This is a genomic window from Bacillus infantis, from assembly GCF_050107595.1.
In the GTDB taxonomy this organism is placed as follows: Bacteria; Bacillota; Bacilli; order Bacillales; family Cytobacillaceae; genus Bacillus_AB; species Bacillus_AB infantis_C.
Genome location: NZ_JBNILH010000008.1, coordinates 57672 through 173014 on the forward strand (window position 1 = coordinate 57672; position 115343 = coordinate 173014).

Genomic DNA, 115343 nt, shown 5'->3' on the forward strand with positions numbered 1-115343 from the left:
TGGCTGCCAAGCATTCCATCGGCTATCCTTTACATACGCCAAGCCCCTCGGCTGCAGAGCAGGATCCGGATATCATCCTGGCAGCTGTGGCCGGCACCCTCAAAGCCTGCATGGAAGAAGGGGGCATCAGTTCAGCCGACCTGCTGTGCGTTAGCTTCAGTTCTGCCATGCACAGCGTCATTGCTGTCGACAGGGAAGGTATACCTCTGACCAAAAGCATTACATGGGCGGATAACAGGAGCGCCAAATGGGCTGATCAAATCAAGCGCGAGCTGAACGGGCATGAGATCTATTTAAGGACAGGAACACCGATTCATCCTATGTCACCATTGTCCAAGCTGCTTTGGATGAAAAATGAGCAGGAAGATATCTTTAATCAGGCGGCAAAATTCATCTCTATAAAGGAATACGTATTCTTCAAGTTCTTTGGCGAGTATGTTGTCGATTACTCCATTGCCTCTGCAACAGGCATGTTCAATCTGAAAGATCTGTCCTGGGATACTGAAGCGCTGGGGGTAGCCGGAATTCAGAGGGACAGGCTTTCGGAGCCGGTTCCGACAACCTATACTCTGAAAGGCCTGAAAGAGGAATATCAGAAGCTGACAGGACTAGATGCCTCGGTGCCTTTTGTAGTGGGAGCGAGCGACGGAGTGCTCTCAAATCTCGGTGTCAACGCGATCGATCCGGGCGTCGTTGCAGTGACAATCGGAACAAGCGGGGCCATCCGGGCTGTGACTGATAAGCCTGTAACAGATCCGAAGGGAAGGATTTTCTGTTATGCGCTCACTGAGAAGCATTGGGTGATAGGAGGTCCGGTCAATAATGGCGGCATGATTTTCCGCTGGGTCCGGGACGAACTTGCTGCCTCCGAGGTGGAGACTGCCAAGAGGCTGGGGATTGATGCCTATGATGTGCTGACAAAGATTGCGGCTGCCGTCCGCCCTGGAGCAGATGGGCTTATCTTCCACCCATATATGACAGGCGAAAGGGCCCCATTATGGAACAGCAATGCAAGAGGTTCATTCTTCGGGCTCAGTCTTCACCATAAAAAAGAGCATATGATCCGCTCTGTCCTTGAGGGTGTCATTTATAATCTGTTTACCGTCCTGCTTGCCCTGGAGGAACTGATCGGGGAGCCGAAGAAAATCCAGGCGACCGGCGGATTTGCAAGATCTGAGCTATGGAGGCAGATGATGGCTGATATTTTCAATCAGGAGGTCGTTGTGCCTGAGAGCTATGAAAGCTCCTGTCTGGGCGCTGCCATCCTGGGCTTGTATGCCGTCGGTGAAATTGAGGATCTGAGCATTGTGTCAGGCATGGTGGGGGATACCTTCAGCCATAAGCCGAATCCTGAGAATGCAGCTGTTTACCAGGAGCTGCTGCCGGTCTTCATCCGCCTATCCAGAGCACTTGAAGGCGAATATGAGAACATAGCCCGCTTCCAGAAGAAGCATCTGGGCTGAAAAAAAGCTATTGGAGATTGGCTCCAATAGCTTTTTTGTTGTTTAAAAAATAGCATTCAGCAATAAGTACACAAGACCTGCAATCGTAGCGGAAATCGGCAGGGTGATCACCCAAGTGATCAGCATCCGCTGTGCCGTGCCCCATTTAACGCCTTTTAGACGGTGGGCTGATCCAACTCCGAGAATCGAAGAAGAAATGACATGGGTTGTACTGACCGGCAGGTGTATTGCCGTTGCGCCGAATATGATGGCTGCGCCGGTCAAATCAGCTGCAACACCGTTGATAGGGCGGATTTTCATGATTTTGCCGCCGACAGTCTTGATGATTTTCCAGCCGCCGACAGATGTACCAAGACCCATTGCCAGGGCACAGGAGAACTGGACCCAGAACGGGATATCATCAGTTGTGACATAGTTATTGGCAATGAGCGCCATTGTAATGATCCCCATTGCTTTCTGGGCATCGTTCGTACCATGTGTGTATGACTGCAGGGCAGCCGTGAAAATCTGGAACAGGCGGAAATTCCTGTTTGTTTTTGTCAGGTTATTGTTTTTAAAAACAACCTTGAAAATGCTGTATACAATGAATCCGACAACAAATGCGATGAGCGGAGAGAAAATCAGCGCCTGAATGATTTTCATGAAGCCTCCGTAATTAAGGGCCTGGAATCCTGCCGCTGCTATTGCTGCTCCTGCAATGGAGCCGATAATCGCATGGGATGAACTGCTCGGAATCCCGTAATACCATGTGAGCAGGTTCCAAAAAATCGCAGCAATCAATGCTGCCAGGATGACGATTGATCCGTTCTGCAAAGTGAAGGGATCAACGATATCCTTTGTAATGGTTTTGGCTACTCCTGTAAAGGTCATAGCCCCGACAAAGTTCATCGTGGCGGCAAGAATAATGGCATGCCTTGGCTTCAGTGCTTTCGTTGATACGGCTGTGGCAATGGCATTGGCTGTATCATGGAAGCCGTTGATAAAGTCGAAGGCCAATGCCCCTATGACGATCAGTATAGTTATGATGAAAATGGAATCCATTTATGAAAGCTCCTTACGCATTCTTCATGATGATGGTTTCTAGGGTATTGGCGACATTCTGACAGCTGTCAGCGATATCTTCCAGGTTTTCATAAATTTCTTTATATTGAATGATGCGGATCGGATCTTTTTCAACTGAAAATAAGTGCTTGATGGACTGGCGGAGAATCCCATCGCATTTTGATTCGTAGTCTTTGATTTTGATGGCATGCTCCCTGATATCAAGAAGTTTTTTGGTTGAGAGCAGCTCTACAGCCTTTTCGATTTCCAATGAACAGCTGCGGATAGCATCAACAAATTTAAGCATATAATCGTCTGCCTGTGTAATCGAGTACATCTCAAACAAGGCAGCACAATGTTCAATCCCATCAAGGACATCATCCATGCTCATCGCAAGGTGGAGGATATCTTCACGCTCAATCGGAGTGATAAAAGCATTATTAAGTTCTTTGATGACTTCGTGGACAAATGTGTCGCCTTTTGTTTCATACTCTTTCATTGTTTCAGAAAAAATCTTCAGATCACTGACATTTTTCAATTTGTAATCGGCAAAATAGTGAGCTCCCTCTTTTACGTTGGAAGAGATGCTGCTCAGCAGAATTGCAAACTTGTCCTTCTTCTTGAAAACCATATTTAAACCCCCATTTGTTAAATGCCTAGAACCAAAAGCCCCTTCAGCGGATGGCAAAGTGCAGTTTCGGTTAGTTACATAGTATACCCGCTATCCAGCTAAAGAAGCTCTATCATCCAAAATTTGTGAAGATTCCATGCTGCTGCTCCAGCAAAAAAATCCCCCAAACGAAAACATTTTATATGAAATTTGTCGAATAAGGTAGCATTTCGCTCAAAATTTACAAAAACTTAATATAAAAACTATACGTACTTAGAATTAGCATGGTCTTATCCTCAAAAATTAACATTTTTACCAGTCAAAGCAGAAAGGTGTTGTAAGCGGTTGATTTTTCTGATAATATAACTTTCTGCTCCTCACAAGCCCATATGAACTTCTTTCTCAAGCGGCTGAAATGGAATGAAAGGAGAAACATATGACACCAGATCAGCACCCCGATTATCAGAAGGAAAGTGAACGGCTCGACTTTACCAGAAAATATATGGAGGCTGTCATTAAAACAGCCGAATCCAGCAAAGACCAGTTCAAGGAAAACATGAAAGAAGCCTTTCAGGACACTGACTGGCTTGAATCGAGCTTAAGCTATTCCTCCATTTTGACGAACGCCCGTTTTTTTGAAATGTCCAAGGATGAACTGTCAAGCCTGCGGAATGCCCTTCCAAAGCCTTATTTTGCCCGGCTTGATTACCAGCATAAAGGCCAGGAAGAGAAGGAGAGCCTGTATATTGGAAAAACCTCGCTCTATTCCAGGGAGAACCAGGAACAGATTATTGTGGACTGGAGGTCCCCGATTGCCAATCTCTATTATGAAGGCAGGCTTGGAAGGGTCGAATATGAGGCCTACGGAGAAAATTATGACGGCCAGCTGACCTTAAAAAGACAGCTTATGATTGAGGACGGCATTCTGGAGGAAATCCGGGATATCGATCTTACCACTACCGACGAACTGCTTCAGGATTCCCTCGCCAAAAGCTCCAGCAGCCGGCTGACCGAGATTATTTCAACGATCCAGGAAGAGCAAAACCGCATCATCAGGGCGGATCTGAACAAGCCCATCATCGTCCAGGGAGCGGCGGGAAGCGGAAAGACGACTATCGCCCTCCACCGGATCAGTTATTTCATCTATCAGTATAAAGAGAATTTTCTGCCGGAGCAGCTGATGATCCTGGCTCCGAGCCAGCTGTTCATAGACTACATATCAGAAGCATTGCCGGAGCTTGGTGTGGAAAGAGTCAGACAGACGACTTTCCCCGAGTATGTCCTGCAGTGCCTTTCCGGGAATTTCTCCATCGCAGAGGACAGGAAGCTCATCCAGCTTCTTGAAGAAAAAGGAGAAGGGCTCGGCCTCAGAGTTTCAGAAATTAAAGGATCCCGTCTGTTTAAGAACATACTGGATCAATATTTAAAAAGCATTTCCTTTACCTTTTATCCTTCCGAAGATTTTATGGCAGATAAGTTCCGCCTGTTCAGCAGAAAAAAATTTATCAGGCTTTTCCATGAAGATTATCATTACCTTCCCTATTTCCGGAGGCTTGAGAAGCTTAAAAGCATCCTTCAAGGCGATCTGAAGAGGAAGAAAAAGAATATCCTGGCCAAAATTGAAGCCTACTATGATGACAGGATTGACAGGGCCATATACCGCGGCAAGGATGCAGACAAAAGAAGGGAATATGTCTCACATGCTCTTGATCAAAAAGCAGAGCGTCTGGAGGAGGTCCAAAAGAGCATCAGAAGGGCTGTGCCCGACTATATGAAGCAGTTTCCGAAAAAGAAGGCACTGGATTACTACCGTGAGCTTTTCGAGGATCCGGCAAGGATCGTCCGTTTTTCCGGGAATGAATTGACGAAAGGCGAAGCAGAAGAATTATGCAGCTATTCGCTTTCTCTCCTTGCCAAGAAGAGGGTTGAACGTGAAGATCTGGCTGCTCTCCTGTATTTGCAGACAGAGCTGTATGGGGTTGATAAAGACCTTAAGGCAAAGAATATCGTCATTGATGAAGCCCAGGATTACAGCTATATGGAGATATATGCTTTGAAAAAGGCCTGTGATACAGATATGTTTACGCTGGTGGGAGATCTCGCCCAGGGAATCCACTCTTATCGGGGGCTAAAGGCGTGGGAACCGGTCGTCAGCGGGATATTCCCGCGCGCTACCTATACAGAGCTGCAGAAAAGCTATCGGACAACAATAGAAATCATGGAAAAGGCAAACCGTCTGCTGAAGCTCCTGCCCTATTCCTTTCCGCAGGTGGAACCTGTTGTGAGGCATGGTGAGAGCCCGGCTTTTATAAAAAGAGAAGAAGGAGCCGGACTCGCGCGGCAGATTGCAGAAAAGGTGAAGGAGCTGCGGAAAGAGCACTTAAAGAACTTTGCTGTTATCGGCAAGACAATGAAGGACTGCCAAACTTTATATGATTATTTCAAGGAAGAGACCAATGAAAAAGTCCGTCTGCTTGCAGAACAGGAGAGCATTCCAAAGGATGAAATTGTGATTGTCCCTTCCTACTTATCCAAGGGACTGGAATTTGATGCAGTATTCATCGTTTCAATACTTGAAAAATATGATGCTTCTTCAGAAATAGATATAAAGCTTCTATATGTGGGGATGACCAGACCGCTCCACCGGCTGTACTTTTACGGCGGGGAGAAGGCAGATTTCCTGCTTGAATAATAAAGCGTGCAGAAGAATCCTGTTGAACAGGATTCTTTTTTGTTAGGCACAAATTCTGCTGATGGAAAATTGGGCTCGTTTTAGAAAAAATCTTTGCAGAAAATCAGTTTTGGACAAGTTTTCCAGGGGAAGAAGATAATTACAATATCGGCGGAAGCCGTTTATATAAAATGGGCGGCTGCAGCGGGAGCAGCCGCTTTCGGTTTTTCTAGAACATTTTGGCGCAGGGACAAGACCAACTATCTTGTTTTCCCGCTGTGTAAAAATTCACCCTAGCAAATAAAGGAAAGAAGACGCATGTTTTAGATTTTGAAGCTGGGGTAATTTATTTGTACAAGCAGCAAACAACAAACCGAAAAGGAGGGTGATGATTGAAAAAACTCTATTCGGTACCGATGATTGCCATCTTAATATTTCTTATAGGCTGCAGCAACGGGCAGGAAGCTGAGCAGGAACTGAATCAGTCGGCTGATGAAATTGAGCAGTCAGCTGAGGAAGCAGCTCAATCTGCCAAGGAAAAGACTGAAGAGGCTGCAGTTGATCTTAAAGAAAATGCTCCAGAAGTGATCAGTAAGATCAAAGGGGCATTAGAGGAAGGCAAGGAAACTGTTAAGCAAGAAATGGTCGAAAAAGGGGATACTGTTAAAGCGGAGGAGGATTTTTACCTCGCTGCGACCCCAGAAGCCTATGACAGTCTCTACGATTTCATCCAGATCAATGATTATGATGGAATCAAACAGCTGGAAGAAGAAAAGGATGCGCTGCTTGTAGAAAAAGGAACCGAACTTGAAGTGCTGGACCGTGATCCGGTCCGTGTCAAAGTGGCGGTAAAGGCCGGAGATGAAGAAGGCTTTGCGCCAGTCAATCTGTTAGAGCCAGCTGGAAACAGCTGATGCTTTTATAAACTACATCTTGCAAAAAAAAACTAATTAGGAGTGAGAAATTATGTTAAGTTTTCTTTGGGCATTAATTATTGGTGGAATCATCGGGTGGATTGCCGGCATGATCGTAGGAAGAGACATCCCGGGCGGCGTCATCGGTAATATTATCGCAGGTTTCGTCGGTGCTTGGTTAGGTACACTGATTCTTGGCGACTGGGGTCCTGTTGTAGCTGACTTTGCCATCATCCCTGCTATTATCGGTGCAATCGTTCTAGTATTTGTGCTAAGCCTGATCATGAAAGGCATGCGCAAAGCAGACTAATACAAAAAAGTCCCTTTTTAGGGGCTTTTTTGGTGTTTAATTAACTTTTTTTCACTGCGGAGGGCTGGGACCCTCTGTATGTTTTTTTGTGTCTAGAGGGTGTCAGTCGGCTCGACTGGAACCCTTTATAAGGCTTTTAAGTGTCTAGAGGGTCTTAGTCGGCGACTGGAACTCCTATGGAGCCTCTGTTTGATTTTGTAGTCTGGAGGGTTCCAGTGCACTCTGCTGGAATCCTTCATTTGTTCTGCAGGAAGATTTAAAGCTCCTCCAGCTGAAAGCCTTTGAACATTTCCGGGTTGCCGGTTATTGGTGCGTAACAGACTACCGCTTCCTCTGTAAAGGGATGCGGCACCTCCAGCTTGGCAGCATGAAGGGCCTGGCGAGGATACACCGGGCTGCCGCCATACAATCTGTCCCCGGTCAATGGGTGGCCCATATCACTGAAATGGACTCTGATCTGATGGGTTCTCCCTGTTTCCAGCCGGCAGGACACAAGAGTCTGCTGCTCTCTTGGAAAGACTGCAGCAACCTCATAATGGGTGACAGCATCCTGCCCGCCCGGGGAAACCCGCCTTCTGGTGGGGTGATGCCTGTCCCTTCCAATCGGCTTGCGGATCACCCCTTTTTTTTGTTTAATGATCCCGTCCGCCATGGCAATATAGGTCCGCTTGATTTTTCTTTCCTTAAGAAGCTGATCAAGCATGCCTCCTGCAAGTGCGTGCTTGGCAAATAATACAGCACCGGTTGTATCTTTATCAAGGCGGTGGATGTGCTTGAGGTGGCGATATTCCCCTTTGGCCAGGAGATGATATGCAGCCGCGTTGGCAAGCGTGTCTTCCTGCATCGGCTCATTGGGATGGGTATCCATGCCGGCAGGCTTGTTGAGAATCAGTATATGTTCATCTTCGTAGAGCACGTCAATGTCATGGTATGCAGGCTTAACGCCGAACTCCTCTTCAGCAAAAAGCTTTAACTCAAGCCTGCTGCCTTTGGCAAGCGGTGAGGTCCAGCGGGGTGCCGATCCATCCACTAATATGCTTTTTTCCATCCGCATCAGATGGATTTGCTTTTTTGGGGCCTTCCAGCGGGTGCGGAGAAGCTCCTCAAGCGTCAAACCCTCCCAGTGGCTGGGTATTATTATTTGATACCATTCTCCTTTTTTCTTCGTAATGATACAAAGCCCTCCTTCATCCAGTATTTCCCTATAATAGTCAGCCGTTGATTTACATATAAATCATACATGAAAAAAGTTTTCATGCAATGAATGCCGGCAGCCGATTCATATCTCCCCAGTATGCTCCAATATTGTATAATTGAAAGCGGATAAGCCAAAAGACATATTTTTATGTAAAAAAAAGCGGTTTCTTCATTCGTGATTTCCTAGGTCATGTAAAAAAATACCGACTCTATGGGTATAATTACCACCCTTAGAGTTTCGGCTGATATGTTATTCTAGGAATATATGTTACGAAATGATTACAAGGATTACAAAGGTGGGTTTTCAGTGAAAGTAGTTTTTGCATCGACTCCTAACCAGGAAGAGAGGATCAGGGAACTGGTAGATTATTTTTATACATCTATTTTTCCTGCTTATTTTTCAGATGAGGATATTAAAGAGTTTGAAAAGCTGAAGGTGCTGCATACTTCAACCAGGCATTTTGAATATTTCGGGACTTTAAAAGAAGCATTTCAGGTGATCGCCAGCCTGCAGACGCTGATTTCCATCCTGGAATCTTCTGATCCGGAAAACCGATATGAGGATATTTTCCAGAAGAATGTACATATCCTGAAAGATTTCGGACTTTTCTTTCCTTTCGGCTTCAGCTCTTTTATTGATGCAAAAGAGCTGAAGGGTGATATGTTTAGTGTGTATACGAAAGCGGCGAATGAGCTTTTGGTTTAAAATGAGGTAAAAATATTGAGTTTGAAGAACGGGAAGGGGCGGGGGTGCTTCTTCCCGTTTTTTCATGTTGATTTTATTCCTATTTAGAATCAAAAAAATTATTTTGCGCTTTAACTGAGGCTGTTGATCTGCACTCCAGGCACTTCGCTTTCCGCGGGGCGGCGCTGAGCCTACTCACGCTTGCGCGCTGCGGTCTCAGCTTTGCCGCTATTTCCCGCAGGACTTGAATAGGCACCTTTGAAATTGCCTCGCACGAAGAAAATGCGCATGCATTTTATGAGGAGTCTGCGTGCCCTCCACTCCAACCAACAGGGCTTTTTAAACTTTGGAGCAATTCTGCAAAACCAATAAAGGGGACTTAAAGATCGTTTCAATCACCTTTTCAGGAACACTAGGAAAATAAAGTCCTAAGAGGTATAAACCCGCTAATTATTGGGCATCCTGCATAACAACCAGCTCCTTCCGTAATGTAGCTCTGATTTGGGGATGTTCTGTAACTGCAGAGATTCTTGCCGGATTAACCTACGATGTTACGAGTAGGAGCTTGTTTTTATTCAGGACAGACTTATGATAGAAGCATTAAATCCTATAAAAAAAGAATAGGGACATAAAAGTTTTTAAGGTCTTGGTGATATACAACATAAAAACGGGAAGGATTGCTCCTTCCCGTTTTTTCTTATTTAGAATTCTCGTTAAACCATTCTTCGAATACTTCTTTATCCTGTGACCCTGTGATTCTGTTTGTTTCTTTGCCGTCTTTGTACTGAACGATTGTTGGTGTTTCGTTAATGTTGTAGTTGTCCCAGCCATTTTCGAATTCCCACAGGTTGAATTGGACAAGATCGACTCCCATTTCCTCTGCCAGCGGGGCGACAACAGGGGTGGTCCTTTGGCAATGCGGGCATGTAGGGCTGAAGAAGTAGACGGTTGCATCTTCTCCTGCATCAAGCTTTTTCTCCAGTTCATCAGGGAGAATAATGTTCTGGTAGTTTGGATCATCGAGCTGGTCGATTGTTTCAGACTTCAGGTTCTCCGTTCCGTAAGGGTTGTCCCCTGATACCTTTTCTTTATTCTGCATACTGGTAAGCACGGCCACACCCGCAAATAGTGCTATGATAATAACTAAAAATATGATGACTTTCTTCAAATCACACTGCCTCCCTTTGTTTTTTTCCAGATGATCAGGCTTGTTATAAAAATAATGATAAAAGCAGTAAGCGCAAGCAGGGGAATCGTAATGAATCCCAGCCAGTTGATATATTGCCCAGTGCATGGGACCCTGCCGCAGGAAAGGGCACTTTCTCCAAGGAAAGCGACTTTCTGGATGGAATAATGATAAATCGAAATGCATGCACCGGCAGCGGAGAGGATCATTGTATAAAAACTGATTTTATAATCTTTTTTGATTACAGCGATCCCGAGTATGACGGCGAGCGGGTACATGGCGATACGCTGGTACCAGCAGAGTGCGCAGGGCTCATAATGGCGGACTTCAGAAAAATAGAGGCTTCCGAACATCGCCAGGATGGAAGCAGCCCAGGCAAGGAATAAAAGGTTCTCCCTCGGATCTTGTTTTGGCTTATCCATATGCTTCTCCTTTATTAGTTTATGGTGAAATTATAAAGAGATTCTCCGCGCTTGTAAATTACCTTGAATTAAAGACACCTAATCTTCACATTTTTGCAGTGTTCAGGACAGCATGAGAGCGGGTGTGCAGGCATATGCTGATAGCGGCAGCCGGAGGTTCCTTCTTTCATTCTACCATTGATGCAGGGGCAAGCATCAGTCCTAATATTATCCTATTTGAAAAAGGAGCATTAAGATGAAAAAACATGCGTTAGTCATTGGCGGAACGGGTATGTTAAAAAGAGTGATTGAAACACTCTGCAAAGAAGGGTTCCATGTAAGTGCAATGGGCAGGAGCCATGATCGATTTGCGAAGATGATGGAAGAAATTTCTGTACCTGAAGGAAAGGTTTCTTTTGTACAAACAGACTATTACAGTCAGGTCCAGTTCCAGGAAGGCTTGATCCAAGCTGTTCTGGACCGGGGAGCGTTCGATCTGGCCGTCGCATGGATGAGAAGCGATGCTTCGGAAAGCTTCCAGTGGCTTTTGCAGTACATAGCGCAAGATGACAAGTATACAGAGCTGTATGAGATTAAAGGCAGCCATGCTTCAAGGGAGTCTTTCAATGGCCTGGACTCTGCTTCGTTAAAGTGGATGAGGATCATTCTTGGATTCCGTTTTGAGGGGGATAAGGCAAGATGGCTCACCCACGACGAAATTTCCGAGGGTGTGCTGAAGGCAATCAGCCTGAAAGCCCCCTTATATACAGCGGGAGTGACGGAGCCTTGGGAGAAAAGGCCCTCATAGTATAAATGCCATTAACAGAGCAGCCCGAATAAGAGGAGATGCAGTCAATATGTCAAAATTGGATTTGAGCAAGTTTGAGAAAAAAATGATTATCCGCAATACAAGAGCTGAAGATATTGATAAAATCATAGCTCTTCAGGAGCTTTGCTTTCCAGGAATGGATCCGTGGAAGCGGGAGCATTTGGAGAGCCATCTGGAAATTTTTCCGGAAGGCCAGTTTGTTGCTGAATATGACGGAGATATAATCGGCTCCTGCTCCAGCCTGATCATCAATTTCGATGAATATGATGACAGGCACTCCTGGAGCGATGTGACAGATAATGGCTATATTACGAACCATAATCAGGATGGGTATAATTTATACGGCATTGAAGTAATGGTGCACCCGGATTTTCGGCGCATGAAAATCGGCTACCGCCTGTATGAGGCACGGAAAGAACTGGTGCGGCAGATGAACCTGAAAAGCATCATCATTGGCGGCAGGATCCCGAACTATCATAAATATGCCGGGGAAATGAGCCCGCGCGAGTATGTAAGCGAGGTATCCCGCCATAAAATTTATGATCCGGTCCTCTCATTCCAGCTTCTGAATGAGTTCACTCTCATGCGGATCAATCCTAATTATCTGCCGGATGATGTCCAGTCCAACAAATATGCGACCCTGATGGAATGGAATAATGTCGACTACCTGCCAACAACGAAAAGATTCTATAAAACAAGCTATCCAGTAAGGATCTGTGTGGTTCAGTACATGATGAGGCAAATCAGTTCATTTGATGATTTTGCAAACCAGGTGGAATATTTTACAGACGTCGCCTCAGATGCAGGGGCCGATTTTGCGGTTTTCCCTGAGATATTCACTACGCAGCTGATGTCGTTCCTTGATGAAAAGTCACCCAGCCTTGCAGTGCGGAGGGTTACAGAGTATACAGAAGAATATATCGAGCTGTTTACCGATCTGGCTGTCAGATATAATGTCAATATCATCGGCGGCTCCCATTTCGTCAAAGAGGATGATGATGAAATCTACAATATTGCCTATCTTTTCCGGAGAGATGGCACGATTGAAAAGCAATATAAGCTCCATATCACCCCGAATGAGCGTAAATGGTGGGGGATCAGCCGCGGGGATGAAGTGAAGGTATTCGATACAGACTGCGGAAGGATTGCGATCCAGATCTGCTATGATATTGAATTCCCTGAGCTTGCCAGGATCGCAGCAGATAAAGGCGCAAAGATTATTTTTACCCCGTTTTGTACAGAAGACCGCCAAGGCTATCTGCGTGTCAGGTACTGTGCACAGGCAAGAGCGGTCGAAAACCAGATCTATACAGTCATTTCGGGAACGGTCGGAAATCTGCCGCAAACAGAGAATATGGATATCCAATATGCGCAGTCAGGCATTTTTGCGCCATCGGACTTTGAATTTGCAAGGGACGGCATCGTCGGAGAGACCAATCCTAATATCGAAATGGTGCTGATCGGGGATGTGGACCTGGAAATCCTCAGACGCCAGCGCCAGGACGGAACGGTCCGCCAGCTGAAGGACCGGCGTCATGATATCTATAAGATTCATTACAAAAAATAACATTCACAGCCTGCCTTTCACTGGCAGGCCTTTTTTTATATAATAAAATTGCGGAAAAAATGTCGTGAATGCTCGAAAGGTTTCAGGAGGAGATTCTCGCGCCGCAGCAGAATCTATAGATTAAGCAGCCCTGTGAAGGGGTGAACAAGTACATAACAGACAAAAAAGCAGCATGAGCGCCAGATGCTTTACTGCAATCAGCCTGTTGAAAGGCAGCCGGGAGGTAAAGAGATGGACTGGAAACAAAAAGCGGAAAAATGGCTTGGATATGCAAACATGGACAGCAGCCTGAAAAAGGAGTTGGCAGAGCTTCGCTTGGATGACAGCAAGATGGAGGACGCCTTCTATAAAGATCTTGAGTTCGGCACAGGCGGCATGAGGGGAGAAATCGGCCCCGGCACCAATAGAATGAACATTTATACGGTCAGGAAGGCAGCAGCCGGCCTTGCTGCCTATATTGAAACATACGGGGCAGAAGCTAAGAAAAGAGGCGCGGCAATCGCGTACGATTCGCGCTATATGTCAAAGGAATTTGCAATGGAGACGGCTAGAACGCTGGCAACGCGTGGAATCCGCGCCTATGTATTCAAAGGTTTGAGGCCAACGCCCGAGCTATCCTTTGCGGTCCGCTATCTGCAGGCATTTGCCGGTGTTGTGATCACCGCAAGCCACAACCCGCCTGAGTATAATGGCTATAAGGTGTACGGTGAGGATGGCGCACAGCTGCCTCCTGAAAGCGCAGACATCGTTATTGAAAAAGTAAATGAAATTGAAAATGAATTGCTGATAGAGGCGGCGGAAGAAGAAACGCTGCTGGAGCAGGGGCTTATTACGATGATTGGTGAGGAAGTGGACCAGGCTTATCAGGAAAAGCTCAAAACCATTTCTGAAAATCCGTCCCTTGGCAGTGAAACAGATATAAAAATCGTATTCACCCCGCTGCATGGAACGGCCGGAAAGCCTGTGCAGGATATACTGGCAGCAATGGATTACAGGCATGTTTATACAGTTGAAGAGCAGGCTGTTCCAGACCCGGGCTTCTCAACTGTCAAAAGCCCGAATCCGGAAGAGCATGCCGCATTTGAACTCGCAATCAAGCTTGGCAATGAGGTTGGGGCAGATCTCCTGATCGCAACAGATCCTGACGCTGACAGGCTTGGAATCGCGGTAAAGGATGACAAAGGGGAATACACCGTCCTGACCGGTAACCAGACCGGCGCCATTCTGCTTCACTATATCCTGAGCGAAAAGAAAACAAAGGGAACGCTTCCTTCCAATGGAGCGATGCTGAAAACGATTGTTACATCAGAGCTGGGTGCAAAAATTGCCGAGTCCCATGATGTAGAGGTTATGGATGTGCTTACGGGCTTTAAATTCATTGCTGAGAAAATCAATGCTTTCTATAAAGATAACAGCTACAAATTCCTGTTCGGCTACGAAGAGAGCTATGGCTATCTGATCGGCGATTTTGCCCGTGATAAAGATGCCGTCCAGGCTGCCCTTCTGGCGACAGAAGCATGCGCTTTCTACAAGAAAAAGGGAATGTCGCTGTATGATGCGCTGATGGCTGTCTACAAGGAATACGGCTATTATCTGGAAGGGCTCAGATCTCTTACCCTTAAAGGGAAGCAGGGGGCCGAGCTGATCCAGGAAACGCTGGCTTCCTTCCGCAGAGATCCGATTGAAAGCCTGGGTGAATGGAAGGTACTGAGGATGGAGGATTATCTTACTGGCCTTGCAAAGCCGGCCTCAGGGGAAGAAGAGCCAATCGGCCTGCCAAAGTCAAATGTCATCAAGTATCTTTTTGAGGACGGTTCATGGATCTGCCTGCGCCCTTCCGGAACAGAGCCAAAGATCAAATTCTATTTCGGAGTCAATAGCACCGGGCTGGTAGAGAGCAGGGACAAGCTGGCCAGGCTTGAAAACGAGTTCATGAATCTGATTGATGAAAAAATGAAAAAGCTGGAAGAGGCCAAGAAGGCCTGATTGGAGAAAGGCGGCCGTTCTGCAGAGCAGAATCCGCCTTTTTTGCTGTTAAGGAAATTATAAATTGTAAGTCTTGTGGATCATATCAATTCTTGATCAACGGCCAGCAGCTGCGCTGAGGTCACAAGCCAAACCTCCCAAAAAGGCAAAGAACGCCTTTCCGGGAGGTTCGTCTTGAGTTCCCCAGGAAGCTGGTTATGCAGACGTTGCCACAGGACGTGGCATTCTTAGTCTGCGTTCCTTAAGGGTGATCAAGGCGCTTGCGCTTTTGTTCCTGTGCTTTTTTAAAACGCAGCTGCAACTTTAGCCGCAGGCACTTCTCATCCAAAATGCGAAGGCCGAGCTGTTAAAAAAGCATTATAATAGAGAGAGACCAAACGGGAGGCACGAGCATGACCATGGAAGACCGGCTTTCTGAAGTGAAAATATTAAAAGAAATCGCAGAGCTTCTCAATGAGGGGACGGATATGAAGTCAGTCCTGCCGGAAGTGCTGAAGAAGCTGCTTGAAGTGACAAATCTGGAAACAGGCTGGATCTTTCTCATTGATGGGGAAGGCAAGTATAATCTAGCCGCAAAAGAGCGGCTTCCGCAGGCCTTGTCTTTAAATCATTATGCGCCAATGTGCCAGGGAGGATGCTGGTGTGTTGAAAGATTCAATAGTGGCAAGCTGAATAAGGCAACCAATATTATCGGCTGCAAGCGGATTGAAGACGCGATTGAAGAAGGGCGCGGGGAAACGAATGGGCTGACCCACCATGCCAGTGTTCCTTTAAGGGCAGGGGAAGAGAGGTTTGGCATCCTTAACATCGGCTCCCCTCATAAAACCAGATTCTCTGATGGGGAGCTGGCATTATTGGAATCAGTTGCGTTTCAAATAGGCACGGCCCTTAAACGGATCGCCTTGACCCAGAGGGAGCAGGAATTGGCTCTTACGGCTGAGAGGAATCGGCTTGCAAGAGACTTGCATGACTCTGTCAATCAGCTGTTATTTTCTGTGAACCTAACGGCAAGGGGCGGAATGGAAATGGTCGAAGGAGCCGAAGTGAAGGAAACATTTTCTTACATACAAGATCTTGCCCAGGAGGCGCTCAGCGAGATGAGGGCGCTGATCTGGCAGCTTCGCCCGCGCGGCCTTGAGAACGGGCTTGTAAGCGCACTGAAGAATTATGGCCAGATGCTCGGTCTCCAGGTTGAGGCAGAAGTAAAAGGGATCATCGCCCTTCCGGGAAAGATTGAAGAAGCATTATGGAGAATGGGGCAGGAAGCGTTTGGAAACTGCAAGAAGCACTCAGGCCAAGGTTCAGTGCGGCTTTTTGTGGAGGCAGACAGCAGCAGGATCATAATGATCATAAAGGATGAAGGCTGCGGCTTCTATTACAGCAAGGGAAAGGGACTCCCGAGCATGGGGCTGAACAGCATGAAGGCAAGGGCGGAAATGCTAAAGGGCAGTTTCTCTATCAAAACAGCGCCCGGCCAAGGGACAGAAATACAGATAAGCATACCGATTTAAGGGGGATTATGATGAAAGTGCGCGTGCTGGTGGCTGATGACCACCATGTTGTCAGAAGGGGTCTGATTTTTTTCCTTAAGACCCAGCAGGAGATTGAAATCGCCGGGGAGGCAAAGGATGGGCTGGAGGCTGTCGAGCAGACAGGGAGATTAAAGCCGGATATAGTCCTCATGGACCTGGATATGCCGAATATGAATGGGGTAGAGGCAACAAGGCTGATCAAACAGAAACATCCGGAAACGAAGGTTCTAATGCTGACCAGCTTTTCTGATCAGGACCATGTCATTCCGGCGCTCGAGGCCGGGGCTTCGGGATACCAGCTGAAGGATATAGAACCGGATGAGCTTGTGAAGGCGATCATCCAGGTTATGAAAGGGGAAAATCAGCTCCATCCCAAGGCAACATCCCACCTGCTGTCACATCTGTCCAATAAGGATAAAAAGAAAAGCCCCATAGATGAACTGACAAAACGGGAACTCGACGTATTGAAGGAGATAGCGAAAGGGAAAAGCAACAAAGAGATCGCAGCCTCCCTTTTTATCACAGAGAAAACGGTCAAGACACATGTATCCAATCTGCTGTCAAAGCTCGAGATTTCTGACCGGACGCAGGCAGCGCTGCTGGCCGTGAAGGAAAAGCTTGTTTAAATCGGCTCCATCCAAAGTTGTAGGTGCCTGAATTTTCAGTTAGACTAAATATGTATGTAACATTAAAACAAAGCGACGATTTCCGCGGTGCAGTCTCTCCCTATAATTAAGAACATAGAGAAGCTACAGAAAAGGAGAGAGAACTAGCATGAAAATTGCAGTATTTAGCGGAAGTCCACGAAAAAAGGGCAGGACAGGAATCGCTGCCCGGTATATTGCCAAAAAGTACGGAGCAGACCTGATCGATTTAAGCCTGGGGGAAATCCCCCTCTACAGCGGGGAGCAGCACCAGTTCGAGCTGACGGCTGTAAAGGAGCTGCGCCAGAGGGCTGCAGAGGCAGACGGGATCGTTCTTGCTTCGCCTGAATACCACAGCGCCATGAGCGGCGTGCTGAAAAACGCCCTTGATTTTCTAAGCAGTGATCAGTTCGCCCATAAGCCGGTTGCACTGCTCGCTGTATCCGGCGGAGGAAAAGGGGGCATTAATGCCCTGAATAATATGAGGACTGTTGGAAGAGGGGTCTATGCAAATGTGATCCCAAAACAGCTTGTGCTTGATCCTCACTGCTTTGATTATGATAATGACGGGCTGAACGAGGAGCCGGCAGCTCTCGTCGATCAGCTGATGGATGAACTGAAACTTTATGTAAATGGCTATGTCCAGATGAAGGGCAAGTAAGGAAAAAGCATGAATGGATTGTACCGCGATCGTCGCTTTTGCTTTATTGTTGCTGCCAATATTCTGTCTTCCATCGGGTCGGGGATTACCATGATTGCCATTCCCTGGCTGCTTGCATCTGGTGAAAACGGAGGGAAAGTCTTTGGATATGCGGCCATAGCCATGACCATCATCAATTTTGCAGTTACACCATTTTTTGGCCAGCTGATTGACCGCTTTTCCCGCAAAAGGATTCTGTTGTTCGGGGAAGGAGCAGGCTTTATCACAATAGCTGCTTTTTCAGCAGCAGGCTATTTCGGACTCGATTATGAAACGGTTCATTTAATGATCCTTTACGGGGCTGGAAGCCTTTATTATACATTGTTTTATCCCGCCATCTTTGCATTTAACCAGGAAATTTTCGACCCTTCACACTATAGAAGGCTGAATGGAGCCATGGAGATTCAGGGCCAGCTTTCAAGTGTGGCAGCGGGGGCGCTTGCAGCGGCGATTATATCCACTGTCCCTCTTGAGCGGATACTGCTGATTGATGCTTTGACCTATTTGGGCGCTTTGGGGCTGTTTTGGCTGATTCCTTATACCTCAGGAGAAAAGTCTGTTAAGCAGCAGGGGACTGTGAAGGCTGGAGGCGGTCTTTTGTATCTGAAAGCAAGGCCGGCGCTGTTTGTCTTCCTCTTTGCTTCGATGATGCCTTTTATTGGCGTAATGGTGACCAATTACCTTTTCCCAGTTTATATTGCGGATATTCTGCAGGCTGATGCTTCGGTATATGGAACCCAAAGCATGATCTATGGGATAGGAGCCGCATTTGCCGGACTCGCTGTTCCAGCAATCGCTTCCCGGTGGGGCAATGAAAGGTCGATCATTCTGACGATCGGTGCCTATACAGCAGCCATTTCGGTTATTGTCTTTATAAAAGATGTTCCTGTCTTCTTATCCTTGGCCGTCTTCCTGGCCTTTGGCAATGCGGGAACAAGGGTGGCAAGGAATGCGCTTATGATGGAAATGGTGCCCAATCATCTGATTGGCAGGACAGACAGCCTGTTCCGTTCCATGGGCCTTTTAATCCGGACTCTGCTGCTGGTTGTTTTTACCGGGCTGTCAGGAGCCCCAAGCATAGCATTCAGTTTTTATATTTTATCCCTCCTGCTCATTTTTTCATTCGCAGCGGCTGTTATAGCTGGAAAGCTGCTGTTCCAGGAAGGAAAACCGGAGAAAACTATAGGGGAAGCAAAGGAAAACACGGCCTGAATGACCGTGTTTTTTTGGTGGAATCCTTATATAGACAGAGGCTCCTTGAATAGGCTCTCCTCTGAAATTTCATTTGCATGATCGATATATCTCAGCAAAGAATACAAATGCTTTTCAATCATGGAATAGTCTTTTTCAAAGTTATACGCATGCAGGAAATGCTCGATTTTCTTTGAAAGGAACTGGTCCTGGGTCCGGACCATCAATATCAGGAGATTATCCCATTCCGAACGGTGTGTGTAGTACAGCGCCCGGTCATAATCGACTTTATTCATCTGGCTCACCCTCCTGTGTTGAGGAGATGATATTAGTTTGCGCCCTTCAGTACAGAATTCTCTCAGCAAATGTTGGTCTTCCTGATACAGCGCGTCTTTCATCTTTTACCTGCATATGAACTGTCAGTCCCGGATACTTTTCTTCAGGAAATGACTATGTATAAAGGCTTCTCTTCTGAAGAAAGCTAATGAAAAAGATGGAGGTCCACAGCATGAAAAAACATTTCCTATCTATACTGCTTTTTGGATTCTTACTTTCATCCTTTGCTTCTCCTGCAGCCCTGGCTGTGCAGAAGCCTGATTATGAAAAGTTCGGCCGGATTGCGACAGCCGTCATCAAAGAGGACTATCCCGGGGAAGAAGTCGTTGACTACCAGTTCCAGGGGCGCCAGGCATTGTCAGAGAATACGGCAGCAGACTTATTCGAGTTTCAGGTAAAAGAGGGCCAGAAAACGAAGACAGTCGTCGTAAGGGTGTCGCATGACACTGTCAATGACAAATTGATCAGCTTGTCGGTGGAAGAGAAAAAGTAGCGCACCAAGGGGCTCAGGATCCAGAGTCCCTTTTTATTGATTCATCAATCCCGTCCTTCTCTCATAAATTGAGATAAGAAGATGAAGGAGGAGAGATGATGAGAGACACCGACCGCAGAGGCCTAGAGCATGCCATACAGGAAATTACCGAGATTGCCACGGGTTTCGGCTTGGATTTTTATCCGATGCGGTATGAAATATGCCCTGCCGATATCATTTATACATTTGGCGCCTACGGGATGCCCACACGATTTTCCCACTGGAGCTTTGGCAAGCAGTTCTATAAGATGAAGCTCCATTATGACCTTGGCCTTTCAAAAATATATGAGCTTGTCATCAATTCAGATCCCTGCTACGCCTTTCTGCTTGATTCGAATTCGCTGATCCAGAATAAACTGATTGTTGCCCACGTCCTTGCCCACTGCGACTTTTTTAAAAATAATATCCGTTTTCAGAACACAAAAAGGGATATGGTGGAGAGCATGTCTGCAACAGCAGAAAGGATCCGCCAGTATGAAATCGAGCATGGAAAGCATGAGGTGGAAACCTTCCTGGATGCTGTGCTTGCCATCGAAGAGCATATTGATCCAAGCCTGATGCGTCCGAAGCTTGCCTGGAGCGCGGAGGACCTTGAATATGAGGAAGATGAAGCGCCGGCTGCGACTCCTTACGATGATCTCTGGAATCTGGACAGCAGGAGCAAAAGGAAGCCGGAGAAGAAAAAGAAGCTGAAGAAAATTCCGCCGCAGCCCGAGAAGGACCTTCTGCTGTTTATTGAATCATACAGCCGGGAACTTTCAGACTGGCAGCGTGATATCTTAACGATGATGCGTGAGGAAATGCTGTATTTCTGGCCGCAGCTGGAAACGAAAATCATGAACGAAGGCTGGGCTTCCTACTGGCATCAAAGAATCCTTCGGGAATTGGATCTGACCAGCGATGAATCGATTGAATTTGCAAAGCTGAACGCAGGGGTGGTGCAGCCTTCGCGGACAAATATCAATCCATATTATCTTGGCCTGAAAATTTTTGAGGATATAGAAGACCGCTATGACAATCCTACAGAGGAAATGAAAAAGCGGGGCGTCCAAAGCGGATCAGGCAGGGAAAAGATGTTTGAGGTGCGCGAAGTTGAATCAGATATCTCCTTCCTGCGCAATTACCTGACAAAAGACCTTGTCATGCGGGAGGATATGTATCTGTTCCAAAAGCAGGGCAAGGATTACAAAATCGTCGACAAAGGCTGGGAAGAGGTCAGGGACCAGCTGGTCAGCATGAGGGTCAATGGTGGATTCCCGTACCTAACAGTCGTAGACGGAGATTACCTGAAAAATGGAGAGCTGTACCTAAAGCACGGATTTGAAGGAATTGAACTGGATCTGAAATACCTTGAGAAAGTACTTCCTTACGTTCATCAGCTTTGGGGGCGCAGCGTCAACTTGGAAACAATTGTCGAGGGGAAACAGATGCTGTTTACTTATGATGGGAAGGGGATACACCGAAAATATCTGTAGCTCTAAAAGAAGTAAAAGGGGAAGCCGTTCGGCTTCCTTTTCTGTTGGCAAAGAATCCAGGAGAGGATAAATCGGAAGATCCAGCGAATATGCACTATAAGATTGTATGAAGGAGCACGATCCATGAAGAAAAACTTTTTGATTTTTGGTGCTGCTGTGTTACTGTCGGTTTTATTAATTATGACCAATCCTTCAAAACAGGACTATCTGGAATTCAGTGAAAAGCAGACTGGAGAACCACTTCCAGCAATTGTTAAAGTGGAGAGAGTGAATTTTCTCTTATTTTCGTTTTATACGCCAAATGTCCACCATGAACAAGGTATTACACATTGGGGGATCTTCAGCGGTTTTCATCAGGTATCTGATGGTCAATTTGATGAACCCTGGTGGTTGAAGTTACTTGATTTTTTCAAGTGAATTCAATTTTATATTATTCACTTTTTGGGCCTCCATAAAGATAATGAATACATATTGATGAAAAATTCGAAGAAATGAAAAATGCTTTATATTAGGTCCATTATTTACTCTCATTCATTTTTAGATTTGTTGAAAAATAAGAGAACAAATGGCAGCTAAACACATTAGGACGAATGACTGGCGCTTTTTTTTTTTTTTTTTTTGAATAATACTTGCAAAAATCAACTAAAAGTTATATAAATTAATTAAATAAATCTATTATTAAATTCATATACTCAATTTTGTAAACTAAAGGAGAGGTTACTGTGTTGGATGTCATCATTATTGGCTCTGGGCCTTACGGAATATCACTTGCTGCCCATGCAGTGGGAAATGGTCTTTCTTATCAAATTTTTGGATATCCTATGGATTTTTGGAAAAATCAAATGCCGCAGGATATGTTCATCCGAACCCCGCATGATTTTGTGAGTTTCTCTGATCCAGAAGACAAATGGACGGTCCACCAGTTTGCGGAGGAAACAGGGATACAGCTTGTCACTCCTCTTCCACGCACCACCTTTACACAATATGCCAGCTGGTTTGCGGAAAAAGCAGGAATCATATTTACTCCGCAATTAATCACTCATGTTTCCTTTAAGGAAGGAATCTACGAAGTTGTTTCTGGTTCAGGTGAAAAGCATCTTGCCAAAAACGTAGTTGTTGCAACTGGAGTTGAGCATTATAAATACTTGCCGGAGATGGTTAGAAAGTTTTCGCCAAAGCTGGTTTCCCACACTTCAGGATACACAGACTTCTCAGCCTTTAAGGGAAAGAAGGTTATCGTGCTCGGAAGCGGACAGAGTGCATGGGAAGCAGCCGGCCTTTTGAATCGTGAAGGAGCAGAGGTGGAGCTGGTATACCGAGCCTCCTCACCTAATTATGCCGGAAGCAGAGAAGCTGAAATTGAACTGAGAGATCTGGGTGATGTATTTTTCCATCTCCCTGATGAGGAAAAGAAAGAAGAATGGGGCCAGTCGCCAGGGAGCATTGCTCATTTCTTAAAACCATATGTCGAAGGAATCGTTCCCCAAAGGGCAAATGTACAAATCGAACAGATAAAAGAACAGGACGGTCAATTGCTGTTAAAGTTGACTGATGGAACAGAAAAGCTGGTGGACCACCTCCTGTCAGCCTCAGGGTTTCATATCGATTTAGACAAAGCCTATTTTATCAATGCCGAATTGCGTGAGCAAATTGACAGGGAACAAGGCTTTTCCCAGTTCCCAAGATTGAGTGAGTCATTTGAATCGAATATACCTGGACTGTATTTTGCAGGTCCCCTTTCATCCCATAGTCATGGTCCGACATTCAGATTTATATTAGGCCTTAGAAAAACAGCTTTCTCCATCATTTCCGGCATCACGGAAACGAAGGAAAAAAAGATTGCATGGATATAGGGAGGGACTAGCATGAGAGAATCATTTCAATCCATTACCAGAAGCTTTGGACTGCTGAACAAAGTGTGCTGTTCTGTAGATGGAATAGATGTATCCGCGATTCAAAGCCATATCCTTTATGAAATAAGCGTCAATCATAATCCGTCCATGCAGTATGTCGCCGATCTGCTGGGGGTGGAAATTGCCACATTCTCAAGGCAGATTCAGACATTGAGCAAAATGGGACTGGTTGAAAAACTTCCATCCAAAGAAGATAAAAGGGCGAGCATCCTTTCATTGACAGACACAGGAAAGAAAGTTGCAGGAGGCATTGATGAACAGGTGAATGCCTATCTGGAAGATGTCTTTGCCCGTATGAATGATTTCGAGCGGGAAATTGTCCAGCGCTCGGTCCGCCTTTTGGCGAATGTCATGACAGAATCCCCAATCTGCTGCGGAGACAGGAAAGACAATAAAGGCTGTTAAAAATTTTGCTGAAAATTAGGAGGGCAGGATAATGAAGAGGTTTAATGAGGGGCAATTGCCTGTTGCGATTATCGGAGGAGGTCCGGTCGGTCTTGCAGCAGCCGCCCATTTAGTAAAAAAAGATGAGCCATTTATTTTATTTGAATCCGGCGAGGATGTGGGTTCCAGCATAAAGGAATGGAGTCATGTGAGGATGTTTTCTCCCTGGCAGTACAATGTGGATGCAGCAGCGAAGGAATTGCTGGAGGCATCCGGATGGATAGCTCCGGATGATCAAGAGCTGCCTGCAGGAGGGGAGCTTATCGAACGGTATCTCCTTCCGTTAAGCAGCCTTCCGGCAATAAAGGAAAATATCGTAATGCGTGCTAAAGTTGTCGGTATCGCTAGGAAAGCTCACGATAAACTCAGAACGGGAAAGCGGGACAGTTCTCCATTCCAACTCTATGTGGATGTTGAAGAAGAGACAGAATTGTTCGAAGCGAAAGCTGTAATTGATTGCTCAGGTACATGGACCAATCCCAATCCTATTCTGTCAAATGGGATCTGGACGAAATCAGAAAGAACGCTGGGAGACCGCATTCATTATGGTATTCCTGATATTCAAAAACAGGAAGATAAATATAAAAATAAAACCATAGCGGTGGTTGGAAGCGGCCATTCCGCCATTAACAGCCTACTTGAACTGGCAATGCTAAAAGAAAAATATCCGGAAACAGCCATTCACTGGATACTCCGCAAAAAGCATATAACTGAAGTGTACGGCGGGCAGGAAAATGATGGGCTGCCTGCCCGTGGAGAGCTTGGTATAAGAATTCAGCAGCTTGTGGAGTCCGGGGCTGTGAAGGTTTTAACTCCCTTTCATATCAGCCAGGTCCAATCAGTCAGCGGTAAACTATCCTTAATAGGAGAGCTGAATGGAGAATGGATGTCTATTGGGGATATTGATGAAGTTGTGGCAGGAACGGGGTTCCGGCCGGATACAGCATTCCTGCATGAGGTGAGGCTGCAGCTGGATGCTGCGGTAGAAAGTGCCAGTGAACTTGCACCGCTGATAGATCCGAATATTCATAGCTGCGGGACCGTTCGGCCGCATGGCGAAAAGGAACTGCGCCAGCCTGAGAAGGACTTCTATATTGCCGGCATGAAGAGCTATGGCAGGGCCCCGACTTTCCTGCTTGCGACAGGCTATGAACAGGTCCGTTCCATAGTTGCCTATCTGACCGGCGATAAGAAAGGTGCAGAAGAAGTACAGCTTGAGCTGCCGGAGACAGGGGTATGCAGTACCAATATCCAATCAAGCTGCTGTGTGTCTGACACCATGGCTGCGAGCGCCGGCCAGGAATCTTGCTGCGGACCTGCCGTTGTCGCTTCGCTGGAATTAAAAAATTTATAAGTCAGCACAAAGGACCAGCCAAACCATGACTGGTCCTTTTGAAAGGGGAGGGCAGAATGCAGACTGACAGGCAGACTATAATAGGCATGGCCCTTTTGACCGCAATCAGTATGGCTGGTGATTCTATGCTTTATATTGTTTTGCCGGTCCATTGGAAAGAAGCGGGGCTTTCATCTTTGATCCAGGTCGGCGTATTATTGTCTGTTAACCGCTTTGTGAGACTGCCGCTGAATCCGCTCATTGGCTTTTTCTTTAAAAAGGTCACATTTCGAAATGCGATATACATAGCTGTTATTTTTAGCGGCATCACGACCTTAGGATATGGTGTGGTGAAAGATTTTGAATTATGGATTCTTCTTCGGTCAATCTGGGGGTTCTGCTGGTCCATATTTAAGATTGGAGCTTATTTATTGATATTACAGCTTGCAGCGGACAGCAATCGGGGCCAGCTCATGGGGGTGTATAACGGGCTGTACAGGCTCGGAAGCCTGTTCGGCATGCTTCTAGGGGGGCTGTTTGCTGATTTGTTCGGGATGTCAGCCATCAGTATGATATTAGGGCTTTCTGTTTTCATCATTCTTCCTTTCCTGCATCTATTTCTTCCTGAGACTCTGCATACAAATACGCCAAAACAAACAGGCCCAACCATATATGAAAATGTGAAGCTTCTTAAGAAACCAGAATTAATCAGGATTTTTCTGTCGTCCTTTCTGGTGATAATGCTTCTTGATGGGATGCTGACAGCAAGCTTAAGCCATTTGATTGAGATTCAATACTCAGATCAAGTCAATATTCATGGGCTGGTCATAGGGGCAGCTGCTTTAGCTGGCATCATGCAGGCCATCAGATGGGGAATCGCTCCTTTTGTTATGTCAAAAGTAGGATCTGCATTGGACAGAACAGATAATATGCATAAAATACTGCTGTTATTTTTAGGTGTTGCCGCGCTTCTTCTGGCAGTGATTCCCCTGCATCTGCCGATTTCAATATGGCTGCCTCTTTTACTAATGCATCTGCTGGCCTCTTCCATTCTTATTACCGTGATGGATACACTTATTTCTCAGTATGGCTCTAGGTCTTCAGGCAAAGTTTATTTCATCACAGCTTATACAATCGTCATTGACCTGGGAGCAGCTGTGGGGCCAATTACTGGATATTTGTTAGAAAAGTCGATAGGAATGGCAAATGTTTTTTGGCTGGCTTCCGGCATCATGCTGCTAGTCATCCTAATGTGGAAATCTATAAAGTTCAAAGAATTACCCCAAACAAATTGAGGGAACCTAAAGCAAGGATATGAAAAGAGTCTCTTGCAATTCACATATAAGCATACTATTATATAAGCAATTGGTTATGTAGTGACGGGAGGTGTTCAGTTTGGAGAAAGTCATAGCAGATCTTGATAAAGCAGCAGGCATCCTAAAATTGTTAGGAGATAAAACCCGCCTGACAATGGTAAAGCTGCTCGATACAAATGATTATTGTGTTTGCGATTTTACCGGAATATTCCAGATAAGCCAGCCTGCCATAAGCCAGCATATAAGGAAACTAAAGGACGCCGGCATTGTGAAAGAGGCGAGAAGAGGCCAGTGGATCATCTATTCCCTTTACAAGGAAAGTGAATATTATCCTGTCATTTCAAGCCTTCTTCAGCACCTTCCCAGCCAAGACCATAAATTAAAGGAGCTTGAGGATCAAGGACTCAGGATTTCCTGTGAATAATAAGTTTAAGGGGGGACAGCAGTTTGACATCAGTCATATTAGCAGCAATGATATTTTTATTCACGCTGATTCTGGTCATTTGGCAGCCAAAAGGCCTGTCAATTGGCTGGTCGGCATGCGGCGGGGCGATTCTCGCCTTGATTGCTGGCGTTGTAGACTTCGGAGACGTAAGGGATGTAACATCAATTGTCTGGAATGCGACTCTCGCTTTTATTGCAATCATTATCATCTCACTCATCCTGGATGAGATTGGGTTCTTCGAGTGGTCCGCCCTTCATATGGCAAGGGCCGCGAAGGGCAGCGGTGTCCGCATGTTTATCTATATCAGCATTCTGGGGGCCTTGGTGGCAGCCTTTTTTGCGAACGATGGAGCCGCACTCATCTTGACACCGATTGTCCTGGCAATGGTGCGGAATCTGAACTTGAATGAAAAGATGGTGTTTCCATTCATCATCGCCAGCGGTTTTATAGCGGACACGACTTCCTTGCCTTTAGTTGTAAGCAATTTGGTGAATATCGTTTCAGCCGACTTTTTCGGCATCGGCTTTGCTGAGTTTGCATCAAGGATGATTATTCCGAATTTCTTTTCACTTGGAGCCAGCATCCTGGTCCTATATCTTTTCTTTAGAAAAAGCATTCCGAAACAATATGATCTTTCCCAGTTAAAGGAACCGTCTGAAGCAATCAAAGACCAGAGGATGTTCCGCCTATCATGGATTGTACTGGGCGTTTTACTGGCTGGCTATTTTGCCAGCGAATTTATAGGAGTCCCGGTATCCTTCATTGCAGGCATCATTGCCATCTTCTTTCTGCTTATGGCAAGGCGGAGTCCGGCCGTAAAGACCAAAACGGTCCTTAAGGGGGCTCCCTGGGCCATTGTTTTCTTTTCAATCGGCATGTATGTCGTTGTCTACGGACTGCGGAATGCCGGGCTGACAGATGTACTGGCCGATGTTATTCAATTGGCAGCTGATCAAGGCTTATTCGCAGCAACAATCGGTATGGGCTTTATTGCTGCCATCCTCTCATCAGTAATGAACAACATGCCAACCGTCATGATTGACGCCCTGGCAATTGCAGATACTGATACCAGCGGAACCATCAGGGAAGCACTCATTTATGCGAATGTCATCGGTTCGGATCTTGGACCTAAGATTACACCGATCGGGTCGCTTGCTACGCTTCTTTGGCTTCACGTATTATCCCTGAAAGGAGTCAGGATTTCCTGGGGAACCTATTTCAAGACAGGGATTATCCTGACTATCCCGACCTTGTTTATTACATTGGCCGGCTTATATATCTGGCTGCTCATACTTTAATATTAAACATCAAAGGAGACCTGACACATGTCTAAAAAAACAATTTATTTTCTATGCACCGGAAACTCATGCAGAAGCCAGATGGCTGAAGGGTGGGCCAAAAAATATTTAGGCGAGGATTGGAACGTATATAGTGCGGGTATCGAAGCGCACGGGCTGAATCCAAGTGCAGTAAAAGCTATGAAGGAAGCGGACATTGATATTTCCAGCCAGACATCAGATATCATCGACACGGAAGTCCTGAACAATGCTGATCTCGTGGTTACACTCTGCGGCGATGCAGCAGATAAATGCCCAATGACGCCCCCTCATGTAAAACGCGAGCACTGGGGCTTTGATGACCCTGCCAAAGCAGAAGGAACAGACGAGGAAAAATGGGCATTTTTCCAGCGCGTGCGTGATGAGATAGGAGATCGCATCAAGCGTTTCAGCGAAACTGGCGTTTGAGTCAAGCGCAGGTTTTGGCTTAAGTAAGAAATGTAAAAATGAAGGAAGCTCCTGTTAAAATGCAAAAATAGAAAGCACACATCTGCAGTTTCAGATGTGTGCTTTTCTTTTGCCGCCAAAGTTTTTATACTTCAGGCATTGGGGTAGGAGTCGATTCAATCCCAGTCCCTTTATATTTTTCATCGATCATATTACGGATATCTTTAAGAGATGTCCCTTTATTAAACTCTGATTTAGCCTCACGGGCTATGTCTACACAGACCCCTCAGCCAAAGCCCATTGTATCAAGGGAAACGGTGCTGCCGTTAACGCTGTCAACAAAGCAATTGGTATTGCTTTCGTGGCCATCTTCCTCGTAGCAGCCGCAATAGCATGGCATATAATTAAGTACCTCGGGATGCTCGACTGCAAACTGATAAGCTTCCAGTATTTCAGGGCTGTCCGTATAAGTGGTCACGGCCGCCCAATCATTGCTTCCTAAGGTATAAGTTAATTCTGGGGCACTCTGGTTTTTATGTTCACCTGAATGGCCTGCATATGAAGAGTCTTCCTCTGCAGAAGAACATCCAGCAGCCAGCATGATGGCAGCAAGAACGGGAAAAATAGATTTCTTCATGGAACCTCCCTCTCTCTTAAATCTTCTTTTACTATGCTAGCATACAAAAAAAACTCCCAATGAAACAACCTCTATTGAACTAATGTCAGAAAGGATTTTTGCTATTTCAAAAATTAGACACATAATTCCCGGGGGTTTTTCCAGAACATTCAAGCAAATAATTGACCGTTTGACGAAATTTGCATAAACTAATAATCAAATATATGTTTGAATGTTGAGGTGATGCTATGATGCAGAATGACATCTGTGAAGTAAAATGCGTGGATGAAGTAAAAGTTAAACGTATAAAGAATAGCATTGAAAAAGAAAATACACAGGCAGTTGCGCATTTATTTAAGGCGCTGTCCGATGATACCAGGGTTAAGATTGCTCTTTCCCTTTGCCATGAAGAGGAACTGTGCGTATGTGATGCTGCCAATATTGTCGGAAGTACGACTGCTGCAGCCTCCCACCACTTGCGCCTGCTGCGCAATCTTGGGCTGGCAAAATACCGAAAAGAGGGCAAGCTGGTTTATTATTCACTGGATGACGACCATGTGAAGCAGCTGATACGGATTGCCTTTGAACATCAGAAGGAGGTGGCCGGCCAATGAGTGAGTCTTTGGAAAAATCCATTGATAAAACGGTCTATAGAGTGCAGGGCTTTTCCTGAGCAGGCTGTGCCGCTAAGTTCGAAAAGAACGTAAAACACCTGGATGGTGTTTCTAATGCAAATGTAAACTTTGGCGCTTCAAAACTGACTGTATACGGAGACGCCACGATTATGGAACTGGAAAAGGCCGGTGCCTTTGAAAACCTGCGGATCATTCCTGAGGATCAGCGGTTTGAAGAAAAGAAAGAGCCTTTTTGGCAAAAGCATTCTTATGTTTTTGCATCCTTTCTCCTGTTGATTATAGGGTGGGCAGCTGGACAGGTGAATGGCGAGGGAAGCCTGTCCTCTGTCCTTGCGTACGGTGCATCGATAGCAGTGGGAGGCTGGCGCCTTTTTATAACCGGCTTAAAAAATCTCTTCCGCCTCCAGTTTGATATGAGGACGCTGATGACCATAGCGGTCATTGGGGCAGCTTTTATAGGTGAATGGGGGGAAGGGGCGACTGTTGTCATATTATTTGCCATCAGTGAAGCCCTTGAGACTTATTCCATGGATAAAGCCCGGCAATCGATCCGGACACTGATGGATATTGCCCCTAAGGAAGCGCTGATCCGCAGGGGAAATCAGGAACTGTTGGTTGAAGTGGAAGACATACAGCCGGGAGATATTATGATTATAAAGCCAGGACAGAAAATTGCGATGGATGGAAACGTGGCTAAAGGCTTTTCTTCCGTTAACCAGGCGGCGATCACAGGTGAATCTGTCCCCGTTTCAAAAAGCATTGGGGATGAAGTATTCGCTGGAACGTTGAACGAAGAAGGTGTCCTTGAAGTTCAAGTCACAAAACGGGCAGAAGATACGACAATTGCGAAAATCATTCATCTTGTAGAAGAGGCACAGGCTGAAAGGGCCCCTTCACAGGCATTTGTCGACAGATTTGCAAAGTACTACACACCCATTATTATACTAGTGGCATTTGGTGCGGCAGTTGTACCGCCTCTATTTTTTGGTGCTGACTGGAGCGAATGGATCTACCAGGGACTGGCTGTGCTGGTGGTTGGCTGTCCGTGTGCCCTGGTCATTTCAACTCCGGTTGCCATCGTGACGGCGATTGGGAATGCTGCTAAAAATGGCGTACTGATCAAAGGCGGGATCCACCTGGAAGAGATGGGGGCCATTAAGGCTCTTGCCTTTGATAAAACAGGGACCCTTACAAAAGGAACTCCCGTTGTCACGGATTATATACCCTCTCCCGGGACTGAATCCAAACAGCTGCTTTCTGTTGTAGCTGCCCTGGAGAATGGCTCACAGCATCCATTGGCATCAGCCATCATGAAAAAAGCAGAGCAAGAAGGGCTGGACTACAAAAACATTGAAGTGGAGGACTTTGCCTCCGTCACGGGAAAGGGAATTAAAGGCAGATTATATGGTGAAACCTACTATGTCGGCAGTCCAAATCTTTTTGATGAAGTACTGCTGAATGGAATTCCTGATGAATTAAGAGTGATGATCCTGCGTCTGCAAAATCAAGGCAAGACAGTGATGGCAGCAGGAACACCAGCTGGAATTCTGGGAGTGATTGCTGTAGCGGATGTTCTAAGGGAAAATAGCAGGGATGTCATTCAAAAGCTGCACTCATTAGGAATTGAGAAGACTGTAATGCTGACAGGTGATAATCTTGGAACGGCGAAAGCTATTGGAGACCAAGCGGGAGTAACAGACATCAAAGCCGAACTGCTGCCTGCAGACAAACTCTCCTATATCAAAGAATTGCGGGAGAAATATCACCGTGCCGGCATGGTTGGTGACGGTGTGAATGATGCACCTGCACTGGCTGCTTCAACAGTAGGGATTGCCATGGGAGGCGCTGGTACGGATACAGCTCTTGAAACAGCGGATATTGCATTGATGGCTGATGACCTTGGGAAGCTGCCGTTCACGGTTCTGCTGAGCAGAAAAGCAATGACGATCATTAAGCAGAATATAACATTCTCGGTGGGCATAAAGCTCGTGGCCCTGCTGCTCGTCATTCCCGGCTGGCTTACTTTATGGATCGCCATCTTTGCTGATATGGGCGCAACATTGATCGTTACGCTGAATGGGCTGCGGCTTTTAAGGATAAAGGACAAATAGAACTGCAGGAAGCTTCCCAAGTCATGAGGGAAGCTTCCTTTTTTTGCAGAAATAGTTGCACCTGGCCAGTTGGAGGATTCTGTTATAAAAAAGGCTTAAAAGGGTACGAATGAAATAGAAACTGTTATTGGAGGTTGATCATATGGAAAAGGTAGTAATTTTGGGAACCGGACCGGCCGGCCTGACTGCAGCGATCTATTTGGCCCGTGCCAATATGAGTCCGGTAATCATTGAGGGCGATCAGCCTGGAGGACAGCTGACACTGACGACAGAGGTTGAGAACTTCCCGGGTTTCACTGATGGAATCATGGGTCCTGAGCTGATGGAAAATATGAGAAAGCAGGCTGAACGCTTTGGCGCTGTCTTTAAGAGAGGATGGGTGACAGAAGCTGATTTCTCAAAAAAGCCGTTCCGGATGAAGGCTGACGGGATTGGAGAAATAGAAGCAGAATCAGTCATTCTTTCAACGGGCGCCTCTGCAAAGCTTATGAACATCCCGGGCGAGAAAGATAATATCGGCAAGGGAGTCAGCACCTGTGCCACTTGTGACGGGTTCTTTTTCCGCGGAAAAAAAGTCCTGATCATCGGCGGCGGGGATTCTGCGATGGAAGAAGCCAACTTCCTCACTAAATTTGCTGATAATGTGACCGTTGTCCACCGCAGGGATGAGCTTCGGGCTTCAAAGATTATGCAGAACAGGGCAAGAGAAAATCAGAAAATCAGCTGGAAGCTGAACAGGACTCCTGTGGAGATCCTTTCAGAATCTGATAAGGTAACCGGCCTTAAAGTGCTGAATAATGAAACGGGCGAAGAAGAAATCCTTGAAACGGATGGCATCTTTGTTGCGATTGGCCACAGGCCCAATACAGGATTCCTCGGCAGCCAGATCGACCTGGATGAGTCTGGCTATATCACTGTGAAGCCGGGCACGACAGAGACCAATATCAAAGGAGTGTTTGCCTGCGGAGATGTCCAGGATAAAAGGTACCGTCAGGCAATCACGGCGGCAGGAACCGGCTGCATGGCAGCCCTTGACGCCGAAAGATATCTGGAAGGTGACGCCATCCTTGATTGGAGCGAAACCCTCAATCAGGGCCAGTAGAAGATTTTGCCTTTAAAAATGCTGGGAAATCATCTATAAATCAACAGGGAAAAGGCAGGATAAAAGATGGATGCATTATTTTAAGAACCTGCTATAATGAGTGAAAAAATCATTGTTAGGGTGGTTTTGCATGGTGAATACACGCTGCAGATACGTCATTAACGCTTCAGGAAAACGCGGTGAAATGTATCATACAACATGCGAAAATAAAGTGGAAGTCAAAAAGTGGATTGAAGAAAACCAGGAAAAGATCCTGGCAGACAAAATAAAAGTGACGGACAAGAAAAAACGTCCTTTTTCCGGGCTTCTGTTTTTCATAAAATAATCATCCAGGGGGTGCCGCGTTTGCCGCGGCATTCTTCTTATAGTTAAGGAATTTTAAATTGAAAGACTTTTGGATAATTCTCAATTCTTGATCCACGTCCAGCAGATGCGCCGAGGTCATAAGCCAAACCTCCCAAAAAGGCAAAGAACGCCTTTCCTGAAGGTTTGGCTTGAGGCCCCCAGGAAGCTGGTCATGCAGGCGTTGCCATAGGACGTGGCGGTCTTAGTCTGCGTTCCTTAAGGGTGATTAAGGCGCTTGCGCTTTTGTTCGTATAAAGTTTTTTAAATTGGAAAATATAATAGCATGGTGCCTGTAGCTCAATGCAAAGAGCAGCCGGTTTTTTCCAGTGAAAAAAACTGTGCATTTTGCGGGTTGAAATCCCGTCAGGTCCATTGAAAGCCGCATCCTTTTAGGGGTGCGGCTTTTCTGTTTTGATGGAAGCTATTCAAGGGAAATCTAAAAAATGTTAATTACTCGATTGACATTGAGAATCAATATCAATTATAATGAACTCAATGATATTGATAATCAATATCACTTAAAGCGGGGCTGACTTGCCAAAACCCCTCTGCAGTCCCGCTTTAGTACATAATTTTAAAATCATTGATAGGAGGGACTGGTATTGAATCATCAGTTTGCGGTATTGGAAGCTTTCAGGCATGAATATCCTGTCTGCAGGGCGTGCTGCGCGGCTAATGCCTCCGGCCCGCTCGATCTGAAAAAGGGCGATGTCTTGGCCATCACGTGTGAGAGAAAGTATGTTGACCTTCTGGGATGGTTCTTTTTAATAGATATTAATGGAGAGCGGCAGGTATATATGTCTATTTCCGACTTGGAAGATTATTATCTGACCGGAAAGATGTGCTCCTTCTTTGACCTGGCATTAAAGATCAACCATTTGAGCTACAAAGTCAATCAGTCGCTGGACTGCAGGAATAAAAAAGAGTTTGGAATGTATTCTGAACAGCTGAGGCAATGGAAGGAATTCCAGGAGTCCGTTTACGAGAAGGATAAAGAAAAAGTATAAAGGCAGGGAGATGCGTCATTGATGCATTTTCCTGCCTTTTTTTGTATTAAGCCTGTTCGGTGTCTGTGAGGTATATCTGGCAATGCTCTTACACAGCCCTCCCTGCCTGATCCGAACCATCACAATTTTATATGAAAATGCTCTGCAATCACAGAAATATAGGAAGTAAATTCTTGGATTCCTTTGAAGTTGGACAGCATGCCCTGGATGACCGGGACCCTAGGGCTGCTGCTCATAATTTCCGCTTCCAGCACTTCCATGGACACTGCCAGATCTTCTTTATGCCTTCCTGACAACGCTTCCTTTTTCATGCTTTTCACAGCCGAATTTAAATTACCCCTGTGCCCGGCAAGCATTTCTTTTGCTGCTTCCAGCAGAGCCGCATTTTTTTCCTCAGAGATGATCGGCTCTTCCTCGAGGATGCCGCCGACAATGCTGTCCATCCTTCGCATGATATACTCAGCAACCCCATCTGCTTTAAAGTTTTCAGGATCATGCATGAGAATCTTAAAGAATGGATGGAACATGCCTTCAATCATCATGGAGAGATCCCATAGATATGGAGTGATTTTCTCACCATAGATGGAAGACAGGCCATTTCTGTAAAATTGATGCACCTCTATGATCCGTGCGAATATAAGTTCCTTTAGTGCTTCATCCCTTGGCAGCGCCTGCTCACGGGTAAGCATGATCATAAAGTCTTTATGCGTGGCAAATGTATTGAAAAGAGAACTCAGCTGGCTGATGAATTTCTCGCGGGGCTCCAGGTCCCTGTTTTCAAACACAAAAATTTCTGCATGCAATTCATCGAAGCTATTGTTGAAAATAGCATGGAGGAGTTCTTCCTTTGACTTGAAATAAAGATAGAAGGCTCCCTTTGATATACCTGTATCATGGACGATTTCCTGGATGGAGGTTGAGCTGAAGCCCTTTTTGGCAAATAGTTTTTTAGCGGAATCAAGTATCAGTTTTTCTTTTTCCTTCAATGATAGCAACCTCCCTGTCTGGGTTTCTTTAAGCCGTTTATAAAAACTGCAGCGTCCTGCTGCTAGTCACAATATCGCCACATTTTTAACCTATGGTAAAACTTGACGTATGACCGGTCAGTCAGTTATGCTAGGCACTGGAGTGACCAGTCAGTCACATCATAATACAAAAAGTTATTTAAATCAATTATAGCAAGGAGAGGACGTATGAAAAGCATTATCCAGTTTTCCCTGAAAAACAAATTTGCTGTCTGGCTTCTGACGATTATTATTACGGCAGCAGGCTTGTATTCCGGGCTGAACATGAAAATGGAAACCATCCCGAGCATTTCGACACCGCTTGTTTCGGTGATGACGGTTTATCCGGGTGCCACTCCGGAACAAGTAGCAGATGAAATTTCAGAACCGATTGAAAAGAGGGTCCAAAATCTTGAAGGAGTGTCAGTCGTAAGCTCTTCTTCATTCCAGAATGCTTCATCGGTTCAGATTCAATACAATTTTGACAAAGATATGGATAAAGCACAGGAAGAAGTGAAGGAAGCGCTGGACAGCATTGAATTTCCAGACGGTGTCCAGGAGCCGGGTGTTTCCCGCCTCAGCCTGGATGCCTTCCCAATCATGTCCCTGAGCATCTCTGATGAGAAAAAATCTTTGCCTGAGCTGACAAAAATGGCCGAGGAGCAGATTGTGCCTGAGCTCGAAGGGTTAGATGGAGTTTCCTCTGTCCAGATATCAGGTCAGCAGCTTCAGGAAGCCCAGCTCACGTTTGACCAGGAAAAGATGGCAGAGTATGGACTGGATGAAGAAACAGTCAAGAACATCATCAAAGGTTCTGATGTTTCTTTCCCGCTGGGATTGTATACATTTGAAAACACTGAAAAGTCGGTTGTTATTGATGGAAATATCTCTACAATAGATGACTTAAAACAGCTGAAGATTCCGGCTGTTCCGCAGGGAGCCGGCCAGCAGGCCCAAGGTGCTCCGGCTGAAAGCGGCCAGCAGGCTGCAGGACAGCAGCAGGGTGCTGCACCGGGTGCAGGTGCACAGCAGGGCGCAGGCCAGGCACAGGCTGGTGCAGCAGCGGGAATTCCGACTGTGGAGCTTCAGGATATCGCCACTATTGAAGTGGTCGGCAAAGCCGAATCGATTTCAAGGACAAATGGCGAAACATCAATCGGCGTACAGATTGTTAAAGCGGCCGATGCCAATACGGTTGAAGTTGTCAATGATGTAAAGGCCCAGCTTTCAGAGCTTGAAAAAGACATTGATGGCTTGAAGGTAACGCCGATCTTTGACCAGGGAGAGCCGATCGAAGAATCTGTTGAGACGATGCTGAGCAAAGCCGTATTTGGGGCAATTTTTGCAATGATCATCATTCTTCTGTTCCTGCGCAATTTCAGGACGACGATCATATCGGTCATTTCAATTCCATTGTCGCTGCTTATTGCGATACTTCTGCTGAAACAGATGGATATCACGCTGAACATTATGACTTTGGGTGCAATGACTGTGGCCATCGGCCGTGTAATCGATGATTCAATCGTCGTCATTGAAAATATTTTCCGCCGGATGAGCCTTAAAGGTGAAGAGCTGTCAGGACGGGAATTGATTGTTTCGGCAACGAAGGAAATGTTTATGCCGATCCTGTCTTCAACCATTGTAACCATTGCGGTATTCCTCCCGCTTGGATTGGTTAAAGGTACGGTTGGGGAGTTGTTCCTTCCGTTCGCCCTTACCGTTGTATTTGCCTTGCTTGCATCGCTTCTTGTAGCGATTACGATTGTGCCGATGATGGCCCACACGTTCTTTAAGAACGGATTGCCGGCCAAGCATCAGCATCTGGATGAAGAAAAGCCCGGCAAGCTTGCTTCAGGCTACCGGAAGGTCCTTAACTGGGCATTGAACCACAAAATCATTACCTCGGGAATTGCCATACTGATGCTGGTCGGAAGCCTATTCCTTGTACCCGTAATCGGTGTCTCTTTCCTGCCTGCCGATGAGCAGAAAATGGTGATTGCAACATATAAACCGGAGCCGGGCCAGACACTTGAAGAGGTAGAGGAAATTGCCGGCCGGGCAGAAGAAATGCTTCTCGACAGGGACGGAGTGAAAAATCTGCAGTTCTCTGTGGGCGGAGAAAATCCGATGAACCCCGGCCAGTCCAATTCCGCTATGTTCTTTGTAGAATATGAAGATAGCAAAGAGAATTTTGATAAAGAAAAAGAGGATGTAATTGAAGAGCTGAAAGGTACGGCTGATAAAGGAGAATGGGCAAGCCAGGATTTCTCCGGTATGGGCGCAAGCAGCGCGCTTTCCATGCAGGTATACGGAGACAGCATGGATGATATTGAGCCGGTCATCTCCGAACTTGAAGGCATCTTTAAAGATAATGATTCTTTGACAAATGTTAAAACAAGCATCTCAGATACGTATGACGAGTACACACTTGTGGCTGACCAGGAGAAATTGAGCAGCCTGGGACTGTCTGCAGCACAGATCGGCATGGGCCTTTCCAACACAGGCCAGCGCCAGGTGCTGACGACGATCGATTATGATAACGAAGAAGTCAACGTATATGTTGAAATGGAAGCAGAATCCTACCAGAATATCGATGATCTTACAGACCAAACGATTCAGTCTCCACTGGGAATTGAGGTGCCGATCAAAGATGTGGTCGAAATTCAGGAAGGAACGACTTCCGATACGATTACAAGACAGGACGGCCGGATTTACGCTGATGTCAGCGGAGAGATTACAGCGAAGGATGTTGCAAAAGTTTCTGCGGATGTGAATGCGGAAGCTGATAAGCTTGATTTGCCTTCTAATGTTGAGATTTCAATGGGCGGTGTAACGGAGGATATCAATGAATCCTTTACACAGCTTGGGCTTGCGATGCTTGCTGCCATTGCGATCGTATATCTCGTTCTGGTCATCACTTTTGGCGGCGGGCTTGCGCCATTTGCCATTCTGTTCTCATTGCCGTTCACGATCATCGGAGCTCTTGTCGGACTATTGATTGCCGGTGAGACCTTGAGCGTATCTGCAATGATCGGGGCATTGATGCTGATCGGAATTGTTGTGACCAATGCAATCGTTCTGATTGACCGGGTCATCCATAAAGAACAGGAAGGCCTGTCAACACGGGAAGCGCTTCTGGAAGCAGCCGGTACAAGGCTTCGTCCAATCCTGATGACAGCCATCGCAACGATCGGGGCTTTGGCTCCGCTGGCAGTCGGTCTTGAAGGAAGCGGCCTGATTTCCAAAGGACTCGGTGTGACCGTAATAGGCGGACTCACTAGCTCCACGCTTCTTACATTGCTGATTGTGCCGATTGTGTACGAAAGCTTAATGAAGCTGAAGAGAAGAGGAAAAAAGTAAACAGCAGGTGCTGAATAAGCAGATTGAAGAGGCAGCGGGAATCCACCGCTGCCTCTTTTTCTATTCAACTGAAGAATTGGACCTAGAGAAGCCCTAATAAAGCACCGCCGCCTGCCCCGGTTAGTACGACAATCCATGGAGGCAGCTTCCAGTAGGCAAGCATGGCAAAAAGGATGCTTGCAAATGCAAAGTCTGCCGGCTCCAGGATGGAGCTCGTCCAGATTGGGTTATAGAAGGCAGCGATCAGGATGCCTACCACTGCCGCATTGACCCCCATCAATACACTGGCAGCCTTTGGGTTGCTGCGCAGCCTGGCCCAGAATGGCAGTGCGCCGGCAATCAATAAAAAGGCGGGGAGGAAAATAGCTGCAGTAGCCAGGAGACCGCCCTGCCAGCCGCTGATTACGGCCCCGATATAAGAAGCAAAGGTGAAGAGCGGGCCAGGCACCGCCTGAGCAGCACCATAGCCGGCAAGAAAGGCTTCTTCTGTCAGCCAGCCGCCCGGCACAAACTCCCGCTCAAGGAGGGGAAGGACAACATGACCGCCGCCAAATACGAGTGAGCCGGATCGGTAAAAGCTGTCAAACATAGCAATCCAGTTTAAAGAAGTGGCTTCCCGCAGAATCGGAAGTATAATGAGGAGGCCGAAAAATAATGCCAGTGCCGCTGCGCCTGTCTTTTTTGAAATCGGAAATGGCATTGGTGCTTTTTCTTCCTGCGAGTGGTTTCTATAAAGGACAAAACCGGCAATCCCCGCAGCTAAGATAATCGAAATCTGGGAAATGGCAGTTTGCCACAATAAGGCTGCTGTCAGGGCAAGAAGGACAATGGCCTTCCTCTTCAGATCAGGTGCAAGCTTTGACGCCATGCCCATGATGGCATGCGCCACCACAGCAGTGGCTACAATTTTCAAACCATGGATCCACCCGGAATCAGCTGCGTCCAGGCCATCCATGATGAGTGCAAAGAAAATGAGTGCTATAACGGAAGGAAGGGTAAAGCCTAAGAAGGCAAGAAAACCGCCGATCAGGCCTCCTCTGGCAAAGCCGATCCCCATGCCTACCTGGCTGCTTGCAGGGCCAGGTAGGAACTGGCAAAGAGCTACAAGATCAGCATAGCTTTGCTCATCCATCCACTTCCGCCTTCTGACATACTCTTCATGAAAATAGCCCAAGTGGGCAATGGGCCCGCCAAAAGATGTCAGGCCAAGCTTGGCCGAAACAAGCAGAATTTCAATAAAAGTATGAATGGTATATTTTCTTTCTGTATTCATCTTTTCGTCTCTCCTTTCGTTAATTTAATCCTTGATTTCTTTAAAAAGCTCATAAGCCTTTTTCCGGGCCTCTTCCAAAACAGTCTGCCCTTTTGGGGTAGCCGCATAGTACTTTCGGATTTTGCCATCGACGTTCCGGTTTTCCTTCATTAGCAGGCCATCTGATTCCATCCCGTGAAGGATGGGATACAATGTGCCGGAGCTTATCGAGTAGCCATGCTCTTTCAGCTCTTCCGGCATCCATGCCCCATAAATCGGTTCTTCCAGGGCGTGGTGGAGGATATGGATCTGGATAAAGCCCAAGAATAATTTGCGCAGAATTTTTTCTTCCACTTTCCCAGCTCCTATCATAATATCGAAATACAATATCGGGTTCCGATATTGAAAATATAACAATATCTGAATGGAATTTAAGTACCTTTACATAAGCTTTACAAAAAGATAAGAGGATTGAAAGATTTACTCTAATTTTTTCCATTCATGGATTTGTTTATTAGAGGTAAAAATATATCCAAACATAAAAAGGAGTGAAGATCATGTTGAAAAAGCTTAGCATCGTGCTTCTATGCGTACTTTTTCTTGGGCAGGCTGCTGGAATGGTACAGGCAGAAGGTACGGACAGCGAACAGCGGAAGCAGCTGACTGAGGCGCAGGTGAAGGAAATAGAAGCGCTCCAGGCGGATGTCCTGGAGGCAAGGAAAAAAGTAATCATGAAGTATGCGGAGTTTGGTGCCATCACTGCTGAACAGGCACAGGAAATGGTGAAGCATCTGGAAAAAAGGCACGAAAAAATGAAAGAAGAAGGCTTCATGCCTCACTGGCTGAACCGTAAGCACTGCCCGCATTGCCATTAATAGATGGGATGTGGAGGCTGTTTGACTTAAACAGCCTTCTTTTGTAAAATAAGTCTATATAATTGATTTCCTTTTTTTAAAGGGGAGTAGCAGATAAGCATGGCCGTCAATACGGGCAGGTTGCCCCGGCTATGCTGGCAATCATGGATTGTTTGCGAGACCTTTACCACGTTTGTTTGGTGTGGGTCTCTTTTATTTATAGAGGCATTATGACCCTGCAGACGGTCATGATGCCTTTTTTTGTCGTTGGAATGCGATGTCTAGCATCAGCAAGACTATTGAGAGAGGTTCGGGAATACATCTTTACTAGGAGGGGCAGTCTCTGCCATTTGCAGAGACTGTAAAACAGGAGGAGGAACTTCTATGCCTCAGAAAAAGTATGAAAGGCTCGCTGAAAGCGTCCTTATCGCCGAAAATCCAATCAGATATATAGAAAAAGATAAAGCCCTCCTTCATGCAGGAACGGGCAGGAGTGCAGCCGTTTTCAGGATTGCCGGAACAGAAATGGCATTGAAGGTATTTGCCCCGGCTTTCAGCCATATTGCCCTGGAGGAGGCTGAGATTTACGGGCAGCTCGAGGGGAGCGTGTTTTATCCGCGTTTGCATGAAAGAGGGGATAACTATATTGTCATTGACTATATTGAAGGGCAAACTTTTTTTGAATGCCTTACAAACGGAACCAAAATCACTCCGGACGATATTGCAAGAGTGGATGCGGCGCTTGAGCTTGCCCGTGCTAAAGGGCTGAATCCTTCTGACATCCATCTCAGAAATCTGTTTATTACGGCAGCTGGGGAAATCATGCTGATCGATGTAGCAAGATTCAGGCAGGCCAGCATTTGCAGACAATGGGGAGACCTTAAATATTTTTTCTGCAAGTTCTATTTCAAGCCTTTGTTTCCAAAAAGGTTCCCTGAACCTGTATTAAATGGGGCAGCTTTTCTGTATAAAAGGTTATTGAAACGGCGCAGCTGCTGACAGGAATGGGCATACTCTGGTTTAGCCATGGCTTTCTGTGTGGTAAAGGCATAAAAAAAGCCAGGAGTTGAGATGATGGAAGAGAAGAAAGATTATTATATTGATATCGAGAATGGCCAAATCCATCCGGGAAAAGCAGAAGGAGAGGACTGGCAATTCAGGGTCTTTGCAGATGACGAGGAAATTCACCAGCTGGCAAAATATTTGAATATCAACTATAATGCGGATTTAAAAACATTCGTACGCTCGCATATTCCTTTCCTTGAATATCATAAAGATCCTCAGAATGATGAATATGATGCCACGATTGAACAGGCATATGCACTGATCTACCAGCTTGGAGATGAAGAAGCTAGGGCGCATGTAAAGAGCATGGGCATCTTATCCGAGGAAGAACTGAACAGACGGTGATGAGTTCCAGGCAGCCAATAATGGCTGCCTGTTTGTTTTATTTCTATTTTTAGTGGTAACAGTTCAGTAGAAAAAAGAAAATGGAGGGATTCAATTGGCAAACTCAGTTTATGAAGAATGTATACAGGCCTGTCTTGAATGTATGGATGCGTGCAATATGTGCTTTGACGCCTGTCTGAAGGAAGAGGATGTTAAGATGATGGCCCGCTGCATCAGGCTTGACCGCGAGTGTGCAGATTTTTGTGCATTTGCGGCGAAGGCAATGCAATCAGACAGCCCCTTTGTGAAACAGATCTGCGCTGTCTGTGCCGATATTTGCGAGGCATGCGGAGAAGAGTGCAAAAAGCACGAACACGAGCATTGCCAGCGATGTGCGGATGCCTGCTTAAAATGTGCTGAAATCTGCCGCAGCATGGCAGCGTAAAAGGAAAGTAAAAAACTGTTTTCTGGGCTAGGGTAAATGAACGATATTTGAAGGGTGAAAACAGATTTTATGATCATCTGAAAAAGCCGGGCTGAACCGGCTTTTTTCATGAAGAAAAAAGTACAGGCAACCGCAGACATTTGAGTTGATTTTATACCTGAAGGCGTATATGATCGAAGTGCCGATATACCAATAGAATGTGAAATTCCGGAAAATATTACTAACTTCAATGAGGTACAAAAAAGATGATATATATGCTGATCATTTTTCTGTTTTTGGCAGCGATTCCTTTTTACAATCGTTATGTTCCAGTCTATAAGGTGCCTTGCCGCAGGGTGGATGAAATTCCCGGGGAGCATGTAATCCTTGATATCAGGGATTATAATGAGGGCTATGAAGAACGTATCCCCGGTGCTGTGAATCTTCCTGTCCCTTATATTGCCCGAAACCTCGGCGACATTCCTGCAAGAAAGATTCACCTTATCTGCGCTTCCCCGCTTGAGCGGAATATGGGAATTCGTCTGCTTCAAAAAAATGGCTTTCAAGTGGATGGATTCACATTGTCCAATAAAAAATGTGCCGGGAAGGCGCTGGCCTGCTGCCATAAATAATCAAGAAAAACCCCCATTGTGATAATGGGGGTTTTCTTGCGGGCTAGGAAATATGCGGAATCTTTATTTTAACTTCAAAAGAATGCCCTTTATGGGTATAGTCCAGGAAGCCATTATAAGAAAGAACAATATCTTTGATGATCTTCGTGCCAAGCCCTTCATGGTCTCCCTCTTTATTAGACATCCCGAATCTTTCAAACAAGGAGTCTATGATAGACTGTGGGACAGGCAGTGTGCTATTGGAGCAGGTCAAAATCATAAGACCGCTTTTTTTGTAAAACTGGAGCCTTGCATATGCTTCTTCAAAGCCGGAAGCTTTATAGGCAGCTGCCGCCTCAACGCTGTTTGACAGAATATTGCCGGCCAATGCTGCGATATCCTCATCTTTCATGGGGAGAGAAGAAAGGGGAAGCTCCAAATCGTAGTGGATGCTTATACCTTCTGCAGCAGCCTTCTTTTGCATATGGTGGAGCACACCGGCAACAGGGCCGCTTTCCCCTTTGATGGCCAGATTCACTTGTTCGTATCCGGAAAGGAGCCCTCCGAAATATACTTTTGCTTCGCTGAATTGCTCTTTGTCCAGCATATACTGGACAGCTGAGACATGCTTCAGGAAATCATGCCGCTGCTTGCGGACAGCGAGGAAGGTATCATTTAGCTGCTGTACCTCCATCTCCTTTTCCGCAAGGCGTCCAACCGAGGAATCAATGATCTTCCCGCTGTACCATCTGGCTGTTTCTGCCAGCACTGCTGCTCCTGCTGCAGCTGCAAAAGAAGCCTTTGAGCCGGACAGGGCTGCAGCCAGAAATATAAGCATCTGAACAATCAAAAAGAAGGCTCCCAGGCCTGAATGGAGGCTGGAGGAGTTCAGTTTTGCCGATAGGAAAAGAGCGGCCGAAAAAACCAGGAATGCCAAGGCGCCTGTCATCACCGGCTTCCACTGCGGTGCCAGGAGTATAAAGTAGCCTCCCCCGGCAGCGGATAAAAGCACCGAATAAAGGACGGCAGGCGCTGAGCTGTTTATCTGTGAGCGCAAAATCCATCTTCCCCTTTTTAACTAAAATAAAGGCATAGGCCTGTTAAAAATAGTGGTCCTGCAAATAATCTATCTTCTCTTTTGTAATCATTGCCTTCTCTGACGTTCCATCAAAAAAAACAACATAGGAGTTTTTCGCATACAAAGAAAAGTTCTTTACATAATGGATATTAATAATGAACGAACGGTGCGAGCGGATAAAATCTCTTTCCCTGAGCTCGCCTTCAAGCTCATTCAAAGTCTGGTAAGTCTTGATAGGTTCCATTTTTGTATGTATCGTGGTGGAACGTCCGGAACGTTCAATAAAGATAATATCTTTTTTCTGGATGATATGGATATCGCTTTTTTGCCTGAGAAACAGCCGGCCGGAAATTTCCGGTGTCCGGTTTTTTTCAATATATCGGAGGACAGCTTTTTCAAGCCTGTCTTTTGTGAATGGCTTCATAATATAATCATGGACATTCAGTTCAAAGGCATGGACCGCGTAGCCGCTCGTGCCTGTCACAAAGATGACGGCAATATTCAGGGCGTATGTATGGATAATATCGGCCAGTTCGTATCCCGAAAGGCCAGGCATTTCAATATCCGCGATCAGGAGGTCAATTTCCTCTCTTTTGACCCGTTCGTAAGCTTCCTCTGCAGAGGTAGTTGAGAAAACAATCTCTGCCCCTTCCATGCTGGACAGGATTCCATACAGTTTGTCTAAATCTATCGGCCGGTCATCAACCAGTCCCACTTTTATCATAGTTTCGCCTCTCGTCAATGAATTACGATTCTATTTTACCATCAATTGGACAGAAAACATCCTTTTCACGACAAGAAATGGCATTTTTGCGACAGAATGGAAGCGGTAAAGCGTTCAGACAGGTAAGATTAAGCTACAAAGAGAACAGGAAAGGAGCAAAAAAAGATGATCGAGATCAAGGAAGTAACGAAAAGATTCAAGGATAAAAAAGTGCATGTCACTGCACTGAAGCATATATCACTTTCAGTAGGAGAAGGCCAGGTGGTCGGCCTCCTCGGTGAAAATGGAGCAGGGAAGACAACACTGCTGAGGACGATTGCTACACTGTACACGCCGACCGAGGGCGCCGTTTCAGTCAGCGGCTTTGATACCGTTAAACAGCCTGATGAGGTGAAGAAGCGGATGGGCGTTCTGTTTGGCGGCGAAACCGGCTTATATGACCGCCTGACGGCCAGGGAGAATCTGGAGTACTTTGCATCTCTTTATGGTCTTGGCCGCCATGAAACAAAGGTTAGAATCGATGAGCTGGCAGTGATGTTTGGCATGAAAGACTATCTGAACAGAAAGGTAGGCGGATTCTCGAAAGGGATGAGGCAAAAGGTTGCCATTGCGAGGACTCTGATCCATGATCCGGAAATCATTCTGTTTGATGAACCGACAACAGGCCTTGATATCACTTCTTCAAATGTATTCAGGCAGCTTGTCAGCTCCCTTAAAAGGCAGGGGAAAACAATCATCTTTTCCAGCCATATTATGGAAGAAGTGAAGATGCTCTGCGACTCAGTGGTCATGATCCATAAAGGTGAAATGGTCTATAAGGGCGGACTCGAGGATTTATACCGTGAAGAGGGAAGCTCGGATTTGAATTATATTTTTGAATCAAAATTGGTGAGGGGGAACGAATATGCTTCGTAATATTTATATAAAAGAAATGAAGGATATATTGAGGGACCGGAGGACATTGCTCCTGAGCGTCCTGCTCCCGATCCTTCTGCTGACGGGGCTTACCTTGTTTTATGAGAAAATGATGACTGATGGTTCAGAAACCTATACGCTTGCCATCAGCGACACTGCAGGCGAAGAAGCTAAGGAACTTGTGTCAGGCATTCCAAACCTTGAGGTGAGCGAGTATGCCAATCCCGGGAAGGCTGTAAAAGACGGGAAGGCGCATGCAGCCATTGAATTCGGCAGTCAATTCTTTGATAATCCGGAAGGCGGGGAGCCAGGCACCGCGGTCATCAAAGGTGACTCTCTCAGCCAGAACTCCGCTTATGTGATGTCACAGCTTGAAGGCGCTTTGAATGCCTACAGCGATACACTGGTTTCAGAGAGATTGACAGCTGCAGGCGTCGATCCACAAGTTACTCAGCCGATCGTGGTTCAGGTAAGTGAAATCAATAATGAAGACGAAAATGCGGCTTCTGTCGGGATACTTGCCGGCTTCCTGCCAATGGTCATTACGATTGCAATCGCATCCGGTGCATATCCTGCTGCTTCAGACTTATTTGCAGGCGAGAAAGACAGAAAGACCATGGAAGCATTGCTGATGACACCGGTCAGCAGAATTAAGCTTCTGTTTGCTAAATGGCTCGCAATCTCCACAATCGGCATGATCGCCGGCATTGTATCAGTAGCCGCAATTGTACTGGAAACCATTTTCCTGACCGAAAAACTCAAGGCTGCACTTGAGTTCGGGGACAATACCTTCACGATCATCGCCGTGACAGTTGTGATCACCCTGCTGTTCGCCTTATTCATGGGTGCGCTGCAAATGGTTGTCAGCATCATTGCAAAGACGGTAAAGGAAGCCCAGAATTATATTTCACCGATCATGATGCTTGCGATTGTGCCGACTCTTTTCCTGAGCGGTGTAGGCATCAATGAATTGACTATGAAACACTTTTTGATCCCGTTTGTGAACATCCATGCACTGATCAATGAACTGCTCCACGGGAGTGTCAATATGGAGAATATCCTTCTGACGCTTGCAAGTACGGCTGTCTCCATTGTCCTTGTATTCATTATCTCCCGTTCATTATTCCTTAAAGATAAATGGGTGCTGAACTGATTTAGTTTTGGAAAGGGCGCTGCAGCTGCAGCGTCCTTTTGTTTGTTTTTCAGACATTGTGGAAAATAATATGAAAATCTGTTTCCAATATCAGATTATTTCGGTATGATAATATTTAGTATAACGAAATATTCAAAAGACGAAAGAAGTGGAGTGGATGAATCAGGAACAGGCAGCAAAGAGAAATTTAATGATTATGTGGTTTGCCAACTTTTTTGTGGCAGCCAGCATGACAATGGTATTGCCATTTATCTCTTTATATATAGAAACTTTCGGGGACTTTTCAGAGGAATATGTCCAGCAATGGTCAGGATGGACATTTGCAATTACTTTTGTCACTGCTTTTCTCTTTTCGCCGATCTGGGGAAGGATCGGGGATAAATACGGGCGAAAAAAAATCCTGCTTATCTCCGGCTTTGGCATGGCGGTCTCTATCTTTATGATGGGCTATGTCACTAGCGTATGGCAGCTTTTCATGCTCCGATTGTTTATGGGGATGTTTACGGGCTTTATTTCCCTTTCCCAGGCGTTTATTTCTACCCAGACGCCGCAGCGGATTGCTGGAAGGGTATTGGGAACCCTGCAGACGGGAAGCATAACCGGTTCACTGCTTGGCCCGATGCTCGGAGGGGTCCTTGCTGACTCGCTCGGGTATGCGACAACCTTTCAATGGACCTCGATTTCCATTTTTATCTCAGCAATACTTGTTATTTTTACGAAGGAATTCAAGGTTGATCTCAAAAAGGGATCCAAAACGAGCTACTCCAGCAAAGAGGTCATCAAGCATATAGCAGCAAATCCGGTCCTTTTGACTGTGCTTTTCATCAGCATGCTCATTCAGATTGCGCACTTCAGCATTCAGCCGATTTTATCACTGTATGTCAACGAGCTTCACGGCCATGAGAACATTGCCTTCTTCTCGGGGATTGCCTTTTCAGCAGCCGGTCTCGGCAATCTGCTCATGGCAAGAAAATGGGGGAAAATCGGGGATCAGTCCGGGTATCTGAAGGTGCTGGTGTTTCTGCTGTTTATGGCAGCCATCGTTTATCTCCCAGGAGCTTTTGTGACTAACATTTGGCAGCTTGTTGTCATCCGCTTCCTTCTGGGGATAGCCATTGGCGGCATCATTCCTGTCAGGATTGCCTATATCCGCCAGGAAGCACCTGTCAGCATGCAGGGAGAGGTGCTGGGCTACAATACAAGCCTCCGCTTCCTCGGCAATATCATCGGACCGGTCCTGGGCGGCTTCCTTTCCGGATATTTCGGGTTTTCCTCGGTTTTTTATGTAACAAGCTTTTTATTGCTGATAAGCGGTGTGCTTCTTATTGCTGCAATGAACCGGAATCCTGAATTAGCGAATAATCACTGAACTCTCCTTTTGGGGAGTTTTTGGTTATAATTTACAATAGTAGTATAATTTTCCTTTATTAATCAAAAAGTGAATATCTTGTAATAACTATGTTTAAATGTGGAATTTAGGTATTTTAAATTATATGAATATATAAATAATAGTATTAAAGATCTATTGTTCGTGCCCCGAAATAAAAGTATACTCATTATTAGACAATTTGGACTTCAAGACTTGTCAGAATACTTAGAGGGGGCTATCATGTTGAAAAGAAGAAAGAAAGCTGCTTCCGCTGTACTGGCTGCAGCTATGGGGCTGAGCGTATTTTCAGCAGGGGCATTTGGACCTGTCCAAAAAGCTCAGGCATATAATACTGTATCCAGCCCATATGCAGGAGCTCAGGCGGATTTAGGCATTGCCAATGATGAAAGATTAATAGAGCTTTTGAAAAAGCAGGGGAAAATTTCAAAAAATGCTACTCATACGGAAGCTGATAAGGCTCTAAAGAAATTCCTGAAGGCAAAAGCGGAAAATGCAGCAAAGATTCCAGCTGGAAAAGTAGGAAAAGAGCTGGATGTTTCTGAACAGCAGGAGAAAGGGAAATCAGGAAACGGACTGAAGAACGGAAAAGGCAATAAGCTGGGACAAGCAAAAAAGGCCCATGTAGATCCGGTAGAAAAGGAAAATTATGATGGTGAAACAAGGGAAGATAAAGTCCTTGTCCTTGCCATAGAGTTTCCGGATTATAAACACAGCTCCATCACTAAAGAAGAATCTGATATGTTCTATGAAGATTATCCTTTAGAACATTTCCAGGATATGATCTTTGGAGAGGATGGCTATGAGGGTCCTTCAGGCCAGAACCTCGTATCTATGAAGCAGTACTATGAACAGCAGTCCGGCGGAAGCTATACGGTGGATGGGAAGGTTGCCGGCTGGTATACAGCCGATCACCCTGCTAAATATTACGGCGAGAATGTGCCGGCACCGGACGGTAATGATAAAGCTGCCAGAAGCCTTGTGATGGAGGCATTGAATAAAGCGGCGCAGGATCCAAATGTGAACTTGACTGAGTATGATCAATGGGACCGTGACGATTATGATGGAGACGGCGTTTATAACGAGCCGGACGGCCTTATCGACCATCTTATGGTCATCCATGCAGGCGTCGGCGAAGAAGCAGGCGGAGGATCTCTTGGAGGGGATGCAATCTGGTCCCACCGTTCAAAGCTTGGATCTGGTCCGGTTGCAGTAAAAGGTGCAAAATCGGACAGCGACCGCTGGGGCGGTGTATTGGGAGCTTGGGACTACACGATTGAACCTGAGGACGGGGCTGCGGGTGTCTTTGCTCACGAATACGGACATGACCTCGGCCTGCCTGATGAGTATGACACACAGTATACAGGGCAGGGAGAGCCGGTAGCCTATTGGTCGATCATGTCGAGCGGAAGCTGGGCAGGAGATGTACCTGGTACAGAGCCTACAGGATTCAGTGCCTACGCGAAACTGATGCTTCAGAATTGGCATGGGGGCAACTGGCTTACTGGTGAAACCATTTCATCTAAGGACGTCACCTCCAAAGGAGTGGAAGTTCTCCTTGATGAGGGCGTAACCAAAGGGAAAAATAATGACGCGGTCAGAATCGACCTTCCGCAAAAGGAAAATATCGTCAATACACCGGCCAGCGGCTCTTATGAGTATTTCAGCGGCAGCGGTGATGAGCTGAATAATTCAATGTCAGCTTCAATCGACCTGACCGGCGTTTCCCAGGCAGAGCTTTCCTTCAAGGCCTGGTATGATATTGAAACAGATTGGGATTATGCTTCAATCCAGGTTCGTGAACAGGGTGCTGAGGATTGGGTTTCTATCGAGGGCAATCTTACAACCGATACAGACCCGAATAATCAAAATCCGGGCTTTGGCATTACAGGGAATTCTAATGGCTGGAAGGATGGCAGCTTTGATCTGTCTGCGTATGCAGGAAAGAAAATTGAGGTTAAATTCCATTACTATACAGATGTAGCTGCCACAATGCCAGGATTCTATGTAGACGATATCAGTGTAACAGCTGATGGGAAGGAAATCCTGAAGGATGATGCAGAAGGAGATTCCGCATTTTCGCTGGAAGGATTCACTAAAGATCAGGGGAAATTCTACTCAGACCATTACTATCTTCTTGAATGGAGATCTCATAATGGAGTGGATGCAGGACTTGCCCATGTGCGCCGCGGCGACAGCCTGATCAGCTATGATAAAGGCCTTGTCGTATGGTATGTCGATGATTCCTTCACAGACAACTGGACTGGCATTCATCCAGGCGAGGGGTATCTGGGTGTTGTGGATGCTGACCAGCACGCATTGAAGTGGAACGATGGTTCAGTTGCCAATAATCGCATCCAGATGCATGATGCAGCCTTCAGTTTGAATAAATCAAGTAAAATGCTGATTGAGTATTTGAACCAGGGGCTAAGCCTGAAGGACAACCAGACAAAGCAAACGCCGTTATTCGACGACAGCTCTGACTACAGCAACCCAGGGCTCACAGATGTGGGGCGCAAGGTACCTCAGGAAGGGCTGAAATTCCGTGTTACAGGAGAAAGTGCTGACGGAACAGTCGGGAAGGTCCTGATCTTTAAATAAGTATAGTAATCCAGCCTGAAACCAGGCTGGATTGTTTTCTATTGTCCGGGTTTCAGGCAGCATGCCTGGCCTTTAGGGCAGGAGAAGCAAATGCAGTCTTGCCCTGCAGTATTACTGGTAATAAGATGGAAATTAGAATTAGGCGGTTAGCGGCCGGCTTTAGGGGGAAAAGGACAATAAATCATTATCCCCATTAAATGGGCTGGCAGGAGTTGATGAATAGCAAATGAAAAAAATGATCGCGTATTTAAAAAAACTGGGAAAGGAAATAAAAGATGACAGGGCAACAGGACTCGCAGCTGAACAGGCATATTATTATATGCTCTCAATTTTCCCGATCCTCATTCTGCTGCTGTCCATCGTTCCTTATCTGAATATTGATCCGCAAAAGGCTATTTCCTTTCTGCAGACGGTCATGCCTTCCGAAACGGCAGCTGTGTTTGAAGAAAATGTCGTAAACATAGTGACAAAGCCAAGCGGAGGCTTGCTGACTTTCGGTATCATCGGTACATTATGGTCGGCCTCCAACGGAATGCAGGCGTTCATACGGGCGATGAACCAGGCATTTGATGTCGAGGAGACCCGCTCCTTCATCAAGTCAAGGCTCATTTCAATCGGCCTCACACTCGGCCTGATTGTTTCCCTGATCGTTGCCCTGGTTCTTCCGGTGTTCGGAAATGTAATACTGGACCTTGTCCAATCATTCATTGATGTCCCGGATGAAATGCAGATCCTCTTTTCTGTTCTGAGATGGGTTGTTGCTATATTAGTCATAGCAGCTGTGCTGTCTGTACTATATAAGCTGGCGCCGAATAAACATTATCCTTTCAAGCATGTTATACCGGGAGCCATTGCGGCAACAGTCATCTGGCAGCTGATCTCCCTTGGGCTGTCCATCTATATCGGCAATTTTGCCAATTACTCAGGGACTTATGGAAGCCTCGGAGGAGTCATCGTGCTTATGCTCTGGTTCTATCTCACTGGACTTGCACTCGTGGTAGGCGGCGAGATCAATGCTATCTATCACCGGGAGCGCGTAAGTCCTACAGTACGGGCGAAGAAAAAGGCTGCCGCTTCCTTCAACTGAAGCATAAAAAAAGGAACCAAGGAGGTTCCTTTTTTTTGCTTTAATTAAACTTATTCACATAAGGGATGCGCTTCGTCCAAAGCTTTTTAAACAGCTTGGGGGTTTGCTTTGCCTGAACGACAACATGATTGACCTTTTCCTTTTTCATCTGGATATCGTGCTGGAGTTCCTTCTGGTGGGCTGTCAGCTCATCTGTCTGGGTTTTGATGTTGTCAGTCTGTTTCTGCAGCCTCGCCGCTGTCTCTGTCAGGTTTTGAATAGCGGGCTTGGAATCCTTATAAATTTTAAAGGCGCTTATGCCGAGATAAATAAGAGCTCCGGCAATAATGGCTAAACTGATGTAGACGATAATCAAATTCTGCACCTTCCTTTCTTTTCATATTATTTAGTCCTTACCATTTAATTACCCATTCTGCCCGAGGTTTAACAGTGAATATGCAATGCGAGCCTGTAAAAATCAACCAGAAAAAGGCTGAAGCCCCGAAAACGATATCAGTAGTCTGAATTTATTTTTAAATTGACGCTTCCCGACTCTGCTTGTTAGAATGGCAACATTATATTCATAAAATATTTATTACTGTATATGTTCGGAAATAAGGTCTGGACGTTTCTACCAAGCTGCCGTAAATAGCTTGTCTACAGGTTTGCTTTTCCCCGTACTTTTTATGGGGCTTCCTGTATATTTGCGCTGCGGCTTCGCTTGTAAAAAGCGGGGCTTTTTTTTGTTTCATTTCTGGATAACAATAAGCCTTAAGAGAAAGAGCTTCAAAAATAAATCTTGCAGGAGGAGCCAAATGTCCAATTTCTTTCAATTCATTTCAAGAGGCACCACATATAGACAGGAGACAGTTGCCGGCATCACTACGTTCTTATCTATGGCTTATATCCTGATCGTCAATCCTATTATTCTGAGCCAATCGGGGATGGACAAAGGAGCTGTTTTCACAGCTACAGCCCTTTCTGCCATTATTGGTTCGCTTCTGATCGGACTGCTGGCCAATTATCCTATCGGAATAGCGCCAAGCATGGGACTGAATTCGTTCTTTACTTTTTCTGTATGCATCGGGATGGGGATTCCATGGCAGACAGCCTTGACAGGCGTATTTGTATCTGGTGTGCTGTTTGTTATCTTAAGCCTCCTGAAAATTCGCGAAAAAATCATCAATGTAATTCCTGGCGACCTGAAACATGCCATCGCTGCAGGAATCGGTTTCTTCATCGCCTTTATCGGGCTGAAAAATGCCGGACTGGTTGTGGGAAATGAAGCAACATTCGTGTCAATTGGCAATCTGAGATCACCTGCAGTTTTATTGGCAGTTTTCTGTTTTATCCTTACTGTCATCCTGCTTGTAAAGGGCATAAAAGGTGCAATCTTTTATGGAATGGTCGTTTCTGCTGCAGCCGGTATGATTTTCGGTGTGATAGAGTCTCCAACGCAAGTGGTAGGGCCTATCCCAAGCCTCGGTCCGACCTTCGGGGAAGTGTTCCTGCATTTGGATCAGGTGTTTACGCCGGAAATGCTTGCTGTCATCTTCACATTTCTGTTCGTCGCTTTCTTTGATACCGCCGGAGCCCTGATTGCCATTGCGAGCCAGGCGGGACTGATGAAAAATAACGAAATCCCCAATGCTGGCCGGGCGCTTCTGGCTGATTCTGCTTCTACGGTTGTTGGCTCTGTCCTAGGAACTTCCACGACCGCATCTATGATTGAATCCAGCTCAGGGATTGCGGCAGGGGGGAGAACCGGATTCACTTCTGTCATCATTTCCGGCTGCTTTGCCATTGCTTTGTTCTTCTCGCCGCTGCTCGGTGTCATTACGGCTGAAGTCACCTCTCCGGCCCTTATCATTGTGGGGGCCCTCATGGCATCCGAAGTGCGGCTGATTAACTGGACCAGGCTTGAAATCGCCATCCCGGCGTTTGTAACGATCCTGATGATGCCGCTAACCTTTAGTGTTGCAACCGGGATTGCATTAGGCTTCATTTTATATCCGGCCGCTATGCTTGCTCTGAAAAAAGGAAAAGAAATCCACCCGATTATGTACGGGCTTTTCGCGGCCTTTTTGGCATATTTCGTCTATCTTGCCTGATGGGAATAGGGTGCATGCTTCCTGGATAAAGTAAGGGGGCCGCTGTGAGCGGCCTCTTTTGCTATCCTATGCAGCTGCCGGAAGTGGAGTTGCTTGACGGTAAATATTTTTTCATTATAATATCGACATTGTATTATTCGGATTTTTATTTTAGGAGTGAACCTTCATGGCAAAGCAGACAGCAGACTTTTTTGAAATAGCAGCCGGGCGCAGGTCCGTTAAAAATTATGATCCAGAAAGCACGCTTACAAAGGGTGAAGTTGAAGAGCTTATCGAATTGGCTGCAAAAGCTCCGTCAGCATGGAATCTGCAGCATTGGAAATTTCTCGTTTTCCATGGTGAGGAAGCGCAGCAGCGACTTCTTTCGATCGCTTACAACCAGCAGCAGATCGTGGAGGCTTCAGCCGTTTTTGCAGTGCTGGGGGATCTGGAGGCCAATAAGAACGCTGAATCGGTTTTCAGCCAGGATGTATCTGACGGGCTTATGTCGGAAGAAATCAAGCAAATTCTTATCAAGCAAGTTGAGGGAGCATATAAGGATAAAGGCAAAGCCAGAGATGCAGCATTCAGCAATGCTTCACTGGCGGCCATGCAGCTGATGCTGGCAGCAAAGGCAAAGGGCCTGGATACATGCCCGATCGGCGGATTTAATGTGCCGGCATTTATTGAAGAGTTCAGTGTGTCTGACCGTTATGTCCCGATCATGCTGATCACAGTTGGAAAAGCAGCAAAGCCAGGGCGGCCAACTAATCGTCTTGCCGTAGAACAAATATCAGAGTGGATTTAAGGGCCCGCAAACAGAAGGACGATGCTTTTTGAGCATCGTCCTTGTTAGTTGATAAAAAGTGTATATTTTTACTTCGATTCCTATCTGACAGATGCCTGTCCCACGAGATTATATAGTCTGCGTTCCAAGGCGCTTGCGCTTTTCTTATGTATCGGCGTCCGCGGTGGAGGAAATTCCTGTGGAGGCTGTGGCTGCACCGATGATTTTGCCTTCACTGTCCAATAAAGGATGGGCAAAAACGACATAGGTCATTTCTCCATCGGAGAGGGGAAATGTAATCTCCTCACGAAAATTCAATCCGGTATCAATCACTTTCTGCTTGAGCAGCATAAGTGCCCGGGTCGCGCTGTTGTCGGCAAGTTCGTCGTCGCGCATCCCAATTGACTCTTCTGAACTAAAGTCAGCATGAGGATTGAAGAGCCAGGTATATCTTAAATCAAGATCGCAGTGGGCGATGACCATGGGCGCCTGCTCCATAGCAAAACGGAAGGGACTCTCATCTGCAAGAATGAAAGTGGAAGGGTGAAAGTCAAGGATGCTCGCTATTTTTTGTCTGATTTCTTCACTGGGGTTTCTGTCGCCATTCTCAATCTGTGCGTAATACGCCCTGTCAATGAAGGTTTTAGAAGCAATCTCTTCCTGTGTCATTTTTTTTCTTTTTCTAAGCGTAGACAGCCATGTCCGGGCATTTGATTTCTGTTTTTTCATAAGTTAACACACCATTTCCTAGGTTAGCAGCGATGTGAAGAGGAGGGCCTCACTCAGGCCTTCCTCTTCATTTTCTCTTATAATCCTTTTTTTATAGCTTTATGCAGACTATTTATATATTTGGCTTCAAGATCAGGGAAATGATTGTGGAAGGTTTTTGCCTGCTCCGGGTTGATGCCTATCAGGACGGATTCTGCACCCAGCAGGGTGAACTGGGAAAGGAGCTGCTGGAAAAGAATCAGCCCGTCACGCGAGATGCTGCCGACACCGTTGAAGTCAACCAGGATACGATTCACATTTGAATCATGCAGCCGGTCTAGCAGCCGGTCTTTATTCTGGTTGATCAGCTGTTCTGAGAGCTCTCCAAAGAGCGGGATGAGCACAAGTTCATCTGAAATATGGATGAAAGGACTGGAAAGCTCAAGCACCTTTCTATACGATCTTTCAGCACTTTCCTTGCTCTCAAGCAGGTCGAGATTAGTGTCAGCAAGCCGCTGCCTGTGCTTTTCCACTTGGGCGGCAAGGATATTTATCTTATCATCCTCCTTAATGAGCAGAAGCTGTGCAGTATTCCCGTCCCAGCTGATATGCACTTTAACTAAAGCAAAAGGGGAAGAGTGGGTTTTCATATTCAGCTCTGTCTGTTTTTTCTTTTTATTCAGGAGGACATTTTTCGCTTTTTCTGCGCTTTCGTCATCAATCAGCTCCAGCAGGTTTCCGGCAGGCAGAAACAAGCTGGCCGCCTCAGCAGAGCTTTCTAGGATATCAAGCTTTTCATTTATTTTAAAATAGGGCAGGGGCAATAGCTTATTATCTTGCATTCAATTTCTCTCCAAAAGGTAAAGTTGGAATCCACTGCTCAATGTCTATGAGCTCTTTCAGCAGCGTTGTTTTGCTGGAGCAATGGCTGGTAAAATCGTAATATTTGAGCAGACGTCCCCCGACAAATACCGCAGGCGAGTGCGTCAGGTTTTCAAGTTCTTTTACATAAATGGAAAGCTTTTCGGCATGATTGATCATGGTGAAGGACAATCCTATTACATCAGGCTGCCACTCTTTTGCCGACTCTGTTCCTTTCTCTAAAGGAACATTCGGTCCAAGCAGCTTTGTTTCCCACCCTTTCTCTTCAAAGATGATGGCGGCCATCTTCAGGCCGAGAAAGTGCTGTTCATTTTCAAGGCAGAAAAACATCGCTTTCCTTCCTTTTTTCGGCTGGACTTCCCTGGAAACCTGATGCCTGTATCGTGAAAGCACAAAATCACATGTTGTGGTGGCTAAATGTTCATCGGCAACGGAGATATCATCATTCTGCCAAAGCTCGCCGACACGCTGCATGGACTTGGTAATCAGCTTTTCAAAGATTTCAAGTGTATTGGCTGAATTCTTGTGCTGGCCATATATAATCTCCCAAGCTTTATCCTGGTCTCCAGACAGCAGGGCATCAGTAAGCTGTTCTGAGTATTGTTCCATTATGACCACCTTCTTCGAAAAATATTGGTCGCGTGGCAAGGAAGTTCTGTCGGCTGTTCCTTCGCTGGTGCCCCTGTGCCAAATCTCTGGAAGGTGGGAGTTCAGCATTGAAAATGTGTTAATATAATTATATTTTAAGGGCTTAATAAAGAAAATTGAAAGTCTGGGTTCTTAATGGTATTCAGTGTAACATATTTTTGTTCATAATGCGGGATGCAGGATTTTACAGCAATATATATATATTATCTAATTGGCGAAGCTGGAAACAACTCTGATTCATTCTCCAAGTGTGGCTCTCCTGCACCATATGGAAGGAAATAGATTCCGGACAGGGTGAGGAATTGGATATGGAGAATTTTTTGGTTTAATATGAGTATAAAAGCCCGGAAGTGCAGGGAGGATGCTCAGCATAGAAAGCATCCTGTTATCTATCGTTTTATCAGAAATTCTGCGGGAATCTGTACTGATGTGGTACAGAGCTTCATTATATTAACGGGCGTGTGTCCGGGGATGGTGTCTGAATATGAAAATATTGGTAGTTGAAGATAATGAAAGTGTCTGCTCGATGCTTGAAATGTTTTTTATGAAAGAAGGCTATACAGGCAAGTTTGTCCACAGCGGCCAGGATGGCTTTGATGCATTCAATAAAGAATCCTGGGATCTCGTCATCGTCGATTGGATGCTGCCAATCATGGATGGTGTTACACTCTGCCGGAAAATCAGGGAATTGAGCACAGTTCCGATTATCATGCTGACAGCGAAAGACAGTGAATCAGACCAGGTGCTGGGCCTTGAGATGGGAGCGGATGACTATGTGACAAAGCCATTCAGCCCGCTTGCCCTCATGGCGAGGATCAAGGCTGTAACAAGAAGGTACCAGGCTGATTCCTCCAAGCAGGAGGAGGCAAACTATATCTCAAGCCAGTTTTTCAAGATCAGCAAGGATACGAGAGAAGTGCTCTACAATGGCCAGCCCCTGAATAATCTTACGCCAAAGGAATTTGACCTGCTTTATTATTTTGTCAAAAACCCGCGGCAGGTTTTTTCCAGGGAGCAGCTCCTGGACAGGGTGTGGGGATATCAATTTTATGGGGATGAGAGGACGGTCGATGTCCACATCAAGCGCCTGCGCAAAAAAATCGGCACCTCATCCCAGCCGTTCATCCATACGGTATGGGGAATAGGCTATAAATTTGATGAATCGGAGGCCGCAGGTGAAAATTAAATATTTCTATCAGCTCCTGATCAGCCATATCAGCATCCTGATCATGGCTTTCCTGCTATTGAGCCTGCTTTTTACACAGTTCGTCCAAAATTATGTTTTTCAAAATAAGACGGAGGAGCTTGCTGCTTATGGTCAGCAGGTGCTGAAGGAGCTCTCAGTGAGGCCGGTGGGCAATGAGCAGTTTCTCGAAGAGTACAGCCAGCTGCTGAGGGCCCGGAATATCAACTATTATCTGTTTGACGGCAACTACGGCGTTATCTATCCCCAGACCAGAGGGCTTAGCCTATTATTGACAGATGAAGAGAGGAAAAGGCTTGCCGGAGGGCATTCAATTTCCATCAAGCATGACATCAAGCGCTTTGAGCAGGAAGTGACACTGGTAGCCATCCCGTATATGCATGACGGCAGGATGACAGGGGGAATCCTCCTCATGTCGCCGATCAGCGGTGCACTCCAGATGGCCAGCCAGCTGAATAAATTCCTGCTGTACACCATCATCATCAGTCTGACTGCAACAATCCTCCTCAGCTGGGTGCTGTCCAAAAATCTCCTCAAGCGAATCAAAGAATTGAGGAATGCGACCTCGATGATTTCCAAGGGAGATTATAATGTTAATATCAAAAACACACAATTTGATGAAATAGGGGAGCTTGCAGAAGACTTCAACCATATGGCCGCAAAGCTCAGGTCCTCCAATGAAGAAATTGAAAGGCTTGAAAACCGGCGGAGAACATTCATTGCAGATGTTTCCCACGAAATGCGGACGCCGCTTACGACAATCAGCGGCGTGGCAGAAGGCATGAAGAATAATCTAATACCTGATCAGGAAAAGCAAAAGGGCATGGATCTGATTGACCGGGAAGCGAGAAGGCTTATCAGGCTGGTAAATGAAAATCTCGATTATGAGAAGATCCGCTCAAACCAGGTCAAGCTGGACATTGGCAATATTCAGGTCCTGGATCTGTTTGAAGTAGTCAAGGAGCAGCTTGACTTCCAGGCCGAAGAAAAAGGGATAGAAATCGTGCTTGATGCGGATGAAGAGCTATTTGTAAAAGCAGATTATGACCGCATCATCCAAATCATCATCAACATTGTTAAGAACAGCATCCAATTCACCGATGGGGGAACTGTGTGGCTGAGAGGGCGGAAAGGCAATGATGAAACAATCATTGAGATCCAGGACACTGGGATGGGCATCGACCCGGGGGAAATTGAATCGATCTGGCACCGCTTCTATAAAGCAGATCTGTCAAGGACCAGCAGCACGTTCGGTGAATTCGGGATCGGCCTTTCCATCGTCAAACAGCTCGTACAGCTTCATAATGGGGAAATTGAGGTAGAAAGTGAAAGAAATCAAGGAACGCTCTTTAGGATCAGATTTCCGGGATGACGGGTGTGACGCCGTTTCCGCAAAGGATGACAAGGGCAAGACTTCTGATTTTGCTGCTGGGTCGTGCAACCTGGAGTGCGGCTGGGGCGCAGGAACAGTCGAAGGGAAGCCAAGTCATGCATCTGAGAGCCCGGTTTGGGATACATGACAATTTGAAAAAAAAGACCAGTCAGGCGAGAGCCTGGCTGGGATACATGGCCAGACGAAAAAAAGACCAGTCATGTATGCGAGAGTCCGTCTGGGGTACATGACCAGTTGAAAAAAAGGCCAGTCATGTATGCGAGAGTCCGTCTGGGGTACATGACCAGTTGAAAAAAAGACCAGTCATGTATGCGAGAGTCCGTCTGGGGTACATGACCAGTTGAAAAAAAGCCCAGTCATGTATGCGAAAGCCCGGCCGGGATACATGGCCAGATGAAAAAAAGGCCAGTCATGTATGCGAGAGCCCGGCCGGGATACATGACCAGTTGAAAAAAAGGCCAGTCATGTATCCGAGAGCCCAGCTGTGCTCACGTGACCAGCCTTTTCACAGCAGTTACATAATATCCCATTAAGCGCCAAACAAAAAACCTTTCCCGCACTGGGAAAGGTTTTTCTCTCTATGAAAGGACCTCCGACTTAGCCAGCATAATCTGCTGCTCAGTCTGCTGTTCGACCGGCACAGCCTGCTCCTGGAGTTTCTTTACTTCAATATACTTGATATGATGATCTTCCATTTCAAGGATGGTAAAGTCATAGGAGTCAAAATGAATCGTATCGCCCTGCTTCGCTTCATAGTTCTCTGTCAGGATCCATCCGCCCATTGTATCCACATCCTCATCATTGATCTCAAGGCCGAGGAGGTCATTTACTTCACTCACAAGAATTTTGGAATCAAATATGAAATGCCCTTCATCCATTTTCCGGACCATTGGGACCTCATCATTGTCAAATTCGTCGCGGATGTCGCCGACGATTTCTTCTATTATGTCTTCGACTGTCACAAGGCCTGAAGTCCCGCCGTATTCATCCATCAGTATGGCCATATGGATCCGGTCTTTCTGCATTTTCACCAGCAGGTCATGGATCGGAATCGTATCGATGACCCGGATGATCGGCCGTGTATACGCTTCAAGCGTCTTGGAGGTTATCTCCCGGTCCTTGATGAAGTCAGTAATGATTTCCTTTATGTTGACCATCCCGATAATATGGTCTTTATCTCCATCGATAATCGGATACCTTGTGAACTTTTCGTCATGGACGAGCTGCAGGAAGGTTTCGAGCGTATCATCCTTGGCAAGCGAAACAATTTCTGTACGCGGGACCATGATTTCCTTGGCAATCCTGTTATCAAACTCGAATATCTTGTTTACATACTTAAACTCAGACTGGTTGATTTCACCACTTTTATAGCTTTCGGATAAAATGATGCGAAGCTCCTCTTCGGAATGTGCCAGGTCATGCTCGGAAGCCGGCTTTAGCCCAAAGAAGCCAGTGATTAAGCGTGCAGAGCCATTGAGCGCCCAGATGAAAGGGTACATGATTCTGTAGAAACCGATCAGCGGACGGGAAAATGCAAGCGTAATCCATTCAGCTTTTTGAATAGCGAGAGTCTTTGGCGCAAGTTCTCCGATCACAACGTGGAGGAACGTGATAAAGCCAAAAGCAATAGAAAAAGAAAGAATATGTGATACAGATTCCGGGATGCTGAGGTTTGTCAGCACCGGCCTTAAAATATGCTCGACTGTTGGTTCTCCGAGCCACCCTATTCCCAGCGCGGTCACGGTAATGCCAAGCTGGCAGGCGGACAGGTAGCCATCCAGGTTCGTAATCACTTTCTTTGCAGCAAGTGCAGAACTGCTGCCTTCTTCTATAAGCTGGTCAATCCTTGAGCTTCTCACCCTGATGATCGCAAATTCCGAAGCGACAAAAAATGCCGTAAAAGCAATTAAAATGGCTATAATAACCAAGTTTAATATGTCCAATAAGTTTCCTTATCCCGCGTGAGCGAGTAAGGAGTCACCTCCTGATAATACAAAAATATTTTAGCTTGTTAAGGTTTTAAGAGACTGGATCAAAGCCAACCCTTCCGTACTCAGCTTTTTGGAGATGTTGTTTTTTTCTTCCCCTTCCAGCTTTTGAATGAGCGGAAGGAGGGATGAAATCTCTGTATGAAGATGCCTTATCTGCTGTGTAACATCAAGAATTTGCTTTTCGACGGTCCCTGAAGCGGCATTCCCATCTTTCTTAAATTCCAGCTTTCTCTTAATCTCTTCAAGCGGTATGTGCAGCTTTTTGCATTCCTCGATGAATGTAAGGTCGAGCAGCACATCTTCAGAATAAAGCCTGTAATTCGATTTTGATCTTTCAGCCTGTATAAGGCCCAAAGCGGTATAATAGTCAATCGTTCTTTTTGATACATTTGCAATCGCTGCTAGTTCACCAATGCGATAGAATGCCCCATCTTATCACCTCGGTATTGGATTTTAATTCTTTATTGATTGGTTTGTTCAAAAAAGCAAGAAGCATATTTTCATAAAATTAACCATAATTATACGGTAAATTAAACCGTACAGTCAAACGTTGCGGTTGGAATGGAGTGATTACTCTTATTTTATGAGAATATATGCAGCTTATGAACAATTATGAATCAATTTATCGGAAAATACAAAAAATTACACCGGAATTTCTAAGGATTTTTTTGTTCAAGGGGGGCGTTAGTGTTCCGTGCTGATTTTGGGCTCATTCAGCCGCGATTCCTCAAAAGGATGAAGGGCCGCCCGGGAAGCCGCCTCTTTTCATGGAAATGCCTATTACGGCGATAATACCAGCTGGGGAGGCATGTATTTATCATTGAAAAAACAGGCTGCGGAAACTTCCGGCAGCCTGCTTTCCTCTATTTATTTTTGCAGACGCTGAATGACTGGCCGCAGCTGGCTCCTCAAATCTGCCAGCAGGTCGTTCACTGTCAGCTCACCCTCGCTTTGGCCTTTATCAAAGGCGTGCTTAAGCACATCGGCAAAGCCGGGTAATTCTTCCTGTATCATTCGGAGATTTTTGTCATTCATTATATTCATACACCTTTTCTATGGATTTCTCTTTTATTTCCCGCCTGCAGCAAAGGTTAAACTGCTGGTCCCTGCAGAAAATTAGACATCGTCCCATTTAAAGTATAAATTTATAATATAGGAAATCGCAGAAACCAGGATATCAAGGAACATACTTGACTATACTGGACAAGTTTTAACATATAAAGGGGTAGAGCAATGAAGTTAAATGAACTGCCGGACAGCAAACCTTCTATTAATGTGCATGGCCTTGATTTCCAGTGGGATTTCAATAATGGCCAGTTCATCTTTGAAGGGGAGGACGCTGTATTATTTTGGATCAATTCAGCGATGAAGACATTCTTTGACACCATTGAAGAGATTTCCGGTGAAGAAGCAGCCAGCTTAGTGCTGGAGACAACAGGCTACCGGATGGGGCAGGTGGTCGGAGAGTATTTCGAAAAACTTAAAACTGTATCTGTTGAAGATGCAACAAAGCTTATTCCTAACACCTACGCGTCTGCAGGATGGGGAAAAACCGTTGTAACAGATCTTGATGAAGAGGCAAAAACAGTTACAGTGCAAATGCAGGATACGTGGGAACATAAAATCAATCTTGCCCAAAATAAAAAAATGGGCGGAACCTTCCTGCCTGCACATTATGCCGGAATTTTTACAGGACTGTTTGGGGAAAATATCTGGTATGAAGTAGCTGCAAGCCAGATAGAAGGCCATGAGTATACAGAAGTCAGATATTTTCCTTCTGGTGTGACGGTTTCCCAGAATATCCATGAGCTTTCAAGAAGGAAAGAGTCCGAGCAAATCCGGAGTCTTGAGGCTCTAGTAGAAGAACAGACTATGGAGCTGCACGACCTGGTCAGGCAGCTGTCTTCCCCAATCATTCCTGTTTTGGAAGGCATCGTCGTTGTTCCGCTGATCGGAAAATATGATGAGAGCCGTTCAGAAGATCTGCTGACAAAGACCTTGAACAACTTGCCTAAGTATCAGGCTAAATATCTCGTTCTTGATTTGACCGGACTTGATAATGATATCAGCAATTTTACAGGCGATTTCATCCATAAGCTTGGATCTGCCGCATCACTCATCGGCACAGATACCATCCTTGTCGGCATATCCGCTGAACTGGGAGTGGCCATCACTCAGTCCGGCATCAAGCTCTCAAAATATGATTGCTTCCAGACCCTTCAGCACGGCATCTATTTTGCGCTGTCCCAGATAGGGCGGAGGATTATCTAATAACGGAAAAAGCCAGCATTGCTGGCTTTTTGTTTTGCAGTTCAATATTTCCATTCATCTGCAAGCAGCCCGTAGACCACCAGATCGTGGTAATGGTCATTTAGGAACTCTCCCTGCCTGATGATTCCCTCCTGTGTGAACCCCAGCCGCTCAGGAACGGCCCTGCTCTTATGGTTCATGATCCCGCACCTGATTTCAATCCGGTTCAAACGCAGGTCTTGAAAGCCATAATTGACCATTGCCTGGACTGTCTTCGTCATGATTCCTTTTCCCTGAAAGCCTTCGGCCAGATAATAGCCTATGCTCATTTGCCTGCTTGCCCAGTCGATATGGTGGATGCCGGCGGCCCCTGCCAGTGTCCCTTTATACCTTATACCGGTATTGAAGCCATTATTTTCGGCAAATTGCTTCAGCCACATAGGGATGATGCTGTGATATTGCAAGGGGGAGGTCATGCTGTCAACCCAGGGAAGCCATTCCCTTAGATGCTTCCTGTTTCCGTCCACCAATGCATAAAGCTCGTCGGCATGATGCAGCTGAAACAGCTGAAGCCGGATGTCATTATCTACTTTTAGTGTAAACAAATCTTCGCCCCTTTTTCTATAGATTTGAATTATCTGGAAGTATGGTCTGACAATCCAATCATACACAGGGAAGCGTATCAGCGTAAATATAAACGATCAGCAGAGATTCTTTATTTTATTCGCAGCCGGATTCTGCTCTTTCGCCGGTATGCAGGGGCAAAGTCATGCTGAAAATGGTTTTATCATAGTCTGATTCACAGGAAAGGAAGCCTTTATGCTTTTCGATGATTTCCCGGCAGACAAACAGCCCCAGTCCGGTTCCCAGTTTTTTGGTCGTAACAAAAGGTTCAAAGATGGAACTTAGCAGATGCTCAGGTATTTGCGGCCCATTATTTCTGATTTCGAGCCGTACATAAGAGTCTGAAGTCATGAATGAGATTATTTCAATGATTGGATCCTCCCTATAGGGGTTCAATACATCGATGGCATTAAAAATAATATTGATGAGCACCTGGCGGATTTCATCTTCATAGCCGCAAAGGTGGGTGTTTTCATCGATTTCCTTTATAATGCGAACTTTGGCATCCAATATGCTTGGATACAGGAAATTCAGCACCTCTTCAACCAAGCTGTTCAGGTTAAACGTAGTTTTTTCCTTTCCAATAAGCTCCTTCTTGGATAATAACAGGAATTGCGAGATGCGGAAATTAAGCTGTTCGAGCTCATTGGAAATGATATCTAAATAATTCATGGGAGGGTTTTCAGCTTTAAGCAATTGAACAAAACCCTGGATGGAAGTCAGCGGATTTCTGAATTCATGTATAAAGCTGGATGTCATTTGTCCCAGAAGTGTTAGGCGGTCTTTATGGGTTGAATTAATAAATTCTGTTTTTTCATCAATAATCTTATTCTTGGCATCTGTATAATGGCTGACAGCATAATAAAGAAATTTATCAAAACACACGTTGATCCTGTCAATCCATTTCTGCAGATCATCCCAGTGTACATCAACCCGGTTGAGATTTTTATAAATGATGGACCGGCCCATATTTACATTGTAGACAAATTCTCCGATGTTGATATTGGCTTTCACCCGCTGAGAGGCAATTTTGATGGCGAGCTGCTGAAGATAGACATCCAGATCCAGTTCTGACTTGGACAAACTGGTCAGGATCAGGCTGAACATTGCTTCTCCGTTTTCTTTTATATAATCTTTGAAAGGATCTGTCTCTGTTAAAACAATCTCTTTATTCCATTGCTCCAGAAGTATATGCTTCTCTCTTTCAAGAAAATCAAGCAGCTTTTGATTTGATAGTGATAACATTTTACCCTCCGCCTATCTTTTTGACTATTAACCTTGCTGTATTAACATTCGCCTACAATATGATAAATCCTCCGGAATTTTCTTTGGAATTTACAGAAATTTATCGAAAGTTCGGGGATCGGGTCTCAAAGCGTAAAATCATAAGTGTTTATGTAAAATAATGGATGGTTAATGTGACCTATTAAAAAAGCGTCAGTTTAATCTGAATGGTATAGGGCATAAAAAAGTACAGGGATTTATGAAATACCTATACATAAAAGTTATACCGGCTTTTATAATGTGTTAGAATTGGTGTAATATTACACTGGAAAAGGGTGGCGCGAATATTGACACGAGAAGAAATTATAATGAAGGTTTCAGAAAAGCTCCGCCTTATTCGTACAGAGGCAGGCTACACCCAGGATAAGATGGCGGATATCATCGGAATCTCAAAAAAAACACTAGTTCAGATTGAAAAGGGCAGAGCTTATGCAGGCTGGTCTACAGTAGTGGCTGTCTGTGCCCTGTTCCGTGAAACTGAAACCGTGCAATTCCTATTTGGGAATGAACCGCTTGAAGTGCTCGAAACCATCGCAAGGGAAGGGATTGATTATCGTAAAGAAAAAACCCTTGGAGGAAAAATATGGTGGAGAGAGGTCGAGAGAAAAGGAAGATATGTTCTTCAGCAGAATATCATAAGCCAGCATTTCCGGATTATAGATGAAGACCTGTACAGGATTTACAGCAGTTTTGATGAAGAGATATCAAAAGAACGCTTTTTTGAAATTGCGAGAGGGGCAGATGCGGACAAGCAACCCTGACTTGGAAGAGAGCCTGTGCATGGAGAGAGAAAGAAACGCTAAGATACTGGGTATCTTAGCGTTTTTTGTATGAGCCGGAAATGATTATTTCGCAATCAGCACAGGGCACGGAGCCTGTTTGGCGATATTGCTGCTGACGCTTCCCAGGAACATCCGCTTCAGCCCGCCTTTTCCGGAGTTTCCGACAATGATCAGATCGGCTCCTTCTGCCGAAGCGTAATCACAGATGCTTTCTGCAGGGCTGCCGTCAAGAGAATCATATTTTGCCTGGATATTATGGGGTTCAAGCTCCTGTTTGGCTTTATAGAATGCGTCATCCACGCTGTTTGAGATAATGGCGTGTGTTGGAGGATTTGGGTCATCATGCCTGATTGACATAGGAGGAATCTGGATCCCTTCCAGCATATATCCGTTTGTTCTTACCGGCTCCACTCTCTTTTCATTATCAGTCATTACGTTTTCTACCTTTTCGTCATAGACATTTGCAACCAGTACATGTGCCTCCGGGTTTCCTTTTGCCATCTGAACGGCAAGCTGCAGTGCCTTATTGCTGCCTTCGGTATCATCATAGCCGACTACAATCCGATTGAATTGATTCATTGTCATCATCCTTTCTTAATAGGAGATTTGTGATTATTTTCTATTTACCCATATTTCCGATAAAAGAATCCTGCCTGTTTGAGCTGCATCAAAATTTTGTACCCCTATAAAAGGGGGAACACTTTCGGATTATATAAAAGTGCCCAAACTGCTAATAAGGATAATTATGGTTTATATCCCATCATTTTTGAGTAAAAGTCTTTAAGAAAATTGTTTACAGTATGATAAGAAGTCACCAAGACAGTTTCAATAAAGGTTGTGATTAAATGAGCAATACAAGAGAAGGCAGAAATAAACAAAATCGAATCTATAGACTAAAACGGATTTTACAAATCGTCCTTTTATTTTCTTCTACATCGATCCTCGGCTTCCTTAGTTTCTTTTACTTTCAAGGCAAGGACGCGGATATCAGCAATCTGGAGGACGGGATGTCACAGCCCACGGTCATTTACGATTACAGCGGGGAAGAGGCAAGCAAAATTTCAGCAAGCAAAAATGAAGGCCTCCGTGCGGACCAGATGCCTGACAGCCTGAAAAATGCAGTAGTCGCAATTGAAGATAAAAGATTTTATGAACACAGCGGCATTGACTACAAAGGGATTATGAGAGCGCTGTTCACTAATATCAAAGCTGGCGGTGTAGTCGAAGGCGGGAGCACCATTACACAGCAGCTGACGAAGAATGCGCTGCTCACCCATGAAAAAACATACAAGCGGAAGATGGAAGAGTTTTTCCTGGCAAGGGAAATAGATAAGAAATATTCAAAGGAAGAAATCCTTCAGATGTATTTGAATCAGATTTATTTTGGGGAAGGGGCATGGGGGGTCAAAAATGCTGCCCTTAAATACTTTGGCAAAGATGCCGAAGATCTGACCATAAGCGAGTCGGCCATTCTGGCGGGGATCATCAAGGCCCCTTCGGCCCTGAATCCAATCGGCCATCCCAAAGAGGCGGTTGAACGGCGGGATACTGTCCTGCTCCAAATGAAGGAGCAGAACTATATTTCTGCCAGTGAATATGAACAAGCCAAGGCTGAGCCGCTTGCCCTGAACGACAAGGGAGGCGATCCCCTGAAAGGAAAGTTTCCTTATTATGTCGATCATGTCCTGGATGAAGCAATCGAATTATATGGGCTGACACAGGACGAATTATTGACAGAGGGATACAGGATCTATACTGAACTTGATCCTGATATGCAGGCAGCAGCAGAAGAAATCTACCAAAGGGACGATCTTTTCCCGCAAGGAAAAGAGGATCAGATCGTTCAGAGCGGTGCTGTGCTGGTGGATCCTGAATCAGGCGGTGTCCGGGCTTTGGTCGGCGGACGCGGCGAGCATGTCTTCAGGGGCTTTAACCGGGCCACCCAGCTGAAGCGCCAGCCAGGCTCAGCAATGAAGCCTTTGGCCGCCTATGCACCTGCCCTGGAAGAGGGCTGGAAGGCAACAGACCAGGTAAAAGATGAGAAAATGACCTTTGGCGGCTATGAACCAGGCAATTACAATGGCCAGTACCGCGGGCAGGTGCCAATGTACGAGGCCGTCAAAGATTCGCTTAATCTTCCGGCGGTTTGGATACTTAATGAAATCGGGATAGAAGCGGGTATTGAAGCATCCAAGCGGTTTGGAATTCCTCTGGAGGAGAGCGACAGAGATCTGGGGATTGCTCTTGGGGGATTGTCATCAGGTGTGTCTCCGCTGGAAATGGCCGGAGCTTATGCGGCATTTGCCAATAATGGTGTAAGGGAAGAGGCCCATGCAATCATAAAGATCGAAGACGCCCAAGGAAATGTAATAGCCGAACGGGAAGAAAAGTCTGTGGAGGCAGTTTCTAAAGAAGCTGCAGAACAGATGACAACCATGCTTTTAGGGGTAGTCGAGCAGGGAACCGGGAAGGCCGCAGGCATTCCGGGAAGAGAAACTGCAGGGAAGACTGGTTCGACCCAGGTGCCGATTGAAGGAATAGATGGCGTGAAGGATCAATGGTTCACCGGCTATACGCCTCAGCTTGCCGGTGCTGTATGGGTCGGTTATGACCATACAGATGAAAACCACTATTTAACAACGACAAGCAGTGAAGGCGCCGCCCCAATTTTCCGTGAGCTGATGGAGGCTGCTCTTGAAGGGAAAGAGGCTGAATCATTTAATGTTCCGCATATCTCTTATTATATTGAACAAAAAGAGAAAGAAGAAAGATGGAAGAGAGCCAGAGAATGGGAGGAGAATTTAAGGAAGGAAGCAGAGAAGTGGCAGGAAAAGCTGCGTGAAGAAAAAGGGAAATGGGAAGACCGCTTTAAGGGCAGGGATAAGGAAAAAGAAAAAGAGAAAGAGAAAAAGAAAGACAAAAAGCATGAAGATTAAAAAAAGAGCCGGAGGGCTCTTTTTTTTGCTGTCTTAGAACAGCCAGCTTACAAGTGCGCCAATTACAACGATGGCGCCGATTATCATAAGAATCGTCCGGATCATTTTAGGTTCACTGCCTTTCTGGGAATTAAACGGTTTCCGTCATTAATGGCTGGTCAGCCTTTTTAAATGCTGATACACGATTTGCGCATGTTTCCTTGATTTTGGCAAGATGTTTCTTTGCCTGTACACCTTCCACAATTACTTTAATGGATGTATTCGCTTTTTGGGTAAGCAGGAAGGAAACCAGCTTCGGCATATTGGATGCATCCACAGACTTTTGATTGCAATAGATGATTGTGTTGCCTTTATATTGCTTAGCGGCCTGATAGATTTCAAGCATATCCTTCATTGTAAAATGGCTATCCAGGTTAATGTTTGTAGAAATGATTTCTTTCATGATGGTTCAGTTCTCCTTTATAGTATTATTTATAGTTTTTGTTTGTTTTCTTATCGTTTATTGTTACTTGAGATTTACCCCGGACCCCGAAGTCTAAACATGTCAAAATGATGACAGGGCTTCTCTATTTTTCCAATAGAAGCTGCTGTATAGGGCATAAGGTTTGCCGGCTGGTAAAGATAGGATTAAGATAAATGCATAATCATTCTGAATAATGAGGCATTTATGGCGGAGGAGGACAAGGGGTTGCTGACACTGATTAGAAACGGGAATGTATATGCACCTGATCATATAGGAAAGAAAGATATACTTCTTACAGGAAATAAGATTGGCTATATAAAGGATCATATCGATCTGCCTGAAGGCTTTGCAGAAATCAGGATAATAGAGGCAGAGGGAAAGCTGATAGTACCCGGCTTCATTGATGCCCACGTCCATATCATCGGGGGAGGCGGCGAGGGCGGCTGCCGGACAAGGACTCCTGAGCTGCAGCTGACCGATGCCACTCTGGCAGGCATTACCACCATTGTGGGCGTAATCGGAACAGATGGCACCACAAGGACGATGCCCAGCCTGATTGCCAAGGCAAGGGCGCTGGAGGAAGAAGGAATCACCTGCTATGTGCAGACAGGCTCCTATCAGGTGCCGGTAAAGACACTCACAGGTAAAATTGAAGATGATATTATTCTGATTGATAAAATAATCGGGGCAGGGGAAATTGCCATCAGCGATCACCGTTCTTCCCAGTCTACCGTGGAGGAGCTCGCCAAAATAGCATCTGCAGCCCGGATAGGGGGAATGCTTTCTGGCAAAGCCGGAATCGTTAACATCCATGTCGGGGACAGCTATGACCACTTGAAGCTGATTGAAGATGTGGTGGAACAGACTGATATTCCGCTCCGCCAATTTTACCCGACACATATCAACCGCAATCCCCACCTCTTTGAAGAGGGCATCCGATATGCCAAAAGGGGAGGCTATGTTGATTTTACAACCAGCTCCATTCCTAAGTTTCAGGAGGAAGGGGAGGTTAAATGCAGCAGGGGATTGAAAAGGATGCTTGATGCAGGGGTCGGAATATCACAGATTACTTTTACCTCTGACGCCCAGGGCAGCCTGCCGGATTTTAACGAGGCAGGAGAACTGATCGGCATGAAGGTCGGAAAGATATTCTCTTTATATAGTGAAGTCCGTGACAGCATTCTCCTTGAAGATATCCCGCTTGACCAGGCAATCAGGGTCATAACCAAAAACCCTGCTGATATTTTAAAGCTGCCTCATAAAGGGTCGATTGAAGCAGGAAGGGATGCAGACCTGGTTATACTGTATCCGGACAATTATCAGATTGATATCGTTATAGCGATGGGCCGGACCATGGTGGAAGGCGGAAAAGCCATTGTAAAAGGGACTTTCGAATAAAATATGAGAGCAGACTGAAGATTTCATTCAGTCTGCTCTTTCTGCTGCAAGGTGTAAGAATAACTGGCCTTTTTTGAGAAACAATAGGTTTGTCACAGGAGCGCGCGACAAAGTTAGTTTTCTTCATCGTTGAATCCGGCCATTATGTTTATTACCATAGATAAGAAACTACTCTTAATAGAAGGGAAGAGAGCATATGGCTCAGCCTAATATAAAAATAGCTGTACAAAAATTCGGTAACTTCCTGAGCTCCATGGTCATGCCGAATATCGGTGCGTTTATCGCCTGGGGCCTGATAACTGCACTATTCATACCATCTGGGTTCTGGCCAAATGAAAGCCTTGCCAAAATGGTCGGACCGATGATTACTTATCTTCTTCCACTGCTGATCGGTTATACAGGAGGAAAACTGATCCACGACCAGCGTGGTGCTGTAGTCGGCGCCATTGCCACTATGGGTGTCATTGTCGGCTCCGAGATCCCGATGTTCCTGGGAGCAATGATCGTCGGACCGATTGCCGGTATTGCAATTAAGCTTTTTGACCGGGCAGTTGAAGGGAAAATCAAGGCCGGCTTTGAAATGCTTGTCAATAACTTCTCTGCCGGAATCATAGGCGGACTTCTCGCGATAGGGGCATTTTTAGGTGTCGGACCTGCAGTTGATGTATTCACCGGCTGGCTGGTCAATGGGGTAGAATGGCTGGTTGATACAAACCTGCTTCCATTAACAAGCATCCTGATTGAACCTGCGAAAATCCTTTTCCTTAACAATGCAATCAACCACGGAGTTCTCACTCCGATTGGAACGGAACAGATCAAGCAGACAGGCCAGTCTATCCTGCTTCTGCTGGAAGCCAATCCTGGACCTGGTATCGGTGTGCTTCTTGCCTACATCTTCTTCGGAAGAGGAAACGCAAAGCAATCTGCACCTGGAGCTGCACTTATTCATTTCTTTGGGGGAATACATGAAATTTACTTCCCTTATATTCTGATGCGTCCGCTTTTATTCATCGCGGTCATCCTTGGCGGAATGAGCGGCGTGTTCACACTCGTCCTGCTTGGCGGCGGATTGTTCGCGCCAGCTTCACCGGGAAGCATCCTGGCAATCACGGCAGTAACGCCTCACCATGCGAGTGCCTATATTGCCAACTTTGCTGCTGTCCTTGTAGCCGGCGCTGTATCGTTCATCGCTTCTGCCTTTATTTTAAAAACAGGCAAGCAATCTGATGAAAATATCGAAGCTGCTGCACAAAAGATGCAGGAAATGAAAGGGAAGAAAAGCTCAGTTGCTTCTTCATTTACAGCAACAGAAGGCAAGCTTCCAGAACATGTGAGCAAAATTGTTTTCGCCTGTGATGCCGGAATGGGCTCAAGCGCCATGGGAGCTTCGCTTCTCCGCAAAAAAGTGAAGGCCGCTGGTCTTAATGATGTGAATGTAACCAATACGGCAATCAGCAATATTCCTGCTGATGCACAGGTAGTCATTACACAGGAAGAATTGACGCCAAGAGCAAAGAATAAAATCCCTGGTGCCTATCATGTGTCAGTGGATAATTTCCTTTCAAGCCCTGAATACGATAATCTGATCAGCAAGCTGAAAGGCTCTGCGGAAGAAGAATTGATTGAGATCGCTGAAGATGCGGAAGCGGAAGCAATGGGTGAATCGCCTGCAGAAGAACGCAAGGATGCGCCTGCAGCTGAAGCAGTGGAAAACAATGATCTGCTGCTTGAAAAATACGTATTCCTGAACCAGAAATTTAATAATAAAGATGAAGCCATCCGCTTTGCCGGAAGGGCGCTTGTCGACGGCGGCTATGTTCGTGAGAATTATATTGAGGCCATGATTGAGCGTGATGAAATGACTTCAACTTATATGGGCAATGATGTTGCCATCCCTCACGGCACAGAGGCGGCTAAGCAGGAAGTCATCAAATCCGGATTTACGGTCATCCAGGTTCCGGAAGGGGTCGACTTTAATGGCGAAAAGGTCCGATTGATCTTTGGTATTGCCGGTAAAGATGGCACTCATCTTGAAATATTGTCTTCCATTGCCGTCACTTGCTCGGAGATGGAGAACATCGAAAAAATGGTCCAGGCAAAAACAGCTAAAGAGTTAATGGATATCCTTAACGGGTAAGGACCGGTAAAGTCATGCAGAAAGGCACAGCTAGTGCCTTTTTGCGCTTTTGTTTTTTGGCAGAAAAGAATCTGGTTCCAGATAGGGCTGATATAGATGTTTATTACCTCAAGGGAGAAAAGCATCATAGAACTGATCATAAAGACGGCCGGCAAGCATACGGCCCTGACCCTTGCTTCCTACTTAAACGTGAGCGCCAGGACTGTCCACCGGGACCTTGCATCTGTTGCAAAGGTTCTACGGCAGTTCGGGCTTGAGCTTGGGAGGACGCCTGATGAAGGGCTCGTGATAACCGGGCGGAATGAGGACGTTTTCCGGATTGTGCAGACAATGGCGGAAACCATTCCGACAGACCAGACTCCCCAGGAAAGGAAGCTGCTGATTCTTTTGGAGCTCCTTAAAGGGGAACCTTTTAAACTTCAGCCGGCGGCAAAGGAAGTCGGCATCAGTGTAACAACCTATACCGCATACCTCAATGAACTGGCTGGCTGGCTCGAAAGCTACCGGCTCTCAGTCAGAAGGAAAAGAGGGGTAGGGGTTGAGCTGTCCGGCAAAGAATCGGATATAAGGAAGGCGCTGGCCGATTATTATCTGATCTATTTTAATGAAGAGCTGATAGAAAGCCTGTTTCTCCTTGATGCAGGAAGCTGGAACAAGCCGAGGGTGCTCTTTTATTTCCGGTCAAAGTTCCTTTATGCAGCCGACTGCCTTGCCGGCAGAAGAATCAATAAGGGGCAGTCAAGATTGGCTGACAGCGACTATATCGGCCTCCTGGTCCATTTATGCATCTCTCTTCAAAGAACAGAAGGCGGCTTCTCTATTGAGGACGACCTCATCGAACCTCCGGAAATCCAGGCGGAAGCAAATCTGATTGCCAGCCTGGGCAATGAACTGGCGGATGAGCTATCTGTCAGCATGGCTGAAAGAGATATCCGTTTTCTCGCCATTGTGCTGAAAGGATCCAAGCTGCAGGCACCTATTTCTGTCCACTATGACAGTGTGATGATCGGACAGTCTGTCAGAAACATCATCCAGCATGTATCTGCCCAGCTGAATGCAGATTTGACAGGAGACTTCTCCCTATTTCAGGGCCTGCTCGCCCATATGGAAACATCAATATTCAGGATCAGGCAGAATATGGGGATGTATAATCCATTGACAGAAGACATCAAGAAGAAGTATCCAGCCCTTTTTCTAGCTGTAAAAAACAGCCTTGAACAGGAGTTCAGCGACCTATCTTTTCCTGAAGATGAGGCAGCTTTCATTGCCCTCCACTTCGGTTCTGTCCTGCTGCTCAGGGAAGAACAGCTTTCTGTCCACGCACTCATCATCTGCCCGACAGGAATCGGAACCTCCAAGATGCTGGCCAGCAGGATCAAAAAAGAATTGCCGGAAATCCGGTCAGTCGAAATTTCTTCTATCAAAGAAATACAGCAAAAAGATTTGAACAGCTACGATATCATTTTTTCTACAGTCAGATTGCCTTATACAGATTTGGAGTATATCCTCGTCAATCCGCTCCTGGAAGAGGAGGATATACTGGCAGCAAAGAGCTTTCTGCAAAAACACATAGGAGAGCTGGCAGCCAGCCGCACCTTTTCGCCCGACATCAGTTACCCAAAGGAAAAAGAACGGGGAATCGGGCTCAGGCAAATGCTGTCTGATATGGATGATGTTCAGAATACAATCAAAGATATCCTCCGCAATTTCAAGTTTTACTTTTTTCCGGAAGCAGCCGCCCATGAGAAAGTGGTTTCCCAAATGGTACATAGGGCGGAAGATCAGGGAAGCCTTTCTGAAAGCGGGGAGGTTATCACCCGTTTAAGGGAACGGGAGAAAATGGGAGGGCTGGGCATACCTAAAACAGGGCTGGCGCTTTTCCATTGCCGGCATGAAGGAGTGAAAGAGCTGATTTTCCAGGTTTCACGGCTCGGCCGGCCAGTCCAGCTGAAAGGGATGGATGGAAGGCTCATGAAGGCGGATAATCTGCTCCTTATGCTCGCCCCGGAGTCCTTAAGCCCGAGGCAGCAGGAAATCGTAAGCCTGATCAGCACCAGCCTGATTGAAAATGATGAAGCAATGCTGATATTTTCTTCAGGCAGTGAGGAAGCTATAAAGAAGAGACTGGAAGAAATTTTTCTCGACTATATCCAAAATCAATTGATAAAGGGATGATAACTATGAAAAAAGCAGTACATTTTGGTGCAGGGAATATTGGCCGCGGCTTTATAGGCGCGCTGTTCTCTAAATCAGGATATCAAGTAACTTTTGTCGATATTGCAGAAGAAATCATCAATCTATTGAATGAACAAGGCGAATATAAAGTCAATCTGGCAGCAGAAAATGGTTCATCAGAGAAGATCAGTTCTGTGTCCGGACTTAATAATATGACACAGGAAAGCCAGGTCATTGATGCTATCGGTGAAGCCCAATACCTTACTACAGCGATTGGCCCGAATATCCTGCCGCGCATTGCCCCGCTCATTGCCAAGGGCATTTCTGAAAGAGTTAAAAAAACTGACGACAAGCTGTATATCATTGCCTGTGAAAACCAGATTTCAGCTACCGACCTCTTGAAAGGCTATATTCTTGAAAACCTTGATGAGGAAACGGCAGGAAAGCTGGAAGGCCGGGTATTCTTTTTTAATTCAGCTGTAGACCGGATTGTTCCGATCCAGAATAACCAAGGGTCCCTTGATGTGCTGGTTGAGCCTTACTATGAGTGGGTTGTCGAAGCACCAACAGATATACCTGCTGTAGAAGGAATGATAATCGTTCCTGATCTTGCTCCTTTTATTGAAAGAAAATTATTTACCGTCAATACGGGCCATGCTGTCATCGCCTACCTTGGCTACTTTGCAGGCAAGGAAACCATTGATGAAGCCCTGAAGGATGAAGCTGTCTACAAACAGGCTGAAGCAACACTGAAGGAAACTGGCGCATATCTTGTAAAGGAATATGAGCTTGATGCTGAAGAGCATGCACAGTATATCAAGAAAATTATCGGCCGTTTCCAGAACGGTTTCCTGAACGACGGTGTAACAAGGGTAGGACGTTCACCGATAAGGAAGCTTGGGCCGAATGACAGGCTTGTACGTCCTGCAGAACAGGCAATGAAGGCAGGTTTGCCGTTCGAAAATCTTGCCAAGGCCATTGCTGCGGCACTGCATTTCAACTTCCAGGGAGATGAGGAAGCTGTTAAAATCCAGGAGATGCTGAAAGAGCATGGGCCATTATATGTGCTCAAGGAAGTCAGCGGCCTGGAGGAAAACAATCTTATTGCAAAAGAAGCTGCCCGCCAATATGAGGAAATGAAAAAATAATAGTGCTCAAACACTAACTGCGCGCCGTTCCTTGAAGGAACGGCGTTTTTTATATGACTTAGGGCCCCTCCGTCTTGAGGAGGAGCAATAAACCATCAGAAGGCGCTTATCTCTTTCCGGAAAACGCATTATGATAAAAGCAATTAATCGGAATCGAGGGAGCCTAAATGAAAAAATTTAAAGAAATCTTCCAGAATAAGAACTATGCCAGACTATTTTTTGCCAACTTCACCTCACAAATGGGAAGCACCATAGGCTTGACTGCCTTCATGTTCTACTTGCTGGACCGTTTTTCAGACCAGCCTGTATATGCCTCTATTACAGAGCTTATGTACAGCCTTCCTACGCTCGCGGTATTTTTTCTTGTCGGGGTTTTGGCAGACAGGATGGACCGGCAGAAGATTGCCTATTATTGTGACTGGATCACTGCTGCTCTGTCAGTGGCACTGATCGGAACAATCCTGATAGGCTGGATGCCTTTGATTTTCTTTGTACTGTTCCTGAGGAGCGCTGTCCAGAAGTTCTTTTTCCCGGCCGAGCATGCGATGGTCCAGGGGATATTGAAAGAAGATGACTATACGGCTGCAGCCGGCTTGAACCAGCTGATCATGAGTCTCTTCATGCTGTTCGGGAACGGCCTTGGCATTTTGGCCTACTGGACAGTCGGCGTTTACGGCGCCATCCTGGTAGATGCTGTCACATTCGGTCTTAGTGCCCTTTTGATCAGATCATGCCGCATTGCAGAAGAGGTCCGCCTTCCTAATGGAAAGCACACATTGAAGGACCTCAACCTTAAGCTTGTATTCAAGGATTTCAAAGTGGGGATGAAGTATATTTTGAACAATAAGCTCCTGTCGGCCCTGCTAGTCGGTTTCTTCGTTTTCGGTGTTGTGAACGGCGGTTTCAGCGTTATGCCGGTTTTTATGCTGAAATACAGACTTGCGCCAGAAACATACGAAGAATTATCGGTTGTCATCGGGATGGTTTTCGGAGCAGGCATTCTGCTCGGCAGCTTCATCGCCACCTTGCTTTCCCAAAAAATAAAGCTTTATCAAATGATCATTGCTGGAATCACCATTACAGGTGCTTTTGTGATCGCCGCTTCTTTTGCAGAATCGATTATCCTGTTCATGATATTGATTTTCCTGACTTCCCTCGGACTGCCTCTGGTTAATATCGCTATCGGCGGCTGGATGCCAAGCATCATCGACCCAAAAATGATGGGAAGGGTCCAAGGGTGGATCAGCCCGCTGATGATGCTGTCACAATCAATCACCCTCGGCTTCATCGCGTACAGCTTCCCGGCAATCCTGAAGGTAGAAATGCTTTATTGGCTTGTAGGGGGATGCCTGATACTGGTCGGCCTGTTTTACACAGCTGTCCTGCCTAAATACAGCCATACCAAAGAAGGGCTGGAACAGCCGGCTGCTGAGACGGCTTTATAATTTTATTTGGCTCTATTTGTAAAGATTGCTGCTTTTTATTATACCTAGGAGTGATTTACATTTTGTGGTGTTATATAAAGAGAGGCTTATTTAGGTAAGGGGGCAGCTTCTTTTATTGAGGGAGGATAGTTGAAGAAAATAGTGAATTCTTAAAAGAAGATAATAAAGGCTAGTTGTAGGTCGCTGAAGTACGCGGTGGTTTATCTAAAGGGGCATATTTGTGTAATAAGGGCTTGATCGTTAAATAAATTTTAAGCTGAGTATTTAAACCAATTAAAGATTAGAAAAGAAAATATAAATAAAACCTAACGAGAGTACTGAGTGTAAAACGGCCTTTTTGTAAGAGTTAGCTCTAAAGTGTTCATAACCAAGTATCCCATTGTATATAGAGATAATTATATAACAAAAGATTAAAGCGACACTATACTTCCCCATTATTAGCGAGATTGTAACCAGTATTAGTAAAACCAAGCCTATGACTTTTTTGCCTAACTGAAATGTCTTGTGCAAAATACTCACCTCAATACCAGACTAATTACAATATATAAATTTATATATAGAAAAATAACTCATTTTTCGCCGTAGTATTTATAGTTTGTGAATAAATGTATTTAAAGAAAAGGGGGCATTGATTCTAGAAGGATTAATGTCCTTTGTTATGGAATCTCTTATGGTATAAACGGGGCAGAATAGTGAAATAAGGCGAACATTAAAACAGTTGCTCCTGATTTAATAGTGGATTAGTAAAAAAATATTTTAATCATCATCTTGATACATAGTTAAAATTTCTTCCGCTTGTTTACGTAATCCAACGATTAATTCCTTTGGTTCCAAAATTCGTGCGTGACTTCCAAGTCTTAAAAATAGTGGTGTTATAAAATTAAGTTCACCTCTATCTATGATTGTATCTATGTATCCTGTTCCATCTTCTTGCGTGGATACAGAACCCTCAAAATAAGGAACACTTTTACATTGACGGACACCTTCCATATTTAAATGCACATGCAGTCGAATCGGGTTTTTTATTTCAATAATGTTGAACCATTCTTTTAAATTCATGAATTCATCATCGTTTTCTTCAGTTGATAAAATGGAAAGAATACGATCCACACGATACAGTAATATTTTTTTCTTATGATAATCGTAAGCAGGCAAATACCATAATCCATCATGGGCATATACACCGATAGGACGGATATGTTTTTTCCTTATACCTGATTTAGATTCATATTGAATGTGTAAATTTCTATTCTCAATAGAATACTTTAAAACATCGTTTAAAAGGGGAGTATCAATCGTTCTTTTGGGATTCCAAAAAGCAATATAAGACCAAATTTTATCTATTTTTATTTTAGCTTCACTCTGGAGTGAACTATATAATTTTTGTTCAACCGAGGAAATTTCAGCATCAAATGGCAAGTTGCGATAGTAATTTAGAGATTGAAAAGCAAAGAAGATAGAAACAGCTTCTTCTTCTGTAAATAAAATTGGAGGAAGAAATCTACTCGTTAATACTGTATATCCACCATTGCGTCCTTGTTCTGAGTAAATTGGCAATCCCATATCAGATAAATCTAATATGTATCTGTGTACAGTACGAATGGATATATGAAATTCATCTGCTATTTCTTGTGCAGTAAACTTTTTCTTAGTCGTAACAAACATGAGAATATCTAATAGACGTTTGGCTTTTGACATTTTTTCACCCTTTTCGTTTAATCATGTCATTACTTGTCATGTTTTACGTATAGTATAGTTTATACCTTATGATTTTAGCAATTAGGGGAAATTCTATAAGATAAAAGGAGATGAAAGTATGACCCTTAACGAGAGAGCAAGAAGAGTGATTTTAGATTTAGCAGTTACTTTAGACGGATTTATTGAAGGGCTGAATGGAGAAGTTGACTGGTGCATTATGGATCCTGATATGGATTTCAATCAATTTTTGAATCAAATTGATACTATACTATATGGTAGAAAAAGCTACGATATATGGGGGCGATATATTCCAAAAAATGAAGACTCGGATACCGATAAAGAAATGTGGAGATTGGTTCATAGCAAAGAGAAGTATGTGTTTTCCAGAACACAAAAAGAAACAGATAGTCGAGCGATATGGATAAATGATAACATTGTTGAAGAAGTTAATAGATTAAAGAAAAAGCCCGGTAGGGACATTTGGCTATATGGTGGATCAAGTCTTATTACAACTTTTATCAATTTAGGACTTGTTGATGAATTTAGATTATCTGTTCATCCAATTATTTTGGGAGAAGGAAAACCTTTATTTATAGATATAAACAAGAGAATAAATCTACAAATAGTTGAAACCAAAAAGTTCTCTTCTGGCGTTGTTCAATTAATTTATAGATTGAATTAAACAAAGGGTACATCCCAATGAGTTTATTGTCACTTTGTTCTACTAAAGGGTGCTTATGTTTCAGAACAGCTGTCCAACCAGGCAGCTGTTTTTATATGACAACGGGACAGGTTAGTGGTATAAGAAGTTATGCAGATCAGCTTGAATGGAACGGAGAGGGAAAATGAAAGAATTGTTAGGTATTTTCATTATAGTACAAGCTTTACTCACTGGACTCATCCTTTATGGTCTGAATTCCATTTCGGATTCGATAATAATGGCGACTGCACATCAAAAGAAGCCACTTAATACCCTTGCTTGGGGCGGGGGATTGAACACCAGCATTTACATTTTACTAGGGGCCATAATAATAGTAGGAGCTTATCTAATTGTCGTAAAAGATAAAAAGGGACAATGAAATTGCACCAAAGCTAGTTTGTGAACCAATGTACTTAAACAAATGGGTGCTTTAACGGAATAAGAACTAACAGTCGTTCATCATAGGAATGGCTGTTTTTTGTACCTCAAGAAATTGGCGGTAAGGCTAGTTGAATCATCGTAAGTACTGGCAGCATTTGGTTGATCTGCTCCTTCTCAGCCAAGTTCTTACATTGCTGAAGGAAGCTGAACCAGTAAAGAATAATTATCCAAATACATTGGAGCCACTCCTTGAACCCTATCCATCCAGCCTTTTAAATGTTTATGATAGTTATTGAACCAGCATTAACGATAAAGTCCTCTTTTTGGTTAAGTCTGAAAACGTTGTATAGATGTCTTTAATCATTGAGAAACCGCCTCCTGAAAGAGTATTTTATCACCTATTATAAGGATGGCAAAATAGCAACTATCAACGGGAAAAAGAGCCTTTAATTAAGAAGCGGACACTGCCCAGAGTCCGCTTTCTTATGATTTTGCCGCTTTACAAGAGGTTAGGAAGGATTATCAGCTCTCTATCTAGAAGCATAGTAAATGGGATGGATCTGACAATTATTGATGCTGCAGAACGCAATTAAAAATAAGGGAGAGTACAATGAATTATTCACCAATCAATTTTCAAGAGAAGTTTTCAAAATTCGCTGATCATTGGTCACCTAAAGTCATTGCTGAAATGAATGACTATCAATTTAAGCTTGTTAAAGTCCAAGGGGACTTTGTGTGGCATAAGCATGATGATACGGATGAAGTCTTTGTCGTTCTGGAAGGCAGGCTGATCATTGAGTTCCGCGACGGAAAAGTGGAGCTGGGAGAAGGGGAGCTGTTTGTCATCCCAAAAAATGTTGAACATAAGCCTTATGCCGAGAACGAATGCAAAATCATGCTTGTGGAGCCGAGAGGGGTTGTAAATACCGGGCAGGAAATAACTGATCAGACAGCAGATAATGATGTTTGGATATAAGTTAACAAAAACCCGCCGCCTGCTAATATAGAAGTTTCCTGGCTATGAAGATAGATAATGAAACCAGACCTATGGAGGCTTGGATGGATAATGTATAAAATTGGTGTCATTGCCGGTATCATGACATTCCTTTTCTATATAGTCTTTTTGCTTCTATACCTTTTTGACATCATCAATGAATATGCCTTTGTTTTTATGCTGTTCCTCCTGCTGGTGATTTTGCTGAATTTATGGTTTGTTTTCCGCCAAAAACGTAAAAACAGAATACAAATCACAGTTTCAGCCTTTCTCCTCTTCCTCTTGTTCTGCTATGAACTGCCGCTGCTGCTGGTAGCGCTGAGCTCTCCCCCTTCGCATGTCGCTTATGCCTATCAGGAACCGAATGAGGCCTTAAAGGGATCGGGTATTTTTTCGGTAGGCGTAGCTGAATTTACGCTGAAAAACCTGAACAGTGAACAAGACGCCAAAAAGATTTTGGCAGCGCAGGGAGTTGACGTACTGTCCGTTGCTGCAGTGGATCATAAAATTAGGTATGACAGCAAAAACCGGCAGCTGTTAAAGTGGCTTCATCTGCAGAAAGAACCTTTGCTGCAAATGGAAGAGAACGCAGCAGAATACCTGGGAAAGGAAGATGATTGGCTCAGAAGATTTATACAGCAGCCAGACATTGCCGGTAATAGCGCCGGACTCAGCCTGGCACTTTCAGGGCTCATTAAAGAAGGCCGCCTGGAAAACAGGCTGCCTGTCGCAGTAACAGGCGCGATTAATGAGCATGGAGAAGTATCTTACGTAGGATTGATAAAGGAAAAAATCCGGATTGCCGAAGCAGCCGGTTTCTCATACCTGATCATTCCAAGTGAAAATGCGGAAGAAGCTGCAGCTATACAAAAAGGACACAGCAGAAAAATAGAAATTATTGATGTTTCACACGTTGATGACGCTGTTAAGGCTATTGGGAAATTGAATGAAGGAGAATTAGACTGAAATAGAGTATACAGCATCAGAGCTTTTCATATTAAAAGAGAGGACGAGATACATGGACAGCATTATTTTTGATTTAGATGGGACTATCTGGGATTCAATTGATACAGTTCTGGTTGCCTGGAACAGTGTCATTAAACAAGATGACCGTAAGGAAGGCAAATTGACAAGGAAAGATTTTGAAGGAACAATGGGTTTGCAGATGGATGAAATAAGCCGCAGGCTGTTTCCTGATATGACTGAAGAACAGAGGCAGCAGCTGGTGGAGGAATGCAGGAAGGCAGAAGCGCATTACTTGGGGATACATGGAGGGGAACTTTATGAGAATGCAGAAAAAGTTCTGGAGAAACTTTCGCAAAAATATAAGCTTTTCATTGTCAGCAACTGTCAGGAAGGCTACATAGAGGTATTTTATAAATATCATAAGCTTGATAAATATTTTCTTGATTTCGAAAACCCCGGCCGTACCGGCCTTTCGAAGGGAGAGAATATCAAATTGATCATCGAAAGAAATCATCTTTCCAGTCCCGTGTATGTAGGTGACACAGAAGGCGACAGAAAAGCCGCCAGATTCGCAGGTATTCCCTTCATCTATGCTCAATACGGGTTTGGGGAAGTGAGTGAGTATGATCAGGAGATAAACAAGTTTGAAGATCTTTTAAAGGTTTTTGGGTGAAGTGAATGATTAACTATTTGGGGACACCGCTAATTGAGACCGGCAGATTGAAGCTGAGAAGACTGAAGCATTCTGACTGCCAAGCCATCTTCGACCACTGGCTTTCAATGAGCGTATAGCAGACAACAGGGTCAGTGCCGTACACAGGGCGGTTTCTGAAACGAATGCGAGAGTGGAGGGTATAGTCAGCAAATATGAAAGAAAAGACTTTTGCTGGTGGGGAATCGAATTGAAATCTTCGGGAGAATTAGCAGGAGAAATTGACTTGTACGACTTTGATCCGATCACCGGAAACTGCAGCGTCAGCTAGAAATAAGGGTATGCCACATAAGCATTAAAGGCGGTCATGGAGTTTGGGTTCGCGGAAATGGATCTTCACAAAATAGCTGCAGCACATAATACGGATAACCCTGCTTCTGGAAAAGTGATGACGAAATCGGGTATGAAGCAAGAAGGAATTGTCATACATATGATACGAAATGCCAAAGGCCTTTATAAGGATTGTGTTCTTTACGGTATCCTGAAGGAAGATTTTCTAAAAATGAGTTTTCATAAGGATTGATTGCTTTTTAAAACCTGCCCTCAGATTTATTGCTGAGACAGAACTTATTTTCTGCTGGAAACAATAATACTATAACCAAAAGGCTTGAACGATCAGAAGGAGGCATCGTCCATTGTAAATTTCCCTTTTTATCATTAAATTCTAAGATAAAGAGGGGCAGGTTATATGAAAAGCAAATCTTTCCGGTCTCTTTGGATTGGGCAGTCACTTGCCAATTTAGGAGATGTGTTTTATATAGTAGGTTTAATATCCATTTTGTATTCTGTTACCGGGTCTCCGGTGTACCTGGCACTGCTGCCATTTTTGAATATGGCAGGACGGGCGGTAAGCGGGGCTGTTTCACCTTTAATGCTCAATAGATTCAGACTTAAATCAATGCTTGTCTGTTCCCAGGTGAGCAAAACGGCTGTGCTGTCACTTCTTGCCGGCTGGCTTTTGGTGCAAAGCTCTCCAGGGATCTTGTCTATATTAGTTCTGATTTTTATCATTGCCTTCTTCGATGGCTGGGCACTGCCTGCTTCAGATGCCATGCTTCCGAGGCTGGTGCAAAAAGAAGATTTACTCAAAGCCAACAGTTTCTTAGCCTTATTGAATGAGTCCATCCAATTGGGCGGCTGGGCATTGGGGGGCATTTTGACGGCAGCGGCAGGCGGGCAGAATGTCATCTGGCTTACACTTGCTTTCTATGCCGTTTCTACCCTTATGATGCAGTTGATTAATGATAAGACACCTTTCGGGGCCACTCCTGAAAAGCAAAGTGCAGTGAAGGTCCTGATGGAAGGCTGGATCTCTATATGGACACAGCCTGTTCTGCGCAGCCTTCATGTGGTGATTCTAATAGAAGCCATCGCTAACGTAGTCTGGATAGCTGCCATTCTTTATGTGTTTGTCGCCGAAGTTTTAAAGGCAGGGGAAGCATGGTGGGGTTATATTAATACAGTATTTTTCATGGGCTTGATATTGGGCGGAATTATATGCACGAAATTCTCTCCTGTTTTTGAAAAAAACATGAAACGCACCTTAATATCGGCCTCTTTCGGTGTGGCAATTGTGACATTTCTATTTGGCGCCAATTCACTGGCCTGGGCTGCATTACTATTAGTGTTTCTCAGCGGGCTGGTTCATCAGATTAAAGGCATCATCATGCACACCTATATACAAAGAGAGGTATCAGCAGAAGAGCTGCCAAAGGTGTTCAGCGCCCAGCATACACTGGTTTCCCTGGCATTCGCCTTATCAACATTATGGTTTGGGGCGATTGCAGAGAACATCAGTGTGAAGTTAACTTTCGTAATTGCGGGCATATTGCTGGCGTTTGGCGGAATCTATCTGCTGGCGGTCAAAAAGAGATTCTCTTCGGATTTCATTTCAGAAAAATAAGCTAATGAAGGCTGCATTTGGCTGACAAATGCAGCCTTCATTTATGTATATTGGACATATTAAAGATTTTTTATAAAAAAATGAACGATTATGCTGGCCCCGCCGTCATATGAATGAAACGTAAATGAACAGCAGTGGAATAGAGCAGGATAAGAGGAAAACTAACTAAAAGGCCATTGGAAGGACAGATGTTAAAGATGGAAGAAAAAGAGCTCGTCAAGGCAGCCAAAAAAGGCGACAAAAGGGCACTGGCCATGCTTTTTAAACAAAATTATCCCTTTCTGGTCAAATATTTGATCAAGGCAGCTATGGATAAGGATCTGGCAGAGGAGCTTGCCCAGGAAACAATGGCGAAATCCCTGGAAAAAATCCATTTGTATAATGGCCAATCGAAGTTCTCCTCCTGGCTCATTTCCATTGCGACCAATTTATATATAGACCATCTGCGCAAGAAGAAAAGGGAAAGAGACTGGCAAGGGCAGGAGCAGTCATGGAGGAAGCTGAAATGGCAGATGGAGAGCCGGAATGAAGAGTGGAATGATGCTCTTGCTGCTCTTGGCAAATTGAAAGACGACATACGCGTAGCCATCGTTTTAAAGCATTATTACGGCTATTCTTACGACGAAATAGGAAACATGATGAAAATATCCCCCGGAACAGCCAAATCAAGGATCCACAATGGACTTGCAGCTGTCAGAAAGGAGCTGGGCCTGCATGAAAGAGGAACAGAAAATCATACCGCTGGAAAATAAATACGAAAACAAACAGGACAGATTGACCGCAAGTGAAATTGAAAAAGGGCTTGAGGTCCTTGATCAGTCATTTTCTGTTCATACTCCGGAGCTTGAATGGTTCGAAGAGATGGTTGCAGAAAAACAGGAGCAGATGCGGAAAAGCTGGATAAGGGATATCGGCCTGTTCTTTGTGATGGCAGCGGTGATATTAGCGGTTCTGCTCACTACCCTGCACCAGCTTCCTGCTGTTTTCATAGCCATCCAGGCTGCAGCCGGGATATTCATTGCAGGGGCAGGCACTTACTATTTCCTCAGGCAGAGGGTGAATGAAGCATGAATGAAGAAATATCCCTGCCGCTTCTTCTGCTTGTAGCCGCCATCCTGATCACCCAGAGTATTTTCCTCTTTCTCCACGCACGGAAAAACGGCCATAACTATTGGCTGTGGGGCCTGATCGGCCTTATCCAGGCGCCGATGCCACTTTTGGTTTATTTTATATTTGTCGAAAAGAGCTGGAGGAAAGGCAAGGGGGCAGGTAGGTAATGAACAAATTAAAGCAGCTTCTCTTATTTACGGCCCTCGGGGGACAGCTCCTTGGGCTGGCAATGATCTTCATCAATTTGAAGGCGGCTGTCATATTTTATGCCTCGTATGCCATATTAATCATTGCTTTGCTTGCCATAATCGGCTGGGAAAGGAAAAAAGAAAAAAAGGAGGAAAATGAGCATGATTATCGTCACTACTGAATTTGTTCCTGGTATGGAAGTGAAAGAATTAAAGGGGTTCGTCAGGGGAAGCACAGTGCAGTCCAAGCATATCGGAAAGGATATTCTGGCAGGGTTCAAGACCATTGTAGGAGGAGAAATCAAAGAGTATACAGAAATGATGGATGAAGCAAGGCAGCTGGCGATCGGGAGGATGGTGGAGGATGCCAGGAAAAAAGGAGCGAATGCTGTCATCTGCATGCGCCTGGAATCTTCTGCTGTCATGCAGAATGCTTCAGAAATCATTGCATATGGAACGGCTGTTACTGCAGAATAAGAAGGTTCAGAAAAATAACAAAAATGCCAATTGACTTTTAATATGACAGATGATAATCTTACAAAGTGGAAAAATTTGAAAAGGGGGCGCATGATCATGATTGTACGAAATGATGCTATTTTATTAACTGAATACATGCCAGCCTGTCCTTTTCCAAACCTTTTCCAGCAATAATCCCTATTATAATTGGTTTGCACAGGCTGCTATTGCGCAGCCTGTGCTTTTGTCTTTTCCGGACATATCGCCATGACGCGGTATGTCTTTTTTTGTTTTTTTTTATTTATATGATGGGAGGACCAGGCATCAGCCTGTTTTCTATATAACTTTAACAAGGGAGGAAGTTGGTTATGCTGTTTTATCAACAAGAAAGGATTGCTATTTCGCCTGGAGATCTCGAAGGAGGCTAGCAGAGCAGCTGTTTATAGAAAGGGGAGGAATGAATGTTTTCGATTTTGAAGAAACTGAGCTGGTTTTTTAAAGAACAATGGAAAAGATATACCGTTGCCATTATCCTGCTTGCAATTGTCGGGGTTCTGGATGTGATGCCTCCAAGGCTTGTCGGGCAGGCAATCGATGACATCCATCTGGGATCGCTCGACAGCGGCAAGATCCTTCAGTATCTGCTGCTGCTCGGCGTGATCACAGTGGTGTCCTACGGGATTACGTATGTGTGGATGTATCAGCTTTTCGGCGGGGCATTCCTTGTTGAGAGGAAGCTGAGGAGCAGATTTATGAACCATCTGCTGAAGATGACCCCGCCATTTTTTGAGAAAAACAGGACCGGGGACCTGATGGCGCGTGCTACCAATGATCTGAAGGCCATCTCTGTGACGGCCGGATTCGGGATTCTGACGCTGGTCGACAGCAGCATATTCATGCTGACGATTCTGCTGACAATGGGCTTCCTGGTAAGCTGGAAGCTGACAATTGCAGCAGTCCTGCCGCTGCCGCTCATGGCTTTATTAATGAAAATATATGGAAAAAGAATTCATGTCCGTTTCATGGAGGCCCAGGATGCCTTCGGGAACCTGAATGATAAAGTCCTTGAATCAGTATCCGGTGTCCGGGTCATCCGCGCATATGTGCAGGAGCGTGCCGATGAAGGCCGGTTCCACGAAATGACAGAGGATGTCTATGAAAAAAATATCAAGGTCGCCAGGATTGATTCTCTTTTTGATCCAACGATAAAAATCATTGTCGGACTCAGCTACCTGATCGGGCTTGGCTATGGAGCCAATCTGGTTTTCAATCAGATCATCACACTGGGAGATCTGGTCGCTTTTAATGTGTATCTTGGGATGCTGATCTGGCCAATGTTTGCGATTGGCGAGCTGATCAATATTATGCAAAGGGGCAATGCCTCCCTTGACCGTGTACAGGAGACGCTCTCCTATGAGGAGGATGTAAAGAATCCCGGCAAGCCTGCTGATGCCGAGAGGCCAGAGAGTATTGTTTTTGATGATGTCAATTTCAGGTATCCGTCCAGCAGCACTGATAATCTGAAGAGCATCAAGGTTAGGCTGGATCGGGGCCAAACTTTAGGAGTGGTCGGAAAAACGGGCAGCGGAAAGACCACATTTATTAAACAGCTGCTCAGGGAATATCCCGCAGGGGCAGGAACCCTGGCTGTTGCCGGCATCCCGATCAAGGATCAGTCGCTGCAGAATACAAGGAATTGGATCGGCTATGTGCCTCAGGACCATGTTCTTTTTTCCCGTTCGGTCAGGGAAAACATCTTGTTTGGAAACGAACAGGCAGATGAAAGTGATCTGCAGAGGGCGATCGACCTGTCAGCCTTCCGCAAGGATCTTGAAATGCTTCCGGAAGGGCTGGAGACCCTTGTCGGTGAAAAAGGAGTTGCCTTATCCGGCGGGCAGAAGCAGAGGATCTCGATTGCCAGGGCCCTGATCAAGGATCCTGAAATTCTGATACTCGATGACTCGCTTTCGGCTGTTGACGCGAAGACCGAGAAGAAAATCATCGGCAATATTCGGTCAGAAAGGGAAGGGAAAACCACCATTATCACCACGCATCGCATGACGGCAGTCCAGCATGCGGATCATATTATTGTCCTGGACAATGGGAGTATTGCCGAGGAAGGGACTCATGCAGAGCTGATGGCAGGGTCAGGCTGGTATAAAGAGCAGTATATCAGACAGCAGGCCCAGGCAGCTGCAGAAGAGGAGGTGCTGTCATGAAAACAGGAAAACGCCTTTTTTCATATGCGCTTATTTATAAAAAGATCATCCTGGCCGCGCTTGCCATGCTGACTGTCGCAGTTGCGGCAGACCTTGCAGGTCCGTTCATTGCCAAGAGGCTGATAGACCAGCATATACTCGGGATTGAATCCGTCTGGTATCAGACAGGAGAAAACGATGATTCTGTTTCATATAAAGGCCATTATTATACGAGAGAACAATATATGGATGAAGGCTCACCTATGATCGATCAGGCCCGAATCCTCCAGGCTGGAAAAGACTTTATTTTTGTGGAGGGCGATATTCAATTTGATGGAGAACGAAGCTATAAGGATGGTGTGCTGACCATCACTAAAGGAGATAAAAGAGAGGCCTATGAAGGTGAGCGGCTTCAAGGGGAAGAGCTGATGAGTTTCTATAAACCTGAAATCCCGCGCATCATCAGGCTTCTTGCCTTCTACTTCGGATTGATTGTCATTGCGGCATTTTTTCAGTACGGGCAAAGGTACTATCTGCAAAAGTCTGCCAACCGGATTATCCAGAAGATGCGGAAGGATGTTTTCGGGCAGATCCAGAAACTGCCTGTCCAATATTTTGACAACCTGCCTGCAGGAAAGGTTGTTGCACGAATTACGAATGACACAGAAGCTATTCGCGAACTTTATGTAACAGTGCTTTCAACCTTCTTTACAAGCTTTATTTATATTGCAGGGATTTATACCGCACTTTTCATCCTGAATGCTAAGCTGGCAGCGATCTGCCTGATTCTTCTGCCGATCCTGTATATATGGATGATTGTCTATAGAAAGTATGCATCCAAATACAATAAGGTCATCAGGACAAGAGTGAGCGATATCAACGGGATGGTAAACGAGTCAATCCAGGGGATGAACATCATCCAGGCCTTTGGGCGCGAGGGAGACACGAGGAAGGATTTCGAGAAGCTTAATACAGAGCATTTTACCTACCAAAACAAACTGCTCAACTTAAACTCTTTAACTTCCCATAACCTTGTCGGTGTGCTCCGGAATATTGTCTTTGTTGCGTTCATCTGGTATTTCGGAGGCGAGTCCCTCAGTGCGTCCGCCGTCATCTCCCTCGGTATGCTGTATGCTTTTGTCGACTATATCAACCGCCTGTTCCAGCCTGTGCAGGGAATTGTCAATCAGCTTGCGAATCTGGAGCAGGCACTGGTGGCAGGGGAGCGGGTATTTGAACTCCTCGATGAGGAAGGAATTGAAGTGGATGACAGCAAGGTTCCGCGCTACAAAGGCAATGTAGAATTTAATGGTGTCCATTTTGGCTACAAGGAAAACGAATATGTCCTCAAGGACATTACCTTCAAGGCTTCCCACGGGGAAACTGTCGCTCTTGTCGGGCATACCGGCTCAGGCAAAAGCTCTATTATGAATCTGCTGTTCCGCTTCTATGATTGCCAGAAAGGGAGCATCACTATTGATGGAAAGGACATCACCGGCATGTCGCGGCAGAATCTCAGGAAGCATATGGGGATTGTCCTTCAGGATCCTTTCCTGTTCACCGGGACGATAGCAGAGAATGTCAGCCTCAATGACCCGGCTGTCACAAGGGAGAAAGTCGAAAAAGCCTTAAAGGATGTCGGTGCTGACAAAGTGCTGGAGAATCTGGAAAAGGGGTTTGATGAACCGGTCATTGAAAAGGGAAGCACCCTCTCGAGCGGTCAGAGGCAGCTCATTTCATTTGCCAGGGCGCTGGCTTTTGATCCGGCCATACTGATTCTTGACGAAGCCACATCAAGCATTGATACGGAGACAGAAACAGTGATCCAGAATGCGATGGAGGTGCTGAAAGAGGGCAGAACTACTTTTATTATCGCCCACCGCCTATCCACCATCCGTAATGCTGACCAGATCCTTGTCCTCGACCGGGGGAGGATCGCCGAAAAAGGTACACATGATGAACTCATGAAGCTGAAGGGCAGGTATTACCAGATGTACCAGCTCCAGCAGGGATCCATTGCCGGCTAGCAGAAAAGCACCCATAATCGGGTGCTTTTCTGTTTTGCCTGGCGCAGTTGTATCCTGAAGCCATACCAGCCCGTGTTCACCGATATATCACCTCTATGCCACAAAATCGTGAAGGGTCCTGATAAGCAGCATGGCATAAATATGATAATTTTTTAATTGGGGAAATACCTGGAAGCTCCGGCAGGAATGGAGGGAAAATCATGGAGGTTTTTGCGGTTACACTTAGCATAGCGAGCATCATGGTCATCGGCTATTTTATCGGCTGCTCAATTGTCCAGAATTAAAAAACGGTAAAGCCGGTCTACAGCGGGCCGGCTTTACGCTTTCCGGAATTCAAAATACTGGAATCGCCAAACTTTTAACATTAAAATGAAGAAATAAGGGAAAAGGATAAGGATGAATACAGGAGGGATAAGTATGTCAGAGTTCAGGATTGAAAGAGATACCCTTGGCGAGGTAAGAGTGCCGGGTGATAAGTACTGGGGAGCACAGACACAGAGAAGCAAGGACAATTTCAAAATCGGCACTGAAAAGATGCCTCTTGAGATGATTTACGCCTTTGCCCATTTGAAGCAGGCGGCAGCCAAAGCGAATCATAAGCTTGGAAAACTTTCAGACGATAAGAAGGAAGCCATTGCCGCCGCGTGCACGGAAATATTGGATGGGAAGCTTGATGGGCATTTTCCTCTGGCTGTATGGCAGACAGGCAGCGGCACCCAGTCCAATATGAATGTGAATGAAGTGGTTGCAAGAAGAGCGAATGAGATGCTTGCGGAAAAAGGTTCAGAGGAAAAGGTGCATCCAAATGATGATGTGAATATGTCCCAAAGCTCAAACGATACATTCCCGACGGCGATGCATATCGCAGCGATCATCGAGCTGACGGAAAGGCTGCTTCCTTCACTGAACGAGCTGAAGAAGACCATTAAAATTAAGGAAGAATCCTTCAAGGGGATCGTCAAGATTGGCAGAACACATCTTCAGGACGCCACTCCATTGACGCTGGGCCAGGAAATCAGCGGCTGGAGAGCCATGCTGGAGAAAAATGAAAGAATGCTGATTGACAGCATCAAATACCTGGAGGACCTGGCAATTGGAGGAACAGCCGTTGGTACAGGCATCAATGCCCATCCTGATTTCGGCCCGATGACGGCGGAAAGGATTTCCGAACAGACCGGCCATCCTTTCCGTTCAGCGGATAATAAGTTCCATGCCCTGACAAGCCATGACGAAATCGTTCATGTGCACGGCAGTCTCAAAGCACTCGCTGCCGATCTGATGAAGATCGCCAATGATGTACGCTGGCTTTCCAGCGGCCCCCGCAGCGGAATCGGCGAGCTTTCCATTCCCGCAAATGAACCGGGCAGCTCTATCATGCCAGGCAAAGTGAATCCAACGCAAAGCGAAGCCTTGACCATGGTTGTGACACAGGTATTCGGCAATGATGCAGCGATAGGATTTGCTGCAAGTCAGGGGAATTTTGAGTTGAATGTCTTTAAGCCGGTCATTATTTATAACTTCCTGCAAAGCATCAGGCTTCTTGCAGACAGCATGCAGTCATTCAATGAAAAATGCCTTGTTGGCCTTGAAGCGAATGAGGAAGTCATCAAAGGGCATGTTGAAAGATCACTTATGCTTGTCACTGCCTTGAACCCGCATATCGGCTATGAAAAGGCAGCAGAAATTGCGAAGCTTGCCTTTAATGAAAATTCTACGCTAAAAGAGTCGGCCCTGAAAACCGGCCATGTAACAGAAGAGGAATATGATCAGTGGGTAGACCCGGATAAGATGATTTAATAGCTGCACGAGAGAAAGGACACCATAAGTTGGTGTCCTTTCAGCCATTATCTATTTAATTGTTTTAGCTTAGATTAAAATTGAGATCCGCCAAGCTGCTGTTCAGCCATTTGAACAAGACGCTTAGTGATTTCTCCACCAACAGATCCGTTAGCGCGGGAAGTTGTTTCTGCACCAAGGTTTACTCCGAATTCGTTAGCGATTTCATATTTCATTTGGTCTAGAGCTTGAGATACACCTGGTACTAAAAGCTGGTTTGAAGAATTGTTGTTTGCCATGATGAGCACTCTCCTTCGAAAAAAATTTTTGGTTGGACTATTTTGGACTTGAACCAAACGGAGCACCATGCATAGTCCGCAGTGGGAAGGGAAGCTGTGCCTGCCGGCTGTTTGCTGTTTGTACTCTCTATTATGGTTGATTCCTGCCTGTTTATTCGGCAGGGAAGGATGTAATTATTTCCTGTTGTGATGGGTTTCTTATGATCCTGAAAAGGCTATTCTACATACATAGCGGAAATGGATGCAGACTAAAGATACTGGAGGAATAGGAAGGAGGAGCAGACATGTCAGTATGCCCGGCATGCAACGGGCTTGAAAAAATCAGCAAAAGCTGCCCGAAATGCGGAAACGGAATGGAAGACAGCGGAAAGATCATGGATTTCTATGATGACTACAGCGCCTATATGCCAGCGGACCAGCTGAAGCTCGAGGATGGGTATCCTGATGATTATAAAAATAAAGAATGTCCCCATCTGCTTTCTTGCCCGAACTGCGGTGACGATCAGGTGGCATTTGTGAAAGAAAAAGAAAACTCCGTCTGATTAGACGGAGTTTCTTGTATTATTCATTCTTTGAGCGGATGCGGTCTTCTGTTTCAGCATCAAAGAAGTGTGCTTTGTTCATGTCAAACGCAAGGTCCACCTGCTGTCCAGGCATGATATCTGTACGTGAATCAACACGGGCGACAAAGTCCTGGGCGTTGATGCTGGAATAAATCATCGTTTCTGCACCAGTAAGCTCGGATACATCGATTTTTGCAGAGATTTTGGATCCCTGGGAAGCATCAATGAATACAGGCTCATCGTGGATGTCTTCAGGGCGGATTCCAAAGATGATGTCTTTGCCGACATATCCCTGGTCACGCAGGACTTTCATTTTCCCTTCCGGCACGGCGACAGAAGTATCACCGAGGACCAGCTTTCCATCCTGCAGCTTGCCGTTGAAGAAGTTCATGGCAGGAGATCCGATGAATCCGCCGACAAAAACATTTTCCGGTTTTTCGTATACTTCTTTTGGAGCACCCACCTGCTGGATGACTCCGTCTTTCATGACCACAAGGCGTGTAGCCATGGTCATGGCTTCTGTCTGGTCATGTGTTACATAAATCGTTGTAGTCTGCAGGCGCTGGTGAAGCTTGGCGATTTCCGCACGCATCTGTACACGGAGCTTGGCATCCAGGTTGGAAAGCGGCTCATCCATCAGGAAGACTTTGGCATCGCGGACGATGGCGCGGCCAAGTGCAACACGCTGGCGCTGACCGCCGGACAATGCTTTTGGCTTACGGTCCAGATAAGGCTCAAGTCCAAGGATCTTGGCAGCCTCGTTTACACGGCGGGCAATTTCATCTTTTGGGAATTTACGGAGCTTCAGTCCAAAAGCCATATTATCATAAACCGTCATATGCGGGTAAAGAGCATAGTTCTGGAATACCATCGCGATATCGCGGTCTTTTGGAGGCACATCATTGACACGTTTGCCGTCAATTGAGAAATCCCCCTGTGAAATTTCTTCAAGTCCTGCAATCATTCTTAGAGTCGTCGATTTACCGCACCCGGATGGGCCGACGAACACGATGAATTCCTTGTCCTGGATATGGAGATTGAAATTATCCACTGCCGTCACTTTGTTATCATAAATTTTATAGATATTATCTAGTTTTAATTCAGCCATCCTAATTCCTCCCCGGTTGATTTCCTTCTGTTTCTAATAATAAAGGAAATTGCGGAAATCATCATTGGGAGGTGTGCACAAAAGATGGGCAGGCTTTTTAGTCACATTGTACAGTCCCTTCTTAATGCTGCTGATCATTGAGCAGACAGGCAAGGTAAACGGTTACAGCATTATTGAAATCCTTCAGGTTTACCCCGGTTTTTTCCGAGAATTTATCCAGTCTGTACTGCAGGGTATTTCTGTGGATGTACAGTTTTTTTGCAGACAGGGTTGCATTGGAACCATTTTCAAGAAAAGCTTTGATGGTGGCCAGCAGTTCCGAATCCTCGGCAGCCGGTCCAAGCAGCTGGGTCCCAAGGCTGTCGCGGAGGCTTGGCTTCATTTCAGCAACCAGACAGGACGGGAACGCCTTTTCAAAGGAAAGCACTCTTTCATGGGGCATCAGCCTGAGGGCCCTGCCGAAAAAATCCTTCTCCTTTTCAAAGCCGCCTCGCAGCTGATCGCCGGCCGGGAAAAACTTGCCCAGATATACATACATTTTTACGTAAAAATCGGTCTCGAACGCCTGGATGATGGAACGGAATTCGTCTTCGCCAACGTCGTTTCCTTCCGGGATGATAAGGCAGCAGCGGGTTTTCTTTTCCCACAGGAGGACAATATCCTCTGACAAAAATGCACGAAGCGCCGTTTCTGCATCATCCTGCTCGAACTCGCTGCCGCTCAATTCGATTTGGGCTATTCTGCAGCGTGCTGCTCCGGCATCGGGCAGGGGGCCGCTGCGGAACAGCCAGTCATGCCACCCTTTTGAGCGCTGATCGAGCTTGCCGGGAAGGCTTGCAGAATGAAAAAGGGTGCGGAGAAGCCTTAATTCTTCTTCAGAGATATCTTTTGCAGGCACTCCGAACCATTCGGTTTCATACTTGTCAGTGAACCAATAAAAATCATGAAAAAAGAAAAAGTCAGGCTCATCCTGCTGCAGCCTGGAATTCCGGTATAAAGCATGCAATTTAGTAAACATATATCATTCCCCATAAGATTGATAATCGGATAGCTTTCATTTATTCGCCAAAAGAGATAAAATTTTATTCAAACCTTTATTTAAGTGGCTGTGTTAAACAGTGCTGCTGATATATGGCTGAATGAGCCCAAAATCAACACGGAGCACTAACAGAGCTACTTTAATTATAGCAGGAATATGGCATCAGCAGCCATCAGTCTGCCAGTGCATATGGTAATATAGCATTAATCAGTTTGTCCGCATTTAAGGGGTGAAGAAATAGATGGAATATTCACAGGAAATGAAGAACCGCCTGAAGCGCCTGGAGGGCCAGGTCCGCGGAGTCATACGGATGATGGAGGAAGAGAAGCACTGCAAGGATGTGGTGACCCAGCTTTCTGCCGTGAGGTCTGCCGTTGACCGGGCGATGGGTTATATTGTCGCAAAAAATCTTGAAAGCTGCATCAGGGAAGCCAATGAAGAGGGCAGAAATGCAGAGGAAGCCATCCAGGAAGCAGTCAATATGATCGTAAAAAGCAGATAATAAGAAAAGCGCAAGCGCCTTGCTCACCTAAAGGAACGCAGACTAAGAGCGCCACGTCCTGTGGCAACGTCTGCATGACCCCCATCCTGGGGGCCTCAAGACGATCCTGCCGAAAAGGCGTTCTTTGCCTTTTTGGCAGGATTGGCTTGTGACCTCGAGGGGGTAGGCGCAGCTGCTAGACAGTAATCAAAGTAAAAGATATACTTTCTTATCTTTTCAAAAAAACCGCAGATCAACGGATGTGTCCCCTGCTGGCGGCTCCTCACTCACCAGGGGACGTGCCTGTTCGATATTGGAGGAACTGCTGCCTTCGTGAACAGACCCCTCCTGAGAGCCCTTCACCTATCATGCGCTCAATATCCTGGTATGTAGTCCCCCTGCTTTCATAAAGAGAGTCAGGCGCAGTTTCCTTAGACTCTGAATGTTTCTCTTTCATAGGACAGACCTCCTGGACAAAGTATTATTACTTTTCCATTAGGAGAGCCTCTTATGCACTGTCTTTTTTCCTCATCGGCCGTCATACACATGAAAGAGCATCAATTCATGTATGCCGGATTTAATGCGGTCCTCATCGTCTGCAGGGGGAGTAGCGCCTGTCCATTCGATGCTGCCGTCAGGGTTGTAAATGCCGTTGTATTTTTTGTTTTTGAAATAAAAGGAAATACGCCAGCCGGGCATCTCTTTATTTTCATAAAGCGGCTGATATTGAAAATGTGATAGCATATAACTCCTCCTCTTCTACCATTGTAATTGTTTTCTATTAATACCCCAAGTACAAAAGCGCAAGCGCCTTGATCACCTTTAAGGAACGCAGACTAAAAACGCCACGTCCTGTGGCAACGTCTGCATGACCAGCTTCCTGGGGGCCTCAAGACGAAACTCCCGGAAAGTCGTTCTTTGCCTTTTTGGGAGGTTTGGCTTGTGACCTCGGCGCAGCTGCTGGAGTTGATCAAGAAAGATAATAATCCACAAGACTTACAATTTATAAATTCCTTAACAATAAAAAAGTGAAGGGCATCCCCTTGGATGCCTATTTCAATAATCTGCCTTTTCACATAGTATATCAGCCAGCCTCCTGATTCTTGCGGCTTCAATATTTTCTTCATCAAATTTCATCGGCTTGGAATTGATTTCATAAATAACATATCGCCCATTTTCTGCATATCCGGCATCCATGGAGAATTCGCCAAACCAGCCTGTTTGTCGGGAGAGTGCATCCCCTGCCTTTTGGACGGCCTCTTGAATGAATTCATCATGTGCAGCTGTGCGGTAATGTTCATAAGGGATGAGCCTGCCGCCGTTGGGAATATGCGTGGTGATAAGGTCCTCAGCAGCCTGCCGGATGCCTATGCCGGTCACCTTATAATTGCCTGCCTGGCCATGGGCAAGTATCCGGAAATCATTCCTCTGTCCGTCCGGTGTGGCAGCATAAACGGCCTCTTGTGCAATATGCGTCTGTTCTTCAAAGACGGATTTCCAGCTATTCCAAAAATGGGCGAAGTCAGAATGCCGGGTCTGTCCGTTCAAGTCTTTCACCAGGATTATTCCTTCATGATTCATCCAGACCCTTAAGATACCCTTTCCCTTTGAGCTGCTGTTTGGCTTTACATAAAGGTCTTTATGCTTCATCAGGAATGACCCAAGCTCTTGCCCGCTGTCAATAAGGATGGTATCAGGCAAATAGTGCGCTAATCCGGCATCTTGTTTTAAAACTGTATAGCATTCAAATTTCTCAAGAAAGCAGGGGTTGAAGAAAGGGATCTTCCTGGTCCTGAAAAATTCAGCAGCTTTGCGGAAACCTCCGGTCTGCTCACTTTTCCTGAAAGGGACCCGGTTGTAGATGATATCCGGAAGGGGGGCTGCCACAAGGGACCATGCATCCTGGCCAGGCAGGTAGACGATCCCATCGACTCCAGCTCCTGATACATCTTCAGGTGCAAATACAACTGAGATGCCGCCGCGTGACAGCATCTCCCTTTGTATGTCCTTGAATAGCCGGCTATTGCCTGCCAGTGTGCTTTCCGATTTTCTGCTGGCAAGGATTCCGGCAATGGGCCCGCCCGATTCCGGCCTCTTCAGCTGGAGGGCGGTTCTTTCTCCTCCTTCAGGGAGGGGACTTAGCCACCGTTTAAGTTCCTGGCTTAACGGGGCTGTCATTTAAAGATTTCCTCAGGGCGGGATATTGCCTGTTCTGTTAAAAACACGGCAAAATCGAGCGACATTTTCCTCGTCAAATAATCGAATTCCTTCAGCTCCGGATGCCTAAAGATACTCCTGCCCGGCTTGGAGTTGGCTTCAAACAGCCACACATTCCCTTTTCGGTCAATCCCGAGATCAAAGCCGATTTCAGCAATGATCCCTTCGAGCTGGGCTTCAAGCACTCTGCTGAGTCCCAGGGCAGCCTTTGACAGCTTTTCTGTAAACTCCTGCTCCATGATGCGGCTTGTGCAGACCTCTGAAAGGGTTTTGATTTCCCCGCCGTTTTTAACATGGGTCGTCACACTGCCAAGTCCCGCCACTTTTGCGGCAATGGCTGTCACCTTCCATTCTCCGCTGTCATCTTTATTCGTATGGACACGGAAATCGATTGAGCGCTGCTCATGCCGCAGCAGATGGATGCCCTGCTGGACAATCATGCTGTTCAGGTTGCTGCGCCGAAAAACATGGTGCATAAGCGATTCCAGGGTATGGAATTTTCTCAGCCTGTTTACATCCGCATTATCCCGGTAGCGGCAATAATAAAAGCCCTCCTCCCGGTCATAGATCACCTGTCGGATCCCGAGGCCAAGGCTGCCGTTTGCCGGCTTGATATAGACATGGCCATAGTCGCCCAGCATCCGTTCAATCACAGAAAAGGAAGAAAAGGCATGGGTTTCCGGCAGATAGGGAACTGCAGCAACCTCCTGCTGAAGCCGCTCGAATACATCAAGCTTGTTGAAAAAGCCGGGATTATACCAGGGGATCAGATAGTCCTTTTGCAGGCGGTCTTTGATGCGCTTCAGCTCTGCCAGCCTTTCGGATTTCCTGTTGGGCAGCCTGTCATAGACCACGTTGGGAAATGGAAGTTCAACAGTCGCCCAGCCTTCTTTATGATAGATATGCCCTTTGATTGTGCCTGCATCCCAGTCGATATGCTGCTCGCCAAATAAGAACGGCAATGCGCCGACGGCTTTATTGACGGAAAGAAGCTTGGAAAAGAATATCGTCCTTTCACCGATGGGCCTGAGCGGAAAAGGGGTGAATCCTGATGTGAATATACCGACCAGCGGCCCGATGAAAAGCGTCTCTCCTTCTGAAAATAGATGCAGCGGGATGCCGAGAACCGGCAGCTTTAATTTGGCTGCGAGATCGCTGCTGATGCTAACAATATGTTTTTCGCCAGGAGTCGGGAGGAATTCTGCATCCTCAGTGCAGGCACCGAAGGCAATTTTTTCAAGGGTCCGCTGTTCAATCACCTCCCGCGGGCACCAGACTGTATTCTCTCTTCCTTCTTTAATTTCAATGGGATACTGTTTTCTCACTATTTTTCCTCCTCTCAGCCTGCCCGGCAGATGTTAAAAGCTTTCCATATAAAAGCGGGGCTAAGTACAGGGCTTCTTTTTTGTCTGGATCTGTTTCCAGGATCACCTTCCGGCCCGGCTTGGAATTGACATCGAGGATCCAGATGGCTCCATCCCTGGCGATTCCAATATCCAACCCAATCTCAAAAAGGGGAGGGAGAGCATCTTCAAGGATCCCAGGCAAGGCTTTGGATATCTCGCTCAGTTCCGCACGCAGAAACCGGCTTGAGCTGACTGCGCTGTTTTCAAGCCAGTTCTCGAAAGTGGAGACTGCAGATCCTGCACTCATATTGGAGATGATTCCATTTTCCCTGCCGACCCTTACACCCCTGCCCATTTCCTGCCATTTTCCTGCTTCATTTTTCTGCAGAAGGACCCTGATATCAAACGGCTGATTGTCCCTGTTGGAGAGCGGCAGATAGGGCTGAAGCAGATAGCTGTTTCCGGATAATAGCTGCCCAAGCCACCCGGCAGCCTTCTTCTGGTCAGTGAATAGACGGGAAATCTGCTCTTCTGGTGTATCTGTTTTTACGAGCAGTCCATCCTTCTGCTTCTTAAGATAATAAATTCCGGCTCCCTGTGACCCGTTTGCCGGCTTGAGAATCAGCGGACTGCCTGATGCAGATTGCTGAAGGACCTGGTCTGCAGACTGGGCGTGTATGCTTTTGGGGATGTATGGGGCCAGCGGCGACTGGGAAAGGATTTTATAAAGCTCCAGCTTATTGGGGAGGCCGTGGCCGAGAAACAGGGTATCCCTGCGATTTTTTAAGTAATGAACAATCGAACGGCACTGCCTGGAGTGTGTGTCATTTCCGTAAAAGCAACGGTCATACAGCACGTCCGGCAGGGGAAAGGAGGCCTCTGCCCATTCTTCTGTACTGTGGTCATATTTTTCTCCTGCAATAAGTTCGGTTCTCGGGTCGATCGCTGAGGGGATAAAACGGAAGCATTCGACCCCGCAGCTCCTGGCCCTTTTGGCAATTTCAGTTGCATAAGCTTTCTCGCTTGTTGAGCGAAGGGACATGAATCCCAATGAGCGCATCTTGTTTCCTCCTCAGCTTTTGGCTGCCTGAAAGGACAGCCAAATAAAATATTCTATAAGTGCTCTGGCTGAAGGCCTGATTCTTTGGTCGGCTTCCTCAAAATTCTTGGAGGGCTTGGAATTGGCTTCAATGATCCAAAGCTTTCCTTGACGGTCAACGCCAATATCCATGCCAAGCTCCCCGACAAGACCTTCTGATGCATTACTGATAATGCCTGCAGCTTCGACGGCTAATTCCTTCATTAATGCTGTCTGCTGAACAGCAGTGGCCCGGTCTGCAATAAGTGTAAGGGCTTTGGCCGGTTTCATTGTTTCTCCGCCCCGGGCAATATTGCTGACGAATTGCTGCTCAGCGGAGATCCTTGCAACCGCAGATGTGGCACGCCAGCTGTTCTGCGGGCCTTTATGGCATAAAACACGAAAATCCAGCTGCCTTCCATTCAGGCTCGCCAGCTGGATCGGCTCCTGCACCAGATAAATCCTCTTCCTGAGCTGGGGTTCGAACCACTTGAAGAAAGCAGCACAGTCAGGAAAGGATTTCCGGCCATCTGTCGAGCGGGCAGATGAGAAAGCAGCAGAAAGATTGTTCTCAGCCAGGGAGAGCCGGACAATATTCCTGCCCTGGCTTCCGTTCACCGGCTTGATAAAAACTTCATGATAGCGGCTGAGCATATCTTCCAGTGTCCGGGCGCCAAGCAGGCGGGTTTCGGGGAGGTACGGCTTCATATGCTCCTCCCCGGCGAGGATATCATAGACCTGTTCTTTTGAAAGGAAGCAGTCATTGAACATCGGGATGCCCAGCTCCTGCAATTTATATTTAAAATTCCCGAAATACTTGCCGGACTCAAGCTTCCGGGAATGGATTCTATTGTAAATCACTGTGGGGAAGGGGACAGGCTCCTTTACCCAGCGGCCATCCCGCCAGCAATAGCCGGAAAGGCCTCCTTCACGGAAGTCTTTTATATGAAAAATATAAAAAAGGCCGCCAAATTCCTCTATCCCAGCTTGCAGCTCTCCGCAAAAGGAATGGACTGACCGGAAGCTGACTGCTTCATTATCTTCATTGGCCTCTGTCATCAGGCCGATGATAGGGCCGGCGGCAAGCCGTCTGTCCCCGCCGGCATACTGGACAATCAGCCGGGTGTCTTCTGCCGCAAGCTGAAAATAACTGAACAGGCCGGAATCCATATGGATCTCATCTTTTGGTATTGAAGCAGGCTCTACTGCAACCAGGCGTTCTTTTTTTCCTATTCTTAATGAAAGATCCCGGCCCGCATCAAGGCTCCAGTATTGATAAAGGGAATGGCTGACTTTTATCGCATCTTTATCCTGAAACATTTTCCCAGGAACAAACGTAATAGTTAGAAAAGACAAAGACATGGAAATTCCCCATTTTATAAAATTTATAAAAGCACCGACATGCAACATTCCCGCTCAGCTTCGGATTTGTAAAAAGCCGGGGGATTAGCCTATTATAGGGAGTAGGGCGCTTTTTGAATTTCTGATTCGGGAATGGCGGCTTGCTTATGGTAAGATGAATGTTGTTTTAGGCGGCTGCTGATAGGCTATCATATGTAAAATGGGCAGAGATGTGCTTATTGCAGCCATTTTCAATACACCTTAAAACGTGAAGGAAGGCAGTTGAATACAAACTTATGCAAACTGGATTAACGATATTATTGATGGTCGCTGTGGGGGCTGTGATAGGAGGACTTACCAATTCACTTGCCATCATGATGCTTTTTAGGCCCTACAAGCCTATATTTCTTGGAAAACGCCAAATTCCTTTTACCCCTGGATTGATTCCCAAACGAAGGAGCGAACTCGCAGAGCAGATGGGCAAAATAGTTGTAAACCACTTGCTGACGCCAGAGAGCATTAAGAGGAAATTCGTTAATGGCGATTTCCAGAAAGAAGCTGAAAATCTGGCGAAGAAGGAATTTGCCCGTCTTTTGAATACAGAGAAAACACCTGCTGAGCTCCTTGGCAAGCTTGGATTTGAAGATGGCAAAGCAAAGGCAGGCGAGCAGCTTGATGCCTTTATTGAAAAGAAATATGAAACGCTGATGGATAAATACCGCCATAAGCCAATAAAAGAGGTATTGGCTCCAGAGCTCCTCGCCAAGGCGGAATCCCGTATCCCTGTTATCAGTGAATATATAGCGCAGAAGGGTGAAGATTATTTTTCAAGCATTGAAGGAAAAATGAGGATACAGCGTCTTGTGGACGATTTTGTCAAGGGACGGAGCGGGGTGCTTGGAAATATGCTTCAGATGGTTATGGGAAATGTCAATCTTGCCGACAAAATCCAGCCTGAGATCATTAAGTTTCTAAGAAGTGAAGGCACAAAGGATATGATTGCCGCCCTTCTTCAAAAAGAATGGATGAAGGTGCTTGACTGGGAAGCGGCAAGAATTGAAGAACAATTCGAACGGGAAAATATCATAAAATCAATCAAGCTGTATGTCCGCAAAATCATCAAAGCGGATGACCTAATGGATACTCCGCTCAGCAAACTGGCAGAGCCATTCACAGAGACACTTGTCGAAAAAGCTGTGCCTGGACTGGTAGGAATGGCAGGAGAGTGGCTTTCCAACAGGATGGACATCATTATGGAAAGGCTGCACCTTGCAGACATCATCAAGCAGCAGGTTGAAAGCTTCTCGGTGGAAAGGCTGGAGGAAATGGTGCTGTCCATCAGCCGGAGAGAGCTGAAGATGATTACTTACCTTGGAGCTCTCCTGGGCGGAATAATCGGTCTCCTGCAGGGCTTCCTGGTTTTATTCATCTGAGGGTTATAAAGTGGCTTCCTCGCATTCTGATTTATAGTTTGTTATAGTGGAGTGGATTGTTCAAACCGAAAAGGAGTTGTTAGGCAAAATGGCAGTAAACTTACACGATTCAGCGTATGAACTTGAGAAAGCAATTCGTCAGAGCGATGAATATACGAATTTGAAAAAAATCTACGATGAAGTCAATTCTGATGATTCTGCAAGAACCATGTTCGAAAACTTCCGCAACATCCAGATGGAGCTTCAGCAGAAACAGATGTCCGGCCAGGAAATCTCTCAGGAAGAAGTGGAGCAGGCCCAAAAAACGGTAGCACTCGTGCAGCAGCATGAAACCATCTCTAAACTGATGGAAGCAGAACAGCGCATGAGCATGGCCATCACTGAACTTAACCAAATCATCATGAAGCCTTTGGAAGAGCTTTACGGCTCAATGGAAAATAACTAGGCTGATATTCAAAGGGGCGCCCATGGCGCTCCTTTTTATATAGATAAGAAAGTATATCTTTTAACTCTTATTACTGTCTAGCAGCTGCGCCTATCCCCTCGAGGTCACAAGCCAATCCCGCCAAGAAGGCAAAGAACATCTTTTCGGCAGGATGGTCTTGAGGCCCCCAGAAAGAGGTCATGGAGATGTTGCGGACAGGACTTGGCGTTTGGGCCGAGTCGCAAATATATAGAGAAAGTCGCAAATAAAATCGGAAAGTCGCAAATAAAAGGGGAAACTCGCAAATAAACCGGAAAAGTCGCAAATAAGCGCGGCGGGGCCGGTTTTTGCAGAGTTGCTAATAAAAGCTGAAAGTTGCTAATATACTGGAAAAGTTGCTAATAAAATGAAAAACTTGCTAATAAAAGTGGAAAGTTGCTAATAAGTTGAAAAAGTTGCTAATAAACCCAAAATGAAGCTGCGAATGAACACATAAGGCTGCACATCAACCAAAAAACCTGCAAATAAACGCCCGAATTCCATCCGCAAACACAAACAGGACCTCAAAAGCCGGGGGTCCTGTTCCATATCGCATAGAAATATTCACTTCAGATTGCATTTCTTCATTGTCTGCTGATTTTTTTCATGAAGGATATAATAAAGCCTAAGTCCAATCAGCGCTAAAGGATCTATTTTGTTCATGCTCATCATATCAATATCAGCACTTTGGAATCTGTTTTTCGAAAATTTAATTTTACCGGCTGAGCTGCGCTGCGTTTATATCTCCCTCAGCATCGGATACATTATAAATAGAGGGGAACGAAAGGAGGGATGACAAGATGAAGAAGGCTATTTTCCTGGACAGGGACGGTGTATTGAATGAGGTTCTTTCCCATCGGGTTAAGTTTGTCAACAAACCGGAGCAGCTGTATTTGCTCGAGGGGGCTGCCGAGGCGGTGGCTTTATTTAATGATGCAGGCTATGAAGTATTCGGTGTAACCAATCAGGGAGGAGTCGGGCTTGGATTCATGAAGGAAAAAGATCTCCATAGAGTTCATGAACGGCTGCAGAAGCTTATCAGGGAAAAAGGCGGTCATATCACAGAAGTCGCTTATTGCCCGCATAAACCAAAGGCAGGGTGTGAGTGCCGGAAGCCGAATGCGGGGATGATACTGGATTTGGCGGAAAGATATGATATCGACCTGTCAAAAAGCTTAATGGTGGGAGACCATGAGCGTGATATCGAAGCAGGGATCAAGGCCGGGTGCAAAACGGCTTTTATCGGTCCAGGCCCGACCAAGGCGGATATCCAGGCAGATTCTTTATGGGATGCAGCAAAGCCGATTCTTGAAATGCAGTAGAGAAGCCGCTTGGAGAAGCGGCTTTTTACATTCTACTTTTTATCTCCCAGCGCGTGTGCCGCCAAGCTGCTGTTCAGCCATCTGCACAAGGCGTTTGGTGATTTCTCCGCCGACAGAGCCGTTTGCCCTTGAAGTTGTTTCTGCTCCAAGGTTTACTCCGAACTCAGACGCGATTTCCTGTTTCATTTGCTGAACAGCGGCTTCAAAACCTGGTACAAGTAATTGATTGGAATTATTGCTTCTTGCCATGTTGAGTCATCTCCTTGGTGTAATTTTTATTGTTTGAAACATTTATAGTTTAAGTTCTTGCAAAGCAATTATTCATAGAGGGTAATGGTAATTTATGGATTTAATAAGCAGTCTCTTTCCTGCTATACTTTTCATAACGGATTTTTTGATTCTAGGGAGGGCTGCAATTATGAGCAAAAGAGTAATCCTGGCAGGGGGAAGCGGTTTTCTGGGGGAAAGCCTCGGACGCTTTTTGCTTGGGCACGGCTATGAAGTTACCGTTCTTTCCAGAGGGAAAGAGGGCTTTATGGATGGAGCGGAATTTATCCGCTGGGATGGAAAAAATATGGATGCACGCTGGATGGACCGGATTGAAGGAAGCTATGCCGTCGTAAATTTCACCGGAAAAAGCGTCAACTGTATTTATACAGAAAGAAATAAAAGGGAGATCATAGAGTCACGGCTTGATTCTGTGGGAGTGCTGAAGGAAGCCGTATTAAAAGCAGAACAGCCTCCGCAGGTGTTCGTGCAGGCGGGATCCCTGGCAATTTTCGGGGATACAGAGGAAATTTGTGATGAAGAATCGCCTCTGGCTGATGGATTTTCGCCGGAAGTCTGCAAGCTGTGGGAAGGTGAGTTTTTCTCCGGGGACAGGCTTCCCCATACAAGGCAGGTCCTCCTGAGGATCGGGTTTGCGCTCGGCAGGGATGGAGGCGCGCTGGAGCCATTGGTAAAGCTTGCCCGGATGGGGCTTGGAGGCACGATCGGCTCCGGGAGGCAGTATATCAGCTGGCTTCACATAGATGATTTGAATACCATGTTTCTAAATGCGATTGAAGACCAGCAGTACAGCGGGGTATATAATGCCACAGGGCCGCATCCTGTGAGAAATAAAGAGTTTATGCAAACTCTCCGCAAGGTTCTGAACAAAGGCTGGTCGCTCCCTGCTCCGTCTCCTTTCGTAAAGGCCGGCGCCTATCTCTTTATGAGGGCAGAGCCTGAACTCGCTCTGACGGGAAGGAATTGTGTGCCGAAACGGCTGCTGGACAATGGGTTTGCCTTTCAATATACCGATCTGGAAAAGGCGCTCCGCGACCTGGTTTAACCAAGGAATTCCGATTTGAGGGGCTGGACATTTCTTTCCCTGGCCCTGTTCTATTCCTGCTCTCCTTTTCATAAAAGTGAATAAGGACAGAATTACATCGAGAATAGGGGGCAATGGGATGATATATCGGCTTCTTGCTTTAAACATAGAGGGCACGCTGCTTCAGTCCAATGGAAAACTGCATAGATCGACAAGGGAAGCGATTGATTATGTACAGCAGAAAGGAATTTATGTCACTCTCGTTACATCAAGGAGTTTTCCTTCTGCAAAAAAAGTGGCTAAAGCACTGAAAATCAACTCTTACCTGGTAACGCACAGGGGTGCATTCATCGGCAATACTGTCAAAATGCCGATTTTTTCAAAAAAACTGCCGGAAACGATTACGTATGAAATCGTCAGGCTGCTTGAAGGATTCTCCTGCCAGATCAGGCTCCTTCATGAGCAATTCTCACTCGCTAATAAAACAAAGCTCAACCATAATATACTTGCGAAAACCGTATTTACGGCCGGTGATCCGATCTTTTATTCACAGCAATTTGTAGAATCAGTCAGTGATATCCTTCTTGATGATCCGGCTTCGGTTCCGAAAATCGAGGTATTCTTTGAATCAAAGAGGGATCTTGAAGATGCTCAACAGGCAATTGCAAATATGTATTCTGAGGCTGACACCGTCAGGCTGAGCGACCAGAGGCTCGATATCGTGCCGGCGGGGATCTCCAAACTGAGCGGCCTGCTCCACATCGGCAACCAGCTTGGGGTGGACTTAAGCGAAATGGTCGTCATCGGCGACGGAATCGACGATGTGGACATGGTAAAGGCAGCCGGTCTCGGTGTGGCAATGGGCAATGCTCCGGCAGAATTGAAGCTTGCGGCCGACTGGCTGACCAGATCCAATAATGAAAACGGGGTTGCCTATATGGTAAAAGAACACTTCCGCAAACAGCAGCCACTTGAATTCCTCAAAAAAATGAATCTGCTGAAATGAAAAAGGATGACAGGCACCTATACCAGCAGGTGCCTGTCACTATTTGAACCTGTTGACCTCCCCTCCCGCTTTTTGTACACTTATGGGAGGTTTTTGTTTTTATTTTGAGATTCTTTTAGACCACAATAAAAAGGTGATGAATGTGCGTATATATATAGAAGGGCTGGATCATGAGAGATTTGACCGCCCGATGGGCAATATAGCAAACCTCTTTTTCGAAGAGTGTGAAGTGAGCAGGAAGCCGGCGGGGGATGAGGACCTCCATATTGCGTTTAAAGTGGACGTTGGAGAAATGGTGAAGGTAAGGGCCGTACTGAGCGACCGGAGCGGAAAAAGCGAGGAAGCTTCCTATGAGAAAGAGCTTGAAGAATGGAACACGGAAAAAGAGTATTACAGGCAGCTGATCAAGGCTGTTTCCCGCGTGTATTTAATGGTGCTCCAGGATTATACAGGCATTACACAGAAGTGGGGAATTCTCACAGGTGTACGTCCCACCAAGCTTCTGCACCGCCATGTCCAGAAAGGGACACCTCAGGCGGAAGCCCATCGCCAGCTGAAAGAGGAGTATCTGATCACCGATGAAAAGATCGAGCTGATGCAGAAGATTGTTGATCGCCAGCTGGCCGTCATTCCTGACTTATATGAGCTGAAGAAGGAAGTAAGCATCTATATTGGGATTCCTTTCTGTCCAACGAAATGTGCATATTGCACGTTCCCGGCATATGCAATCAATGGCCGCCAGGGCTCTGTCGACTCTTTCCTGGGCGGGCTCCATTATGAAATGCGCGAGGTCGGCAAATGGCTGAAGGATAACGGGATCAGGATTACGACCGTATATTACGGCGGAGGAACACCAACAAGCATTACTGCCGAGGAAATGGATATGCTTTATGAGGAAATGTACGAATCTTTCCCGGATGTAAAAGATATCAGGGAAATCACGGTGGAAGCAGGCCGTCCTGATACGATCACCCCTGAAAAGCTTGAGGTCCTGAAAAAATGGAACATCGACCGCATCAGCATCAATCCTCAGTCCTACATCCAGGAAACACTCAAAGCGATCGGCCGCCACCATACAGTAGAGGAAACGGTTGATAAGTTCCACCTCGCGCGCGGCATGGGCATGAACAATATCAATATGGACCTGATCATCGGCCTTCCAGGCGAACAAGTCCCTGAGTTCCAGCATACACTGGACGAAACAGAAAAGCTGATGCCGGAGTCCTTGACGGTTCATACGCTTTCATTTAAAAGGGCGTCTGAAATGACCCGGAATAAACAGCGGTATAAAGTTGCAGACAGAGATGAAATTGTGCGGATGATGGATCTGGCAGAAGAATGGACAGAAAAGCATGACTATGCGCCATATTATCTGTACCGCCAGAAAAACATCCTTGGCAATCTTGAGAATGTCGGCTATGCCCTGAAAAACCAGGAAAGCCTTTATAATATCATGATCATGGAAGAGCAGCAGACAATCATCGGACTTGGCTGCGGGGCATCAAGCAAATTTGTGCACCCTGTGACAGGCACGATCTCCCAGCTCGCTAATCCAAAGGATCCAAAATCCTATAACGACAGCTTTAAGCATTATACCGAAGAGAAGATTAAGATATTGGAAGATCTGTTCAGCAGGGAGCAAGCCTGATTTCGGCAGTAAAGGGCAGGGCCAAGACTCCTGCCCTTTATTTTTTTTGGGAACAACCGGTATTCTGGACTTGCGGCATATTTGTGAAAAAAAGCGGGAAAGCATATAATGGGAAAAGGCTATTCTCTCCGGGAGAGCCTTTTTTTATTGGCTGCGTCAAGCGCCATTTCAAATTGACACAATCTATACACAAAGCAAGCCTGGGCAAGGCTTATTCCTGATTTAAATTATAGTAAAATAAGCATATGGCGCCAGATCATCGATCGGTTTGAGGAGTGAATGTAATGAAGACAGCTGTGGTAATCGGCGGGGGCATCACCGGGCTTTCTGCTATGTATTATCTGCAAAAGCTGAAGCGGGAAAAGAACCTGCCGCTTAACCTGATACTCGCAGAAAAGGGCTGGGATCTTGGAGGCAAGATTGCGACTGTTAAGAAAGGCGAATATATCATGGAAACAGGGGCGGATTCGGTCGTTGCCCGCAATGAAAGCATCATCCAATTGCTGGATGAGCTGAAGCTGCATGAAGAAGTGGTCTACAATGCAACCGGTACTTCCTATCTATATTCGAAAAACCGGCTGGTAAAAATCCCCGAAGACACTGTTTTCGGCATTCCGACAAGTGTGCAGTCTTTGTTCAGCAGCCCGCTTATTTCCTTTAAAGGAAAAGTGCGTGCACTGAAGGACCTTGTCAGCAAAAATAAGGAATTCAACAAGGACAGCTCTATCGGCCTTTTCCTTGAAAACTTTCTGGGCAGGGAGCTGGTCGAATACCAGGTTTCTCCTGTTCTGTCAGGCGTCTATTCAGGGAAGCTGAACGAGCTGACGATGGCCACGACGCTTCCATACCTGCTTGAATATAAAAATAAATACGGCAGCATTATCCGCGGGCTGTCTGAAAATAAAAAGAAGTTTCAATCCTCCGGCAGCAAGAAGTTCATTTCCTTTAAGGGCGGTTTATCCGTACTTATCGACAGGCTGGAAGAAGCATTGACAGATGCAGAAATCCTTAAGGGAGCGGCGGTCGAGAAAATAGAGAAACACGAAGGGCAATACACCATTTCTTTTTCCAATAGGGAAAGCATTACTGCTGACTATGTGATCCTAAGCACTCCGCATGATGCAGCCGAAAAGCTGCTTCAGGATGACCGCTTGGATTCTGCATTCGCCGAGCTGAAAAACTCTTCGCTCACAAGCATATATCTTGGCTTTGATATCCCTGACAGCGAGCTTCCTGCTGATGGCACAGGCTTCATTGTTTCTGAAGGAAGCGATCTTAAGTGCAATGCCTGCACATGGACGAGCCGAAAGTGGAGTCATACTTCAGAGAGGCACCAGCTCCTGCTGCGGCTTTTCTACAAAAGCTCCAATCCAAATTATGCTTACCTGAACGGGCTGGACAGGGACGGGTTTGTAAAAGAGGCACTGAAAGATGTGAAAAAGAGCCTCGGTATTTCTGCACAGCCGGCCATGGTGGAAGTGACTCGCTGGAATAATTTAATGCCGAACTATTCGCTTAAGCATGGAGAAGCGGTCGAATCGATCACTGACAGCCTGACGGCGCATTATCCTAATGTCCTTATCGCCGGCTGTTCCTATTATGGTGTAGGCATTGCTGCCTGCATTGCCAACGGCCAGAAAACCGCTGAAATGATTGCGGGGAAAATATAGTAAAAGAGAGGCGGCTTTCCATAAGGAGGCCGCCTGAGTTTTCGTATTAAAAGACAGAAATTTCTGTGAAAATAAAGGGATTTCAAGAAGTTTAGAGAATGTTATAGGCAGAAGGAATCATAAGCTTTAAATAATTATGTAAGCGTTTACTACAGGGAGGTAGATTATATTGATGATGCAGACGCCTTTGACGATGACGCAAATGATTAAAAGAGCAGAAAAGTATTTTCCGAAGAAAGAAGTAGTATCAAGAACAGGCTCAGGCATTCACCGTTTCACTTACAGGCAGATCGCCGAAAGGACAAAGAAGCTGGCAGCAGCCCTTGAATCAATCGGGGTGGAAAGGGGCGATAAGGTTGGCACTCTGGCCTGGAACCATCACCGGCATCTAGAGGCATATTTTGCTATTCCCTGCAGCGGTGCTGTGCTGCATACCATCAATATAAGACTCTCCCCGCAGCATATTTCCTATATTATCAATCATGCAGAAGACAAAGTATTGCTGATAGATCCTGATATTGTACCGCTCATCGAGAAATGCCAGCAGGAGCTGTCCACGGTGAAGGCATATATCATCATGGGGGATGTAGGGCAGCTGCCGGAAACCACGCTTTCCCCGGTTTATCATTACGAAGAGTTTCTTGAAACAGGCAGAAGCGATTATGAGTATCCCGATGACCTTGATGAAAACAGCCCTGCTGGAATGTGCTATACCTCTGCGACGACCGGTAATCCGAAAGGGGTCATCTATTCCCACAGGGGCATTGTCCTGCACAGCATGGCATTGGGGATGGCAGACAGTGCAGCAGTAAGTGAGAAGGATATAGCAATGCCTGTTGTGCCGATGTTCCATGTCAATGCATGGGGGCTTCCGTTCGCGGCCGTCTGGTTCGGAACCTCACTTGTCATGCCGGGACCTTATTTCACGCCAAAGCTATTGGCAGAACTGGTACAGAGTGAAAAAGTAACCATCACAGCCGGTGTGCCGACCATCTGGCTTGGACTGCTGAAGGAGCTGGATGAGAATGAATATGACATGTCGAGCCTCCGATCCATCCTATGCGGGGGATCTGCAGCACCGAAAGGCATGATCAAAGCCTTTGAGCAAAAGCACAACATTCCGTTCATGCATGCATATGGCATGACAGAAACAAGCCCGCTTGTGGTCATTTCAACTTTAAAGAGCTATCAGGAGGAATTGCCTGCTGAAGAAAGGCTTGATATAAAAGCGAAGCAGGGAATCCTTGTCCCAGGCCTGGAAATGAAGGCAGTCGGAAAGGACGGCGAGGTCAAATGGGACGGCAAAGAAATGGGGGAGCTGGCAATCCGCGGACCGTGGATTGCCTCGGAATATTACAAAGATGACCGGACTGACGAAGCCTTCAAGGATGGCTGGCTTTATACAGGGGACGTGGTCACCCTTGATGAAGAAGGCTTTATGAAGATCGTCGACAGGACAAAGGACCTGATCAAAAGCGGCGGTGAATGGATCAGCTCGGTTGATCTTGAAAATGCCCTGATGGCCCACGAAGCCGTTTTTGAAGCAGCTGTTGTAGCAGTCCCGCATGAACAATGGCAGGAACGGCCTGTTGCCTGTGTGGTGCTGAAAGACAGTCATAGAGGCGTGGATAAGCAGGAACTCTATGATTTTCTTCAGCCTCAGTTTGCAAAATGGTGGCTGCCAGATGAGATCTTATTCATGGAGGAAATCCCGAAGACGTCTGTAGGCAAATTCCTCAAAATGGCCCTGCGGGATCAAGTCCAGCAGCAGCTGGCAGCAAAATAAAGGAAGCAAGGCAGAGTGAAGAAACTCTGTCTTTTCTTTCGGCTAAATATGACAATATTTCAAATTATTCGATAAAAACTTTATAATGATTCCTCCACTCTTTATAATAGAGATAACTATGACCAAGGAGGCTGCGGATATGGCAATAGAATGCAATACAGAAACTGTGAAGGTATCCATAAAAAACAGGGTGGCAGTGGTTGAAATGAACAGGCCGGAATCCCTGAATGCGCTGGATGAGGAAATGATTAGAGGACTGGCTGCAAACCTGAAGCAGATCAGTACAGATGAAAATGTCGACATCGTCGTGCTTAAAGGAAGCGGAAGAGCCTTTTCCTCCGGAGGCGATATTAAAACGATGCTTTCGTCTACAAATGAAAGCGATTTCTACACAGTGATGGACTGCATCAGCGATCTTGTCATCACACTCTATACCATGCCGAAGCTGACAATCAGCTCTGTGAATGGGGCAGCCGCCGGACTTGGATTCAGCCTGGCGCTGGCTACAGACTATATATTGGCAGACAAATCAAGCAAGCTTGCAATGAACTTTATCGGCATCGGACTGATCCCTGATGGAGGTTCGCATTTCTTTCTTGAGCGCAAGCTTGGTGAGGACAGAGCAAAGCATCTGATCTGGGAAGGAAAAGCAATGCCGGCCGAAGAAGCCTTTCAGAATGGCCTCGTCCATGAAATGGCTGATGGCAATATTGAAGAAGCCCTTAACGCAAAAATTGAAAATTGGCTTTCAAAGCCTGTATCTGCCATGATCAAGACCAAAAAGATTCTCGCAGAAAAAAACCGGCCGCAGCTTCTAAAAATGCTCGAGCTTGAAAAGCATGGACAATACAAAATGCGCAGCACAGAAGATCATCAGGAAGGCATAAAAGCCTTCATTGAAAAAAGAAAGCCGGTATTTAAAGGGAGATAAGCTGCAATCTGATTCTGGATTTAATAAAACTATTTTGGTACCTAAACATAAGAGCCGGACAAAAGGAGAATGCTCTTTTCGTCCGGCTCTTATTGTTTTGAAGCGCCACAGGATGCGGCGTCTTTAGCCTGCGTTCCTTTATCTGGCCAAGCGCCTTCCGCTTCCTATGCATGAAATAAAATCAGTTTTCCTAGCGGGGAGGTGCAGCGGTGGGTTTTGCCGCTTAGTCCTTTTTCGTTCAGGAGGTTTCCGCCGATTTCTTTTGCTTCGTCATCGCTGCCGGCCTGGAAGCTTTCATCCAGGATTTTTTCTCCGTCATTTTCGAATGCAGTGAGTTTGTAAGTTTTCATCATTCTTTCTCCTTTTATGAAAAATTCTGATAGTTACTATTATTCTTGCATAATTTCTATTTTTCTGTAAAGAGATTTTTCCTGTATTTTGAACCTTTTTGGAGGTTAAGTCGTATAAGGTATAGAGAAGGAGGAGTTACGATGGTACTCGAGCTTGAACATGTGACAAAAAGATTTGGAAAGTTCACGGCGGTGGATGATCTTTCCCTGACTATCCCGGAAAAGGAAATGTTCGGATTTCTGGGCGCGAACGGGGCAGGCAAGACAACAACGTTCCGGATGGTACTTGGCCTGCTGGAGCCGACAAGCGGTCGCATATCCTGGGAAGGGAATACAATTGATTATTCGACCAGCCCGATCATTGGGTATCTCCCGGAAGAGCGCGGCCTTTATCCAAAGCTGAAGGTCAGGGACCAG

At 45.8% G+C, this 115343-nt stretch carries 112 protein-coding genes, 1 pseudogene and 1 riboswitch (2 of these 114 cut by a window edge); of the genes and pseudogenes, 77 read left to right on the forward strand and 36 right to left on the reverse strand.

What is annotated here, in order from left to right:
- Positions 1–1463 carry the 3' portion of a gluconokinase gene (gene gntK / locus ACQCVH_RS17045; protein ID WP_426836818.1) on the forward strand. 82 nt of this gene lie to the left of the window's left edge, so only the last 1463 of its 1545 coding nucleotides appear in the window; its start codon lies beyond the left edge, outside the window; the stop codon is at positions 1461–1463.
- A gap of 42 nt (positions 1464–1505) precedes the next feature.
- On the opposite strand, the gene ACQCVH_RS17050 is transcribed toward gntK, so the two are convergent.
- A complete protein-coding gene (locus ACQCVH_RS17050; protein WP_148976721.1) occupies positions 1506–2504 on the reverse strand; it encodes an inorganic phosphate transporter in 999 nt (332 codons plus the stop codon).
- Between the two features lie 13 nt (positions 2505–2517).
- The gene (locus ACQCVH_RS17055) at positions 2518–3135 is read right to left on the reverse strand and encodes a DUF47 domain-containing protein (protein WP_224899458.1); all 618 of its coding nucleotides are present in this window, start codon (positions 3133–3135) and stop codon (positions 2518–2520) included.
- Positions 3136–3550: 415 nt separating this feature from the next.
- On the opposite strand from ACQCVH_RS17055, the gene helD reads away from it, so the two are divergent.
- The 3 genes from helD (at position 3551) to ACQCVH_RS17070 (ending at position 7009) form a co-directional block, all read left to right on the forward strand.
- Entirely contained in the window at positions 3551–5806 is a 2256-nt protein-coding gene (gene helD / locus ACQCVH_RS17060) for an RNA polymerase recycling motor HelD (RefSeq protein ID WP_426836819.1), read from the forward strand.
- Positions 5807–6177: 371 nt separating this feature from the next.
- Positions 6178–6699 carry a hypothetical protein gene (locus tag ACQCVH_RS17065; protein ID WP_426836820.1) on the forward strand — a complete coding sequence of 174 codons (522 nt, stop codon included), beginning with the start codon at positions 6178–6180 and terminating at the stop codon, positions 6697–6699.
- A gap of 52 nt (positions 6700–6751) precedes the next feature.
- Entirely contained in the window at positions 6752–7009 is a 258-nt protein-coding gene (locus ACQCVH_RS17070; RefSeq protein ID WP_148976717.1) for a GlsB/YeaQ/YmgE family stress response membrane protein, read from the forward strand.
- Positions 7010–7265: 256 nt separating this feature from the next.
- On the opposite strand, the gene ACQCVH_RS17075 is transcribed toward ACQCVH_RS17070, so the two are convergent.
- Positions 7266–8123, reverse strand: coding sequence for an RluA family pseudouridine synthase (locus ACQCVH_RS17075; protein ID WP_426836821.1), 858 nt, complete (start codon positions 8121–8123; stop codon positions 7266–7268).
- 390 nt (positions 8124–8513) lie between these two features.
- Here ACQCVH_RS17075 and ACQCVH_RS17080 point away from each other — a divergent pair, with 390 nt between their 5' ends.
- Positions 8514–8912 (forward strand): YhcU family protein, encoded by a 399-nt coding sequence (locus tag ACQCVH_RS17080; RefSeq protein ID WP_257990057.1) that lies wholly within the window; start codon positions 8514–8516, stop codon positions 8910–8912.
- Between the two features lie 676 nt (positions 8913–9588).
- Here the strand turns inward: ACQCVH_RS17080 and ACQCVH_RS17085 are convergent.
- Both ACQCVH_RS17085 and ACQCVH_RS17090 read right to left on the reverse strand, forming a co-directional pair.
- Positions 9589–10059, reverse strand: a complete 471-nt coding sequence (locus tag ACQCVH_RS17085) for a thioredoxin family protein (protein ID WP_426836822.1) — start codon at positions 10057–10059, stop codon at positions 9589–9591.
- Positions 10056–10499, reverse strand: coding sequence for a disulfide oxidoreductase (locus ACQCVH_RS17090; protein ID WP_426836823.1), 444 nt, complete (start codon positions 10497–10499; stop codon positions 10056–10058). Before ACQCVH_RS17090 ends, ACQCVH_RS17085 begins: the two co-directional genes overlap by 4 nt.
- 235 nt (positions 10500–10734) lie before the next feature.
- Between ACQCVH_RS17090 and ACQCVH_RS17095 the strand changes: the two genes are divergently transcribed.
- From ACQCVH_RS17095 to ACQCVH_RS17125, 7 genes are all read left to right on the forward strand, one after another.
- Positions 10735–11286 (forward strand): Rossmann-fold NAD(P)-binding domain-containing protein, encoded by a 552-nt coding sequence (locus tag ACQCVH_RS17095; RefSeq protein ID WP_426836824.1) that lies wholly within the window; start codon positions 10735–10737, stop codon positions 11284–11286.
- 49 nt (positions 11287–11335) lie between these two features.
- Positions 11336–12874, forward strand: coding sequence for a GNAT family N-acetyltransferase (locus ACQCVH_RS17100; protein WP_426836825.1), 1539 nt, complete (start codon positions 11336–11338; stop codon positions 12872–12874).
- A 231-nt stretch (positions 12875–13105) separates the two neighbouring features.
- A complete protein-coding gene (locus ACQCVH_RS17105) occupies positions 13106–14860 on the forward strand; it encodes a phospho-sugar mutase (protein WP_426836826.1) in 1755 nt (584 codons plus the stop codon).
- A 392-nt stretch (positions 14861–15252) separates the two neighbouring features.
- The gene (locus ACQCVH_RS17110; protein WP_426836827.1) at positions 15253–16371 is read left to right on the forward strand and encodes a GAF domain-containing sensor histidine kinase; all 1119 of its coding nucleotides are present in this window, start codon (positions 15253–15255) and stop codon (positions 16369–16371) included.
- An 11-nt stretch (positions 16372–16382) separates the two neighbouring features.
- The gene (locus tag ACQCVH_RS17115) at positions 16383–17018 is read left to right on the forward strand and encodes a response regulator (RefSeq protein ID WP_426836966.1); all 636 of its coding nucleotides are present in this window, start codon (positions 16383–16385) and stop codon (positions 17016–17018) included.
- 148 nt (positions 17019–17166) lie between these two features.
- Positions 17167–17697, forward strand: a complete 531-nt coding sequence (locus ACQCVH_RS17120) for an NADPH-dependent FMN reductase (RefSeq protein WP_426836828.1) — start codon at positions 17167–17169, stop codon at positions 17695–17697.
- Between the two features lie 9 nt (positions 17698–17706).
- The gene (locus ACQCVH_RS17125) at positions 17707–18948 is read left to right on the forward strand and encodes an MFS transporter (protein ID WP_426836829.1); all 1242 of its coding nucleotides are present in this window, start codon (positions 17707–17709) and stop codon (positions 18946–18948) included.
- A 26-nt stretch (positions 18949–18974) separates the two neighbouring features.
- Here the strand turns inward: ACQCVH_RS17125 and ACQCVH_RS17130 are convergent, their stop codons facing one another.
- A complete protein-coding gene (locus ACQCVH_RS17130; RefSeq protein ID WP_148976707.1) occupies positions 18975–19223 on the reverse strand; it encodes a YhdB family protein in 249 nt (82 codons plus the stop codon).
- 212 nt (positions 19224–19435) lie between these two features.
- Between ACQCVH_RS17130 and ACQCVH_RS17135 the strand changes: the two genes are divergently transcribed.
- The 10 genes from ACQCVH_RS17135 to arsC all read left to right on the forward strand — a co-directional run bounded on the left by ACQCVH_RS17135 (position 19436) and on the right by arsC (position 28466).
- Complete coding sequence (locus tag ACQCVH_RS17135; protein WP_426836830.1) at positions 19436–19756, forward strand: YqzG/YhdC family protein; 321 nt, start codon at positions 19436–19438, stop codon at positions 19754–19756.
- Between the two features lie 98 nt (positions 19757–19854).
- On the forward strand, positions 19855–21270 hold the full coding sequence (locus tag ACQCVH_RS17140) for a SpoVR family protein (RefSeq protein ID WP_426836967.1): 1416 nt from the start codon (positions 19855–19857) through the stop codon (positions 21268–21270).
- A gap of 123 nt (positions 21271–21393) precedes the next feature.
- Positions 21394–21687, forward strand: coding sequence for a hypothetical protein (locus tag ACQCVH_RS17145; RefSeq protein WP_426836832.1), 294 nt, complete (start codon positions 21394–21396; stop codon positions 21685–21687).
- A 305-nt stretch (positions 21688–21992) separates the two neighbouring features.
- Positions 21993–23123 (forward strand): NAD(P)-binding domain-containing protein, encoded by a 1131-nt coding sequence (locus ACQCVH_RS17150; protein WP_426836833.1) that lies wholly within the window; start codon positions 21993–21995, stop codon positions 23121–23123.
- 12 nt (positions 23124–23135) lie between these two features.
- Positions 23136–23588, forward strand: coding sequence for a MarR family winged helix-turn-helix transcriptional regulator (locus ACQCVH_RS17155; RefSeq protein ID WP_426836834.1), 453 nt, complete (start codon positions 23136–23138; stop codon positions 23586–23588).
- A 31-nt stretch (positions 23589–23619) separates the two neighbouring features.
- Entirely contained in the window at positions 23620–24981 is a 1362-nt protein-coding gene (locus tag ACQCVH_RS17160) for an FAD-dependent oxidoreductase (RefSeq protein WP_426836835.1), read from the forward strand.
- A gap of 56 nt (positions 24982–25037) precedes the next feature.
- A complete protein-coding gene (locus tag ACQCVH_RS17165) occupies positions 25038–26255 on the forward strand; it encodes an MFS transporter (RefSeq protein WP_426836836.1) in 1218 nt (405 codons plus the stop codon).
- A gap of 100 nt (positions 26256–26355) precedes the next feature.
- The gene (locus tag ACQCVH_RS17170) at positions 26356–26700 is read left to right on the forward strand and encodes an ArsR/SmtB family transcription factor (RefSeq protein WP_426836837.1); all 345 of its coding nucleotides are present in this window, start codon (positions 26356–26358) and stop codon (positions 26698–26700) included.
- A 23-nt stretch (positions 26701–26723) separates the two neighbouring features.
- On the forward strand, positions 26724–28019 hold the full coding sequence (locus ACQCVH_RS17175; protein WP_426836838.1) for an arsenic transporter: 1296 nt from the start codon (positions 26724–26726) through the stop codon (positions 28017–28019).
- A 27-nt stretch (positions 28020–28046) separates the two neighbouring features.
- A complete protein-coding gene (arsC, locus tag ACQCVH_RS17180) occupies positions 28047–28466 on the forward strand; it encodes an arsenate reductase (thioredoxin) (protein ID WP_426836839.1) in 420 nt (139 codons plus the stop codon).
- 124 nt (positions 28467–28590) lie between these two features.
- Here arsC and ACQCVH_RS17185 read toward each other — a convergent pair whose 3' ends face one another.
- Positions 28591–29082 carry a PCYCGC motif-containing (lipo)protein gene (locus ACQCVH_RS17185; RefSeq protein WP_426836840.1) on the reverse strand — a complete coding sequence of 164 codons (492 nt, stop codon included), beginning with the start codon at positions 29080–29082 and terminating at the stop codon, positions 28591–28593.
- 227 nt (positions 29083–29309) lie between these two features.
- Between ACQCVH_RS17185 and ACQCVH_RS17190 the strand changes: the two genes are divergently transcribed.
- The 5 genes from ACQCVH_RS17190 (at position 29310) to ACQCVH_RS17210 (ending at position 34261) form a co-directional block, all read left to right on the forward strand.
- A complete protein-coding gene (locus tag ACQCVH_RS17190) occupies positions 29310–29675 on the forward strand; it encodes an ArsR/SmtB family transcription factor (RefSeq protein ID WP_426836841.1) in 366 nt (121 codons plus the stop codon).
- On the forward strand, positions 29672–31807 hold the full coding sequence (locus tag ACQCVH_RS17195; RefSeq protein ID WP_426836842.1) for a heavy metal translocating P-type ATPase: 2136 nt from the start codon (positions 29672–29674) through the stop codon (positions 31805–31807). Before ACQCVH_RS17190 ends, ACQCVH_RS17195 begins: the two co-directional genes overlap by 4 nt.
- Positions 31808–31949: 142 nt before the next feature.
- Positions 31950–32909, forward strand: a complete 960-nt coding sequence (trxB, locus tag ACQCVH_RS17200; protein ID WP_426836843.1) for a thioredoxin-disulfide reductase — start codon at positions 31950–31952, stop codon at positions 32907–32909.
- A 130-nt stretch (positions 32910–33039) separates the two neighbouring features.
- Entirely contained in the window at positions 33040–33234 is a 195-nt protein-coding gene (locus ACQCVH_RS17205; RefSeq protein WP_426836844.1) for a hypothetical protein, read from the forward strand.
- A 622-nt stretch (positions 33235–33856) separates the two neighbouring features.
- Entirely contained in the window at positions 33857–34261 is a 405-nt protein-coding gene (locus ACQCVH_RS17210; protein ID WP_426836845.1) for a hypothetical protein, read from the forward strand.
- A gap of 119 nt (positions 34262–34380) precedes the next feature.
- Here ACQCVH_RS17210 and ACQCVH_RS17215 read toward each other — a convergent pair whose 3' ends face one another.
- On the reverse strand, positions 34381–35247 hold the full coding sequence (locus tag ACQCVH_RS17215; protein ID WP_426836846.1) for a TetR/AcrR family transcriptional regulator: 867 nt from the start codon (positions 35245–35247) through the stop codon (positions 34381–34383).
- 207 nt (positions 35248–35454) lie between these two features.
- Here ACQCVH_RS17215 and ACQCVH_RS17220 point away from each other — a divergent pair, with 207 nt between their 5' ends.
- Positions 35455–38625 (forward strand): efflux RND transporter permease subunit, encoded by a 3171-nt coding sequence (locus tag ACQCVH_RS17220; RefSeq protein ID WP_426836847.1) that lies wholly within the window; start codon positions 35455–35457, stop codon positions 38623–38625.
- An 82-nt stretch (positions 38626–38707) separates the two neighbouring features.
- Here ACQCVH_RS17220 and ACQCVH_RS17225 read toward each other — a convergent pair whose 3' ends face one another.
- Both ACQCVH_RS17225 and ACQCVH_RS17230 read right to left on the reverse strand, forming a co-directional pair.
- Entirely contained in the window at positions 38708–39898 is a 1191-nt protein-coding gene (locus ACQCVH_RS17225) for a chromate transporter (RefSeq protein ID WP_426836848.1), read from the reverse strand.
- A 24-nt stretch (positions 39899–39922) separates the two neighbouring features.
- Positions 39923–40231 carry a PadR family transcriptional regulator gene (locus tag ACQCVH_RS17230; RefSeq protein ID WP_426836849.1) on the reverse strand — a complete coding sequence of 103 codons (309 nt, stop codon included), beginning with the start codon at positions 40229–40231 and terminating at the stop codon, positions 39923–39925.
- A 203-nt stretch (positions 40232–40434) separates the two neighbouring features.
- Between ACQCVH_RS17230 and ACQCVH_RS17235 the strand changes: the two genes are divergently transcribed.
- From ACQCVH_RS17235 to ACQCVH_RS17255, 5 genes are all read left to right on the forward strand, one after another.
- Complete coding sequence (locus ACQCVH_RS17235) at positions 40435–40752, forward strand: YckD family protein (RefSeq protein ID WP_426836850.1); 318 nt, start codon at positions 40435–40437, stop codon at positions 40750–40752.
- 363 nt (positions 40753–41115) lie between these two features.
- Positions 41116–41730 (forward strand): protein kinase family protein, encoded by a 615-nt coding sequence (locus ACQCVH_RS17240; RefSeq protein ID WP_426836851.1) that lies wholly within the window; start codon positions 41116–41118, stop codon positions 41728–41730.
- Between the two features lie 75 nt (positions 41731–41805).
- Entirely contained in the window at positions 41806–42141 is a 336-nt protein-coding gene (locus ACQCVH_RS17245) for a hydrolase (protein ID WP_426836852.1), read from the forward strand.
- Positions 42142–42235: 94 nt separating this feature from the next.
- Complete coding sequence (locus ACQCVH_RS17250) at positions 42236–42565, forward strand: four-helix bundle copper-binding protein (RefSeq protein WP_426836853.1); 330 nt, start codon at positions 42236–42238, stop codon at positions 42563–42565.
- 245 nt (positions 42566–42810) lie between these two features.
- Positions 42811–43176 (forward strand): rhodanese-like domain-containing protein, encoded by a 366-nt coding sequence (locus ACQCVH_RS17255; protein ID WP_426836854.1) that lies wholly within the window; start codon positions 42811–42813, stop codon positions 43174–43176.
- Positions 43177–43219: 43 nt separating this feature from the next.
- Here ACQCVH_RS17255 and ACQCVH_RS17260 read toward each other — a convergent pair whose 3' ends face one another.
- Together ACQCVH_RS17260 and ACQCVH_RS17265 are read right to left on the reverse strand one after the other, a co-directional pair.
- Positions 43220–44212: a sensor histidine kinase gene (locus ACQCVH_RS17260; RefSeq protein ID WP_426836855.1), complete on the reverse strand. Its 993-nt coding sequence runs from the start codon at positions 44210–44212 to the stop codon at positions 43220–43222.
- 43 nt (positions 44213–44255) lie between these two features.
- Positions 44256–44957 carry a LytR/AlgR family response regulator transcription factor gene (locus tag ACQCVH_RS17265; RefSeq protein ID WP_426836856.1) on the reverse strand — a complete coding sequence of 234 codons (702 nt, stop codon included), beginning with the start codon at positions 44955–44957 and terminating at the stop codon, positions 44256–44258.
- Positions 44958–45122: 165 nt separating this feature from the next.
- On the opposite strand from ACQCVH_RS17265, the gene ACQCVH_RS17270 reads away from it, so the two are divergent.
- The 5 genes from ACQCVH_RS17270 to ACQCVH_RS17290 all read left to right on the forward strand — a co-directional run bounded on the left by ACQCVH_RS17270 (position 45123) and on the right by ACQCVH_RS17290 (position 52100).
- Entirely contained in the window at positions 45123–45872 is a 750-nt protein-coding gene (locus ACQCVH_RS17270) for an ATP-binding cassette domain-containing protein (protein WP_426836857.1), read from the forward strand.
- Entirely contained in the window at positions 45862–47025 is a 1164-nt protein-coding gene (locus ACQCVH_RS17275; RefSeq protein WP_426836858.1) for an ABC transporter permease, read from the forward strand. Before ACQCVH_RS17270 ends, ACQCVH_RS17275 begins: the two co-directional genes overlap by 11 nt.
- Positions 47026–47182: 157 nt before the next feature.
- Positions 47183–48394, forward strand: coding sequence for an MFS transporter (locus ACQCVH_RS17280; RefSeq protein WP_426836859.1), 1212 nt, complete (start codon positions 47183–47185; stop codon positions 48392–48394).
- Positions 48395–48634: 240 nt separating this feature from the next.
- Positions 48635–51013 carry an immune inhibitor A domain-containing protein gene (locus ACQCVH_RS17285; RefSeq protein ID WP_426836860.1) on the forward strand — a complete coding sequence of 793 codons (2379 nt, stop codon included), beginning with the start codon at positions 48635–48637 and terminating at the stop codon, positions 51011–51013.
- A 226-nt stretch (positions 51014–51239) separates the two neighbouring features.
- Positions 51240–52100, forward strand: a complete 861-nt coding sequence (locus ACQCVH_RS17290; protein WP_426836861.1) for a YihY/virulence factor BrkB family protein — start codon at positions 51240–51242, stop codon at positions 52098–52100.
- A gap of 40 nt (positions 52101–52140) precedes the next feature.
- On the opposite strand, the gene ACQCVH_RS17295 is transcribed toward ACQCVH_RS17290, so the two are convergent.
- A complete protein-coding gene (locus ACQCVH_RS17295; RefSeq protein ID WP_426836862.1) occupies positions 52141–52455 on the reverse strand; it encodes a DUF948 domain-containing protein in 315 nt (104 codons plus the stop codon).
- 202 nt (positions 52456–52657) lie between these two features.
- Positions 52658–52759: riboswitch (purine riboswitch) on the forward strand.
- 135 nt (positions 52760–52894) lie between these two features.
- Here ACQCVH_RS17295 and ACQCVH_RS17300 point away from each other — a divergent pair.
- Positions 52895–54190 (forward strand): NCS2 family permease, encoded by a 1296-nt coding sequence (locus ACQCVH_RS17300; RefSeq protein WP_426836863.1) that lies wholly within the window; start codon positions 52895–52897, stop codon positions 54188–54190.
- A gap of 166 nt (positions 54191–54356) precedes the next feature.
- The gene (locus ACQCVH_RS17305; protein ID WP_426836864.1) at positions 54357–54977 is read left to right on the forward strand and encodes a nitroreductase family protein; all 621 of its coding nucleotides are present in this window, start codon (positions 54357–54359) and stop codon (positions 54975–54977) included.
- A 144-nt stretch (positions 54978–55121) separates the two neighbouring features.
- Here the strand turns inward: ACQCVH_RS17305 and ACQCVH_RS17310 are convergent, their stop codons facing one another.
- The 3 genes from ACQCVH_RS17310 to ACQCVH_RS17320 all read right to left on the reverse strand — a co-directional run bounded on the left by ACQCVH_RS17310 (position 55122) and on the right by ACQCVH_RS17320 (position 57155).
- Positions 55122–55685, reverse strand: coding sequence for a helix-turn-helix domain-containing protein (locus tag ACQCVH_RS17310; protein WP_426836865.1), 564 nt, complete (start codon positions 55683–55685; stop codon positions 55122–55124).
- 77 nt (positions 55686–55762) lie between these two features.
- Positions 55763–56506, reverse strand: coding sequence for an STAS domain-containing protein (locus tag ACQCVH_RS17315; RefSeq protein ID WP_426836866.1), 744 nt, complete (start codon positions 56504–56506; stop codon positions 55763–55765).
- Entirely contained in the window at positions 56496–57155 is a 660-nt protein-coding gene (locus tag ACQCVH_RS17320; protein ID WP_426836867.1) for a cobalamin B12-binding domain-containing protein, read from the reverse strand. The genes ACQCVH_RS17315 and ACQCVH_RS17320 overlap by 11 nt, the downstream gene beginning before the upstream one ends.
- Before the next feature lie 523 nt (positions 57156–57678).
- On the opposite strand from ACQCVH_RS17320, the gene ACQCVH_RS17325 reads away from it, so the two are divergent.
- Positions 57679–58380 (forward strand): winged helix-turn-helix domain-containing protein, encoded by a 702-nt coding sequence (locus tag ACQCVH_RS17325; RefSeq protein ID WP_426836868.1) that lies wholly within the window; start codon positions 57679–57681, stop codon positions 58378–58380.
- Positions 58370–59770, forward strand: a complete 1401-nt coding sequence (locus ACQCVH_RS17330) for an ATP-binding protein (protein WP_426836869.1) — start codon at positions 58370–58372, stop codon at positions 59768–59770. Before ACQCVH_RS17325 ends, ACQCVH_RS17330 begins: the two co-directional genes overlap by 11 nt.
- Before the next feature lie 599 nt (positions 59771–60369).
- Here the strand turns inward: ACQCVH_RS17330 and ACQCVH_RS17335 are convergent.
- The 3 genes from ACQCVH_RS17335 to ACQCVH_RS17345 all read right to left on the reverse strand — a co-directional run bounded on the left by ACQCVH_RS17335 (position 60370) and on the right by ACQCVH_RS17345 (position 62817).
- On the reverse strand, positions 60370–61734 hold the full coding sequence (locus ACQCVH_RS17335; protein WP_257990102.1) for a hemolysin family protein: 1365 nt from the start codon (positions 61732–61734) through the stop codon (positions 60370–60372).
- A 60-nt stretch (positions 61735–61794) separates the two neighbouring features.
- Positions 61795–62178, reverse strand: coding sequence for a MerR family transcriptional regulator (locus ACQCVH_RS17340; protein ID WP_426836968.1), 384 nt, complete (start codon positions 62176–62178; stop codon positions 61795–61797).
- Between the two features lie 471 nt (positions 62179–62649).
- Positions 62650–62817 (reverse strand): YwzD family small protein, encoded by a 168-nt coding sequence (locus ACQCVH_RS17345; RefSeq protein WP_426836870.1) that lies wholly within the window; start codon positions 62815–62817, stop codon positions 62650–62652.
- A gap of 198 nt (positions 62818–63015) precedes the next feature.
- Between ACQCVH_RS17345 and ACQCVH_RS17350 the strand changes: the two genes are divergently transcribed.
- Positions 63016–64053 carry an STAS domain-containing protein gene (locus ACQCVH_RS17350; protein ID WP_426836871.1) on the forward strand — a complete coding sequence of 346 codons (1038 nt, stop codon included), beginning with the start codon at positions 63016–63018 and terminating at the stop codon, positions 64051–64053.
- Positions 64054–64094: 41 nt separating this feature from the next.
- On the opposite strand, the gene ACQCVH_RS17355 is transcribed toward ACQCVH_RS17350, so the two are convergent.
- Positions 64095–64637, reverse strand: a complete 543-nt coding sequence (locus ACQCVH_RS17355) for a GNAT family N-acetyltransferase (protein WP_426836872.1) — start codon at positions 64635–64637, stop codon at positions 64095–64097.
- Between the two features lie 115 nt (positions 64638–64752).
- Positions 64753–65901, reverse strand: a complete 1149-nt coding sequence (locus tag ACQCVH_RS17360) for a histidine kinase N-terminal domain-containing protein (RefSeq protein WP_426836873.1) — start codon at positions 65899–65901, stop codon at positions 64753–64755.
- 326 nt (positions 65902–66227) lie between these two features.
- On the opposite strand from ACQCVH_RS17360, the gene ACQCVH_RS17365 reads away from it, so the two are divergent.
- Positions 66228–66701: a helix-turn-helix transcriptional regulator gene (locus ACQCVH_RS17365; RefSeq protein ID WP_426836874.1), complete on the forward strand. Its 474-nt coding sequence runs from the start codon at positions 66228–66230 to the stop codon at positions 66699–66701.
- A gap of 84 nt (positions 66702–66785) precedes the next feature.
- Here ACQCVH_RS17365 and ACQCVH_RS17370 read toward each other — a convergent pair whose 3' ends face one another.
- On the reverse strand, positions 66786–67301 hold the full coding sequence (locus ACQCVH_RS17370; protein WP_022543549.1) for a universal stress protein: 516 nt from the start codon (positions 67299–67301) through the stop codon (positions 66786–66788).
- 266 nt (positions 67302–67567) lie between these two features.
- Between ACQCVH_RS17370 and ACQCVH_RS17375 the strand changes: the two genes are divergently transcribed.
- Positions 67568–69658 (forward strand): transglycosylase domain-containing protein, encoded by a 2091-nt coding sequence (locus ACQCVH_RS17375; protein ID WP_426836875.1) that lies wholly within the window; start codon positions 67568–67570, stop codon positions 69656–69658.
- Positions 69659–69788: 130 nt separating this feature from the next.
- Here ACQCVH_RS17375 and ACQCVH_RS17380 read toward each other — a convergent pair whose 3' ends face one another.
- Positions 69789–70100 (reverse strand): HPr family phosphocarrier protein, encoded by a 312-nt coding sequence (locus ACQCVH_RS17380; protein ID WP_257990108.1) that lies wholly within the window; start codon positions 70098–70100, stop codon positions 69789–69791.
- 246 nt (positions 70101–70346) lie between these two features.
- Here ACQCVH_RS17380 and iadA point away from each other — a divergent pair, with 246 nt between their 5' ends.
- The 5 genes from iadA (at position 70347) to ACQCVH_RS17405 (ending at position 78424) form a co-directional block, all read left to right on the forward strand.
- Positions 70347–71519, forward strand: coding sequence for a beta-aspartyl-peptidase (iadA, locus tag ACQCVH_RS17385; RefSeq protein WP_426836876.1), 1173 nt, complete (start codon positions 70347–70349; stop codon positions 71517–71519).
- 196 nt (positions 71520–71715) lie between these two features.
- Positions 71716–73656, forward strand: a complete 1941-nt coding sequence (locus ACQCVH_RS17390; RefSeq protein ID WP_426836877.1) for a PTS mannitol transporter subunit IICBA — start codon at positions 71716–71718, stop codon at positions 73654–73656.
- Positions 73657–73752: 96 nt separating this feature from the next.
- Positions 73753–75831 carry a BglG family transcription antiterminator gene (locus ACQCVH_RS17395; protein ID WP_426836878.1) on the forward strand — a complete coding sequence of 693 codons (2079 nt, stop codon included), beginning with the start codon at positions 73753–73755 and terminating at the stop codon, positions 75829–75831.
- Positions 75832–75836: 5 nt separating this feature from the next.
- Positions 75837–76979 carry a mannitol-1-phosphate 5-dehydrogenase gene (locus tag ACQCVH_RS17400; RefSeq protein WP_426836879.1) on the forward strand — a complete coding sequence of 381 codons (1143 nt, stop codon included), beginning with the start codon at positions 75837–75839 and terminating at the stop codon, positions 76977–76979.
- Between the two features lie 167 nt (positions 76980–77146).
- Positions 77147–78424, forward strand: coding sequence for an MFS transporter (locus ACQCVH_RS17405; RefSeq protein ID WP_426836880.1), 1278 nt, complete (start codon positions 77147–77149; stop codon positions 78422–78424).
- Positions 78425–79180: 756 nt separating this feature from the next.
- Here the strand turns inward: ACQCVH_RS17405 and ACQCVH_RS17410 are convergent.
- A complete protein-coding gene (locus ACQCVH_RS17410) occupies positions 79181–80122 on the reverse strand; it encodes a helix-turn-helix transcriptional regulator (protein ID WP_426836881.1) in 942 nt (313 codons plus the stop codon).
- A gap of 118 nt (positions 80123–80240) precedes the next feature.
- Here ACQCVH_RS17410 and ACQCVH_RS17415 point away from each other — a divergent pair, with 118 nt between their 5' ends.
- Entirely contained in the window at positions 80241–80804 is a 564-nt protein-coding gene (locus ACQCVH_RS17415) for a dihydrofolate reductase family protein (RefSeq protein WP_426836882.1), read from the forward strand.
- A 163-nt stretch (positions 80805–80967) separates the two neighbouring features.
- The gene (locus ACQCVH_RS17420) at positions 80968–81201 is read left to right on the forward strand and encodes a hypothetical protein (RefSeq protein WP_426836883.1); all 234 of its coding nucleotides are present in this window, start codon (positions 80968–80970) and stop codon (positions 81199–81201) included.
- Between the two features lie 80 nt (positions 81202–81281).
- Here ACQCVH_RS17420 and ACQCVH_RS17425 read toward each other — a convergent pair.
- Positions 81282–81497, reverse strand: a pseudogene (locus ACQCVH_RS17425) (IS1595 family transposase); the annotation flags it as partial.
- A 316-nt stretch (positions 81498–81813) separates the two neighbouring features.
- Between ACQCVH_RS17425 and ACQCVH_RS17430 the strand changes: the two are divergent.
- The 13 genes from ACQCVH_RS17430 (at position 81814) to fumC (ending at position 93554) form a co-directional block, all read left to right on the forward strand.
- Entirely contained in the window at positions 81814–82179 is a 366-nt protein-coding gene (locus ACQCVH_RS17430) for a cupin domain-containing protein (protein ID WP_426836884.1), read from the forward strand.
- Between the two features lie 90 nt (positions 82180–82269).
- Positions 82270–83163 (forward strand): S16 family serine protease, encoded by an 894-nt coding sequence (locus ACQCVH_RS17435; RefSeq protein ID WP_426836885.1) that lies wholly within the window; start codon positions 82270–82272, stop codon positions 83161–83163.
- A 52-nt stretch (positions 83164–83215) separates the two neighbouring features.
- On the forward strand, positions 83216–83836 hold the full coding sequence (locus tag ACQCVH_RS17440) for an HAD family hydrolase (RefSeq protein ID WP_426836886.1): 621 nt from the start codon (positions 83216–83218) through the stop codon (positions 83834–83836).
- Between the two features lie 367 nt (positions 83837–84203).
- Positions 84204–84398, forward strand: coding sequence for a GNAT family N-acetyltransferase (locus ACQCVH_RS17445; RefSeq protein WP_426836969.1), 195 nt, complete (start codon positions 84204–84206; stop codon positions 84396–84398).
- Positions 84399–84563: 165 nt separating this feature from the next.
- Positions 84564–85778 (forward strand): MFS transporter, encoded by a 1215-nt coding sequence (locus ACQCVH_RS17450; RefSeq protein ID WP_426836887.1) that lies wholly within the window; start codon positions 84564–84566, stop codon positions 85776–85778.
- Positions 85779–85975: 197 nt separating this feature from the next.
- A complete protein-coding gene (sigY, locus tag ACQCVH_RS17455; RefSeq protein ID WP_426836970.1) occupies positions 85976–86530 on the forward strand; it encodes an RNA polymerase sigma factor SigY in 555 nt (184 codons plus the stop codon).
- Complete coding sequence (locus ACQCVH_RS17460) at positions 86493–86849, forward strand: YxlC family protein (RefSeq protein WP_426836888.1); 357 nt, start codon at positions 86493–86495, stop codon at positions 86847–86849. Before sigY ends, ACQCVH_RS17460 begins: the two co-directional genes overlap by 38 nt.
- Positions 86846–87055, forward strand: coding sequence for a sigma-Y antisigma factor component (locus tag ACQCVH_RS17465; protein ID WP_426836889.1), 210 nt, complete (start codon positions 86846–86848; stop codon positions 87053–87055). Before ACQCVH_RS17460 ends, ACQCVH_RS17465 begins: the two co-directional genes overlap by 4 nt.
- Positions 87055–87258, forward strand: coding sequence for a hypothetical protein (locus ACQCVH_RS17470; RefSeq protein WP_426836890.1), 204 nt, complete (start codon positions 87055–87057; stop codon positions 87256–87258). Before ACQCVH_RS17465 ends, ACQCVH_RS17470 begins: the two co-directional genes overlap by 1 nt.
- Entirely contained in the window at positions 87239–87553 is a 315-nt protein-coding gene (locus ACQCVH_RS17475; protein WP_426836891.1) for a YbjQ family protein, read from the forward strand. The genes ACQCVH_RS17470 and ACQCVH_RS17475 overlap by 20 nt, the downstream gene beginning before the upstream one ends.
- Before the next feature lie 440 nt (positions 87554–87993).
- A complete protein-coding gene (locus ACQCVH_RS17480) occupies positions 87994–89751 on the forward strand; it encodes an ABC transporter ATP-binding protein (RefSeq protein ID WP_426836892.1) in 1758 nt (585 codons plus the stop codon).
- Positions 89748–91757, forward strand: a complete 2010-nt coding sequence (locus ACQCVH_RS17485; RefSeq protein ID WP_426836893.1) for an ABC transporter ATP-binding protein — start codon at positions 89748–89750, stop codon at positions 91755–91757. The genes ACQCVH_RS17480 and ACQCVH_RS17485 overlap by 4 nt, the downstream gene beginning before the upstream one ends.
- 417 nt (positions 91758–92174) lie before the next feature.
- Positions 92175–93554: a class II fumarate hydratase gene (gene fumC / locus ACQCVH_RS17490; protein ID WP_426836894.1), complete on the forward strand. Its 1380-nt coding sequence runs from the start codon at positions 92175–92177 to the stop codon at positions 93552–93554.
- 74 nt (positions 93555–93628) lie between these two features.
- On the opposite strand, the gene ACQCVH_RS17495 is transcribed toward fumC, so the two are convergent.
- Positions 93629–93832 carry an alpha/beta-type small acid-soluble spore protein gene (locus ACQCVH_RS17495; protein WP_426836895.1) on the reverse strand — a complete coding sequence of 68 codons (204 nt, stop codon included), beginning with the start codon at positions 93830–93832 and terminating at the stop codon, positions 93629–93631.
- A gap of 284 nt (positions 93833–94116) precedes the next feature.
- Here ACQCVH_RS17495 and ACQCVH_RS17500 point away from each other — a divergent pair, with 284 nt between their 5' ends.
- A complete protein-coding gene (locus ACQCVH_RS17500; RefSeq protein WP_426836896.1) occupies positions 94117–94374 on the forward strand; it encodes a hypothetical protein in 258 nt (85 codons plus the stop codon).
- A gap of 19 nt (positions 94375–94393) precedes the next feature.
- Here the strand turns inward: ACQCVH_RS17500 and ACQCVH_RS17505 are convergent, their stop codons facing one another.
- Both ACQCVH_RS17505 and ACQCVH_RS17510 read right to left on the reverse strand, forming a co-directional pair.
- Entirely contained in the window at positions 94394–95503 is a 1110-nt protein-coding gene (locus ACQCVH_RS17505; protein ID WP_426836897.1) for an ABC transporter ATP-binding protein, read from the reverse strand.
- A 121-nt stretch (positions 95504–95624) separates the two neighbouring features.
- Positions 95625–96521: a PucR family transcriptional regulator gene (locus tag ACQCVH_RS17510; RefSeq protein WP_426836898.1), complete on the reverse strand. Its 897-nt coding sequence runs from the start codon at positions 96519–96521 to the stop codon at positions 95625–95627.
- Between the two features lie 262 nt (positions 96522–96783).
- Between ACQCVH_RS17510 and ACQCVH_RS17515 the strand changes: the two genes are divergently transcribed.
- A complete protein-coding gene (locus tag ACQCVH_RS17515) occupies positions 96784–97044 on the forward strand; it encodes a metal-sensitive transcriptional regulator (protein WP_009795152.1) in 261 nt (86 codons plus the stop codon).
- A gap of 262 nt (positions 97045–97306) precedes the next feature.
- Here the strand turns inward: ACQCVH_RS17515 and ACQCVH_RS17520 are convergent, their stop codons facing one another.
- From ACQCVH_RS17520 to ACQCVH_RS17545, 6 genes are all read right to left on the reverse strand, one after another.
- A complete protein-coding gene (locus ACQCVH_RS17520) occupies positions 97307–97480 on the reverse strand; it encodes a hypothetical protein (RefSeq protein ID WP_426836899.1) in 174 nt (57 codons plus the stop codon).
- A 71-nt stretch (positions 97481–97551) separates the two neighbouring features.
- Complete coding sequence (locus tag ACQCVH_RS17525) at positions 97552–97767, reverse strand: YheE family protein (RefSeq protein WP_426836900.1); 216 nt, start codon at positions 97765–97767, stop codon at positions 97552–97554.
- Positions 97768–98079: 312 nt separating this feature from the next.
- Positions 98080–99201 (reverse strand): YheC/YheD family endospore coat-associated protein, encoded by a 1122-nt coding sequence (locus tag ACQCVH_RS17530; RefSeq protein ID WP_426836901.1) that lies wholly within the window; start codon positions 99199–99201, stop codon positions 98080–98082.
- Entirely contained in the window at positions 99198–100565 is a 1368-nt protein-coding gene (locus tag ACQCVH_RS17535; protein WP_426836902.1) for a YheC/YheD family endospore coat-associated protein, read from the reverse strand. Before ACQCVH_RS17535 ends, ACQCVH_RS17530 begins: the two co-directional genes overlap by 4 nt.
- Entirely contained in the window at positions 100543–101646 is a 1104-nt protein-coding gene (locus ACQCVH_RS17540) for a YheC/YheD family endospore coat-associated protein (protein ID WP_426836903.1), read from the reverse strand. Before ACQCVH_RS17540 ends, ACQCVH_RS17535 begins: the two co-directional genes overlap by 23 nt.
- A 12-nt stretch (positions 101647–101658) precedes the next feature.
- Positions 101659–103026: a YheC/YheD family endospore coat-associated protein gene (locus tag ACQCVH_RS17545; RefSeq protein ID WP_426836904.1), complete on the reverse strand. Its 1368-nt coding sequence runs from the start codon at positions 103024–103026 to the stop codon at positions 101659–101661.
- A gap of 275 nt (positions 103027–103301) precedes the next feature.
- Between ACQCVH_RS17545 and ACQCVH_RS17550 the strand changes: the two genes are divergently transcribed.
- From ACQCVH_RS17550 to ACQCVH_RS17560, 3 genes are all read left to right on the forward strand, one after another.
- Positions 103302–104438, forward strand: a complete 1137-nt coding sequence (locus ACQCVH_RS17550; protein WP_426836905.1) for a DUF445 domain-containing protein — start codon at positions 103302–103304, stop codon at positions 104436–104438.
- An 88-nt stretch (positions 104439–104526) separates the two neighbouring features.
- Positions 104527–104883: a YlbF/YmcA family competence regulator gene (locus ACQCVH_RS17555; RefSeq protein WP_426836906.1), complete on the forward strand. Its 357-nt coding sequence runs from the start codon at positions 104527–104529 to the stop codon at positions 104881–104883.
- A gap of 818 nt (positions 104884–105701) precedes the next feature.
- Entirely contained in the window at positions 105702–106223 is a 522-nt protein-coding gene (locus ACQCVH_RS17560) for a D-glycero-alpha-D-manno-heptose-1,7-bisphosphate 7-phosphatase (RefSeq protein ID WP_426836907.1), read from the forward strand.
- Positions 106224–106262: 39 nt separating this feature from the next.
- On the opposite strand, the gene ACQCVH_RS17565 is transcribed toward ACQCVH_RS17560, so the two are convergent.
- Positions 106263–106472: an alpha/beta-type small acid-soluble spore protein gene (locus ACQCVH_RS17565; protein WP_224899706.1), complete on the reverse strand. Its 210-nt coding sequence runs from the start codon at positions 106470–106472 to the stop codon at positions 106263–106265.
- A 169-nt stretch (positions 106473–106641) separates the two neighbouring features.
- Between ACQCVH_RS17565 and ACQCVH_RS17570 the strand changes: the two genes are divergently transcribed.
- From ACQCVH_RS17570 to ACQCVH_RS17595, 6 genes are all read left to right on the forward strand, one after another.
- Positions 106642–107556, forward strand: a complete 915-nt coding sequence (locus ACQCVH_RS17570) for a TIGR01777 family oxidoreductase (protein WP_426836908.1) — start codon at positions 106642–106644, stop codon at positions 107554–107556.
- Between the two features lie 118 nt (positions 107557–107674).
- Entirely contained in the window at positions 107675–108541 is an 867-nt protein-coding gene (locus tag ACQCVH_RS17575; RefSeq protein ID WP_426836909.1) for a Cof-type HAD-IIB family hydrolase, read from the forward strand.
- 142 nt (positions 108542–108683) lie between these two features.
- Entirely contained in the window at positions 108684–110189 is a 1506-nt protein-coding gene (locus ACQCVH_RS17580) for a coproporphyrinogen III oxidase (protein WP_426836910.1), read from the forward strand.
- Between the two features lie 284 nt (positions 110190–110473).
- Positions 110474–111859, forward strand: coding sequence for a protoporphyrinogen oxidase (locus ACQCVH_RS17585; protein WP_426836911.1), 1386 nt, complete (start codon positions 110474–110476; stop codon positions 111857–111859).
- A 172-nt stretch (positions 111860–112031) separates the two neighbouring features.
- A complete protein-coding gene (locus ACQCVH_RS17590) occupies positions 112032–113645 on the forward strand; it encodes a long-chain fatty acid--CoA ligase (protein WP_426836971.1) in 1614 nt (537 codons plus the stop codon).
- Positions 113646–113784: 139 nt separating this feature from the next.
- Entirely contained in the window at positions 113785–114576 is a 792-nt protein-coding gene (locus ACQCVH_RS17595; protein WP_426836912.1) for an enoyl-CoA hydratase, read from the forward strand.
- A 164-nt stretch (positions 114577–114740) separates the two neighbouring features.
- On the opposite strand, the gene ACQCVH_RS17600 is transcribed toward ACQCVH_RS17595, so the two are convergent.
- A complete protein-coding gene (locus tag ACQCVH_RS17600) occupies positions 114741–114926 on the reverse strand; it encodes a YhzD family protein (RefSeq protein ID WP_257990141.1) in 186 nt (61 codons plus the stop codon).
- Between the two features lie 141 nt (positions 114927–115067).
- Between ACQCVH_RS17600 and ACQCVH_RS17605 the strand changes: the two genes are divergently transcribed.
- A protein-coding gene (locus ACQCVH_RS17605) for an ABC transporter ATP-binding protein (protein WP_257990142.1) crosses the window boundary here: on the forward strand, positions 115068–115343 show its beginning. Its footprint extends 624 nt past the window's final position; 276 of the gene's 900 nt are visible here — the first part of the coding sequence; it begins with the start codon at positions 115068–115070; the stop codon falls past the right edge of the window.

Bases quoted from the DNA above. Each gene is read 5' to 3' on its own strand.
- ACQCVH_RS17050 (WP_148976721.1), bottom strand. From the start codon at position 2,504: ATGGATTCCATTTTCATCATAACTATACTGATCGTCATAGGGGCATTG.
- ACQCVH_RS17055 (WP_224899458.1), bottom strand. From the start codon at position 3,135: ATGGTTTTCAAGAAGAAGGACAAGTTTGCAATTCTGCTGAGCAGCATC.
- helD (WP_426836819.1), top strand. From the start codon at position 3,551: ATGACACCAGATCAGCACCCCGATTATCAGAAGGAAAGTGAACGGCTC.
- ACQCVH_RS17070 (WP_148976717.1), top strand. From the start codon at position 6,752: ATGTTAAGTTTTCTTTGGGCATTAATTATTGGTGGAATCATCGGGTGG.
- ACQCVH_RS17090 (WP_426836823.1), bottom strand. From the start codon at position 10,499: ATGGATAAGCCAAAACAAGATCCGAGGGAGAACCTTTTATTCCTTGCC.
- ACQCVH_RS17095 (WP_426836824.1), top strand. From the start codon at position 10,735: ATGAAAAAACATGCGTTAGTCATTGGCGGAACGGGTATGTTAAAAAGA.
- ACQCVH_RS17100 (WP_426836825.1), top strand. From the start codon at position 11,336: ATGTCAAAATTGGATTTGAGCAAGTTTGAGAAAAAAATGATTATCCGC.
- ACQCVH_RS17105 (WP_426836826.1), top strand. From the start codon at position 13,106: ATGGACTGGAAACAAAAAGCGGAAAAATGGCTTGGATATGCAAACATG.
- ACQCVH_RS17110 (WP_426836827.1), top strand. From the start codon at position 15,253: ATGACCATGGAAGACCGGCTTTCTGAAGTGAAAATATTAAAAGAAATC.
- ACQCVH_RS17115 (WP_426836966.1), top strand. From the start codon at position 16,383: ATGAAAGTGCGCGTGCTGGTGGCTGATGACCACCATGTTGTCAGAAGG.
- ACQCVH_RS17120 (WP_426836828.1), top strand. From the start codon at position 17,167: ATGAAAATTGCAGTATTTAGCGGAAGTCCACGAAAAAAGGGCAGGACA.
- ACQCVH_RS17125 (WP_426836829.1), top strand. From the start codon at position 17,707: ATGAATGGATTGTACCGCGATCGTCGCTTTTGCTTTATTGTTGCTGCC.
- ACQCVH_RS17130 (WP_148976707.1), bottom strand. From the start codon at position 19,223: ATGAATAAAGTCGATTATGACCGGGCGCTGTACTACACACACCGTTCG.
- ACQCVH_RS17135 (WP_426836830.1), top strand. From the start codon at position 19,436: ATGAAAAAACATTTCCTATCTATACTGCTTTTTGGATTCTTACTTTCA.
- ACQCVH_RS17140 (WP_426836967.1), top strand. From the start codon at position 19,855: ATGAGAGACACCGACCGCAGAGGCCTAGAGCATGCCATACAGGAAATT.
- ACQCVH_RS17145 (WP_426836832.1), top strand. From the start codon at position 21,394: ATGAAGAAAAACTTTTTGATTTTTGGTGCTGCTGTGTTACTGTCGGTT.
- ACQCVH_RS17155 (WP_426836834.1), top strand. From the start codon at position 23,136: ATGAGAGAATCATTTCAATCCATTACCAGAAGCTTTGGACTGCTGAAC.
- ACQCVH_RS17160 (WP_426836835.1), top strand. From the start codon at position 23,620: ATGAAGAGGTTTAATGAGGGGCAATTGCCTGTTGCGATTATCGGAGGA.
- ACQCVH_RS17165 (WP_426836836.1), top strand. From the start codon at position 25,038: ATGCAGACTGACAGGCAGACTATAATAGGCATGGCCCTTTTGACCGCA.
- arsC (WP_426836839.1), top strand. From the start codon at position 28,047: ATGTCTAAAAAAACAATTTATTTTCTATGCACCGGAAACTCATGCAGA.
- ACQCVH_RS17190 (WP_426836841.1), top strand. From the start codon at position 29,310: ATGATGCAGAATGACATCTGTGAAGTAAAATGCGTGGATGAAGTAAAA.
- trxB (WP_426836843.1), top strand. From the start codon at position 31,950: ATGGAAAAGGTAGTAATTTTGGGAACCGGACCGGCCGGCCTGACTGCA.
- ACQCVH_RS17205 (WP_426836844.1), top strand. From the start codon at position 33,040: ATGGTGAATACACGCTGCAGATACGTCATTAACGCTTCAGGAAAACGC.
- ACQCVH_RS17220 (WP_426836847.1), top strand. From the start codon at position 35,455: ATGAAAAGCATTATCCAGTTTTCCCTGAAAAACAAATTTGCTGTCTGG.
- ACQCVH_RS17225 (WP_426836848.1), bottom strand. From the start codon at position 39,898: ATGAATACAGAAAGAAAATATACCATTCATACTTTTATTGAAATTCTG.
- ACQCVH_RS17235 (WP_426836850.1), top strand. From the start codon at position 40,435: ATGTTGAAAAAGCTTAGCATCGTGCTTCTATGCGTACTTTTTCTTGGG.
- ACQCVH_RS17240 (WP_426836851.1), top strand. From the start codon at position 41,116: ATGCCTCAGAAAAAGTATGAAAGGCTCGCTGAAAGCGTCCTTATCGCC.
- ACQCVH_RS17245 (WP_426836852.1), top strand. From the start codon at position 41,806: ATGGAAGAGAAGAAAGATTATTATATTGATATCGAGAATGGCCAAATC.
- ACQCVH_RS17255 (WP_426836854.1), top strand. From the start codon at position 42,811: ATGATATATATGCTGATCATTTTTCTGTTTTTGGCAGCGATTCCTTTT.
- ACQCVH_RS17265 (WP_426836856.1), bottom strand. From the start codon at position 44,957: ATGATAAAAGTGGGACTGGTTGATGACCGGCCGATAGATTTAGACAAA.
- ACQCVH_RS17270 (WP_426836857.1), top strand. From the start codon at position 45,123: ATGATCGAGATCAAGGAAGTAACGAAAAGATTCAAGGATAAAAAAGTG.
- ACQCVH_RS17275 (WP_426836858.1), top strand. From the start codon at position 45,862: ATGCTTCGTAATATTTATATAAAAGAAATGAAGGATATATTGAGGGAC.
- ACQCVH_RS17280 (WP_426836859.1), top strand. From the start codon at position 47,183: ATGAATCAGGAACAGGCAGCAAAGAGAAATTTAATGATTATGTGGTTT.
- ACQCVH_RS17285 (WP_426836860.1), top strand. From the start codon at position 48,635: ATGTTGAAAAGAAGAAAGAAAGCTGCTTCCGCTGTACTGGCTGCAGCT.
- ACQCVH_RS17290 (WP_426836861.1), top strand. From the start codon at position 51,240: ATGAAAAAAATGATCGCGTATTTAAAAAAACTGGGAAAGGAAATAAAA.
- ACQCVH_RS17300 (WP_426836863.1), top strand. From the start codon at position 52,895: ATGTCCAATTTCTTTCAATTCATTTCAAGAGGCACCACATATAGACAG.
- ACQCVH_RS17305 (WP_426836864.1), top strand. From the start codon at position 54,357: ATGGCAAAGCAGACAGCAGACTTTTTTGAAATAGCAGCCGGGCGCAGG.
- ACQCVH_RS17310 (WP_426836865.1), bottom strand. From the start codon at position 55,685: ATGAAAAAACAGAAATCAAATGCCCGGACATGGCTGTCTACGCTTAGA.
- ACQCVH_RS17315 (WP_426836866.1), bottom strand. From the start codon at position 56,506: ATGCAAGATAATAAGCTATTGCCCCTGCCCTATTTTAAAATAAATGAA.
- ACQCVH_RS17320 (WP_426836867.1), bottom strand. From the start codon at position 57,155: ATGGAACAATACTCAGAACAGCTTACTGATGCCCTGCTGTCTGGAGAC.
- ACQCVH_RS17325 (WP_426836868.1), top strand. From the start codon at position 57,679: ATGAAAATATTGGTAGTTGAAGATAATGAAAGTGTCTGCTCGATGCTT.
- ACQCVH_RS17345 (WP_426836870.1), bottom strand. From the start codon at position 62,817: ATGAATGACAAAAATCTCCGAATGATACAGGAAGAATTACCCGGCTTT.
- ACQCVH_RS17350 (WP_426836871.1), top strand. From the start codon at position 63,016: ATGAAGTTAAATGAACTGCCGGACAGCAAACCTTCTATTAATGTGCAT.
- ACQCVH_RS17360 (WP_426836873.1), bottom strand. From the start codon at position 65,901: ATGTTATCACTATCAAATCAAAAGCTGCTTGATTTTCTTGAAAGAGAG.
- ACQCVH_RS17370 (WP_022543549.1), bottom strand. From the start codon at position 67,301: ATGAATCAATTCAATCGGATTGTAGTCGGCTATGATGATACCGAAGGC.
- ACQCVH_RS17375 (WP_426836875.1), top strand. From the start codon at position 67,568: ATGAGCAATACAAGAGAAGGCAGAAATAAACAAAATCGAATCTATAGA.
- ACQCVH_RS17380 (WP_257990108.1), bottom strand. From the start codon at position 70,100: ATGAAAGAAATCATTTCTACAAACATTAACCTGGATAGCCATTTTACA.
- ACQCVH_RS17390 (WP_426836877.1), top strand. From the start codon at position 71,716: ATGGCTCAGCCTAATATAAAAATAGCTGTACAAAAATTCGGTAACTTC.
- ACQCVH_RS17395 (WP_426836878.1), top strand. From the start codon at position 73,753: ATGTTTATTACCTCAAGGGAGAAAAGCATCATAGAACTGATCATAAAG.
- ACQCVH_RS17400 (WP_426836879.1), top strand. From the start codon at position 75,837: ATGAAAAAAGCAGTACATTTTGGTGCAGGGAATATTGGCCGCGGCTTT.
- ACQCVH_RS17405 (WP_426836880.1), top strand. From the start codon at position 77,147: ATGAAAAAATTTAAAGAAATCTTCCAGAATAAGAACTATGCCAGACTA.
- ACQCVH_RS17410 (WP_426836881.1), bottom strand. From the start codon at position 80,122: ATGTCAAAAGCCAAACGTCTATTAGATATTCTCATGTTTGTTACGACT.
- ACQCVH_RS17415 (WP_426836882.1), top strand. From the start codon at position 80,241: ATGACCCTTAACGAGAGAGCAAGAAGAGTGATTTTAGATTTAGCAGTT.
- ACQCVH_RS17420 (WP_426836883.1), top strand. From the start codon at position 80,968: ATGAAAGAATTGTTAGGTATTTTCATTATAGTACAAGCTTTACTCACT.
- ACQCVH_RS17430 (WP_426836884.1), top strand. From the start codon at position 81,814: ATGAATTATTCACCAATCAATTTTCAAGAGAAGTTTTCAAAATTCGCT.
- ACQCVH_RS17435 (WP_426836885.1), top strand. From the start codon at position 82,270: ATGTATAAAATTGGTGTCATTGCCGGTATCATGACATTCCTTTTCTAT.
- ACQCVH_RS17440 (WP_426836886.1), top strand. From the start codon at position 83,216: ATGGACAGCATTATTTTTGATTTAGATGGGACTATCTGGGATTCAATT.
- ACQCVH_RS17445 (WP_426836969.1), top strand. From the start codon at position 84,204: ATGGATCTTCACAAAATAGCTGCAGCACATAATACGGATAACCCTGCT.
- ACQCVH_RS17450 (WP_426836887.1), top strand. From the start codon at position 84,564: ATGAAAAGCAAATCTTTCCGGTCTCTTTGGATTGGGCAGTCACTTGCC.
- sigY (WP_426836970.1), top strand. From the start codon at position 85,976: ATGGAAGAAAAAGAGCTCGTCAAGGCAGCCAAAAAAGGCGACAAAAGG.
- ACQCVH_RS17460 (WP_426836888.1), top strand. From the start codon at position 86,493: ATGAAAGAGGAACAGAAAATCATACCGCTGGAAAATAAATACGAAAAC.
- ACQCVH_RS17465 (WP_426836889.1), top strand. From the start codon at position 86,846: ATGAATGAAGAAATATCCCTGCCGCTTCTTCTGCTTGTAGCCGCCATC.
- ACQCVH_RS17470 (WP_426836890.1), top strand. From the start codon at position 87,055: ATGAACAAATTAAAGCAGCTTCTCTTATTTACGGCCCTCGGGGGACAG.
- ACQCVH_RS17475 (WP_426836891.1), top strand. From the start codon at position 87,239: ATGATTATCGTCACTACTGAATTTGTTCCTGGTATGGAAGTGAAAGAA.
- ACQCVH_RS17480 (WP_426836892.1), top strand. From the start codon at position 87,994: ATGTTTTCGATTTTGAAGAAACTGAGCTGGTTTTTTAAAGAACAATGG.
- ACQCVH_RS17485 (WP_426836893.1), top strand. From the start codon at position 89,748: ATGAAAACAGGAAAACGCCTTTTTTCATATGCGCTTATTTATAAAAAG.
- fumC (WP_426836894.1), top strand. From the start codon at position 92,175: ATGTCAGAGTTCAGGATTGAAAGAGATACCCTTGGCGAGGTAAGAGTG.
- ACQCVH_RS17495 (WP_426836895.1), bottom strand. From the start codon at position 93,832: ATGGCAAACAACAATTCTTCAAACCAGCTTTTAGTACCAGGTGTATCT.
- ACQCVH_RS17500 (WP_426836896.1), top strand. From the start codon at position 94,117: ATGTCAGTATGCCCGGCATGCAACGGGCTTGAAAAAATCAGCAAAAGC.
- ACQCVH_RS17505 (WP_426836897.1), bottom strand. From the start codon at position 95,503: ATGGCTGAATTAAAACTAGATAATATCTATAAAATTTATGATAACAAA.
- ACQCVH_RS17510 (WP_426836898.1), bottom strand. From the start codon at position 96,521: ATGTTTACTAAATTGCATGCTTTATACCGGAATTCCAGGCTGCAGCAG.
- ACQCVH_RS17515 (WP_009795152.1), top strand. From the start codon at position 96,784: ATGGAATATTCACAGGAAATGAAGAACCGCCTGAAGCGCCTGGAGGGC.
- ACQCVH_RS17520 (WP_426836899.1), bottom strand. From the start codon at position 97,480: ATGAAAGAGAAACATTCAGAGTCTAAGGAAACTGCGCCTGACTCTCTT.
- ACQCVH_RS17525 (WP_426836900.1), bottom strand. From the start codon at position 97,767: ATGCTATCACATTTTCAATATCAGCCGCTTTATGAAAATAAAGAGATG.
- ACQCVH_RS17530 (WP_426836901.1), bottom strand. From the start codon at position 99,201: ATGACAGCCCCGTTAAGCCAGGAACTTAAACGGTGGCTAAGTCCCCTC.
- ACQCVH_RS17540 (WP_426836903.1), bottom strand. From the start codon at position 101,646: ATGCGCTCATTGGGATTCATGTCCCTTCGCTCAACAAGCGAGAAAGCT.
- ACQCVH_RS17545 (WP_426836904.1), bottom strand. From the start codon at position 103,026: ATGTCTTTGTCTTTTCTAACTATTACGTTTGTTCCTGGGAAAATGTTT.
- ACQCVH_RS17550 (WP_426836905.1), top strand. From the start codon at position 103,302: ATGCAAACTGGATTAACGATATTATTGATGGTCGCTGTGGGGGCTGTG.
- ACQCVH_RS17555 (WP_426836906.1), top strand. From the start codon at position 104,527: ATGGCAGTAAACTTACACGATTCAGCGTATGAACTTGAGAAAGCAATT.
- ACQCVH_RS17560 (WP_426836907.1), top strand. From the start codon at position 105,702: ATGAAGAAGGCTATTTTCCTGGACAGGGACGGTGTATTGAATGAGGTT.
- ACQCVH_RS17565 (WP_224899706.1), bottom strand. From the start codon at position 106,472: ATGGCAAGAAGCAATAATTCCAATCAATTACTTGTACCAGGTTTTGAA.
- ACQCVH_RS17570 (WP_426836908.1), top strand. From the start codon at position 106,642: ATGAGCAAAAGAGTAATCCTGGCAGGGGGAAGCGGTTTTCTGGGGGAA.
- ACQCVH_RS17575 (WP_426836909.1), top strand. From the start codon at position 107,675: ATGATATATCGGCTTCTTGCTTTAAACATAGAGGGCACGCTGCTTCAG.
- ACQCVH_RS17585 (WP_426836911.1), top strand. From the start codon at position 110,474: ATGAAGACAGCTGTGGTAATCGGCGGGGGCATCACCGGGCTTTCTGCT.
- ACQCVH_RS17590 (WP_426836971.1), top strand. From the start codon at position 112,032: ATGATGCAGACGCCTTTGACGATGACGCAAATGATTAAAAGAGCAGAA.
- ACQCVH_RS17595 (WP_426836912.1), top strand. From the start codon at position 113,785: ATGGCAATAGAATGCAATACAGAAACTGTGAAGGTATCCATAAAAAAC.
- ACQCVH_RS17600 (WP_257990141.1), bottom strand. From the start codon at position 114,926: ATGAAAACTTACAAACTCACTGCATTCGAAAATGACGGAGAAAAAATC.